Consider the following 112,096-nt stretch of genomic DNA (forward strand, 5'->3'; position numbering starts at 1 on the left):
GCCACGCGGGACAGGTAGGCGTCGCGCGTGTCGGTGGGGATGACGTTGCCCATCACCACATGACCCACGGTGTCGGCAGCGATGCCGGCACGCGCAATGGCGGCCTTGACCACGGTGGTGGCCAGCTGGGCGTTGGGAACGTCCTTGAGGCTGCCGCCAAAAGTGCCGATGGCCGTGCGCGCGGCGCTGACAACGAAGATGTCTCTGGTGCTCATGGTTTGTCTCCTGCATCGCGTCGGCAATGCTTGTGCTTGAATGATTTGAAAGGATGAATGAGAGCAACCGCATTCATCGCACAGAGTATTCTGCAGTATTTGCTGCAGTGCAACATGTCTCGTTGTTGACGCTGCCCTGCGTGGGTGGCGATGGTTTCACGTGAAACCCATGAGCCGCCTCAGGCTGCTGTCCTGCGCCTGCTTCTCGGAGTGGGGGCCCTGGGTTCGTGATGGGCCGGCGTCAGGTCGGTGTCCGCGCTGGCCAGGTCGTCGAGGATGGGGCAGTCCGGCCTGTCATCGCCATGGCAGCAATGCACCAGAGTCTGCAGCGTGCGCTGCATGGACTGCATGGCGGCGATGCGTTCGGCCAGCGTGGTGATGTGCTTTTGCGCGATGGCCTTGACCTGGCTGCTGGCGCGGCCCTGGTCCTGCCACAGGCCGAGCAGGGTGGCGATCTCGTCCATGGAAAAGCCCAGATCGCGCCCGCGGCGGATGAAGCGCAGCGCATGCACATCGGCTTCGGTGTACTGGCGATAGCCGCTGTCGGTACGGTGCACGGGTGGCAGCAGGCCCAGTGACTCGTAGTGACGCACCATGCGCGCAGAAACCCCGGCGCGGCGTGCAGCCTCGCCGATGACGACAGGCCAGTTCTGAGCGATTTTTTGTGTCGATGCTTGTTTGGGCATGGGCGGTCCTGAAAAAACGCGCCAGCGGCCTTCCGATGCCTTGCATGAGGTGCTGGCGCGGTGGTAGAGGCTGCGTTCAGGCTACCTTGTAGCCCTCTTCGGCAATGGCGGCTGCCACGGCTTCGCGACTGGCGCCGGTTTCGACTTCCACGCGGTTGGCAGCGCGGTCGATCTTGATCTGTGCCTGGGCATCGACGCCCTGGATGGCATTGGTGACGGCGCGTTCGCAGTGGCCGCAGGTCATGCCTTGAACTTCAAAAACTTGTTGCATGGATGGCTCCTTCAGAAAGTGAGTCGACCGGACTGGCGGACTCCATGTCTTGAATGGTCAACCCTAACATCATGGCAAGGTCAAGCCTTTGACAAGACATGCAGCCGGCAGGGTTGATAAGCCGCAAAGACTGCCGATAAGAACTTGTCATATTGCAGATCGCCATGGCTTGGGCATCGGAGTCATGGGTTTTTCTCTGTGTCGGTGACAATCTGAAACAATTTGCAAGTTCTGGCTCGACAATGCCAGTCGTTCAAAGTGGAGAGGGATTCATGAGTCTGTTGGAAATGATGCGGGGCTTCACCATCCGCACGCGCATGCTGGGCGCCATTGGTGTGGTGATGGTATTGCTGGGTCTGCTGGGAGGCGCCGGGATGTTGGGCATGTTCCGCATTCAGGACATGAGTCAGGAGTTTCTGAGCAACGCCTTTGTCAAATCGGGCCATATGGCGCAGTTGCGCATGGAGCTGGGCGGCATTCGTTCCAGCGAGAAGGACATGGTCATCCAGTACGAAAAGCCCGAAGAGGTGCGCAAGGCCTATCAGCAATGGGTCATGTTCATCGACAAATCCAAGGTGACATTGGGCAAGTTTGTGACCGACCAGAACGCGCAGGACGCACAGCTGACCAAGAGCATCATTGGGCACATCGACGCTTATCGAAAGCTCTTCGAGCCTGTTGCGCGTCAGCTGGAAGCCGGTGGCTATGACTCGGCCACCACGGCCAACCGCATGAGCGGCAAGGCTCTGGCCGAAGTCATGGAGGCCGACAAGCTGCTGGCGCAGCTGGACAACTTGCTGCGTGAGCAGGCCAATGCGCTGGCCGCCGCCGAGCGTGATGTGGGCGACCAAACGCGCTGGATGTTTGTGGCGGCCGTGATCCTGGCGCTGGTGGTGGTGATTCCGCTGACTTTGCTGAACATGCTGTCCATCTGCCGTCCGCTGGAAGTGGCCCGCCAGATGGCACTGACGATTGCCGGCGGCGATCTGTCGCACAAGGCCGAGGTCAGCGGCAAGGACGAGCTGACGGATCTGCAGCGTGCTCTGGACCAGATGCAGCAATCGCTGAGCACCACGGTGGCCCAGGTGCGCGATGCCAGCGGCAATATCGCCACGGCCAGCCAGGAAATTGCCACGGGCAACCAGGATCTGTCGGCCCGTACCGAACAGACCGCCAGCAATCTTCAGGAAACCGTCGCATCGCTGGCTCAGCTGACGGCCACGGTGCAGCAGACCGCATCGTCTTCGCAGCTGGCCAACCAGCTGGCTGCCTCGGCCTCTTCGACGGCCGTGCAGGGCGGCGAGATCGTCGGCCAGGCCGTCAACAGCATGCAGGAGATTTCGGCCTCCAGCCGCAAGATCGGCGACATCATCGGCCTGATTGATTCCATCGCTTTCCAGACCAATATCCTGGCGCTGAATGCCGCCGTGGAAGCGGCCCGTGCCGGCGAACAGGGCCGTGGTTTTGCCGTGGTGGCGGCCGAGGTGCGCAGCCTTGCCCAGCGTTCGGCCCAGGCCGCAAACGAGATCAAGTCGTTGATCAACACCAGCGTGCAGACCGTGGACGTGGGCGCGCGCCAGGTGGAGAGCGCAGGCAAGGCCATGCAGGAGACCGTGGACAGCGCACAGCGAGTGGGCGACATCATCGGCGAGATTACGGCGGCGTCCAGCGAGCAGTCGCTGGGCATCAGCCAGGTCAACCAGGCCGTGGGTGATATCGACCGCATGACCCAGCAGAATGCGGCACTGGTGGAAGAGTCTGCCGCTGCCGCAGAATCGCTGCGCGAGCAGGCGGCGCGACTGGCACAACTGGTCAGCCAGTTCAAGCTGGCCGGCGGCGCGATGCATGCAGTCATGCGCAGCCCCAGAGGCACAGCCCATCCCGGCATGGCACCGGCGGTGCCTGCAACCGCTCAGACCGCCTTGCCTGGTCAGAAGGCGCAATTGCTGGAACATGCCTAAGTCCCGAGCGGCTCATCCCTGAGCGGCTCGTTCCATGAAAAAAGCCCGGTTGCAGTGATGCACCGGGCTTTTTGTTTTCCTCCCAATGACTGCCGGCGCAATCGGAAAAGGGCCGGAGCCGGATGGACGGTGCTTACTGGCTGGCGAGTGCCGGGTAGTCGGTATAGCCATCGGCACCGCCCCCGTAGAAGCGTTCACTTTTCCAGGCATTGAGCGGCAGATCGTCGCGCAGACGGTGCACCAGATCGGGGTTGGAGTATAGGACTTGCCGAAGGCCACGACATCGGCATAGCCGCTTTCCACTGCCTGCATGGCCAGTTGGCGGTCATAGCCGTTGTTGACCATCCAGGCTCCCTTGCCTCCTGCACAGCGATAGGCCTGCTTGAGTGCCTGGTAGTCGAAGGGACGATCCGCCAGCTCGCGCGGACCGCCTGTTGCGCCTTCGATCACATGGATATAGGACAGGCCCAGAGGGGCGAGCTGGCGCACCAGATATTCGAACAGCACCTGCGGGTTTTCGTCCACGATGTCATTGGCGGGAGTGACCGGAGAGATGCGGATGCCGACCTTTCCGGCACCGATGGCATCGGCCACGGAGCGTACGCATTCCAGCACCAGACGGGCCCGGTTTTCGATGCTGCCGCCGTAGTCGTCGCTGCGCTGGTTGGTACCGGTCTTGAGGAATTGATCGAGCAGATAGCCGTTGGCTGCATGCAGCTCCACGCCATCGAAGCCCGCCGACTGTACGGCTTCGCGCGCGGCGGTGGCGAAACTGTGAAAAATGCCCGGCAGCTCCTGTTGCCTGAGTGCGCGCGGTGCCGAGGTGGCGACAAACTGGCCTTGCCCCGACTGCTTGTCGATCACATAGGTCTTGGAGCGGGCCGTCAGCGCGGAGGGCGCGACCGGAGACTGGCTGTCTGGCTGCAGCACGTTGTGGGAGATGCGACCCACATGCCAGAGCTGGGTGACGATGCGGCCGCCCTTGGCATGCACGGCATCGGTGACTTTTTTCCAGGCCCGCAGCTGCTCTTCGCCATAAAGACCGGGCACATCGGCATAGCCCTGTCCCTGGTGGCTGATGGCCGTGCCTTCGCTGATCAGCAGACCGGCAGAGGCGCGCTGAACGTAGTAGGTTTGCATCAGCGGCGTGGGTATCGCGTCGGGAGCGCGGTTGCGCGTCAGCGGTGCCATGGCAATGCGGTTGGGCAGACGCAGGCTGCCTGCTTCAATCGGTTCGAACAATGAGGTCATGCAGAACTCCAGATGAAAAAAGCTCGGTGGGTACCGAGCTCCTAGAACGTGTTGACGATCTCCTCGCGCCGCGACAGAGGCTTTGCGGGATGGGATGCAAGGGGGCGGCCCCCCGCGCGCGATACCGCAGCAATAGCCGTGCTATTGCGAGGATTGGCGCGGCCGGCGAGGCAACGCCGCAGACCGCCCCTGACCGGGCGTCCCTGACCGGGCGTCCGCAAAGACACTGTCCCGAAGGGTTGGAGCGAAATCGGGCGATTTCTGTGCGCTGTCTCTTGCTTGCACCCCGGTGCAAGCGGCGAGCCATCGCTTCGAGCTCATCCCGATTGCGCTCCAACGCGGCTGCGTAGAGATCGTAAATACGTTCTCAGTGTGCATGGGTGTCGAAAAACTTACTTGAGCAAGCCTTCTGCCTTCATGGCGGCCTGCACTGCGGGGCGCGCCAGAATGCGCTCGCGATAAGCCTGAAGGTGCTGCAGTTCAGAGATGTCCAGGCCCACAAATTGGGCCCAGCCTGTGACCGTGAAAAAGTAGGCATCGGCCACGGTGAACTGATCACCCATCAGATAGGACTTGTTGGCGAGCTGCTCGTTGACCCAGCTCAGGCGCTTGAGCAGATTGCCGCGCAGCACAGTTTTGAAGTCTTCGGGCGTTGTGGGGCTGAACAAGGGGCTGAATCCCTTGTGCACCTCGGTGCTGATGAAGTTCAGCCATTCCTGCAGGTGGTAGCGGGCCACGGTGCCGTTGGCCGGCGCCAGGTTCTTTTCGGGGGCCAGGTCGGCGAGGTACTGAACAATGGCCGGACCTTCGTGCAAGGTGTCGCCGTTGTCCAGCACCAGAAAGGGCACATAGCCCAGCGGATTGATGCCGTAGTAATCCGTTCCGTCCTGGAGCTTGTGGCTCTTGGTGCTGACCATCACGGTTTCATGCGGCAGGCCTGCTTCATGCAGCACGATGTGCGGAGACATGGAGCAAGCGCCGGGGCTGTAGTAAAGCTTCATGGTGAGTGGCTCTCTATGCAATGAAAAGACAAGCGCCCATGCTAAACCGGTTGCACTTCATATGCATGCGCAGCCGGCAGAAGTCCGGATCGGAGAGGAGATTGCTCAGCCCAGGCGCCCTGCAGCCCACAGCACCTGCTGCACAAGAGCCTCCATGCCTTGCTGGTTCTGCGCGCGCAGCAGATGACCCTGGGCATCGAAAGCCTCTGCCGCATGGCTCACGGCATGGCTGCGCGGTGCTACCCAGCATTCCAGATTCAATAGCAGCGCAGCGAGGTGAGACTGGGCTCTTAGGCCGCCAAGACCGCCAGGCGAGGCACTGGCCATGCCGACGACCTTGTTGCGAAAGGGCAGGACACCGTCGGACCACTGCGCATCGCCCTTGACCGGGCTGGAGGCCCAGTCAATCGCGTTCTTGAGCAGGGCCGGGTAGCTGCCGTTGTACTCGGGGCTGCAGACAATCCAGGCTGCATGGCTGTGCATGGCCTGCTTGAGGCGAATGACGTCGGCAGGCGTTCCCTGGGCCTCGAGGTCGGCGTTGTAGAGCGGAATGTCGTAGTCCGACAATTCCAGCAAGCTGGGCTGTGCACCCTGTTGTTCCGCGATGGAAGCAGCCACCTTGGCCAGCTTGCGGTTGTACGAGTCCTGGCGGGTACTGCCCGCAAAAATGAGAATTTGCATGCAGTGGATTGCAGCACAGAGCGATTGCATTTTTCATGCATAGACGGGGCTATCAGGGCAAACATCTAGGCTGCACTTCAGACCGCCATGTTTCACGTGAAACCCCCCTGGCAAGGCATTGTTGCGCCAATGGTGGGAAAATTGCAGGTTCCCCAGCAGGGATGACATGGCGCGAGAACATGTCCGCCTGCCGTGAGAGCCGAGGCATGGTTGCTTCGTGCAGGGGCAAGGGCCGGGCTCGGCCCGGAGCAGGAATATGTTGTACCCACAGGAATTTGATGTGATCGTGGTCGGTGGCGGCCACGCCGGCACCGAGGCTGCGTTGGCCGCTGCACGCATGGGCAGCAAGACATTGCTGCTGACCCACAATATCGAAACCCTGGGGCAGATGAGCTGCAACCCCAGCATCGGCGGTATCGGCAAGGGCCATCTGGTCAAGGAAGTCGATGCCCTGGGTGGCGCCATGGCCCTGGCTACGGACAAGGGCGGCATCCAGTTCCGCATCCTGAACAGCTCCAAGGGTCCGGCGGTACGCGCCACGCGTGCCCAGGCCGACCGCATTCTGTACAAGGCCGCGATTCGCGAGATGCTGGAAAACCAGCCCAATCTCTGGCTCTTCCAGCAGGCCGTGGATGACCTGATGGTGGAGGGCGACCGCGTGGTCGGTGCCGTCACCCAGGTTGGTCTCAAGTTCCGCAGCCGCACCGTGGTGTTGACCGCGGGTACCTTCCTCGATGGCAAGATTCACGTGGGCCTGAACAACTATGCGGCAGGCCGTGCGGGCGATCCTCCGGCCGTGAGCCTGTCGGCGCGCCTGAAGGAGCTCAAGCTGCCGCAGGGGCGCCTGAAGACCGGCACGCCCCCGCGCATCGACGGCCGCAGCATCGACTTCAGCCAGTGCGAGGAACAACCCGGCGACGGCATGCCAGGCGGCGTGAACGAGGGCGAAGTGCCCGTCTTCAGCTTCATGGGCAACCGTGCCATGCATCCCCGGCAGATGCCTTGCTGGATCACGCACACCAATGCGCGCACCCACGAGATCATTCGCAGCGGCTTTGACCGCAGTCCCATGTTCACCGGCAAGATCGAGGGCGTGGGTCCGCGTTACTGCCCCAGCGTGGAAGACAAGATCAACCGTTTTGCGGACAAGGAAAGCCACCAGATCTTCCTTGAGCCTGAAGGCCTGACCACGCACGAGTTCTACCCCAACGGGATCTCCACCAGCCTGCCGTTCGACATTCAGTACGAACTGGTGCGCAGCATGAAGGGGCTGGAGAACGCCCACATCCTGCGCCCAGGCTATGCCATCGAGTACGACTATTTCGATCCGCGCTCGCTCAAGAGCAGCTTCGAGACCAAGCAGATCCAGGGTCTGTTCTTTGCTGGCCAGATCAATGGCACGACCGGCTATGAAGAGGCGGCCGCCCAGGGCCTGTTCGCCGGCCTGAACGCAGCGCTGCAGTGCCGTGGCGAAGGCCCCTGGATGCCGCGTCGTGACGAGGCCTATCTGGGCGTGCTGGTCGACGATCTGATCACCAAGGGCGTGACCGAGCCCTATCGCATGTTCACCAGCCGCGCCGAGTTCCGCCTGCAGCTGCGCGAAGACAATGCCGATATGCGCCTGACCGAAGCGGGCCGCCAGATGGGTCTGGTCGATGATGCGCGCTGGGACTCCTTCAGCCGCAAGCGCGATGCTGTTTCACGTGAAACAGAGCGCCTCAAGTCCACCTGGGTGAACCCGCGTGTCGTGGCTGCGGAAGAGTCCGAACGCGTGCTGGGCAAGGCCATGGAGCGCGAATACAACCTGTTCGACCTGCTGCGCCGCCCCGGTGTGGATTACGACAAGCTCATGGGAATGAACCAGGGCAAGTACGCCTGCGCCGATGTGCAGCCCGAGGCGCTGGGCGAACTCAGCGCTCCTGTGATCGAGCAGGTGGAAATCGCTGCCAAGTACTCTGGCTATATCGACCGCCAGAAGGATGAAGTCGAACGCGCTGCGCATTTCGAGCGTTTGCGTCTGCCGCTGGACTTCGACTATATGCAGGTGGCTGCGCTGTCCTTCGAGGTGCGCCAGAAGCTGCAAAAGCACAGGCCCGAAACCCTGGGCCAGGCTTCGCGTATTTCGGGAGTGACGCCTGCAGCCATCTCGCTGCTCATGGTGCATCTGAAAAAAGGCGGCTTCAAGGGCTTTGCCACTCAGAACGAAGAGGCTTCCGCATGAGCCAGGTTTTGCGTACCCAGCTGGAGCAAGGCGTCCGGGCACTGAAGCTGGAACTGGCCCCGGCCCAGATCGATCTGCTGATGTCCTTCATGGATCTGCTGCAGAAGTGGAACAAGGTCTACAACCTGACGTCGGTGCGTGATCCCCAGGAGATGCTGACGCATCACCTGCTCGACAGCCTGGCCGCCGTGCCCGCCTTGCTGCGGCATGTGAGCCGCCTGCCGGTGGAAGAGGGCAAGCGCCTGCCGCTGCTGGATGTGGGCTCCGGCGGTGGTTTGCCCGGTGTGGTGTTTGCCATCTGCTGCCCGCAGATCGATGTGAACTGCGTGGATACCGTGGGCAAGAAGGCTGCTTTCATCCAGCAGGTGGCTGCATCCTTGCGCCTGCCCAATCTGCGCGGTATTCATGACCGGGTGGAAAACCTCAAGACCCGGTATCCGGTCATCAGCTGCCGAGCCTTTGCGTCCTTGGCGGACTTCACCACCTGGTCGCGCAAGGCTCTGGCAGAGGACGGCATCTGGTTTGCCATGAAGGGCAAGCACCCCGAAGAGGAAATTGCTGCGCTGCCTGCTGATGTGAAAGTGTTTCACGTGGAACCATTACAGGTTCCCGGCCTGGATGCCGAGCGCTGCGTGATCTGGTTGAAGCTGGCTTCTTGATCGGTAAAGCTTGGTCGGGCACTTTGTTTCCAAGGGGGACAAAGTGCCTTTTTACATACTGTGTCAGGCAACATCTGTGCAATGCAGATGCACCTGCCATGGCCCTCGCATAAACTTGCTGTTTTCCATCGCGCAGGGTTTGAATGTTTGGCATCTCTGATTACGGCGCTTTTGCAGCCGCCGTTACCGTTTTCTTGCTGATCCCTGGACCAGGCAATCTGGCCTTGATTACCTCCACGGGCAAGGGCGGATGGAGAGCGGGCCTTGCATGCTGCCTGGGTGTGATGGCCGCCGATCAGGTGCTGATGTGGCTGGCCGTGGCAGGCGTGGCGGCGGTGCTGGCTGCCTATCCGGCGGCCTTCCATGCCGTGCAATGGGTGGGGGTGGCCTATCTGGCCTGGCTGGGCTACAAGCTGCTCACGGCCAGGCCCGGCGATGCGCCGGCCATTGAAATCCAGCCGCGCCAGTATTTCCGCCAGGGTGCCCTGATCACCCTGATGAACCCCAAGGCCATTGTGTTCTACATGGCGTTCTTTCCCATGTTCGTGGACCCGGCCCGGCATCAGGGCGCCATCACCTTTGGAGTGATGGCTGCCACGGTGGCGGCAATTACCTTTATCTACAGCGTCATCGTGGTGACGCTGACCACGGTGCTGGCCGAGCGCTTGCGTGCCAACCCGGCTGTGGTGAAGTGGCTGGAAAAAACAGCCGGTGTGTTTCTGATCGGTTTTGGCCTCAAGCTGGCCGCCAACTAAAAGAGAAGTTCAATGGCCAAAATTTTCTGCGTTGCCAATCAAAAAGGTGGAGTGGGCAAGACCACGACCACGGTCAATCTTGCCGCTGGTCTGGCCAAGGTCGGCCAGCGTGTGTTGCTGATCGACCTGGACCCGCAGGGCAATGCCACCATGGGTTCCGGCGTGGACAAGCGCGCGCTGGAACTGACGGTCTACGACGTGCTGCTGGAAAACGCCAGCGTCAAGGAAGTGGCCCAGAAGTCCGAGCAGGTCGGCTATGACGTGCTGGGCGCCAACCGCGAGCTGTCGGGTGCCGAGATCGAGCTGGTCTCGCTGGAGCGCCGCAACGAGCGCCTCAAGACCGCTCTGCAGGCCGTGGCCGCCGATTACGACTTCGTGCTGATCGACTGCCCGCCTTCGCTGTCCATGCTGACCCTGAACGGTCTGTGCTCGGCGCATGGCGTGATCGTGCCCATGCAGTGCGAGTACTTTGCACTGGAAGGCCTGACCGATCTGGTCAACACCATCAAGCAGGTGCATGCCAATATGAATCCCGACCTGCAGATCATCGGTCTGTTGCGCGTGATGTTCGATCCGCGCACCACGCTGCAGCAGCAGGTCAGCGACCAGCTCAAGGAGCATTTTGGCGACAAGGTGTTCGATACCGTGATCCCGCGCAATGTGCGCCTGGCCGAAGCCCCCAGCTACGGCCTGCCTGGCGTGGTGTTCGACGCCTCGGCCAAGGGCAGCAAGGCCTTTGTCGAGTTCGCCGAAGAGATGGTGCGCCGCATCAAGAAAATGTGAGTGTTTCACGTGAAACAGCTCCCCATCCAGCCATCGCCAACGCCCATGACCTCTGAAGCACTGAACCCGCAGCATGTCTGGCTGCTGCCCGGCTGGCAGAACTCCGACCCTGGCCACTGGCAGAGTCTGTGGCAGGACCGGTTCGGCTACCAGCGGCTGGAGCAGCATAGCTGGCAGCATCCGCTGCGCGGTGACTGGAGCATTCGCCTGCAGGAGACCGTGCTCGACGCTCCCGCCCCCGTGACGCTGGTGGCGCACAGCCTGGGCTGCGTGCTGGTGGCATGGTGGGCGGCGCATTCTCAGGTCGCGAAAACCAAGGTGCGCGGCGCTGTGCTGGTTGCCCCCGGCGACACCGAGCAGGAGAGTCTGCGCGGCGTCCTGCCGGGCTGGTCGCCCGTGCTGCTGCAAAAGCTGCCCTTCCCGTCGATACTGGTGGGCAGCGAGAACGACCCCAACTGCTCTGTAGCACGCGCACAGGCCATGGCACAGGGCTGGGGCAGCCGCTTCGTGAACGCGGGTGCCGCAGGCCATATCAACACGGCCAGCGGACTGGGACTGTGGGAAGCCGGGCATGAGCTGCTGCTCTCCCTTTAAAGAAAGAATTCAGCAATGGTGACTAAGAAACCCAAGGGCCTGGGACGTGGTCTGGAAGCCCTGCTGGGCCCCAAGGTCAGTGAAGCAGAGCAGGCCGCTGCGAGCGGGTCTCAGGCCAATCTGCCGAGCACCCTGGCACTCAATGTGATGGTGGCTGGCCAGTACCAGCCGCGCACCCGCATGGACGAAGGTGCCCTGTACGAGCTGGCCGAGAGCATCAAGGCCCAGGGCATCATGCAGCCGATTCTGGTGCGCCAGCTCTCCCGGGGCGACAACGCCGGCAAGTACGAAATCATTGCCGGCGAGCGGCGCTTCCGTGCCGCGCATATCGCGGGTCTGTCCGAGGTGCCGGTGCTGGTGCGCGAAGTGCCCGACGAGGCGGCGGCGGCCATGGCACTGATCGAGAACATTCAGCGCGAAGACCTGAATCCGCTGGAAGAGGCGCAGGGTCTGGCCCGTCTGGTCAAGGAATTCGGTCTGACCCACGAGCAGACCGCGCAGGCCGTGGGCCGCTCGCGCAGCGCCGCCACCAATCTGCTGCGTCTGCTGAATCTGGCCGAGCCCGTGCAGACCATGCTGATGGCCGGCGATATCGACATGGGTCATGCGCGGGCGCTGCTGACCCTGGACCGTGCCACCCAGATCACGGCAGGCAACCAGATCGCAGCCAAGAAGATGTCGGTGCGCGAGGCCGAGTCGCTGGTCAAGAAGATCGGTGCCGAGTTCAATCTGACGCGCCAGAAGGCCAAGAAGGATGGCAAGTCGCGCGACGTGAAACGCATCGAGGAAGAGCTGTCCGACCTGCTCACTGCCGATGTCGAGGTGCGCATCAAGAAGACCGTGCGCCGCCATGGCAAGCAGCAGGAAATGGGCGAGATCGCCATCCAGTTCGGCTCGCTTGACGAGCTCAACGGCATCATCGAAAAGCTGCGTGGTGAAGCCTGAGTGCCTGACCACCCCAAGGCTGATTCTGCGGCAATGGACGCCGCAGGATTTGCCGGAGTTTGCCGCGCTCAATGCGGACACGGAAGTCATGCGCTACTTCCCGAGCGTGCTGGACAGGCAGGCCAGCGATGCCCTGGCCGCCAAGGCCGAGGCTTTGATTGCCGAGCGTGGCTGGGGATTCTGGGTTGCGCAGGATAGAGCCACCGGGCACTTGGCAGGAATGATTGGCTTGCACACTCCTGCAGCAGAGCTACCGTTTTCACCCTGCGTGGAGGTAGGCTGGCGGCTGGCCCGGCCATACTGGGGCAAAGGTCTGGCGACAGAGGGCGCAAAAGCTGCGCTGGATTTTGCGTGGAATGAGCTGCAGCTGGATGAAGTTGTGGCGTTCACGGCGGTGCCGAACAAGCCCTCGCAGGCCGTAATGCAGCGTCTGGGAATGCAGCCCGATGCGCAGACATTCATGCACCCTGATCTGCCATCCGACCATGCTCTGGCTGAGCACTGTCTCTACCGTATTCGCCGCAGCTGATGCTGCAAAAAAGGGCATCCCTCTGGATGCCCTTTTTGATTCCGGTGCGGTGTTCTAGCTGCGGTAGCCGGGGTCGATTCTGTCGAGCTTGCGCAGCAGGGCGGGCCAGGCAAACTGGCCGCCCATGCCGCCGGTCTGTACCTTCATGGCATGGGCGATGCCTTGCAGAATCTGCGGGTCGACCTCGGTGAGCTCGGTGCCGCCGGACTGGGCTGCGATCTGTATCTGGCAGGCGGACTCGAAGACGTACATGGACAAAAAGGCATCGGCAATGGTGAGGCCGCAGGTCAGCAGGCCGTGGTTGCGCAGCATGAGGAAGTTGGCCTCGCCCATGTCGGCCAGCAGGCGCGGCTTCTCGTCCTCGCGAAAGGCCACGCCCTCGTAGACGTGATAGGCCAGGGACCCCAGGACGAAGGTGCTTTGCTGGCTGATGGGCAGCAGCCCCTGCTTCTGGGCCGCCACGGCCACGCCGGCGCGCGTGTGGGTATGGATCACGCATTGTGCATCGGCACGCGCCTCGTGCACGGCGCTGTGGATGACGAAGCCGGCCGGGTTCACGGGGAAGGGCGACTCCATGAGCTTGTTGCAGCCCAGGTCCACCTTGATCAGCGAGGAGGCAGTGATCTCGTCAAACATCAGCCCGTAGGGGTTGATGAGGAAGTGATGCCCGGGGCCCGGCAGCCGCGCGCTGATGTGGGTGAAGACCAGATCGCTCCAGCCGTACAGCGCCACCAGCCGGTAGCAGGCGGCCAGGTCCACGCGCAGCTGCCATTCCTCGGGGCTGACCAGATGCTGCACGCTGGGGATGTTCAAGGGCTCTTGGCTCACGGGCGGCTCTCCTTCATCGTTGATCCGATGAATGTAGACACTCGTGCGCCGGCGGTCTGTTGGCTAGGCGACAGAACCCTGGAAACGCGGGCGAGGCCGGTTTGGATCAGGCGCGGTGGAAATGCCCGTGGTGCATGTCGGTTCGGGCCAGGGAAATGAAAAAGGAGCTTGCAGCGCAAGCTCCTGTTGATTTTCAGATCGCTTCTATACGTAAACCGAAGCAGATCAAGCGAAAGCAGCTATCAAAAGTGCTTACTTGATCTGGCCTCGCGACAGGTCCTGGATCATGCGGGCGGCCAGATACAGGCGCGGTGCGATGGTGTTGATGTGCACGTATTCGGCATCGTTGGAGTGTGCGCCATAGCCCGACAGGCCGAAGCCCTCGATCACGCCGCCCTTGGCCTTGAGGGCCGCGAAAGCCGCATCCGTGCCACCGCCCGTGGCCTTGTCCATGACCTTCATGGGCAGCTTCAGCTCCTGCTCATAAATTCCCTGGGCATGGGCCGCCAGCTTGCGCGCCGTGGCATTGGCCTCCAGCGGCGGGCGGCGCACTTCGAATTTCAGCTCCACCTTGCTGGCGGGGAGCAGCTTGTTGCCGATCTTGTCCTGCATGGCTTTTTCCAGCGCCGTGAAGTCGGCCACGCGCAGCGCGCGGGCATCGGCCTGGGCCGTGGCTTCGGCAGGAATCACATTGCGGTTGGTGCCGGCCTTGGACACCGTCCAGTTGAGCTTGAGGCCGTCCTGGGGCTGGGACAGATCCTTCATCTGCAGCAGCTGATGCGACAGCTCGTACAGCGCGTTCACGCCGTCTTCGGGCTTGGCGCCCGCATGCGATGCCTTGCCCGTGACCTTGAGGTAGGCGGCGCCGATGCCGCTGGTGGCCAGGCGCAGGCTGCCGTCGGTGCCGCCGCCTTCAAAGCTGAACACGGCGTCCTGCTCGGCCCCCAGGCGGGTGATGGTGCTGCGTGCTCCGGGCGAGCTGATTTCCTCGTCGCCGTTGATCAGCACCGTGAGCGTGCCGTAGTCCTCGATGCCCAGCTTCTTGAGCAGGGGCACGATATGCATGATCAGGGCCACGCCCTGCTTGTCGTCGGCAATGCCCAGGCCATAGGCCTTGTCGCCGTCGATGCGAAAGGGCTGGTCCTTGAGCATGCCGGGCAGATAGACGGTGTCCATGTGCGCGATCAGCATGATGCGGCTGCTGCCCTTGCCCTTGAATTCGGCATGCACCATGGGGCCGACCTTCTCGGGCGTGTCATCGAGGCGGTAGATGTCGCTGGGCTCGATCACCTCGACCTTGCCACCCTGCGCGCGCAGCTTGCCGGCAATGTATTCGGCAATCTTCTTCACGCCCGCCACATCCTTGCTGCCGGACTCGATATGCACCAGATCGCGCAGCGTATCCAGATAGGGCTGCTGCTCCTTTTTCGCATGCTCCAGCCATTCGGCCTGAGGGGCAGCCTGGGCAGAGCCGAAGGCCAGCACCAGGGCCAGGGGCAGGGCGCGCAGCAAAGGGGCAGAGGGCGTGTTCCAACGCATAGAAATTCTCCTTGAGGGGGGCGGGCCGCTCCCGGATAGGGCCGCGGCAGGAAAGGCGGCGTGATGCACCGCTCAGGGAATTCAGCTTAGCAGCCGTGTTTGTGGCCTCGGCGCTGACAGACTAGGGATAAATACCAGGACAACTTGATCTCCCGCGCCGACAAAAAAGCCCTGCAGCTTGCACGGGCAGGGCTTGGTGGGGTGTGCCGGTTGCTCAGGCCGCCGCCAGATGGGATTTGGTCTTTTTGCTCACACCGTCGCCGACGATGACCGCCGAGACCACAGACAGCACCAGCGCAATTGCCGAGCCATAGAACACTGCGTTGGTCATCTGGTGGTCCAGCATGTAGCCGAAGACCGGCGCGGCCAGGCAGAAGCCCAGATCCAGGCCCGAATACACCGTGCCGTAGACACGGCCCGTGGCGCCGGGGGGCGCTGCGCGCTTGATCAGCATGTCGCGCGAGGGGCCGGCCAGGCCCGTGCCCAGACCGGCGACTGAGGCCACGACCACCGCCACCATGCCGGGCAGCCAGCCCGTGCCGACGACAAACAGCAACAGGCCCGAGCCCAGCATGCAGATGGAGATCACCTTCTCCAGCCGCTGCACGCGGCCGACCAGAAAGCCGCCCACGACCATGCCGGCAGCGCCGCACAGCATATAGCCGGTGACGATCAGCGCCGTCACGGAAAGCGGCAGGCCGTACATGGATTGCAGGGCCGGGCTGGCAAAGCTCTGGATGGCGCTGAGCGCGCAGGTGCTCCAGAAGAAGAAGGAAAAGCACAGCCACACCGATGGCAGCTTCATGAAGGCCATGGGATGTTCCTGAGGTGCAGCAATGGCTCCGGCAGCCGGCTTGGCGGCAGCACCGGCGGATTCGGCGCGATCATCGAGCGCATCGCGGTTGAAGACCATGATGGCCAGCACCACGGCTGCGCAGAGGGCGCCGCCCAGGCAGGCCAGACGCCAGGAGCCCGTGGCCGTGGTGATGCCCGCCATGAACAGCGGCGCCAGCGCCCAGCCCAGATTGCCGGACAGGCCATGCACCGAGAAGGCATGGCCTATGCGCTGCTGCGACACGCGCTTGTTGAGGATGGTGAAGTCCACGGGGTGGAAGGGCGCATTGCCCAGGCCCGCAAAAAAGGCGGCGGCCAGCAGCATGCTGTAGCCCTGTGCCGTGCTCGCAATCAGGCCTGCGACCACAAAGCTGCCAAGGGCGGCAAACAGAATCGGACGTGCGCCAAAGCGGTCCACCGCAAAGCCGGCCAGTGCCTGGCCGGTGCCGGAGACAATGAAGAACAGCGAGACCATGACGCTGAGCTCGGCATAGCTGTAGCCGAAGTCCTTGATCAGCCAGGGAAACAACGGCGGCAGCAGCAGATGGAAAAAGTGCGACGAGCCATGGGCCAGGCCGATGAGGCCGATGGTGCGCGCGTCACTGCGCAGTGTCTCTGGCGCCTGGTTTTGAGGTGTTGTGGAGGCAGGGCGGTTCATATGTCGCATCTTAGGCAGACTGCTCGCGTCTTGTATGCGATAGTCTGCCAATTGCTATCGCAAGCCAGCCAAACCATCATGTCCAGCCTCCACGATCCCGAGCCCCTGCGTGCAGGCAAGGCCAGCGCCTATGTGGAGACGCTGACGCCCCATCTCTACATACCCACGGCACAGCGCCCGGTGCGGGCCAAATGCCGCTGGCTGGAGGCCGATACCCAGGTCAAGCCGCACCGTCATCCCTGGGGGCAACTGGCCATCTCCACCACGGGCACCATACGCCTGACGGTAGCGCAGGGCACCTATATCGTGCCGCCGTCCCGCGTGCTGTGGGTGCCGCCGGGCATGGAGCATGCCGTGACCATGGTGGAAAGCGCCGATCTGCGCACCTTGTACTTCTTTCAGACCCAGGGGCGTTGCGGCCCCGATGTGGCCCCCGGGGAAGAGGCGGCCTGGCGCCAGTGCCGGGTGCTCAATGCCTCGGATCTGCTGCGCGCCGTGGTGCGCGAACTGCCCACGCTGCCCGATGACAGCCAGCAGCTTTGCGAGCAGGACAGGGCTCGCGAGCACCATCTGAGCCAGCTGCTGCTCGACGAGCTGCGCCGTGCCAGTGCCGTGCAGCTGGGTGTGAACCTGCCCCAGGACAAGCGCTTGCGCCAGCTCTGCGAGGCCGTGCTGGCCGACCCCACGCGCAACGAGACGCTGGAGGACTGGGCGCGCGATACCGGGGCCAGTCCGCGCACCGTGGCGCGACTGTTTCGCCAGCAGCTGGAATGCAGTTTTACCCAGTGGCGCCAGCAGGTGGTGCTGGCCCATGCCGTGAGTTTGGCGGCGCGCAACTGGCCGATCCAGCGCATTGCGGCCGAGCTGGACTACAGTCCCAGCGCCTTCAGCGCCATGGTGCGCCGCACGGTGGGTATGCCCCCTGCACAATTTTTCGGCATGCATGCACAAAATGTATAGCTGCTAGCTCTTTGTACAAAAGGGTTTGAGGCTGTTTTTGTTATTTTGAGGGGTGGAGCCTCAAACAATATTTGCAGCGGCATGGAATGAAAGCTGCAAACCTGCGCTCTTTATCACCATGATCTTCTCCGCCGAGTCGCGCTACAACCAGTGGGTGCGCGAGCACTACCGCTTTTTGCTGCGCAGCGCCTGGGCGCTGACGGGCTCGCGTGCGACAGCCGAGGATGTGGTGCAGGATTGCTTCACCAGCGCCTGGCGCTTTCGCCACCAGCTGCGCGACCAGAGCATGGCCAGGGCCTGGCTGTTCCAGATCATGCGCCGTCATGCCTTCAGGCACTTCGATCCTGTGCAATCGCAGGCCGAGTCTCTGGATGAAGCCTGCGAGCAGGGCGTGAATCACCACGATGCACTCGATGCGCAGCTGGACGTGGTCAAGGCGCTGAGCCGCATTGCCCCCATCCATCGTGAAGTGCTGGTGCTTTACTACTTTGACGACATGCCCACGGCCCAGATGGCCGAGGCGCTGGATATTGCACCAGGCACCGTGCTCTCTCGCCTGGCGCGGGCCCGTGAGGCGCTCAAGACGGCACTGCAGGAGCCTGCGCGCCGTCCCGCCAAGGCTGCCACCGAATCTTTCGCAGCTGTCGGCGTGATACCGCTGAGAAAGCGCGCACCATGAAACATCAAGACCGCCCCGAAGACACCGATTTCGACCTGCGTGCCCGTGCCGAGCTGGCACTGGCTTTCGAGCCCGGCGAGCCTCCGACCCATTTGCTGCGTCACACGCCCTGGTACGCCCGTCGTGGCCTGCATGCGCTGTGTGCAGCCGTGATGGTCGGCAGCGTCGCTGCGGGCAGCGTGCTGAGCCTGCGACCGCCGCAGATGGTGCGCTCGGCCATAGAGCATGAGTATTACGAGCGCACGCTGCGCGGCCAGTTCATACCCGAGGCCGAGATTGCCAGACATATGGACTGGCCTGTCGACCAGAAGCTGCCTGGCTATACCCAGCTCATGCGGCCCTGCGATATCGACGGCAGTCGCGCCTATCACCTGACCACTTTTTTTGAAAAAGGCGGCATCGTCACGGTGCTGGCCTTCGAGCAGCCCCAGCGGATTGCCGACGGCCAGGGCTGGTGGGCCAACAGCTACTGGCAGGTGGTGCGCTCGCGCGAAGGCCGTCCGCTGGTGCTGATCGCACAGAAGAAACAGGCTCTGGCCGTGGCATCACGCGCTCTGGGGGCCCCTGAGAAAGTCGATGGCTGAACCGGATTTTTCGCGCTGATCATTCACCACAACTACCAAGGAGACACCATGCAACAACCTACATCCCTGCCGCGTCGTCGCCTGCTCGCCGGTAGCGCCAGCGCGCTGGCTGCGGCCGGTCTGGCCAGCTTCCAGAGCCAGGCCATGGCGCAGGCCGCTGCACCCGCAGCCAAGCCTCTACCCGGCTATGCCGGCTTCAAGAATGCCGATGCCGTGATCGTGCACAGCTCCACCACCATCGAGACCAGGCGCAGCGCGTTTGGCTCCAGCGTGGTCACGCCCACCAACCAGCTCTATGTGCGCAACAACCTGCCCACGCCTCCCGAGTCCATCGTGGCCGATCGCGATGCATGGGCGGTGCAGATTGATGGCGTGAAGAAGCCCGCCAAGCTGACCGTTGGCGAGCTCAAGAAGCTGGGCCTGGAAACTGTGACCATGGTGCTGCAATGCTCGGGCAATGGCCGCGCCTTCTTCCCCACCAAGCCCAGCGGCACGCAATGGACCGTAGGCGCAGCAGGCTGCGTGGTCTGGAGCGGCGTGCCAGTGCGTGAGGTGGTCAAGGCCCTGGGCGGCATGGCCGACGGCATGGTCTACATGACGGGAACGGGCGGAGAGGTGCTGCCCGCAGGCCTCGATCCCAAGAGCGTGCTGGTGGAGCGTTCCGTGCCTCTGTCGGCCATGGAGGACGCGCTGCTGGCCTGGGAGATGAACGGCGAGCCCGTGCCTTTGGCCCATGGCGGCCCGCTGCGCCTGATCGTGCCCGGCTACACCGGCGTGAACAACATCAAGTACATCAAGCAGCTGGCCTTTACCGTCAAGGAAAGCGAAGCGCACATCATGTCCCACGGCTACCGCATCTCTCCCCCCGGCAGCAAGGGCGACCCCAGCCAGCCTTCGGTACAGGAAATGAGCGTCAAGTCCTGGATCAACAGCCCCATCCCCGAAGACGGCAACCAGGCCTCCGGCCTGGTGCAGATTCAGGGCGTGGCCTTCGGCGGCATGAACGCCGTCAAGGGGGTGGAAGTCTCCATCGACGGCGGCAAGACCTGGAAGCAGGCCCGTCTGGTAGGCCCCGATATGGGCAAGTACGCCTGGCGCCAGTTCGTGCTGCAGGCACAGCTGCCCAAGGGTACCTACACCCTGGCCAGCCGCGCTACCGACGTCAAGGGCAATGCGCAGCCTGAAACGCGGGGTGAGAACCAGAGCGGCTACAACAACACCAGCTGGGCCGACCACGCCGTGACTGTCACCGTGGCCTGAGCGCCGCACTCGCTACCCATGCCGGGTGCCGAAGAAGGGGCGCCGGGCGATGGGTATCAAAACCCCCGATGCATCGCATTTCTCAAAGAACAATGATGAAGACAAACCATACCCTTGCCGCCCTGCTCTTGACCGCCTTTGCGGGCACTGCAGCCCACGCCGATCAGGCTGCCCAGATGGCACGTGGCAAAGAGCTGTTCACCACTGCTGCAGTCCCTGCCTGCGCGGTGTGCCATACCCTCAAGGACGCCGGTACCGAAGGTGCCATAGGCCCGGTGCTGGACGAGTTGCAGCCCGATGCGGCCCGCGTGGCGCGTGCTCTGAAGGATGGCATCGGCTCCATGCCCTCCTTCAAGGCCACAATGAGCGAAGCCGATATCGCTGCCGTTGCTCTCTACGTGAGCAAGGCCAGTGGCGGGGCCAAATAAAACGCCTCAGCTGCGTTCTGCGCCATCCAGCGGAATGGCGTAGATCCATGCCTTGTGGCGGCTATTGCCTTGCAGGCAGGCCGTCGCCTCCACGCCGGGCAGCTGGAAGTCCAGACTGACCAGCCAGCTGCCGGGCTGCATCTCGGTGGCTGCCTTGACGGCAGCGCGGCCCATGCTTTCGGGCCGCTGGAACAGATAGACCAGCTGATAGCGGCTCCAGTCGGTCAGCCAGATATCGCCACGCCGTACGCGTGCCCAGGGGCAACGCAAGGCGCTGGCAATCGCCAGTGGCCAGCTCCATTCCAGACCATTGAGGCGGGCCTGCGGCAGCGCGCGGTGCAGCGCTCGCAAGCCATCGCCCATGCCGCAGCCGGCGTCCAGCACCAGCGCCTGCTCCGGCAACTGCACGACCTCTGCCAGTCCTTTGAGCGCATTTAACGGCGTTGGAAAGACGGGGGCATCACGCCAGGCATTGAGCGGGTAGATCAGCAGCAGCAAGGCCAGGGGCAGCAGCCAGCCCCAGGCGGGCAACTGGCTGGCGCTGAGCACCAGAAACGACAGCGGAAACCCGGCCGCAATGATGAGCCGGCGCCACCAGTTGGGCCCGTGGAGACTGGCCGCCGTGCTGAAGCCGCCTCCGACCAGCAGGGCCAGCCACCAGGGCAGCAGGCGCGCCAGACCCGCAAAAATCAGCCAGGCCAGCAGCCAGACGAGCAATGCAGGCAGAGGCCAGGTCGAGTCAAGCCATTTTTTTGTCATGAGTTTTGAAATGTATCCGTCATACACAGGCTTCACGACACCGAAGTGCAGGCAAGGCCTTGTCGGAATTTTGCATTTTGTGCGGGATACCCCTCTTTGGTGGGGTATGCGTGTAGTCAACTCGTCGTAAAAATTACTGATTTTTGCTTATGTATACTTTTCGGCTTTCAGCGGCTGAGAATTCAGAGGAGACATCCATGCGCCTGCTCGCCCCCACCTTTTCATTGGCGGCTCTTGCATTGACAGCATGCGCGGTACAGACACCGCAGGAGCAGTTGGCACCTGCTTCGCCCACCGTGCGCCTGTGCGAAGGCAATAACTGTTCCGAGCTGCCGCGCAATGTCGCGACTTTCCGTGGCGAGCCCGTCAATCCCGAGGCGGAGCGCCGCCTGGCGGCACTGGTGCAAAAAGCCGAAGCCGATCCTCGCGCAGCCTATGACCTGGGGCTGCGCTATCTGCGCGGCGATGGCGTGGAGCGCAACAGCTATCAGGCCATCGAGTGGATGCGCAAGGCCGGCGATGCCGGTAACGGTCAGGCCCAGTTTGCGCTGGGTCGTCTGTATCTGCTGGGCTTTGAAGAGATGGGCCCGGACCCCGCCGAAGCCGAGGCATGGTTGTCGCGTGCTGCAGCCAAGGGCTTCAAGGAAGCCAAGCGCCTGCTGCCCCAGGCGCAAGCTGCCAAACAGAATGCTCATGCACGCTATCAGGCCATCGAGGACGAGCGCAAGTCCTGGAACGGCTGGTATGTGGGCGCGCCCTACTACATGGTGTGGGGCTCGTCGGGTTGGTATTACCGCTGAGGCGCTGTGAGCGCTGCAGCATTTTTTATTTTTTTGAAAGCATCACTATGTCCAAGAAGACAACGCTGCGTCTGGCAGCCATCGCATCGGCCCTGGCACTGGGCGGTTGCGTGACCCCCGGCGGCGGCACCATTTCCACGGGTACGGCTCCCACGGCTGCCACCGGCGCAGCGGGCGGCGCAACCAGCGTGAATGCGAACCCTACGCTCGAGCGTTGCGATGCTCCTCTGGGTACGCTGGCCGTGGACGACGGTCGCGGCAAGGAGTGGTATGCCAGCTTTGGCGCTGCCACCAAGATCACGACCATCGAGCCCCTGATCCGTCTGGCCGTGCAGCAGTCCAACTGCTTTGTGATCACCTCCATCGGCAACAACCGCACCGAAAGCAAGATGTCGGCGATCACCGACAAGCAGCGCAACTCCGGTGAATTCCGCGCCGGCTCCAAGCAGCAAAAGGGCCAGCGCGTGGCGGCCGATTACTACATGGAGCCTTCCATCATCATCGATAACGATGCAACCGGTCAGCTGGCAGCGGGCGTGGGCGGTCTGTTCGGCAATGTGGGTACGCTGATCGGCGGCGCCATGCAGAGCAAGGCTTCGGTGGTGACTCTGAGCATGTTCGACATCCGTTCTGGCGTGCAGATCTCCATCTCCGAAGGCAACTCCACAGCCACCAACTTCGGCGCAGCCATGGGCGCGTTCGGCGGTGGCGTGGGTGGCGGTCTGGGCGGCTTCTCGCGCTCACCCGAAGGCAAGGCCACGGTGGCCGCCTTCATGGATGCCTACAACAACATGGTGATCTCGCTGCGCAACTACAAGGCACAGGAAGTCAAGGGCGGCCTGGGTCGCGGCGGTCAGCTCAAGGTCGGCAAGTAAAGCTCCGATCCGGAAACAGAAAAGGGCCTGCAGCTGCAGGCCCTTTTTTCATGGTTTGCGCGTCTTCAGCAAGCGCCGCGAGCGCTGCTTACTGCAGCTGAAAGATCTTGCCCGGGTTCAGGATGTTCTTGGGGTCCAGTGCCTGCTTGATGGCGCGCATCATCTGCACCGCACCGGCTCCTGCCTCTTCGAGCAAAAATCCCTGCTTGTGGATGCCGATGCCGTGCTCGCCCGTGCAGGTGCCGCCCAGCGCAATCGCACGTGCCACCAGCGTGTGGTTGAGCTGCTCGGCCTGCTGGCGCTGGGCGTCGTTGTCGGGGTCGATCAGATAGCCGAAGTGGAAGTTGCCGTCGCCCACGTGGCCGACCAGGAAGTAGGGGATGCCACTGGCATCGGCTTCGGTCACGCATTCCAGCAGCGCATCGGCCAGACGGCTGATGGGCACACAGGCATCGGTGGTGATGCAGCGGCAGCCGGGCACGCTGGAGACGGCCGCGAAATAGGCGTTGTGGCGCGCGGTGAACAGACGCGTACGGTCTTCGGGGCGCTCGGCCCATTCAAAGGCATTGCCGCCGAATTCATGGGCAATGTCCTGAACCATCTCGGCCTGCTCCTTGACGCCCGTGGGCGAGCCGTGGAACTCCATCAGCAGCATGGGCTCTTCACGCAGGGACAGCTTGCTGTAGGCATTGACCATGCGCACCGAATTCACATCGACCAGTTCCACGCGTGCGATGGGAATGCCCATCTGGATGGTCTGGATCACCGTGTGTACGGCGCTCTCGATGCTGGAAAAAGAGCAGATGGCTGCGCTCACCGCCTCGGGCAGGGGATAGATGCGCAGCGTGATCTCGGTGAAGATGCCCAGCGTGCCTTCGCTGCCCACCAGCAGGCGGGTCAGGTCGTAGCCGGCAGCGCTCTTCTTGGCGCGGTTGCCGGTGCGCACCACTTCGCCGCTGGCCGTCACCACCTCCAGGGCCAGCACGTTCTCGCGCATGGTGCCGTAGCGCACGGCATTGGTGCCGCTGGCGCGGGTCGAGGTCATGCCGCCAATCGAAGCGTCGGCGCCGGGGTCGATGGGAAAGAAGAAGCCGGTGTCCTTGATGGCCTCGTTCAATGCCTTGCGCGTGATGCCGGGCTGCACGGTGATGGTCAGGTCTTCGGTGTTGACCGAGAGCACACGGTTCATGCGGCTGACGTCGATGGTGATGCCGCCCTGCACGGCCAGCAGATGACCTTCCAGCGACGATCCTGCGCCGTAGGCAATCACGGGCACGCCGTACTGGTCGCAGAGCGTGACGGCATCCTGCACGTCCCGGGTGGATTCGGCAAACACCACTGCAGCCGGAGGGGGCGCAGAAATCGCGCCTTCGTCGCGGCCATGCTGCTCGCGCACGGCCAAAGCCGTGGAGCACTGGCCGCCGAAACGTGTTTGCAGAGCCTGCAGAAATTCTTCGGGGATGGGGCGCTGCACGAAATCGGGCTGCAGCGAGGTATGGGCAACAGGTGCGTTCATCGGGGTCTCCAGAGGAGAAAAAGAATACCACCTGACCCGATCCAGACATGTACGTATTGGGTACTAGGCCATGGCGCTCAAGGTCGCAATCGCTGCGCTGGTACATGCCCATTGGAGCTGGCAGAGCTCGTGGCTTTCGTCGTGGTGCAGCCATCTGCTGCGAGCACATAGATAAGTTTCGCCCTAACTAATGAAAATTCAGTGTTTAGGGTTTGTGCCTGGTGTACCTATATTGGCAAGCCTCATGGCGTGCGCTGCAGAGCTCGCTTCAAACCAAAAGCAGTTCGGAGGGCGGAGCTATGCGCGATACGGGTCGCAGATCATTCATTCAGGGGCTGGCCGGGGTGTCGGCGGCAGGCATGCTGGGCGCGGCATGGCAGGTGCGTGCAGCGCAGACGCAGGCCTGGCCGGCGCGGCCCATCAAACTGGTCGTGACCTTTCCGCCCGGCGGCTCCAGCGATATCGTGGCGCGGGTGCTGGCTCCCGCGCTGGCCGAGAAGCTGGGCCAGAGCGTGGTCATAGACAACAAGCCCGGTGCGGGCTCGTCGATTGGTGCGCAGATCGTGGCGCACAGCGCCAATGACGGCTACACGCTGCTGGTATCCAATTCTGCGGCGCTGTCGATAGCGCCATCGCTGCTGCAAAGCCCTGGCTACGATCCCTTGCGCAGCTTCGAACATCTGGCCTACATCGGCGCCGTGCCCACGGTGTTTGCGGTACATCCTTCGGTGCCCGCCAACAGCCTGAGCGAGCTGGTGAGCTGGATCAAGGAGCAGCCTGCTCCCGTGGCCTTTGGCAGCGGCGGCGCCGCCTCGGTGGGACATCTGGTGGGCGAGCAGTTTGCACAGACGCTCAAGCTGTCCATGGAGCATGTCCCTTATCGCGGTGCCGGCCCCATGCGTGCGGATCTGCTCAGCGGCCATGTCAAGCTGGCGTTCGATGCCTTGCCGCAGAACATCGCGCTGCACAAGCAGGGCCGGCTCAAGCTGCTGGCGCTGACATCGCCACGCCGCGTAGCGCAGGCACCGGCGGTGCCCAGCGTGGCCGAGCTGGGGCTGGCACAGCTGGTCTCCGAAAACTTCGTCGGCATTTCGGCACCCGCTGGCCTGCCCAGGGCGCTGGCCGAAAAAATCGCCGGCGCGGTTCGGCAGATCAGCGCGCGTCCCGAGTTTGCGCAGACGCTCGAAGCCCAGGGATTCGTGACCCGGGATATGGAATCCAAAGCCTTCGCCCAGCTGATTGCAGACCAGCATCTGGCCTGGGGAGATATCGCGAAAAAGACCGGCGCAAAGCTTTAACCAGTCAGGACAACGATGAGCAGCGAGAAACTGTATTCACCCCGTAAGCCGCGCTATGCCGTGGTGCTGTTTGGCCCCGAAGGGCAGGGCAGTTTCAACGAGTCGGGACTGCGCGGAGCCTATAAGGCCAGAGAGGCCGGCCATGAGGTCGATATGCTCTGGGTGGCCGGCCAGTCGGCCGAGCAGCGCGCCGCCGAAATGTCCGCATTGTGCGGCGGCCGCTATGCGCTGATTCTTGCGCATGGCGGTCAGGGGGACGGTCCGGTGCAGATCCTGGCCGGGCGCTGGCCCGAGCAGGCCTTTGCGGTCACGCAGGGCAGCTGGGCGGCACCCAATGTGGCGCGTTACGAGGTGCTGCAGGAGCAGTCGGCATTCCTCGCCGGCGTGCTGGCCAGCCAGTGGAGCAAGACGGGCAAGGTGGGGCATTTCTCGGGCGAGAAGGTGCCGCCGGGTCTGCGTGGTCGGGCGGCCTATGCGGACGGTCTCAGGCGCGCCGGTTTTGAGGGGCAACTCGTCACCCAGTTCTGCGGTCACCAGCATCGTCCGGACTGGGCCCGCACCTGTGTCTCGGCGATGGTCGAGCAGACGGATCTGGACATTGTGTTTGCCATGCTCGATGGTGGCCGCCCCGGTGTGACGCAGGCTTGCCGGGCGCATGGAGTGGCGCAGATCGGCAATGTGCTGAACTGGGTGGAGCGCGACCCCGAGGTGTTTGTGGCCTCGGCGATCTGCAATTCAGGCGAGGCCTTGTTTCGCGCCGTCGAGGACCATGCCAGGGGCCTGCTGCCGCTGGGTGGCTATCGAGCCTTCGGCCTCGAAGAGCCGAGTCTGGTGCGGCTGGAAATGGGGGCCGGGGTGAGTGCTGCGCAGCGCAGCCTGGTCGAAGACTGGGCGCAGCGCCTGCTGCGCCGCGAGTTCGAGATTCACCTGGACTATGCCGGGGCCGAGTTCGCCTTGCCGCAGGAGGAAATCAGCGCTGCGGCATGATCAGGCAAGGGCCGGGGCAAGGACTCAGTACTGCTGCGCGCCCTTGTCGAATTCGGCGCGTGACAGCTGGCCGTTGCGGTCGCTGTCGATCTCTTCGAAGCGCTGGGAGATGACTGGCAACTGGCGTGCTTCCTGCGCACTGAGCTGACCGTCGCGATTGGCATCGGCACGCTCGAATGCCGCTTGCACGCTGCTTTTTGCCGCTGGTGCCTGCTGCACGCCGGTGGCGGAACCCGACTGCACGATGCGCGCAGGCTCCTTGTTGTTGCCGACATTGCCGCCGCCGGTTTGTGCAAAAGCCATGCCTCCACCCAGGGTGAGCGCAGAAAACAGCACCACGCTGACGACTTCGAATGACGAGACCTTGCAATTGAGCAGATTCTTCTTGTTCATGAATGGCATTCCTTCTCTATGCGATAACAGGAGTGCATTGCACCCTGTGAGGCGTCAAAGGGCCAGCATTTTTGCCTGCTGTTGCCTCAGACTACATTTGCCTGCGGGCTGTAACGCACAATGGCGGCCATATCTGCGGGCCGCGCCGGCCCTGGAAAAACTCGCAGCTTTGACAAGGGATGACCCATGGGCAATCGCCTCACGCAAATCGCCACCCGCACCGGAGATGACGGAACCACCGGCCTGGGAGACAACACCCGCGTTTCCAAGAACAGCGGCCGCCCGCATGCCATGGGCGATGTGGATGAACTGAACTCGCATATCGGCCTGCTGCTGTGCGAGCCAATGCCCCAGGATGTGCGCGACCTGCTGATCGACATCCAGCACCAGCTGTTCAACCTGGGCGGCGAGCTGTCCATGCCGGGCTATGAGCTGCTCAAGGACGATGCGCTGCTGCAGCTCGACAACGCGCTGGCCCACTACAACGCAGAGTTGCCGCGCCTGCAGGAGTTCATCCTTCCGGCCGGCACGCGTGCTGCCGCGCAGGCCCATGTATGTCGCACCGTGGCGCGCCGTGCAGAGCGCCAGGTGGTGGCGCTGGAGCAGGCCGAGACCATGCGAGCCGCGCCGCGCCAGTATCTGAACCGCCTGTCCGATCTGCTGTTCGTGCTGGCCCGCGTGCTCAACCGCATCGACGGCGGCGACGATGTGTACTGGAAGAGCGAACGCCTGGCGCGCGCACAGTCCGAGTGAGGCGAAGGCAGGAGGCCGGGCATGCGTCTGCGACATATCGAAGTCTTCAATGCCGTGATGCAGACCGGCAGCGTCAGCGCGGCCGCGCGCCTCATCAACGTCACCCAGCCCGCGGTCAGCCGCACGCTGCAGCATGCCGAGCTGCAGATGGGCTTTGCGCTGTTCCAGCGCGCGCGGGGGCGGCTGACGCCGACCAATGAAGCGCTGGCCCTGTTTCCGCATATCGAGAAGCTGTTCGAGCAGCTCGACGAGGTGCAGCGCCTGGCAGCCAATCTGCGTCACGGCCAGTCGGCCGACCGGCTCAATGTGCTGACGGTGTTCGCGCTCAGCCGCGAGGTACTGCCGCGCGCCGTGGCGGGCTTCAGGCGCCGCCATCCGCAGGTCCAGGTGCACGTGCAGGCGCTGCACACGCCGCAGGTGGTGTCGGCCCTGCTGCTGCAGGAGGCCGATGTGGGCTTTGTGATCAGCTCCGCGGGCCAGCCCGCGCTGGAGCACGAACTGCTGGCCGAGGTGGACATGTTCTGTGTGCTGCCCAAGGGACTGCTGCCGCCTTCGCGCGTGCGCGCCGAAGGCATGGAACTCAAGGATCTGGCCGATCTGCCGGTGGTCGCGCTCGATGCGCGAGACCCGCTGGGCATGCGCCTGGGCCAGGCCTGCCGCGAGCATGGCGTGGGGCTGTCGCCCGTGGTGACGGTGCAGACCTACCATGCGGCGCTGTCCATGGCCGAATACGGGCTGGGCGCGGCCATCATGGACGGCTGCACGGCACTGGCGGCCGACCGGCGCCGCGTGCACGTGGTGCCGCTGCTGCCGCGCATCACCGTGGGCGTGAACGCGCTGAGCCTGCCCCAGCGCCCGGGATCGGTGCTGGCGCGCGCCATGACCCAGGAAATGCGCAAGGCCCTGCAGGAGCTTCTGAGCGCCTCCTGAGCAGATCCGTGTTCAGGCAGCGCGCATCTGTGCAGCCAGTCGCTGCGCCGAGCCGAAGGCCAGCGTCAGGCCCAGCGCACCATGGCCGGTCTGCAGCCACAGATTGCGCGGGCCTCCGCGCTGGCGGCCGGTGATGGGCAGGCCCGTGGGTGTGGCCGGGCGCATGCCGCTCCAGGGATGCAGCGAGCCCTGTAGCGGTAGCTGGGCGAAGACCTGCTGAGTGGAGCGGCGCAGGCTGTCGATGCGGGCTGGATCGATGCGTGTGTCGCGACCGATGATCTCCACCATGCCGGCCACGCGCAGGCGCTCGCCCAGGCGCGCGAACACCACCTTGCGCGCGGTGTCGGTCACGCTCACGCGCGGCGCGGCATGGGTGTGGCTGGACGGTATGTCCACGGTGATGCTGTAGCCCTTGAGCGGATAGACGGGAATGCGCAGGCCCAGCAGGCGCGCATGGGCCGGGCTTTCCCAGCCGCTGGCCAGCACATAGTGCTCGGCCTGCAGCAGGCCGGCGGCGGTGCGCAGGCCGGTGACGGCGTCGCCCTGGCGCTCGAAGCCCAGCACCTCGGTGTCATAGCGCAACTCGGCGCCGCGCACGGCCAGCAGCGCTGCCAGCTGCTCGCACAGCTGGCGGCAGTCGGCGGCACTTTCACTGGGGGTGTGAACGGCGCCCGCCATGCGGCCCGCGTAGCCGGCCAGCGCGGGCTCCAGGCGCACGGCGGCGGTGGCATCCACCACCTGCTGGCTGGCGCCGCCAAGGCGCGATTGCAGGGCCACCTGCCGGGCCGCGGCATCCAGGCCCTGCTGCGTCTCGTACAGCACCAGCTTGCCCGGCGTGTGCAGTGCGCAGCTCAGGGACTCCTGCGCCTGCAGGCTCTCGAAAGCCTGCCGGCTTTCGGCGGCCAGCCTCAGCAGCGCCTGCGTACCGGCCATGGAGGCGCGGGCATTGCAGGCGCCCAGAAAGCGCAGTCCCCAGGCCCATTGGGCGGGATCGGCACGCAGGCGCAGGGCCAGCGGCGAGTCCTTTTCCAGCAGCAGTTGCGGCAGCATCTTCCAGATGCCGGGATCGGCCAGCGGCTGTACGTAGGAATAGCTGAGCTGCGCGCCGTTGCCGCCGCTGGCGCCCGCTGCCGGGCCGGGCCCGCGCTCCAGAACGGTGACCCGGCAGCCCGCGCTCTGCAGCGCATAGGCAGTGGCCAGGCCGACGATGCCGGCGCCCACGATGCAGACATGCATTGATCGTTTCTCCATGCTGCCGCACTGTAGGCCCGTACGGGGCCGGGCAGCCATGGCATTTGGCGTGCAGGGTATGCGCCCAGGTTATGGGCTGCCCGCGCGCTGCGTGCGCCCGGGCGGCCCTTTGTCGCGGTGTTTACCCGGAGCATGGCTGTGCCTGCGCTGCCACCCATAAACCAGGGGCATGGAACAGCCCGATATTGTCATCCCCCGGAGCCGGGCGCGCTTTCTACACTGGCGGCACATCCACCACCGAAGAGGAGACACCGCATGCAACTTCACTCCACCGTGCTTTGCGCGGCACTGGGCCTGGGTTTTCTGGGCGCTGCCCATGCCGATACCCTGGCCAAGGTGCGCGACAGCGGACGCATCACGCTGGCTTACCGCGAGTCCTCCGTGCCCTTCAGCTACCTGGACAACGGCAAGCCCATCGGCATGACCGTGGAGCTTTCGCAGGCGGTGGCCGAAGCCGTGAAGAAGGTGCTGAACCAGCCCGCGCTGGAGGTGCGCTGGCAGGCCGTGACCTCGCAGAACCGCATGCCGCTGCTGGCCAACGGCACCATAGACCTGGAGTGCGGATCGACCACCAACAACACGGTACGGGCCAAGGAGGTGGGCTTTGCCATCAATCACTTCTACACCGGAACGCGGCTGCTGGTGAAGAAGAGCTCGGGCATCCAGAACTATGCCGACCTCAAGGGCAAGACCGCGGCCATCACCACCGGCACCACCAATCTGCAGGTGCTGCGCAAGGCCAATGCCGAGCAGGGCTGGGGCATGAACATCGTCATGGCCAAGGACCATGCCGACGGCTTTCTGCTGGTCGAGAACGACCGCGCCGCGGCCTTCGGCATGGACGACATCCTGCTCTACGGCCTGATCGCCAACGCCAAGAATCCCAAGGATTTCCACGTCGTGGCCGATGCGCTGCAGGTCGAGCCCTATGCCTGCATGCTGCGCAAGGACGACCCGCAGTTCAAGCAGCTGGTGGATGGCGTGATCGGCGACATGATGAAGTCGGGCGCATTCGCCAGGCTCTACGACAAATGGTTCATGCAGCCCATCCCGCCCAAGAACGCGGCCCTGGGTCTGCCCATGAGCGAGCAGCTGCAGCGCAACGTGCAGGAGCGCGGCGACAAGCCGGCGTTCTGAGATGCAGGCTGTGGGCATTCTCGGCGGCATGGGGCCTGCAGCGGGCGCAGATTTCGTGCGCCTGTTCGTGCAGGCCTGCACCCGGCACCTGCAGGACCGGGGACTGCCCGTGCGCGACCAGGCCTATCCCGAGCACTGGCTGGTGCAGCTGCCCATGCCCGATCGCACGCAGGCGCTGCGCAGCGATCCGCAGTCCCCTGCGGGCCCGGCACCGCATCTGCTGCAGGGCGCGGGCCGGCTCGCGGCCCTGGGCGTGCGCAGCGTGGCCCTGGCCTGCAACACGGCCCATGCCTGGCATGGGCAGATACAGGGGCTTTTTCCGCAACTGCGCGTGCTGCACATCGCGCAGCAGACGGCGCTGTACCTGAAGGCAGGCGGCGCGCGCCAGGCCCTGGTGCTGGCCACGGACGGAACCTATGACAGCGGGCTCTACGACGCGGCGCTGGCCGAGTGCGGCATTGCCGCGCTGCGGCCCGGACCGGCGGGCCGGGACCGGCTCATGCAAGGTATCTACGAGGGCGTGAAACAGGGCGATATGCCGCTGGCCGTGCAATGCTTCGGCGAGGCGCTGGCACCGCTGCTGCAGCGCCACGGTGCCGTGCCCGTGATCATGGGCTGCACCGAAATCCCGCTGGCCCTGCCGCAGGCGCCGCAGGCCCGCGGCGCCGAGCTGGTGGACCCGGCGTGGATACTGGCCTGTGCGCTGGCGCAGGATGCATACGCGCACTAACGGCGACGGAGGAGCAGAGATTTATAAAAAGATGAGCTGCAATCGCTTGTCAAAAAACAGATATGTATCGAATCAAGGCCAGATCTGTTGATGGGTCAGCGGTACCAGCTCATCTTTTAACGATGGTTTGCTAAGACTTCCGGGCGTCCTGCATCTCCGAGTCCATGGCGGCCTTGTAGATGCTTTGCCGGGGGCGCTGCATCAGGCGGCGCAGCATGGGCTCGAATTCACCGAGGGGCAGGGTCTCGGCCCGGGGATCGAAAGCGGGGTTGTCATAGAGTTCGCAGAACTCGGCCGTGCGCGTGTAGTGCGGATGCTCCCGGAACTGCTCGCGCATATCCCTGTCCAGGCCGATGTGATGGAAGAAATAGTGGCCCTGGAAGATGCCGTGATGCTTGACCATCCAGTGGTTGGCTTCGCTCACAAAGGGCTGGAGAACCGCGGCGGCAATGTCGGGGTGGTTGAAGGACCCGAGGGTATCGCCAATGTCATGCAGCAGGGCGCACACCACATACTCCTCGTCGCGGCCGTCGCGCAGCGCGCGCGTGGCGGTTTGCAGGGAGTGGGTATAGCGGTCCACCGGAAAGCCGCCATAGTCGCCCTCCAGCAGCCTCAGATGGGCCATCACCCTGTCGGGCAGACCCTGTGTGAACTGTGCAAACTCGCCGCCGATCACCTGCCAGTCTTCACGCGTGCTGTCTTGCATGCGCAGAAAATTCGCCCGTGCATTCATGCCATGTCTTTCGTGGGTTATGGTCGTTGCACTGTAGGGCGCTGGCAGGGGCTGAGCTGTCAAGGGCATGACATGCAGCCGCTGCCTTGATGTGCGAGCGAATCGTGCTTGCCGCAGACGGCGTGCGAGGACTGCAGGCGTCAGTAGGTTTCCAGGTGCAGACGTCCTTCGCGCTTGAGTCTTGCGCCAAGCTCCTCCCACCCTAGTCCTGCTTGCTGGGCCACGTCACGCAGGGCCAGCACGACGCCGTCCTCCATGCTTTTGAGACCGCAGACATAGATATGCGTGTTGTCGTCGCACAGCAGCTCCATGAGGTCGGCCGAGCGCTCGCGCATGGCGTCCTGCACATAGCGCCTGGGCTGGCCGGCCACGCGCGAGAAGGCGAAATTGATGTCGATGAAATCCTTGGGCAGGTTCTGCAAGGGGCCGAAATAGGGCAGTTCCTGAGGCGTTCGCGCACCGAAGAACAGCAGCAGTTTGCCGCTGTCGAACTTGCCGCTCTTGCGCAGGCGGCGGCGCCACTCCGTCATGGCGCGCATGGGTGCGCTGCCCGTGCCGGTGCAGATCATCACGATGTGCGAGCGCGGGTGATTGGGCATGAGAAAGCTGCTGCCAAACGGGCCTATCACCTGCACCTTGTCACCCACCTGCAGATCACAGAGATAGTTGCTGGCCACGCCGCGCACGGGCTGACCCTGGTGATCCTCGACCACGCGTTTCACGGTCAAGGCCAGATTGTTGTAGCCGGGGCGCTCGCCGTTGCGGGCGCTGGCAATCGAGTACTGACGCGCCACATGGGGCTTGCCGCCGGCATCCACACCCGGCGGAACAATGCCCAGCGACTGGCCTTCGAGCACCGGGAAAGGCATGGCGCCGAAGTCCAGCACGATATGGTGGGTCTCGTTGTCGAAGCCGGCTTCCGTGCAGTTCAGATTGCCCACCACCGTGGCCGTCACCGCAGCCTTGGGACCATGCAGATTGGTGTAGGCATGGGCGGCAGACCAGGGCGGTGTGGTGGCGCCATAGCTGGCTGCGCGAAAGACTTCCGCAGTGCCGCTTTCGGCCATGCCGGCAGCGGCCGCGATCACGGCCTGAGCCTGGCTCAGATCATCCACATCTCCGGCATTCTCGGTCGTCTGCGCGGCGGCCAGCACATCGGCGCAAAGCTCTTCGGGCAGGCTCTCCCAGCCCAGCTGCTCGGCAACGCTGTAGGGCTTGCTTGCCGACACCAGCCGCCAGTTGTCGATTGAGCCGGTAGGGCAGGGCGAGATGCAGTCCATGCAGCCGTTGCACTTGTCCGCCATGACCACATAGTTGTTGTCGTCATGCGTGATGGCGTCCACGGGGCAGGTCGCCTCGCAGGTGTTGCAGCGAATGCAGATTTCCGGGTCTATCAGATGCTGCTTCAGGATGCCGTTTTCAATCAGCGTGATGGTGCTCATTTCTTTCTCCCAACTGGCATGGCCTAAAACTGACACTGCACCAAGTGAGAGGTGCCGAGCAAGAGCCGCCTCGCGGCGAAGGCACCGTCCCCTTGGGGAAGCCGCGTAGCGGCTCAGGGGTCACCCAAACTTCACATACTCGAAGTCCACGGGCTGGCGATTGATACCCATGACCGGGGGGGCAATCCAGCCGGCAAACTTGCCGGGCTCCAGGCATTGCTTCATCAGCGATGCGACAAAGCTGCGGTCGTCGTCGCTGGCCAGCCACTCGTTCTTCCTGGACAGCCATTCCTGCTCGCTCACAGGGCGGCCGTCGGGGCTGATGCGCACGCCTGCCAGCGCGCCGATCTGACGGTTGAAGGCCTTGTGCGGCACCGTCAGGCGAAAGTCGATGCCGGCCTTTTCCATCACCTTGTTCCAGCGGCCCACACCGGCATTGCTGTCCTTGATGTAGTCGTCGCGCAGCACCTCGTTCAAGGCGTTGAGCATGGGCACTTCCTTTTCCTGCAACTTGCCGTCCACTACTTCCAGCACTTTGTAGTTCTGGTCGTGCAGCTTGTGGTCGTCCTCGCGCTTGCCCTCTTCGTAACGGCCCTTGAGGCCCGAGCTGTAGAAGGTGGCGGCATTGCTCGACTGGTCGGCGCCGAAAAGGTCGATGGTCACGCTGTAGTGGAAGTTCAGATAGCGCTGGATCGTGGGCAGGTCGATGACGCCCGCGTTGCGCAGCTTGTTCACATCGTCGGTCTTGAGTTCGTTCATGACCTGGCAGGTGCGGGCCAGAACGCGCGAGACGCCGGACTCGCCGACGAACATGTGATGCGCCTCTTCGGTCAGCATGAATTTGGTGGTGCGTGCCAGCGGATCGAACGCGGATTCGGCCAGCGCTGCGAGCTGGAATTTCCCGTCTCTGTCGGTGAAGTAGGTGAACATGAAGAACGCCAGCCAGTCCGGCGTTTTTTCATTGAAGGCGCCCAGAATGCGCGGGTTGTTTTCATCGCCGCTCTGGCGCTCCAGCAAGGCCTCGGCTTCCTCGCGTCCATCACGTCCGAAATGCTTGTGCAGCAGATAGACCATGGCCCAGAGATGGCGGCCTTCTTCCACATTGACCTGGAACAGATTGCGCAGGTCGTACATGGATGGCGCGGTCAGGCCCAGATGGCGCTGCTGCTCCACCGAAGCGGGCTCGGTATCGCCTTGCGTGACGATGATGCGACGCAGGTTGGCGCGGTGCTCGCCGGGCACATCCTGCCAGGCTTTCTCACCCTTGTGATCGCCAAAATGAATGCTGCGTTCCTGATCAGCCGGGTTCAGGAAGATGCCCCAGCGATAGTCACGCATCTTGACGTAGCCGAACTGCGCCCAGCCCTGCGGATCCACGCTCACCGCGGTACGCAGATAGACATCGTAGTTGGTCGATCCTTCGGGGCCCACATCATCCCACCAGCGGATGAAGCTGGGCTGCCAGCTCTCCAGCGCACGCTGCAGCGTGCGGTCGCCGCTGAGGTCCACGTTGTTGGGAATCTTCTGGCTGTAGTCGATGCTGCTCATGGGGAGTCTCCTGTAATGTTTTGCCGATTCATGAAGCCGTGCAGTCGCTTCGAAACTGGTGCAGCCCAGGCGAGTAACGCCGAGCAAGGGCCGCCCCGCTGCGAGGGCGTTGTCCCCCTCCGGCACGCAGTGCCAGAGAGGGGGAAGCGGCATAGCCGCTCAGGGGGAGTTTCCTCATACCCTGTTGAAATCGAAGCCGGCTTTCTGTCCGGTGCCGTAGAGCTTCAAAGCGCCTTTTTCACCGACCGCATTGGGGCGGTTGAAGATCCAGTTCTGCCAGGCCGACAGACGCCCGAAGATGCGCGTGACCATGTTTTCCTGGCTGGCGAAACGCAGATTGGCTTCGAGGCCCGTGAGCGCATCGGGCGACATGGCGGCGCGCTCTTCCTTGGCGATGCGGATCTCGTCTTCCCAGTCGATATCGTCAAGCGCGGCGGTGACCAGTCCCAGCTGTTGCGCGGCATCGCCGTTGAGCGGCTTGCCCATCGCCGCGCGCGCGGCTTCCAGGGGCCCGGACTCCTCATAGAAGCGCCGCTGCAGACGGCTTTGATCGTTGACCAGCGGCAGCAGGCCGAAGTTGAATTCATCGAGCTCGATCACGGGCTCGCGCTCGGGCTCGTCGGGCAGCACCAGCATGTAGGCGCGATCGGCGCAGAAGACCAGCTCGGCCAGCATGCCGGCAAAGCAGGAGCCGGGCTCGATCAAGGCGAACAGCGAACGCGACGACACATCGAGGCGTGCAAAGGTGCGGCGCAGCAGGCCCAGGGTTTGCTGCACCAGCCAGTGATCCTTGTGCGCCATCAGAGACTGGTCTGCCGCCAGCACGGCGCGTGCATCGCCCTCGGTCTTGAGAATCCAGGTGCCCACATCTAGCTCGTTGGTGCGCAGATGCAGTATGGCGTCGTCGAGCTCGCGGCCCATGGCCAGCGGCCACCAGGCAGCACCTGCGTTTTCAATGGCTTCGATGCTGCCGGGCTGTTCGCCCCTGGGGGACTTGACCGTAATGGTGGCGCTGCGCTTGCTGCGATCGATCTGCACGCTGACGTGGCGATAGTGCAGGCCGTCCGGGCTCTCCTCGCGCTGCAGCCTGGTGAGCTGTATGCCTTTGGCGGACGTCGGGCGCGGGCTGCTCTCGCCCAGCGCCGTGGCACGTTGCTGCACCACCTCGGCAAACTGCGCGGGCTTGGCGATCGCATCCACCAGTCGCCAGTCCACGGCGCGCTGGCCGCGCACGCCTTCCACGCTGGTGCAGAAGATGTCGGCCAGGTCGTGGCGCACATGGCGCTTGTCGGTCACGCGCGTCAGCCCGCCGGTGCCGGGCAGCACGCCCAGCAGCGGAACCTCGGGCAGCGATACCGAGGAAGATCGGTCGTCGATCAGCACGATGTCGTCGCAGGCCAGAGCCAGCTCGTAGCCGCCGCCCGCGCAGGCGCCGTTGACGGCGGCAACGAACTTGAGTCCGTCGTGCCGGGAGCTGTCCTCCATGCCGTTGCGCGTCTCGTTGGTGAACTTGCAGAAGTTCACCTTCCAGGCGTGGGACGAGACTCCGAGCATGAAGATATTTGCGCCCGAGCAGAAGATGCGTTCCTTGCCGCTGGTGACGATCACGGAGCGAACCTGCGGGTGTTCAAAACGGATGCGGTTGAGGGCATCGTGCAGTTCCACATCCACGCCCAGGTCATAGCTGTTGAGCTTGAGCTTGTAGCCGGGGCGTATGCCTCCGTCTTCGGCGATGTCCAGCTTGAGCCGGGCGATATTGCCATCCACTTCAAACGACCAGTGCCGGTACTGGCTGGGCTCGGTGCGGTAATCGACGTTGGTTTGCTGCTGCATGCTCGGCTCCTGCTGAGATGAAAGATAGTGCAGTTACTGACTTGATATTGGCACAATTATGCAGATTCATCGGAAAAAAGCACGTGTATTTAGGCACTATGTTGCATGTTTTGCCAAAACCAAGGGAAATCCATAGGCGCTGCCAGTTCGCAGAACTGCGCCAGGATTGATGTGTTTTGATGGCTATCCCCTTACTCATGAAGGGTGGGCAGCTAGCAATTACGGAGCAAGTGATCCGGATGGCCTTGATTCGCAAACCCAGCACTGGCGCGGGGTGATGAGCTGCTTGCAAAATGGATCCACCATGCTGACCTTTGCAGATATCCAAGCCGCCGCTGCGCGCCTGAATGGCGCCGTCCTTCAAACCCCTTTTGTGGAATCACGCACGCTCTCGCAGATCACGGGGGCACAGGTCTACCTCAAGTTCGAGAACCTGCAGTTCACTGCATCCTTCAAGGAGCGTGGCGCGCTGAACAAGCTGCTCATGCTCAGCGATGCCGAGCGCGTGCGCGGCGTGGTCGCCATGAGTGCGGGCAATCATGCTCAGGGCGTGGCCTATCACGCTCAAAGGCTGGGTTTGCGAGCCGTCATCGTCATGCCGCGTTTCACTCCCGGTGTGAAGGTGGAGCGCACGCGTGGCTTCGGTGCCGAGGTAGTGCTGCATGGCGACACATTGGCCGAGGCGCGTGCCCATGCCTATCATCTGGCGCAGGAGCAGCAGCTGACCTTTGTCCATCCCTATGACGATGAAGCGATTGCTGCCGGCCAGGGCACACTGGCGCTGGAAATCCTGCAGGCACAGCCCGATCTGGATGCGCTGGTCATTGCCATTGGCGGCGGCGGTCTGATTGCGGGCATTGCCACGGCGGCCAAGGCCATCAAGCCCGAGATGGAGATCGTGGGTGTGCAGACACAGCGCTTTCCTTCCATGGTCAATGCGTTGCGCCACACCGACCTTCCCATGGGGACTTCGACGATCGCCGAGGGCATTGCGGTGACCCAGCCCGGCATCATCACCCAGGAGGTGGTGCAGCGTTGCGTGGACGATTTGTTGCTGGTGGACGAAGGAGATATAGAGCAGGCCGTGCTCATGCTGCTGGAGATCGAGAAGACCTTGGTCGAAGGTGCGGGGGCGGCGGGTCTTGCGGCCTTGCTGCGCTATCCCGCTCGCTTCAAGGGCCGGAAAACAGGCCTGGTGCTGTCGGGTGGCAATATCGACCCCATGCTGCTGGCTGCCATCATCGAGCGTGGCATGGTGCGCTCCGGTCGTCTGGCGCGTGTGCGCGTCAGTGCGCGCGACGTACCAGGCGTGCTGGCCCAGATCACGGCCACGGTGGCCGGAGCCGGCGCGAATATCGAGGAGGTCCATCACCAGCGTGCTTTCACCATGCTGGCTGCGCAGAATGTGGAGATCGAGTTCGTGCTGCAGACACGTGGCCACGCCCATGTGGGCGAGGTGCTGGAGCAACTGCGTCGCGCAGGCATGGAGGCGGCTCTGGTGTGACGCTGGAGCCGCAGGCCTTGCTCAGGCCTGCAGGGGCGTGATCTTCTTGATCAGCGGAGTCACCAGGTCCATGGGCAAGGGGAACACCACGGTGGTGTTCCTGTCCGCGCCGATCACGGTCAGCGTCTCCAGGTAGCGCAGCAAGATGGCCTGAGGCTCCTGCGCCAGAACTTTCGCGGCCTGAGACAGCTTTTCCGAAGCCTGCAACTCGCCTTCGGCGTGAATCACCTTGGCGCGGCGTTCGCGCTCGGCCTCGGCCTGCCGCGCGATGGCCCGGATCATGGATTCGGTCAGATCGACCTGCTTGATCTCCACGTTCGAAACCTTGATGCCCCAGGTGTCGGTTTGCGCATCCAGCGCCTGCTGGATGTCCAGGTTCAGCGATTCACGCTCTGCCAGCATCTCGTCGAGCTGATGCTTGCCCAGTACGGAGCGCAGCATGGTCTGCGCGAGCTGACTGGTGGCCTCCAGATAATTGACCACCTGGATCACCGCCTTCTCCGCATCCACCACGCGCAGATAGATCACGGCATTGACCTTGACCGAGACGTTGTCGCGCGAGATCACATCCTGCGCCGGGACCTCCAGGACCACGGTGCGCAGATCCACCCGGACCACCTGCTGAATGGCGGGAATGATGAAGATCAGTCCCGGCCCCTTGACCTTCCAGAAGCGCCCCAGCGTGAAGACCACGCCGCGCTCATACTCGCGAAAAATCCGGATCGACGCCGTCCCCAGGCCAATCACCAGCATCAGCAGGATTAGCCAGAACAAGAAAGAAGCGCTAACCATAGAAGCCATCCTTTCAGCGAGGAACTTCGGCGCTGCGATCTGACGTTGAACGGTGTACATCGATTTCGCAATCGGCGCAGGGTCGTCCGCAAGCCCAGCATATGCTGTTGCACTCCGGGTGCGCACTTATCCGCGCATGGTCGACATCGAAGAAGTGCTGTTCGCCATTGCCGGCGCATGAGATGGGGGTCTGGGCTGCAGGAGCGGCTATGGCTTTCCCTGAGCCATGTCGCCAGGGCTGTGCCTAGAATGGCTGCAGCGCTTGCTTGTTTCACCGCCTGCTTTCAGGAGGAGCATTGATCACATGTCAGATGATTCCGCAGTGAACCACGAGGCACAGGATGCGGCCGAAGCCGTTGTGCCCTATATTCCCATCATCATCCCCGCCGCTGGCGCCGTGATGATGTTCCTGCTGGCCTTTATTGCCGTGAACATGGCCTAGGCATTCCAACCTTCTCGAGCCCAACCCCGCGACGCGGGGTTTTTTTACGTCTGTGCAGGTTATGAATGAATGATCTATGCATATTGTGATGCACAAAATGCATAGATATTGCCCGTGATTTGCTGACAAATTCAAGGCCCCTACCTAAAATCGATCTCCCGCTGCTATTCAAAACAAGGTTGTTTTGACTATTTCAGACGGATTTCAGGCGCCAACAAGCGCTAGGGAAAGCACGCGAGACACCTTCAAAAGCCTTTTTTCAAAGACGCAGCCGAGGATGCTTCTTTGAAAAACTGGTTTTTTAATTGAAGGACTTCCCCCATGAACGCCGCTGTGCAAAGCCTGAACATCCAGGCTCCCGACTACGTCAAAAATCCCAAGCTCGTTGCCTGGGTCGCCGAAATGGCCGCGCTGTGCAAGCCTGCCCAGATCCACTGGTGCGACGGCTCGCAAGCCGAATACGACGCGCTGTGCCAGCAGCTGGTGGACGCAGGCACCTTCAAGCCCCTGGCCAAGCGCCCCGGCTCCTTCCTGGCCTGGACCGATCCTTCGGACGTGGCTCGCGTGGAAGACCGCACCTATATCTGCTCCGCCAAGAAGGAAGACGCAGGCCCCACCAACAACTGGATGGAACCTGCGGAAATGCGCGCCACGCTGAACCCGCTGTTCGACGGCTGCATGGCTGGCCGCACCATGTACGTGGTGCCCTTCTCCATGGGCCCGCTGGGTTCGCCCATCGCCCACGTGGGTATCGAGCTGTCCGACAGCCCCTATGTGGCCGTCAACATGAAGATCATGACCCGCATGGGCAAGGCCGTGTATGACGTGATCGGCACCAGCGGCGAGTTCGTGCCCTGCGTGCACACCATCGGCGCCCCTCTGGCCGCAGGCCAGAAGGACGAGACCACCTGGCCTTGCAGCAAGACCAAGTACATCGTTCACTATCCCGAAACCCGCGAAATCTGGTCCTACGGTTCGGGCTACGGCGGCAATGCGCTGCTGGGCAAGAAGTGCTTTGCGCTGCGTATCGCCTCCACCATGGGCCGCGACCAGGGCTGGCTGGCCGAGCACATGCTGATCCTGGGCGTCACCAACCCCGAAGGCAAGAAGTACCACGTGGCTGCCGCCTTCCCCTCGGCCTGTGGCAAGACCAATTTCTCCATGCTGGTGCCGCCCAAGGCCTTCGACGGCTGGAAGGTCACGACCATCGGTGACGACATCGCCTGGATCAAGCCCCAGGCCGACGGCTCGCTGCGCGCCATCAACCCCGAGGCCGGTTACTTCGGCGTGGCTCCCGGCACCAATATGCTCACGAACCCGAACTGCATGTTGAGCCTGGACAAGAACGTGATCTTCACCAACGTGGCCCTGACCGATGACGGCGACGTGTGGTGGGAAGGCCTGGAAAAGGATCAGGGCAAGCTGCCCGATCACCTGATCGACTGGCAAGGCAAGGACTGGACGCCCCAGATCGCCAAGGAAACCGGTGCCAAGGCCGCTCACCCCAATGCCCGCTTCACCGTGGCTGCCACCAACAACCCCGCGCTGGACGAAGCCTGGGACGATCCCGCCGGCGTGAAGATCGATGCCATGATCTTCGGCGGCCGCCGCTCCACCACCGTGCCTCTGGTGACCGAAGCCCGCGACTGGACCGAAGGCGTTTACATGGCAGCGACCATGGGCTCCGAAACCACGGCCGCCGCCTTTGGCGCGCAAGGCGTGGTGCGCCGTGATCCCTTCGCCATGCTGCCTTTTGCCGGCTACAACATGAGCGACTATTTCCAGCACTGGCTGGACCTGGGCGCCAAGATCGAAGGCCAGGGCGCAACCCTGCCCAAGATCTTCACCACCAACTGGTTCCGCAAGAACGCCGAAGGCAAGTTCGTCTGGCCCGGCTACGGTGAGAACATGCGCGTTCTGAAGTGGATGATCGACCGTCTGGAAGGCCAGGTCCAAGGCCAGGAAACCGCCTTCGGTATTGCTCCCCAGTACGCTGAAATCAACTGGACCGGTCTGGACTTCGACGCCGCCCAGTTCGACAGCGTGACCAATATCGACAAGGCTGCCTGGGCCGAGGAAATGAAGCTGCACGGCGAGCATTTCGACAAGCTGGCCTACAACCTGCCTAAGGCCATGCTGGACACCAAGGCCAAGCTCGAAGAGCGCCTGTCCGCCTAAGCCTTTGATGGAATAGAAAAGCCCTGCAGGCCGCTGGCCGCAGGGCTTTTCTTTTTGAACCGTTGTTTTGATAGCTGTTGGCGCTTGCCGGACAAGGGGTGGACGCTCATTTCATGAAGCGTCGAGAGGGCATGAAAAAAGCCGCGGGCCTTGTGGGCAGCGGCTTTTTTGGGGGAAGCGATCCGGGCGCTTAGCGGCTCTGGCGATCCATGGCACGGGCCAGATCGGCCATCAGGCGGGCATCTTGCAGCGCAGCGTTCCAGACGCGTTCATCGGCAGCAGCTTGCTGGCGGCTTTTGACCCAGGCGCGGTAGCCGGTGCGCACCAGATTGATGGCACGGCGTGCGGGAGTGGAGAAGAGGGCAATGCTGGCAAAAGCCATGGCCCACAGAACCATCCAGGCGGCCATCATATGACCGTCGCTCCAGGTCTCGGTAGCCTGGAAGACGCCAGCGGCCAGGGCGGCCAGGACCACAGCCAGCACCATCCAGTAGGACCTGGACTGGGATTGCGCCTCGTGCTCGGCAGCAATGGCGGCCATGCGTTCATCGCTGGCTTGATAGATACGCACCACACCAGGGTGCTCGACACAGTAGGAGTTGTAAATAAAGTTGCTCATGGCAGTTAACCCTTTGACCCACGCTTTTGGCGAATTGCCCGGGGAATAGGTGTAACTATAGGGATTACCCTAGGTATGTTCAAATTTATATTTTGAATCTGTAGCATTCACAGCAGTGATGTATTGGGTGATGCCATGTCTTTGAACTTTCGTTCTCTGGATCTCAATCTGCTGCGCGTCTTCGACGAGGTCATGTCCGAGCGCAGCCTCACGCGCGCGGCGCACAAGCTCAGCATCACCCAGCCGGCGGTCAGCAATGCCATGCGCCGGCTGCGCGAGGTCCTGGGCGACGAGCTGCTGGTGCGCCAGGGACAGGGCGTGGAGCCTACGCCGCGTGCCCAGGCCCTGTGGCCGGTGATACGCGAGGCCTTGCAGCATCTGGAGGGTGCACTCGCACCCGATGAGTTCGATCCCGAGACGGCCGCCACCACGTTCGTGATCGCCATGGCCGATGCCACGGCTGCCACGCTGATTCCGCCGCTGTACCCGATTCTGGCGCGCGAGGCTCCGGGCCTGGGCATACGCCTGCTGCCGCTGACCACGCGCGATCCAAGACCCTTGCTCGATGATGGCGAGGCCGATATGGCCGTGGGCTATTTTCCCGCCGTACTGGCCGATCTGACGGCGCGTGCGCAGGCCGGCGGTCTGGTGGCGTTTGACAGCCGCCGCCTGTACGAGGGCGAGTACCTGTGCGTGATGCGCAAAGGCCATCCTCTGGCGCATGTGCCGCTGACACTGGACAACTACTGCGCGGCCCGCCATATGCTGGTCAGCTTCTCGGGCCGCTCCTTCGGCTTCATCGACGAGGCCCTGGCCTCGCTGGGGCGTTCGCGCGAAGTGGTGCTCACCGTCAACCAGTTCTTCACCGCGGCGCGCGTGGTGATCAACTCCGATCTGCTGACCATCTTGCCGCGCCATTTTGTGCCCGTGACCGGCATGAGCGACCAGCTGGAGCTGCGCGATCTGCCCTTCGATGTCACGCCCGTGCATGTGGATGCACTGTGGCGTCGGCGCGGCCCGCACCCGCAGGCCTATGACTGGCTGCTGAAAACGCTGACGCGCTCGGCCGAGATCACCTTTGCCAACGGTTCGGCCCAGGTCACTCACCATGGTTGACTAAACTAGCCACATGAAGATCCAGCTGCTGTCCGACCTGCACCTCGAAGTCCACCCCCAATTCGTGGCCCAGCCTGCCGCGGGCGCCGATGTGCTGGTGCTGGCCGGCGACATCGGCTCCTACCAGAGCAGCACCCAGGTCGACGGCGAGAACTTCGGGCTGGAGCGTTTCTCGCCGCTGCCGCAATACGCCAACTGGCCCACGCCCGTGCTGTTCGTGCCCGGCAATCACGAATACGACATGCAGGACTTCGACGAGGCACGGCTGCGCCTGCAGCGTGTGTGCGACAGGCTGGGACTGATCTGGCTCGATCGTGAAACCGTGGTCATGGACGGGGTGCGTTTCATCGGCACCACGCTGTGGAGCGATTTCGACGCCATGGCCATGCATGAAGGCGTGAGCGATGCCACGCGCTTGCACAAGCTGCGCGAGAAGGCCTTTCGCGCCGCCAATTTCTATCTGCAAAAGACCGGCGGCAGTCGCCAGGGCGAGCCGTTTCTGGCCGCGCCCATGCGCGAGGAAAGCCTGCTTTGCCAGGACTGGCTACGCGCCGCGCTGCAGCAGCCTTTTGACGGACCCACGGTGGCCGTGACCCACTTTGCGCCCAGCCTGCGCAGTGCCGATCCGCGCTATGGGCTGGTGCCCGGTACGGCCGGTTTCTGCAATGTGATGGACGACTTTCTGCCCCATGCCCAGCTCTGGCTGCACGGCCATCTGCATTGCGCCAGCGACTACATCGCGTGCGGCCAGCGCGAGGACGGCAGCGAATGGCAATGCCGTGTGGTGGCCAATCCCCTGGGCTATGCCCGCAAGGGAGAGCAGGATGACTTTCTGCCGGCATCGACAATTGACTTGAGCCAAGTCAAGATGCTGACTGTCCCCAGCCCTTAGGCTTGAGACATCAACAAGGAGAAATTGGTATGAAGATCTTGCTCGCCGTGGACGGCAGTGCCTACACCCAGAAAATGCTGGCCTATCTGACCTCGCATCAGGAGATGCTGGGCACGGGCCATGAGTACACCATCATCACCGTGCAGCCGCTGCTGCCGCCTCGTGCACGCGCTGCGCTGGGCAAGGAAGTGGTGGAGCAGTACTACGACGAAGAATCCGCCAAGATCCTGCAGCCCGTGCTGGAGTTCCTGAAGGGGCGTGGCGTCGAGGCGCAAAGCATCGCCAAGGTCGGTCCCATTGCCGACACCATCATCCATGCCGCCCAGGACGGCAAGTTCGACCTGATCGCCATGGGCACACACGGCCACGGTGCGCTGGGCCGTCTGGTCATGGGCTCGGTCAGCTCGCAGGTGCTGGCGGGCTGCACCATTCCCGTGCTGCTGATTCGCTGATTTTCATAGCTGCTTGCGCTTGATTTACATGCGTATCAGGCTTGAATCAGCTTCAAATCAAGGTTAGATGAGCGTCCACAGCTACAAAAACCAAGGTACCTCCGTTTGACATCAAGCTCTCAAGGCCGCGCTGCAAAGCACGGCCTTTTTTCTTGTCTGCATCAAACCGCTTGCAGCACTTGCCGGGCCTTGCCCAGCAAGGCCTGGCTGACACGGGCCAGCACGCGTGACTCCAGATTCCAGCAATGCCAGAACAGCGCGATGGACAGCACATGGCCTGTTGCCACGTCGATCAGTTCACCGGCATCCAGCGCAGGCTGCACCAGCAACTGCGGCAGCACGCCCACGCCCCAGCCGGCACGCACGGCACGTACCTGCGCCTCGCAACTGGGCAGCAGAATCTGATGCTGCAGCGACACATTGCGCAGACCCAGGCAACGCGCCACAAATTCGGCCTGCATATCGTCCTTGCGGTTGAAGGACAGATAGGGCCGCTGGTTGAAGTTCTTGCGCGTCAGCCCCTGCGGCAGTCTTTGCTGCGCAAATTCGCTAGAGGCCACGGCCACATAGCGCATGGCGCCCAGGGGCTGCACGGCGCAGCCGCGCAGGGCCTGACTCAGCGTGGTGACGCAGCCCATGACCTGGCCCGAGCGCAGAAGCTCCTGCGTGAAGTCCTGATCGTCGACCACCACCTCCAGCGGCAGGCCGCTCTTTACCAGCTCGTCGAGAGCCGTCATGGCCCAGGTGGCAATGCTGTCGGCATTGATGGCGATGGAGACGATTTCTCCGGCCAGACTCTGCCCGGTCTGCGGTGCCAGCTCCTGCAGCTCATGCGCGAGATCGGCGCGCAGCAGGCGTAGCTGTTTGGCATGCTTGAGCAGCAGCCGCCCGGCGCTGGTAGGTTTGACGGGGCGCGTGCGCTCCACCAGCACCGAACCCACCTGGGCCTCCAGTGCACGCAGGCGCTGGGATACGGCCGACTGGGTGATGTGCAGCTTTTGCGCCGCGCGCTCGAAGCCGCCTTCCTCCACGATGGCGGCCAGACATTCAAGCGCAGCAGGGTCCCAGGAACTCATGGCAATTTCATTAGCTTTTCTGATGAAACTGCTGAAAATTTAATGCTGCTTTTGTTTGTCCGCAAGAGTGCAGACACTGGCCGCATGAACATCATCGTCCTGGGCGCCGGCATCATCGGCATCAGCACCGCCTGGCATCTGCGCGAGCGCGGTCATCAAGTCACCGTGGTGGATCGTCAGAGCGGTCCGGCCCTGGAAACCAGCTATGCCAATGGTGGCCAGATCTCGGTCAGCTACTGCGAGCCCTGGGCGAATCGCCAGGCGCCCTGGAAGGCGCTCAAATGGATGTTCGACAAAGAGGCTCCGCTGCTGTTCAGGCCCCAGGCCGACAGCGCGCAATGGCGCTGGTGCCTGCAGTTCCTGGCCCAGTGCAATGACCGGGCGTTCGCGCGCAATGTGCAGCAGATCGTGGCGCTGGGCGCCTACAGCCATCTGGCGCTCAAGGACATGGTCCAGAAGACCGGTATCGAGTTCGAGCGGCTGGAGCGTGGCATTGCCCATTTCTACAGCAGCCCGCAGGCGTTTGCCGAGGCCGCCGAAGGCGTGGAGCTGATGCGGCAATACGGCGTGCAGCGTCGTCTGGTCAGCCGCGACGAGCTGCTGGCCATCGAGCCAGCATTCACGCCCTATGCGGCGCAGATTGCGGGCGGCACCTTCACTGCCTCCGATGAGTCCGGTGATGCGCGTCTGTTCACCGAAAAGCTGGCCGGTCTCTGTGCCCAGGCCGGTGTGCAATTCCTCTACGGCCACGACATCCTGAGCCTGCAGCCGGCGCGCCGGGGCAAGCCTGCCCAGGTGCAGATTCGCGACGGCAGCGATGGCGCCCCGCGCATGCTGAGCGCGGATGCCGTGGTGGTCGCCTGCGGCTCCTACACGCCGTTGCTGCTCAGGCCTCTGGGCGTGCATGTGCCCATCTATCCGGGCAAGGGTTATAGCGCCACCTTGCCGCTGCTGCGGCCCGAAAAAGCCCCCATGGTCTCCACCATCGACGACAGCCGCAAGGTCGCCATGAGCCGTTTGGGCAACCGACTGCGGGTAGCCGGCACCATAGAGCTGGGAGGCTTCGATCTGAGTCTGGACACGCCCACGGCCAGGGCGCGCTGCGAGATGCTGGTCAGGCGCGTGGAGGAGCTGATGCCCGGCGTCTGCGACACGCGCCTGCCCGAGCAGGGTGGCGATCCGCAGTTCTGGTGCGGCCTGCGGCCCGCCACGCCCAGCAATATTCCCTGCATCGGTGCCACGCAGGCAAGAGGCATCTGGGTCAATGCCGGGCATGGCACCCTGGGCTGGACGCATGGTGCAGGCTCGGGCAAGGCCATGGCGGCCCTGATGAGCGGCGAGCGCCCGGCGCTGGATTTCCGGTTCTGGGATGAGCCGGCACACGACGTCGCACGCGGCGCGCGGATTGCGTCGGCCTGAGCCTGACACAGGGCATAGGACTGCAGGACGAGTACGGGCTGGCTGACTCTTTTGCCCGGATTGACGGTATCGCTGCGTGGGGCTCTTACATACAATCACGCCAGCAACTCGTCCATGCCATGATCCAGCACGACATCACTCCTGCCCTTGAAACCTCACGTTCCTTTGCGCGCTCATTGCCCATGGCTTTGCTCAAGGCCCGCGAGGCGGTCATGGTGCGCTTTCGTCCCTCGCTGCGTGCGCATGGCCTGACCGAGCAGCAATGGCGCGTGCTGCGCATCATGTGGGTGGCCGACAAGCGCCTGCGTCCCATGGAGCTGTCGCAGCTGACCTTCATCAGCATGCCCAGTCTCTCGCGCCTGCTCAAGACGCTGGAAGGACGCCTGCTCATCAAGCGCGGCCGCCATGTAGCCGATCTGCGGGGCTCCGAGTTTGCCCTCACGCCAGCCGGCCAGGAGATGGTGGCCCAGATCGTGCCGCACTTCGAGACCATCTACACCGAGATCGAGGCGCAACTGGGCAGCGCCGAGAGCGAGCAGCTGTTCCGCATCCTCGAGCATGTGGTGCAAAGCCTGGGCCTGCCCGGCGAAGACGAGCTGGGCCAGGACTGAGGCGCCGGCCACGGCACAATGCAGTCATGAGTGCTGCGATCGCCGTCATCGACTTTGAAACCACGGGCATGACGCCCGCCCAGGGCGCCAGGGCCACCGAGGTGGCCATCGTGCTGCTGGAGCAGGGTCGCGTGGTGGACCGTTTCCAGAGCCTGATGCAGACCGGGGCCTGGGTCTCGCCCTTCATCACCGAACTCACCGGTATCACCAACGCCATGCTGCGCACGGCGCCGCCCGCCGCCGAGGTGATGCGCGATGCGGCCCGCTTTGTGGGCGGCGCGCCCATGGTGGCCCACAACGCATCGTTCGACAGCAAGTTCTGGCAGGCCGAGCTGGCGCTGGCGGGCGAAGCCGCCCCCCAGCTGTTTGCCTGCACCGTGCTGCTGTCGCGCCGCATCTATCCCCAGGCGCCCAGTCACAGCCTGGGCAATCTGGCGCGTTATCTGCACCTGCCTTCCACGGGGCGTGCCCACCGGGCGCTGGCCGATGCCGAGATGGCGGCGGCCCTGCTGGCCCGCATGCAGCAGGACCTGTGCGAGCGCCATGCCCTGCCCTGGCCCGAACATGCGCTGCTGATGCAGCTGCAACGCTGCAGCAAGGCCAAGGTCGGCGGCTGGCTGGCGCAGCAAGCCGGTCAGGGGCTGCTGGCAGCCCAGACCCAGGATTGATGAAGATTTGGCCTGCAGGCCTTTTCAATCCTGCGTCAGAAGCTATCAAAATTGAAGACTCTGGCCTTAAGCCCTTACGGATTGTGACCGGCAAGGTTCAAGTTGATAATTGATCAAGTCCTGCAGATGCTCCTTGTATCTGCTGATCTTGAACCGTGGCGCGCCGTTGTGGTCGCTGACTTGAGCTCTGAATTTCGTGAACTCCGCCTTGCCTACCTCCGTCCTGCGTTCGGCCTTGCCTTTCTCGCAGCGCGAATTTCGCGATGCGCTGGGGCAATTTGCCACCGGCGTGACCATCATCACGGCGCGCAGTGCAGAGGGCCATGCGGTGGGCTCCACGGTCAGCTCCTTCAACGCACTGTCGTTGGCGCCCTCGCTGGTGTTATGGAGCCTGGGTCTGAAGGCCAACTCACTGCCCGTGTTCCGGCACTGCACGCATTACGCGATCCATGTGCTGGCGGCTTCGCAAAAGCCGCTGGCCGAGCTGTTTGCGCGCAAGGGTGCGGACCGTTTCAGCCATACGCCGCATCATGACTCCGAGCATGGCGTGCCGCTGCTGGAGGGCTGCAGCGCGGTCTTCGAGTGCCGCAATCTGCGCCAGCATGAGGAGGGCGATCATCTGCTCTTCATTGGCGAGGTGGATCGCTGCGAGCACCATACCGACCGCGCACCGCTGCTCTACCACTCTGGCCATATGCACGCCCACGGCTTCGTCAAATGAAGCCGGATGCCGACTGGGAGCCCTACCTAGTCGGCTTGAACGATACCGATCTCCAAGGCTCGCCCTAGATTGCCCCCAGACCTGAGTGCGTCAGGTCAGAGGACAGTGTTGCAACGCTTTGGAGACAGATCATGATCGATTGCGAAGACAGGCCGGCCCATACCCAGCTCAAGGTGGCCACGGCAAGCGGGACGGGGATCGAGCTCAGGCGCATCTCTCCCGCCATAGGCGTGGAGGTCTCGGGCATAGACCTGCGCCAGCCCGTGAGCGAGGAGCAGGCGCGCGAGCTGCGTCAGGCACTGGTGGCACACAAGGTGCTGGTGTTTCGCGAGCAGAACATCACGCCTGCCCAGCAGGTGGCATTTGCGCGCCGCTTCGGCGAGCTGGAGCTGCATCCGGTATTTCCCCATCACCCCGACCACGCCGAGCTGGTGCTGCTGGGCGGCAACAGCAAGATCCCGGGCACCGAGAACGTCTATCACACCGATGTCTCCTGGCGCGAGACACCCTCCATGGCTTCGGTGCTGCGCTGCGTGGAATGCCCCGAGGTCGGCGGCGACACGGTCTGGATCAATATGGAGCAGGCCTACGAGCAGCTGCCCGAGACGCGCAAGCAGCAGATCGCCGGCCTGTATGCCGTGCATGACATCCTGCCCTCGTTCGGTGCGCGCATGACGCCCGCCGAGCAGGCCCAGGCCCGCGGCAAATACCCGCCCGTGGTGCACCCGGTGGTGCGCACCCACCCCGAAAGCGGCAAGAAGATTCTCTACGTCAACGAAACCTTCGTCACGCACTTTGCCAACTTCAGCTCGAACTTTGCCAGCTTCCGCTCGGCCAACGAAATTCATGCCCAGCAACAGGACCTGATGAACTATCTGCTGCGCCAGCCCGCGATTCCGGAATACCAGATGCGTCTGCACTGGGAGCCCAACACCATTGCCATGTGGGACAACCGCTCCACCCAGCATTACGCGATTCAGGACTATTTCCCGGCGGTGCGCCGCATGCATCGCGCCACGGTCGTGGGCGACAAACCGTTCTGAGGCGCCCGCCGATCAAACTGGGTCGTGCAGGTGGTTTAACGCTGCGTTAAACCACCTGCGGCAGTCTTGTCTTGTAGAGTTCAAAGCAGCAAGCATCTGCTTTGAACCTCCCAAACAGCGAGACAGAACATGCAGCAACAAGACTTTGATTACGACTTTCTGGTCATAGGCGGTGGCTCTGGCGGCGTGCGCGCCAGCCGTGTGGCAGCCGGTCTGGGGGCCCGTGTGGCTGTGGTGGAGGCAGCCCGGCTGGGCGGTACCTGCGTCAACGTGGGCTGCATTCCCAAGAAGCTGCTCAGCCATGCAGCGCATTTCAGCCAGCTGGCCGAGGAGGCCCGGGGCTTTGGCTGGCAGCTGGCGCAGCCCCAGTTCGACTGGCCCACGCTGATTGCCAACAAGGACCGCGAAATCGAGCGCCTGAACAGCGTCTACGGCCGCATGCTGGCTGGGGCAGGCATTACCCTTGTCCACGGTCGTGCGGCGCTCTCGGGGCCGCATAGCGTGCTGGTGAATGGCCAGACCATCCATGCCCGCCATATCCTGATTGCAACGGGCGGAACGCCCAGCATGCCCGATATTCCAGGCGTGGAGCATGCCATCAGCTCCGACGAGGCCTTCCATCTGCCGCATCTGCCCAGGCGAGTGGTGGTCGTGGGCGGAGGCTATATCGCCGTGGAGTTCGCCTCCATCTTCAACGGCCTGGGCGCCGAGACGACCCTGCTGCACCGCCGTCAGCAACTGCTGCGCGGCTTTGATGCAGACCTGGGTCTGCATCTGGGCCAGGAGATGGCTCAGCTGGGTGTGAGCTTTCGCTGGGGTGAAGAAATCCAGGCCATCAGCAAGCAGGCGGACGGCCTGCATCTGCAGCTCAAGAGCGGCGAGCAACTGGTCGTGGACTGCGTGATGTACGCCACGGGTCGCGTGCCCCTGATCGAAGGGCTGGGGCTGGAGGCTGCGGGTGTCAAGGTCAACGACAGGGGCGCCATCGAAGTGGACCAGCATTTCTGCAGCAATGTGCCCTCCATCCATGCCGTGGGCGATGTGGTCGATCGCATGGCTCTGACACCCGTGGCGCTGGCTGAGGGGACGGTGCTTGCCCATCATCTGTTCGGCCAGGGCGGCAAGAGTGCTCCCGACTACGAACTGGTGCCGACGGCGGTGTTTTCCCATCCGCAGGTGGGCACCGTGGGCCTGTCGGAGGAGGTGGCGCGCGAGCGCTTCGGTGCGGTGCAGGTTTTCCAGTCCGGCTTCAGGCCGCTGACCAACCGCATGGGGGCCGAGCCCGAGAACGTCTTCCTCAAGCTCATCGTCTCCACGGCCGACCAGCGCGTGCGTGGCGTGCATATGGTGGGCGAGGGCGCGGGCGAGCTGATGCAGGGCTTTGCCGTGGCGCTGCAATGCGGCGCGACCAAGCAGCAGTTCGATTCGACCATAGGCATACACCCGACTGTGGCCGAGGAGCTGGTGACCATGCGGGAGCCGGTGCGGGAATGAGAAACGACCCCCGCGCGTTCGCTCTGTGGGGCGCGCAGGGCGAAACCGCAATGAAAAATGGGCCTTTTCAGGCCCATTTCTTATCCATCAAGCGTCATACGCTTGAAAGAGCGGGTCGGCTTCAGCCGCGTGCGGCATCCGGCAGCTCGATCTTGACTTCCAGAACCTCAAGGTTTTCCTGGCGCTCCAGCTGTACCTTGATGTCATTGGGGTTGATGTCCACATACTTGGAAATCACGGCCATCAGCTCTTTTTGCAGAGCCGGAAGATAGTCGGGCTTGCCGCTTTCGCCGCCCACGCGCTCGCGCGCGAGAATGATCTGCAGACGCTCCTTGGCGACCGAAGCGGACTTCTTCTTCTCCCCGAGCAGAAACGACAACATGGACATCAGGCTTACCTCCCGCCAAACATGCGCTTGAAGAAACCGGGTTTGACGGCTTCGGTAAAGCGCATGGGTTTTTCTTCGCCCAGGAATCGGGCCACCACATCCTGATAGGCCTCGGCCACATCCGTGCCTTGCATATGCACGGCGGGAATGCCTTGGTTGGAGGCCTGGAGCACGGTTTCGGATTCGGGGATCACGCCGATCAGCTCGATGCGCAGAATGTCCTGGATGTCCTCCAGCGACAGCATCTGGCCATCTTCCACGCGATTGGGGTTGTAGCGCGTGATCAGCAGATGTTCCTTGATGCGCTCGCCCTTGACCGCACGCTCCGTCTTGGAGCTGAGCATGCCCAGAATACGGTCGGAGTCACGCACCGACGAGACTTCGGGGTTGGTCACCACCAGGGCCTCTTCGGCATAGTGCATGGCCATCAGTGCACCGCTTTCAATGCCGGCGGGCGAGTCGCAGATGATGAACTCGAAGTCCATGGCGGACAGATCGTCCAGCACCTTCTTCACGCCTTCCTGCGTGAGGGCTTCCTTGTCTCGGGTCTGCGAAGCAGCCAGCACGAACAGGTTTTCGCACTGCTTGTCCTTGATCAGGGCCTGGTTCAGATTGGCCTCGCCCTGGATGACATTGATGAGGTCATAGACCACGCGGCGTTCGCAGCCCATGATCAGATCGAGATTGCGCAGACCCACATCGAAGTCAATCACTGCGGTCTTGTGGCCGCGCAGTGCGAGGCCGGATGCGAAGCTGGCGCTGGTGGTGGTCTTGCCGACACCGCCTTTGCCAGAGGTCACGACGACGATTTTGGCCATGTTTGCACGATTCCTTTAAGACAAATGGGGCAGGTTGATAGGGTGTCCGGTGTGTCTCTCATACCGGCTCGATGACGATTTTTTCTCCTTCCAGACGCACCTTGGCAGCTTTGCCGGCGACTTCTTTGGGGAGATCGGTTTCAATTGTGCGGTAGATACCTGCGATGGAAAGCAGTTGCGCCTCCATGCAAGTGCTAAAAATTCTTGCGCTGGTATTGCCGCTGGCCCCGGCCACGGCGCGGCCGCGCAGCGGCGCATAGACATGGACGTTGCCGTCTGCAATCACCTCGGCACCATAGCTGACCATGTCCAGAACCACAATGTCGGTGCCTTTGGCATAGACGCGCTGACCTGAGCGCAGCGGCCGGTCCACGATGACGGCATCGGCCAGCGGAGCAGGCACCTCGACCTCCACTTCGCGAATGATTTCGTGGATTTCCGGCTCGGCGCGGCGCGTCGGCATGGCATCGGGGGCTGCACTCAGACCAAGGGCCCTGGCTGCTTCCATCTGGGCCTCGCTGCCGCTGCGCACGGCAACGGGCACGGTGCGGTGGTTGCGCAGGGCCTCGATCAGGGCCGGGAAGTCGATTTCTTCCTCTGCTTCGCGCACCTGGCTGAGGTCGATCAGCACGGGGTCGTTATCGAAGAAGTCCGGGTCGTCGGCAAGACGGCGTGCCAGATCCTGGGCCAGCGCCTGCATGTCGGTGCTGCGAAGTACCACGGAAAGCACCGGCAGTTGTGCGCTCTTGAGGTCAAAGCTGGGGCGCTCGGCGCCGGTCGATTCAACAGACATGGATGGGATCAGCGCACATCAGGTGCTCTATGAGGACGACAAAGTGTACCTGCCTACCGGCAAAAGATATGGTCACCGAGTGTTTGCACTGCAACACTTGATGCACCTCAGAGGCCTCTGTTTGTGCAGGTCTGGATGAAAATACAGTCATGTCTCCAGAGCTTTTGATCCAGGGCGCCTGTGCCAGCATCACCTTGCGCCGTCCCGAAGTTGCCAACAAACTGCTGCCCGAAGACCTGATCGTGCTGCGCCGTCAGATCGATGAGGTCAACGCCAGCCCTGCGGTGCTGGTGCTGACGCTGCAGGCGGTGGGCAGGCATTTCTGCAGCGGCTACGACATTGGCGAGATTGCCAACAGCCAGAACGAGGGAAGCTCCTTCGGCGAAATGGTGGACGCCATAGAGAGCTGCCGCGCCGTGACGATTGCCGCCATCCAGGGCGGGGTGTTTGGCGGCGCCACCGATATGGCGCTGGCCTGCGATTTTCGCGTCGGCGGTGCCAACAGCCAGATGTTCATGCCTGCCGCGCGGCTGGGCCTGCATTTCTACCTCTCGGGCCTGGAGCGCTATGTGACCCGGCTGGGCCTGGATACGGCCAAGCGCCTGTTTCTGACCTGCGAGAAGCTGCAGGCCCAGGCCATGAAGGACTGCGGCTTTCTGACCGATCTGGTGGACGGCACCGATATCGGCGAGCGCGTGGCGCAGCTGCAGACCACGCTGTCCGGCATGGCGCCGCTGGCCTTGCTGGGCATGAAGAAACACCTCAACGCCATTGCCCGCGGCGTGCATGACAAGGCCGGCATCGATGCTGCCGTGCAGGCCACCATAGAGTCGGCTGATCTGAAGGAGGGCGGCGCGGCCTGGCGCGAAAAAAGAGCCGCCCGCTTTCAGGGGCACTGAGCCCCAAGAAGGGACGGCATTCCTTTGCAAAGCGGTGGGGCCGCCCAGGCCCTTGCTCCGCGCCTGCCGCGTCAGGACACCGCGCCAGCTTCGGACCGGGCCAGGTATTCCCTGGCAAAGCCCTCGTACCAGTCCAGGCAGCCGGGGTTGGCCATGGCGTCCTTGTTGACCACCTTGGCCAGGGGCTGTCCCAGCAGCAGCTTCTTGATGGGCAGCTCCTGCTTCTTGCCGCTGAGCGTGCGCGGTATCTCGGCCACGGCAAAGATATCGTCGGGCACAAAGCGCGGCGACAGCGCCGAGCGTATGGCCTTGTTGATGCGCTCGCGCAGCGCCGCATCGAGTTCCACGCCGGGGCGCAGGGCGACAAACAGCGGCATATAGCTGTCCTTGCCCAGGTATTCCAGGTCCACCACCATGCTGTCCAGCACCTCGGGCAGGGCCTCGACGGCGCTGTAGATTTCGCTGGTGCCCATGCGCAGGCCATGGCGGTTGATGGTGGCGTCGCTGCGGCCGTAGATGATGCAGCCGCCCTCGCCGAGCAGCTTGATCCAGTCGCCATGACGCCAGACCGGCCCCATCTCTGCCGGGCCGTCACCGCCGCCGGGTTGGCGGCCATGACCGGCGGGATACATGTCGAAATAGCTGGACAGGTATCGTTTCCCGAATGGGTCGCCCCCACGCTCCCCCACTGCGTGTGGGTCGCTGCCCCTAAGCCGGGCGCCCCCCGAGGGGGCCTTCGCACCTTGAGGCGGCTCGGCGGTGCTCACGTCTCCCCACAGGAACAGCGGCATGGACGGAATGGGCTGGGTACAGACCAGCTCGCCGACCTCGTCCATCACGGGCTGGCCCTCTTCGTTCCAGGCCTCGACGGCCGCGCCCAGCTGGCGGCATTGCATGACGCCGGGCACCAGCGGCAGATCGCGGTTGCCACCGATAAAGGCTCCGGCAAAATCTGTCCCTCCGGACAGGTTGTTCCACCAAATGTCATGGCGTCCAAGCTTGGCAAACTGCTCCGTCCCCCACTGCTGCACTTCGGCAGACAGCGGCGAGCCCGTGCTGCCCAGCCCGCGTATGCGTGACAGATCGCCGCAGGCGGACAGATCGACACCGGCCTTCATGCAGTTGGCGTAGAAGGCCGCGCCCGAGCCAAAGCTGGTCACGCCGGTCTCGGCCGCGAAGCGCCACAGCGTGCCCCAGTCGGGCCTGTCCTTGCTGCCGCCGGGGCTGCCGTCGAAGATCACGCAGGTTGTGCCGCCCAGCAGGCCCGAGACCTGGGCATTCCACATCACCCAGCCCGTGGAGCTGTACCAGTGGTAGCGCTCGCCCCAGCTGTTGGGCTCGTAGCTGCAGCCGATGTCGTTGTGCAGGCCCTTGAGCTGCAGGGCCACCAGCACCATGCCGCCATGACCGTGGACTATGGGCTTGGGCAGGCCGGTGGTGCCGCTGGAGTAGACGATCCACAGCGGGTGGTCGAACGCCAGCCATTCTGGTTCAAAGGCTGCAGTATCAGCATCATTTCTCGCTGTAACGCTGGTGTAGTCTGCGGTGTCAGCTATCTTTATCGAGGTATCCAGATTGGGCACCAGCACCACGTGCTGCACGCTGGGCAGGCCGCTGCGCAGCTCCTGCAGGACCTCGCGCCGGTCTATGTCCTTGCCTGCGTAATGCACGCCGTCCACGGCGATCAGCGCCTTGGGCGCTATCTGCCTGAAGCGGTCGAGCACGGCATGGGTGCCCATGTCGGGTGCGCAGATGCTCCAGATGGCGCCCAGGCTGGCGCAGGCCAGAAAGGCGACCATGGCCTCGGGAATATTGGGCAGGTAGGCCGCGACGCGGTCGCCCTTGGCGACGCCCTGGGCTCGCAGATGCAGGGCCAGGGCCGCCACCTGACGCTGCAGCTCGGGCCAGCTCAGCTCGCGCTGCAGGCCCTGCTCGTTGCGGCTGATGACGGCCGGCATGCCGGCGGCATGTGCCGGCTGGACATGGCGCAGCACCTGCTGCACATAGTTCACCTGTGCGCCCGGGAACCATTGCGCACCGGGCATGGTGTTGCTGGCCAGCACCGCGCTGTGCGACGTTGGCGACTGCAGGTCGAAGTAATCCCAGATGCTTTGCCAGAAGGCATCGAGATCGCTGGTCGACCAGCGCCACAGCGCGTCATAGTCGGCGAAGCTCAGGCCGCGCGTTTCACGCAGCCAGTTCTGGTACAGCCGGATCTGGGGAATGTAGGGGGCGGGGTGTTGGGGGGCACAGGACATGGCTTCAGCCTAGCGCTGCAGTCCTTGCAAGTCATTGGTGGTGGCCCCTTGGCCTGTCACCTGCGCAGCAGCGCGGTCGGCTGTATGGGCGCACACCAGCACAGCTCAGCGGTCAAACCGATAATCGGGGCCTGTCTACACCGTCAACGGCGCATGCCGGCGACCCGCACCCCCATGTCCGCTTTGCCCACCCGCGTGCTGGCCGTCATTCCGCCGATGACGCAGCTCAACACTCCCTACCCCTCCACGGCCTATCTGACCGGCTTTCTGCGCTCGCGTGGCATCACCGCCATGCAGGAAGACCTGGCACTGGCCCTGGTGCTGCAGCTGCTCTCGCCCGATGGCCTGCGCGCCGTGGCCGAGCGCATCCGGAGCCTGCCGGTCGGCAAGCACACGCCTGCCGTCCAGTCCTTTGTCGCGCAACAGGAGCGCTATCTGGCCACGATTGCGCCCACGATTGCGTTTTTGCAGGGGCGAGACTCCACGCTGGCCCATCGCATCGTGGGGCGCCACTTTCTGCCCGAAGGACCACGCTTTTCCACGCTGGACGTGTATGAGGACGAGGAAGGCGGCGATCCGCTGGGCTGGGCTTTCGGGGCCCTGGGACTGCAGGACAAGGCCAAGCATCTGGCCACGCTGTACCTCAACGATCTGGCCGATGTGCTGCGCGATGCCGTGGACGAGCGCTTCGAGTTCGTGCGCTATGCCGAGTCGCTGGCCGGCAGCCAGCCCAGCTTCGATCCGCTGGCCAGCGCACTGGCGGCAGAGCCCAATCTGGTAGACGAGGTGCTGGAGCGCCTGACGCTGGAGGCCGTGGAGCGCCACCAGCCCACGGTGGTGCTGCTGTCCGTGCCCTTTCCGGGCTCGGCCTATGCGGCGTTTCGCATTGCCCAGACCATCAAGCGGCGCTTCCCGCAGATTGCCACGGTGCTGGGCGGCGGCTTTGTCAACACCGAGCTGCGCGAGCTGGCCGAGCCGCGCGTGTTCGACTACTTTGACTTCGTGACGCTGGATGCGGGCGAACGCCCGCTGCTGGCGCTGCTCGAGCATCTGCGTGGCGAGCGCGGCAGATCGCGTCTGGTGCGCAGCTTTGTGCGGGCCGACGACGGCAAGGTCCAGTACGTGAACATGATGGAGTCCGACATCGCGTTTGCCGAGGTCGGCACGCCCACCTGGGACGGCCTGCCGCTGGACAGATACCTGTCGCTGCTGGACATGCTCAACCCCATGCACCGTCTGTGGAGCGACGGGCGCTGGAACAAGCTGACCGTGGCCCATGGCTGCTACTGGAAGAAGTGCAGCTTCTGCGATGTGAGCCTGGACTATATCGGTCGCTACGAAGGCGCCAGCGCCGCCGTGCTGGCCGACCGCATCGAGGCCATCGTCGCCGAGACCGGCCAGACCGGCTTTCACTTTGTCGATGAAGCCGCACCGCCCAAGGCGCTCAAGGCGCTGTCGCAGGAGCTGATTGCGCGCAACGCCGGCATCTCCTGGTGGGGCAATGTGCGCTTCGAGAAGACCTTCACGCCCGAGCTGGCCGAGCTGATGGCCGACAGCGGCTGCATCGCCATCTCCGGCGGTCTGGAAGTGGCATCCGACCGGCTGCTGGCGCTGATGAAAAAGGGCGTGACCGTGGACCAGGTGGCACGCGTGACCAAGGCGTTCTCGGAGGCCGGCATTCTGGTCCACGCCTATCTGATGTACGGCTTTCCGACGCAGACCGTGCAGGACACGGTGGACGCGCTCGAGTATGTGCGCCAGCTGTTCCTCAACGGCTGCATTCAAAGCGGCTTCTTTCACCGCTTCAGCTGCACCGTGCACTCGCCCGTGGGCCTCAACCCCGAGGAATACGGCATCGAGCTGCCGCCGCTGCCCGAGGGCAACTTTGCCAAGAACGACCGCCCCTTCATCGACCCTACGGGCGTCGATCACGACGCATTGGGCGCGGCGCTCAAGAAGGCCATCTACAACTTCATGCATGGCATAGCGCTGGAGGAGGATGTGCGCATGTGGTTCCCGTTCAAGGTGCCCAAGCCCACGGTCAAGCGCGACCGCATTGCGCGTGCGCTGCAGCAGAAGCAGTGAATTTGATAGCTGTTAGCGCTTGCTGATAAACAACTTTAGATTTGTTTATTGATTAATTCATTGACAGTTTTGCGCTGCAAGCTATGTATTTGATAGTTTGCCCTTGTGCAGCCGTTTTCCCGCGTGTGCGAGAGACCACAGTCCCTGGTTTACCAGTGCTTGCACGGCCCCAGCGGGCAAGCACTGCTTGCCATAATCTGCTCCGTTTTTGATATCTCCAAGGAGCGATGGGATGGGAATGTTTCAATGGACGGAGCGATCGTCCGATGTCTTGCAGGGCGGTGGCGTCATCGGCCCCGATGAGCGACTGCCCTGGACACAGACCGGTTTGATGGGTATCCAGCACGTGATCGCCATGTTTGGCTCCACCGTGCTGGCCCCCATCCTCATGGGTTTTGATCCCAATCTGGCGGTGTTGATGAGCGGCGTCGGCACGCTGATCTTCTTTCTCATCACCGGCGGCAAGGTACCCAGCTATCTGGGCTCTTCCTTTGCCTTCATCGGCGTGGTCAACATCGCCACCGGCTATGTGGCCAGCCAGGGACCTGCCAACGCCAATATCGGCGTGGCGCTGGGCGGCATCATTGCCTGCGGCTTTGTCTACATGCTGGTCGGCCTGCTGGTGCAGATGGTGGGAACGGCCTGGATCGAACGCTTCATGCCGCCCGTGGTGACGGGCGCCGTGGTGGCCATCATCGGCCTGAACCTGGCCGCGATTCCCATCAAGAACATGGCGTCCAACAACTTCGAGTCCTGGATGCAGGCGCTGACCTTTGTCTCCGTGGCGCTGGTGGCCGTGTTCACGCGCGGCATGCTGCAGCGCCTGCTGATCCTGATCGGACTGATCATTGCCAGCGTGCTCTATGCCGTCTTCACCAACGGCCTGGGCTGGGGCAAGCCCGTGGATCTGAGCGGCGTGCTCAATGCCGCCTGGTTCGGCATTCCCAGCTTCCATGCCCCGGTGTTCACCAGCAATGCCATGCTGCTGATCGTGCCCGTGGTCATCATCCTGGTGGCCGAGAACCTGGGCCATATCAAGGCCGTGACGGCCATGACGGGCAAGAACCTGGACCAGTACATGGGCCGGGCCTTCATCGGTGACGGCGTGGCCACCATGGTCTCCGGCGCAGCCGGCGGCACGGGAGTGACCACCTATGCCGAAAACATCGGCGTGATGGCTGCCACCCGCATCTACTCCACGGCCGTGTTCTTTGTGGCGGCCCTGCTGGCCGTTCTGCTGGGCTTCTCGCCCAAGTTCGGTGCGCTGATCCAGGCCATTCCCCTGCCCGTGATGGGCGGTGTCTCCATCGTGGTGTTCGGCCTGATCGCCATTGCCGGCGCCAAGATCTGGGTGGACAACAAGGTGGACTTTTCCGACACCAAGAATCTGATCGTGGCTGCCATCACCCTGATTCTGGGCACCGGAGAATTCACGCTGAGGTTCGGCGAATTCGCGCTGGGCGGCATCGGCTGCGCCACCTTTGGCGCCATCATCCTGTATGCGCTGCTGACCATGGGCGAGCGCAAATCTGAAACCAAGGTACAGACCAAGTGAGTGCCAACATGTAATCGGGGAACATTCCCTTGACAGCAGCGCGGGGCCTTTGCCGAGAATTCCGGTATTAATGTTCCGCGCTGGTAACATTTCTCTCTGGAGATATGCCGCCCTACCCGGGCGGTTTTTTTTAGAGGTGCCAGCCCGAGCGCCGAGCATGAGCCGCAAAAATAGCCAGCGCGTTGGCACCGGTCAGGCTCGCGTGGCGGGCTGGGGCCTCTGAGTTTGGAGCATGCAATGTCCATCGCAGATCGCGTACGTTACCCAGAATTCCTCTCGCGCGTCATGACGGCCGAAGAGGCCGCCGCCCTGATTCCCCACGGTGTCAATGTCGGCATGAGCGGCTTTACCGGAGCCGGTTACCCCAAGGCATTGCCCCAGGCCATAGCGGCCCGTGCCAAGGCCGAGCATGCCCAGGGCAAGCCCTACAAGATCAATGTCTGGACCGGCGCGTCCACCGCCGCTGAATGCGACGGCGTGATGGCCGAAGCCCATGCACTGGGTCAGCGCCTGCCCTTCAACACCGACCCCATCGCGCGCAAGGCCGTGAACTCGGGCGAGATCGACTTCATCGACATGCATCTGTCCCATGTGGCGCAGCATGCCTGGTTCGGCTTTCTGGGCCATATGAACATCGCCGTGATCGAGGTGCTGGGCGTGACCGCCGACGGCCTGCTGATTCCGTCGACCGCCGTGGGCAACAACAAGACCTGGCTGGAGATCGCCGACAAGGTGATTCTGGAGGTCAACACCAAGCCGCCCGCCCGGATGGAGGGCATGCACGACATCTACTACGGCACGGCCATCCCGCCGCGCCGCATGCCCATCAACATGACGCATGCCGACGACCGTATCGGCGATGCCTACCTGAAGGTGGATCCCGCCAAGGTTGTCGCCGTGGTCGAGACCCACAAGGGCGACCGCGACAATGTGTTTGCCACACCGGACGAAAACTCCCAAAAAATAGCCGGCTACATCATCGACTTCCTGGCCCACGAGATGAGGATGGGCCGTCTGCCCAAGGAAATGCTGCCCATCCAGTCGGGCGTGGGCAATGTGGCCAATGCCGTGCTGGCCGGGCTGCTGACCGGCCCGTTCGAGAACCTGCTGGGCTTTACCGAAGTGCTGCAGGACGGCATGCTGGATCTGCTGCGCGCGGGCAAGATGAGCAAGGCCTCGGCCACATCGATCTCGCTGTCTGCCGCGGCCTACAAGGACTTCGAGGACAACATCGACTTCTACCGCGAGCGCATCATCCTGCGCCCGCAGGAAATCTCGAACCACCCCGAGCTGGTGCGCCGCCTGGGCATCATCGCCATGAACTCGATGATCGAAGCCGACATCTACGGCAACATCAACTCCACCCATGTCATGGGCACGGGCATGATGAATGGCATCGGCGGATCGGGAGACTTTGCACGCAACGGCTATCTGTCTTTCTTCGTCACGCCCTCGGTGGCCAAGGACGGCAAGATCAGCTGCATCGTGCCCATGTGCTCGCATGTGGACCACACCGAGCATGACACCCAGATCGTCGTCACCGAGCAAGGTCTGGCCGATCTGCGCGGCCTGTCGCCCAAGCAGCGTGCGCAAGTCATCATCGACAAGTGTGCCCATCCGGACTATCGCGCCCAGCTGCAGGATTATTTCGACCGCTCACGCCAGCAGGGTGCACAGCACACGCCGCATATCCTGACCGAGGCACTGTCCTGGCATCAGCGCTTCATGGACAAGGGCGATATGCGCGCTTGAACAGGTTCCCCCTGAGGCGCTTCGCGCCTTCCCCCAGGGGGACGACACCATTGCTGCGGGGCGGCGGGGCCGCCCAGGCCCTTGCTTGGTGTCTCTGACATGGAGTGTGGAGGGGGTGAAAGCTGTGCCTAGTCCGCTTGGTGCTGGCGTCTGCTGCTCCAAGTCCTTAGCATCGAAGGACGCTCTGCAAGGAGCGTCCTTTTTTCATGCACCACAAGGACTGGTATGGCGATCTGGACCCGAGAGCTCGATCTGAAAGCGCTGAACGCAGGCAGCGCAAACACTGCAATCTCCCACCTGGGCATTGAGTTCACCGAATACGGCGACGACTATGTGCGCGCCCGCATCCATGTGGATGAACGCACCTGCCAGCCCTATGGCATCTTGCACGGCGGCGTCAGCGTGGTGCTGGCCGAGACGCTGGGCTCCATGGCTGCTGCCTGCAGCATTCCTGAAGGCTACCGCTGCGTGGGCCTCGGCGTGACCGCCAACCATGTGCGCGCAGGCCGCAAGGGCAGCTGGATCACCGCCACGGCGCGGCCCACGCACCTCGGGCGCACCACGCATGTCTGGGCGGTGGAGCTGCGCGATGAAGAGGGCAAGCTGACCTGCAACTGCAGCCTGACGATGGCGATCCTGCCGCCTGAGGCAGCCAGGAATGCGCGGCTGGATGCGGCTTCGTTGGGCGGGGTTCAGTAGGTTTTGGTTTGCGAGACCGCTTTGTTTTGGGGATATAGGCCGGGTTTCGCCCGGCTGGCGACCTACTTTCTTCGCAAGAAAGTAGGCAAAGAGCAGGCCCCTACTGCCCACGTCCCTCCGGCTTCGCCTGTGGGCAACCTGCGCCGACAACCTCTTGTGGCTGTACGGCAAAACTCACTTCGAGCTTCGCTCTTCGTTCAAACACATTGCCGTAAAAGTGATGACGATGCGGCTGCACTCTACGGTGCAGCCGCGCGCCACAAGAGGCTGCCGTCGCAGGCGTGGGCACAAGGGGCAATACCAGAGACAGGATAGCTCCGAGATAAATTTGATAGCTGCCACCGCAATTCATGTAAGCGCTTGAGCCTGATTTCGCCACAAGTCTTGCAGGCTGTCCGCTCCCACCCGTCTGGCTGTGCCTGCGGCACGCGGTTCAGGCTGCGGGCAATGCTGCCGCAGGACAGCATTGCTTTGTGAACTGACTTGCCGCCGTTTGTCTGAGCGCAGCGGCATGCCGCGCAGCGAGTTGGGCGGCACCGTAGGCTGAATTGTGTGACGCAGGTTTACCCGGAGCGAAGCGCAGGGACACAGGCAATCGGATAGCGCTCTTTGCCTACTTTCTAGCGCGCTATAAAGTAGGTCGCCAGCCGGGGCGAGTCCCGGCCTCTGTCCATAAATCAGGTATCCAGTTTCACTCCAAACATCAAACAGAGCAGGTTTCAAACGCTTATCTATCAGGCCTGAACAGCTATCGAAACAAGATGAGAGTCAAACTCCCAGCAACGCCGACAACTTCTCCGGCTGCTGCAGCAGATCCGCAGACTCAGCCTGCAGCGCAAGCCGGCCCTTCTCCATCACCGCCGCATAGTCGGTATGCGCCAGCACCTTCTTGTAGTCTCGGTCCACGATCAGCGTGGAGATGCCGGTTTCACGAATCTGGGCAATCACGCGCCAGATTTCGGCCACCACCAGCGGAGCCAGACCCTCGGTGGCTTCATCCAGGATCATGAGGCGCGGGTTGGTCATCAGCGCGCGGCCGATGGAGACCATCTGCTGCTCGCCGCCCGAGAGCTGGTCACCGCCGTTGGACAGGCGCTCCTTGAGGCGTGGAAAGGTCTCCAGAACGCGCTCGTAGGTCCAGCTACTGCTGCCATCAAGGCCGGCTCTGGCGCTCATCAAGAGGTTTTCCTTGACGGAGAGATTGGGGAATACGCCGCGTCCTTCGGGGACATAGCCAATGCCGAGACGTGCCATTCGTTCGGGGGCGGAATTCGTCACTTCCTTGCCATCGGCAAACACCCGGCCCGAGCGCGCCGCCACATAGCCCATCAGCGTGCGGATCAACGTGGTCTTGCCCATGCCGTTGCGGCCCAGCAGGCCCACGGCCTGGCCCTGGGGCAGATCCAGCGAGATGCCGTGCAGGATATGGCTGTCGCCGTAAAAGCTGTGTACCTCCTGCACGCTGAACATGGCATGGTTCGAGGGCCCGGAACGTGGGCGCGTGCCTGTGCCAGAGGCACCAAGCAAGGGCCGCCCCACAGCGATGGTGCCGTCCCCCTCCTGCGCAGCGAGAGAGGGGGAAGCGGCAGAGCCGCTCAGGGGGGGCTTTGTTTCAAGCATGCTCTTCCTCTCCCAGGTAGGCGGTGCGTACCACCGGGTCGTTGCGAATCTGATCGGGCGTACCTGTGGCGACCACGCTGCCGTTGACCATGACGGTGATGCGATCGGCAATGCGGAAAACGGCATCCATATCGTGTTCCACCAGCAGTACGGCATGCGCGGATTTGAGCTCCTGCAGCAGCTCCAGCATGCGCTCGGTCTCTTCTGCCCCCATGCCTGCCAGAGGCTCGTCCAGCAGCAGCACGCGCGGCGCAGTGGCAAGGCACATGGCGACTTCCAGCTGACGCTTGGCGCCGTGGCTCAGGCTGCCGGCAAGGCGCTCGGCATGCTGGGCAAGACCGGCGCGCTGCAGCGCAGATTCCGCGCGCAGCATGCTGGCCGCGCAATGCTGTGCCGACTCCCAGATGCGCCAGGGTCTGGGCAGCGCCTGGGCCTGTGCCGTGAGCCGGCAGTTCTCCAGTACTGTGAATTCAGGGAAGATGGTGGTGCGCTGGTAGCTGCGCCCGATGCCGGCCTTGGCGCGCTGCGGCTGCGGCATCTGCGTGACGTCCCGTCCTTCAAGCGCGATGCTGCCGCTGCTGGCTGCTATCTCGCCCGAGAGCATATTGATCAGCGTGGACTTGCCTGCACCGTTGGTGCCGATGACGGCATGGACCTCGCCCTGGTGCAGATCCAGGTCCACATTGTTCACTGCCACCAGCCCGCCAAAGCGCCGCGTCAGGCCGCGCACGGACATCTTGGGAGCCTTGCCTGCATCAGCCATGATCCGCCCCTTGCTCGACAGCTTCCGGCGACCTGCCGGTCCGCGCCGCAGCCTTCTTCTGCCATTTGTCGTTGATGCCGACCAGCCCCTTGGGCAGCAGCGCTACCAGCGCGATGATGGCGATGCCCAGCGTCAGCTGCCAATGGTCCGCGGCATTGCCAACGATGGCATGCGTGCTCAGCAGCTCCTTGAGCAGCACAAAGGCGATGGTGCCCAGCACCGCACCGCGCAGCGAACCCACGCCGCCCAGAATCAGCATCAGCAGGACCTCGCCGGAGTGGTGCCAGGCCAGCAGCTCGGGGTTGACCACAGCATCGCGTGCGGCAAGCAGAAAGCCCGCCAGACCCGCCAGCGCACCGGCAATCACAAAGCCTGCGAGCTTGTAGCCGTAGGTGGCAAAGCCGGCAGCACGCATGCGTTGATCGTTGACGCGAATGCCGGCCAGCGCGTGGCCGAAGCGCGAGTGACGCAGCATGGCAATGAAGGCGTAGACCAGCACCAGCGCGACCAGCACCACGTAGTACTGCGTGGAGGTGCTCTCCATGTCCAAGGCTCCAATGGCCGGTCGCTGCATCAGGTAGATGCCGTCGCTGCCGCCAAAGTAGCCCACGTCGTGCACGACAAAAAACGCCAGTTGCGCGAACGCCAGCGTGACCATGATGAAGTACACGCCCTTGGTACGCAGACTCAGGGCGCCCACCACCAGCGCATACAGGCCCGAGACGCCGACTGCGGCGCCCAGCATGACGAGAAAGTTGCTGCCGTCCTGGCCGGCGGCCTTCACCGCCGCATAGGCACCCAGGCCGAAGTAGGCGGCATGGCCCAGGCTGACCAGCCCTGCGCCGCCCACCAGGATATGCAGGCTGAGAGCAAAGATGGACAGGATCATGATCTTGACCACCAGATCGGACAGATAGGCCGACCAGAAGGGCTGGGCGGCCGCCAGCAGCACTGCGGCGGCCAGCGGCAGCGCCGTGCTCACCCAAGGGCTTCTGGAGCGTATGGGGCGGCTCTGGTTGGTGACTGCGGGAGCCTCGGCGTAAGCCTGGTTGGTATTGGGCAAGGGCGTGGAGGATGTATTGCTCATGTTCAGCTCCGTTTTCCGAGCAAACCCTCAGGTCGCCATACGAGGATCACGGCCATGAGCAGATAGATGCTCATGCCGCTGAGCTCCTGAAAGAACACCTTGCCGAAGGTATCCACAAAGCCCACCAGCAGCGAGGCAATCAGCGCGCCGGTAATCGAGCCTATGCCGCCGATGACCACCACCACAAAGCAGATGATGAGCACGCTGGAGCCCATATTGGGGTAAACCGAACTCATGGGCGCCGCGATCATTCCGGCCAGGGCCGCCAGGGCCACGCCCACGGCAAAGACGATGCGGTACAGGCGCTTGATGTTGATGCCCAGGCCACGCACCATGTCGCGGTTGCTGGCACCGGCACGAATCATCATGCCCAGACGCGTGCGGTTGACGGTGTAGTACATCAGCAGCGCCACCAGCAGGCAGGCAGCGGCTGCAAACACGTTGTACCAGGGGTACTGCATCATGCCCATCAAAGGGAAGCTGCCGGCCAGCCAGGCAGGCTTTTCCACGCCATGCACATCGTTGCCCACGAGGATGGCGCGCAGGCCTTCAAACACCAGAATCAGGCCATAGGTCATCAGCACCTGCTGCAGGTGATCGCGTTCGTAGAGAAAGCTGAAAAATGCCCATTCGAGAAAATAGCCCAGCACCACGGCCAGCACCACGCCGACCAGCAGCATGGCGATGAAATGCTGGCCCAGATACGGTGCGAGCGAGAACGCCACATAGGCACCGATCATGTAGAAGCTGCCATGGGCGAGGTTGATCACCCCCATGATGCCGAAGATCAGCGTCAGGCCAGAGGCCAGCAGGAACAGAAGCAGTCCGTACTGAACTGAGTTCAGACACTGCACCAGAAAAGTGGCGAGATCCACGGCAATCCTTGTTGAAGCAGAAGGCTGCAAAGCGGGGCATACAGCCCGGCGAATCGTCGATTCGTGCTGGAGACGAGGCGCTCTGTCGCAGGCGGCACCGAAGGTGAGGCAGGACAGAGCAACCAGGTATCGAGGGCGGTATGGCTCGCGTCTATTACATGCGGCAGCCGCGGGCTGGGTCCGCCAGAGCCTTCACTGCCACGCTGATCTTCTTGTTCTCCTTGCCGTCGACCTTGCGCAGATAGATGTCCTGCACGGGATTGTGTGCCTTGCTCAAGGTGAAGTCGCCGCGCGGGCTGGCAATAGTGGCTTTCTCGATGGCGGTGCGGAAGACGTCTTTCTTGCTGATGTCGCCGCCGGCGGCCTTCAGGCCCACGGCCAGCATCTGTGCGGCGTCATAGCCTTGCACGGCATAGACATCGGGCTGCAGCTTGTAGTTCTTGGCGTAATTGGTGCGGAAGGCCTGATCGCGCGCCGTACCCAGTTCGTCGGCATAGTGCAGCGTGGTCAGCATGCCCTGGGCGGCCTCGCCCTGAGCGTCCAGCGTGCCGTCGGTCAGAAAACCCGGTCCGTAGAGCGGAATGGTCTTGGACAGGCCCGAGGCGTGATAGTCCTTGACGAATTTCACGGCACCTGCGCCCGCGAAGAAGGAGAACACCGCATCGGGCTTGGCCGCTGCGATCTCGGTCAGCAGAGCCTGGAATTCGACGTTGGGGAAGGGCAGGGTCAATTGCTTGCTGACCTTGCCGCCGCTTTTCTCGAAGCCTTCCTTGAAGCCGTTGACGGCCTCTTCACCGGCAGCGTACTTCCAGGTCAGGGTCATGGCATTTTTCTTGCCTTCCTTGGCTGCGACCACGCCCATGGGGTAGGCCGTCTGCCAGTTGGAGAAGGAGCTGCGGAAGATATTGGGAGCGCACATGGGACCGGTGACGGCATCGGCTCCTGCATTGGGCACGATGAGCACGGTGCCGCTTTCCTTGGCGGCCTTGGCCATGGCCATGGCCACGCCGGAGTGCACGGTGCCGATGATCACATCGACCTTGTCGCGCTTGATGAGGCGGTTGACGTTGTCCGTTGCCTTTGCGGGATCTGACTCATCGTCGACCTTGAAGTATTCGATCTCGCGCCCTCCCAGCTTGCCGCCTTGCTCGGTGACCTGCATGCGAAAGCCGTTCTCGATTGCCACGCCCAGGGCAGCATAAGTGCCGCTGAAAGGCAGCATGAAGCCGACCTTGATCTTTTCCTGCGCGATTGCGCTGCTGCCGCCTGCGGCGGCAGCCAGTGCGATTGCGCTCCATATTGCCCATTGCTTGCTCATGCTTGTCTCCTGCTGGTTGATGGACGAATGCCGGCTTACTCTCAGATCAACGGTTGTGACTGGCTGTGGTGCTGGGGTTGGCACTGATGCACGAGCGCACTCTAACAACTTTAGGTTTAAAGCAATACCAGCGATTGCCCTAGTTTGTGACTACTGTTTTGATAGCTTCTTGCAACCTTGCGATAAGCAATCAACGCGGCTTGGATTCCAGCTCACGCAAACGAAAGCGCTGGATCTTTCCTGTCGCGGTCTTTGGCAGCTCATCGACAAATTCAATGAAGCGCGGGTATTTGTAGGCGGCCAGCCGATTCTTCACAAAGGCCTTGAGTTCGGCCTCGCTGGCGCTCTGTCCGGGCTTGCACACCACATAGGATTTGGTCTTGGTCAGGCCCTGCTCGTCGGTCACGCCGATCACGGCAGCCTCCAGTACGGCTGGGTGCTGCTGCAGCGTGGATTCGACCTCGAAGGGCGATACATAGATGCCGCTGACCTTGAGCATGTCATCGCTGCGGCCTGCATAGGTGTAGTAGCCCTCGGCATCGCGCACATATTTGTCGCCGCTCTTGAGCCAGACGCCCTGGAAGGTGTCGCGTGTCTTGTCACGGTTGGCCCAGTACATCAGGGCGGCGCTCGGGCCCTTGATGTAGAGGTCGCCAATCTCGCCATCGGCCACGGGCTGGCCGTCCTCGCCGCGCAACTCCACCACATAGCCTGGTACAGGCTTTCCCGTGCTGCCGTAGCGTATGTCGTCCGGGCGGTTGGAGATGAAGATGTGCAGCATTTCGGTGGAACCGATGCCGTCCACGATATCGGCGCCGAAGTGGGTCTTGAAGCGCTGGGCAATCTCGGCCGGCAGGGCTTCGCCCGCAGAGGAGCACATGCGCAGGCTGACCTGCTCGCGTGCAGGCAAGGCTGGGTGAGCCAGCATGCCCGCAAAGCCCGTAGGCGCACCGAAAAACACCGTGGGCCGGTGTTCGGTCCAGCGCCTGAAAGTGGCTTCCGGCGTGGGGCGCTCGGCCATCAGCACCACGCTGGCGCCCACGCTCAAGGGGAATGTCAGGGCGTTGCCAAGACCGTAGGCGAAGTAAAGCTTGGCGGCAGAAAAGCAGACATCGTTCTCGCTCAGGCCCAGCACCGGCTTGCCATAGAGCTCGGCCGTCCAGTAAGGGTTGGCGTGGGTATGCACTGCACCCTTGGGCTTGCCGGTGGAGCCCGAGGAATAAAGCCAGAAGCCGGGGTCGTCGCCCATGGTTCTGGCGGCATGGGCCAGCGGCGTTTGCTGCTGCAGCCAGGGCTGCAGCGGCTCAAAGGCCGGCGGCAGTCCTTGCGGTGCCTGCTCGGGCCTGGCGACCCAGATATGGTTGACCTCATGTTGCGCCTGTTCCAGGGCCTGCTTCACCACGGGAACCAGCGCGCCATTGGTCAGAATCGCCTGGGCACGGCAATGCTCGAGCATATAGGCGTAGTCGGCAGCAGTGAGCAAGGTGTTGACCGCCACCGGCACCACGCCTGCGTACATGGCTCCGAGAAAGGAGATCACCCACTCGCGCATATCGTGCATGACCAGCAGCACGCGCTCCTCGCGATGGATGCCGGCTGCGAGCAGGCCATGGGCCAGGCGGCGGGCCTGCTCCTGCAACTGCGCATAGCTGAGCGTGCCCTGGTCATCGGTGTAGGCGTTCTTGTCACCCCGGCCCTGGTTGAGATCGAACAGATGCTGGGCAAAGTTGAAGGCTTGGCTGAAGTCGGCCATGGCTCATGCTCCCGTCGTTTCGGCCAGCGCCTGCAGAACCTGTGGTGCGGCTTGTATGGCGCTTTTGCGATGATAGAAATCCAGTGCCCGCAGGCCGCCGAGTTCGGAGCCTCCGCCTGCGCGGCCCGGACCGCCATGCTGGGACTGGGGCATGACATTGCCGTGGCCCGTATGCAGCTTGGCGACAGCGGGGGTGACCACATGCACGCGACCGTGGCTGGCTGCGAGATCGGTGGCGGCTGCGGCCAGTGCCTTGTCGTCATCGCCGTAGATCGAGCAGACCAGCGAGCCCTGGCCGCGATGTGCAAGTGCCAGGCCATGGGCCAGATCGCGGTAGGGCATGAGCGTGACCACGGGGCCAAAGACTTCCATGTCATGCACGAGTGCACTGCCATCGGGGTCCTGTGCCCCCAACAGCACGGGTTGGGCGCAGGCGGCAATCGCGGGGTCGGCATCGATCAGTGTGTTGCGTCTGCCGTCATGCAGGGCCGTGGTGTGCTCCAGCAAACGCCCCAGGCCCTGCTGGACGCTGTTGTACTGCTCGCGGCTGACCAGAGACCCCATCCGCACAGCCTCGTTGCGCGGGTTGCCTACGGTGATTTTGGCCAGTTGTGCACCGATGGCTTGGGCCACACCGTCGTACAGAGGTTGCGGTACCAGCACGCGGCGTATGGCCGTGCATTTCTGGCCGGATTTGACCGTCATTTCGCGCACCACTTCACGCGCCAGCAAGGCAGTGGCTTCGCTGTCCATGCCATGGCCGGGCAGCAGCAGCGCGCAGTTCACGCTGTCGGCTTCGATATTGCTGCGCACTGATTGGCGGGTGATGGCTGCGTGAGAGCGGATGGTCGCTGCCGTGTCCGCAGACCCTGTGAAGGAGACCACATCCATGGGCTGAAGCTGATCCAGCAATCCGGCGGCACTGCCGCAGACGATGGACAGCGCGCCCGGCGGCAATATGCCGGCATCGATCACATCCCTGACCATGCGCTGGGTCAGCCAGGCGGTGGCGGTGGCCGGCTTGACGATGACGGGCACGCCCGAGAGCAGGGCCGGTGCCGCCTTTTCCCACAGCCCCCAGGCAGGGAAGTTGAAGGCGTTGATGAACAGCGCCACGCCGCGCGCCGGAACCTGGATATGGCGGGACAGAAAGGCTGCGTCCTTGGCCAGCGCCACGGCTTCGCCGTCGCTCAGATGCCTGGCCTCGCCCAGTGTTGCGCCCCATCTGGCGTATTGGTTCAGAGTGTAGATGCCTCCGTCCACATCGACGGCGGTGTCGTTTCTGACGGTGCCGCTATTGGCGGTGGATATCTCGTAATACGCGTCGCGCCGGCTTTGCAGCACGGCGGCAATATCGGTCAGCAGGCTGGCTCGCCGGGCGTAGCTCAGGGAACGCAAGGCCCTGCCGCCGGTGTCGCGTGCAAAGGCAAAGGCGGCGCCCAGATCAAGCCCTGTGGCGTCGACACGCACCAGCTCGGTCCCCAGTACCGGATCTCGTAACAAACTGCCCGGGCCGCCGCCGGTTTGCCAGCGGCCTGCCATATGGTTGGCCAGTAACTCGGTCATGGGGGTCTCCTGAAGTGCTGATCTGAGCAGCATCAAATCTTTGATAGAACATGCAATATTGTGCGTGCAATCAAAAGATAAATACGAGACAATGCAGTGTCAAGCAATATATTGCATGATTCGCGTTAACCCCGACTGTTTATCATTCACGGCCTCTGAGGAGCTTTATGGATCAGTTAGACATGGCATCCGCGTCGGTTGCGGAAGGGGATGAAGCGGGCAAAAGCCCGCTGTTGCAGGCCTTGGGCGAGAGGGTGCGCAATCTGCGTGCGCGCCGCGGTCTCACGCGCCGTGGACTGGCTTCGGCGGCCGTGGTGTCGGAGCGCCATCTGGCCAATCTCGAATACGGCACGGGCAATGTCTCCATCCTGGTGCTGCAGCAGATAGCAAATGCACTTCAGTGCAGCATGGCCGAGTTGTTGGGCGATGTGACGACTGCCAGTGCTGAATGGCTGTTGCTGCGCGAGCTGCTGGAAGGCCGCAGCGAAGCCGACTTGAAGCGCGTGCGACTGGCGGCCGGAGAGATTCTGGGAACGGCGCCCATGGGCGATCCCCACCGGGCTTCGCGCATTGCCCTGATAGGTCTGCGTGGCGCTGGCAAGTCCACGTTGGGACGTATGCTGGCGGAGCAGTTGAATGTGCCGTTTCTCGAGCTGAACCAGGAGATCGAGCGCGTGGCCGGTTGCAGCGTGCGCGAGATCTACGACCTCTATGGCGCGGGCGCCTATCGTCGCTACGAGCGCCGCGCGCTCGAAGAGGCCGTGCAGATCTACAGCGATGTGGTGATTGCCACCCCGGGCGGAATCGTGTCAGACCCCGCAACCTTCAACGAACTGCTCAGCCACTGCACCACGGTCTGGCTGCAGGCCCAGCCCGATGAGCATATGAGCCGTGTCGTGGCTCAGGGCGACACGCGGCCCATGGCCGCCAACCCCGAGGCCATGGATGATTTGCGCCGGATCCTGGACGGTCGATCGGCCTTCTATTCCAAGGCCGACCATGTGCTGGACACCAGCGGCAAGAGCTTGCCACAAAGCTTCAGGCAGCTGAAGGCGCTGGTTGCTGCCTGACCGGATTCAGACGGGAAGGGCGCGCTGAAGTATGGCAGCAATGTCCAGCCCTGCCGGGTCGAATGCTCCTACCACCATGGCTCCGTTCTGCGCGCCGAGGCGGGTGTGGATGAAGCCATCAGCCACGGGGGCGGGCGCATGCCTGCGCATCAGGCAGGCCTGGGCCAGCAGACACAAGTCCTGCACCAGTCGGCGGGCCTGAGGCTCCAGTGCATCGGGGGCTGCAGACAGGCGCCTGGCCAGCGATTGCGCCATCGCCGTCAGCAGGGGCTGGCCGGCAGCCATATCATCCAGATCCTGCAACAGCAGGCGCGCGGCTTCAGGCTCGCGGCCCATGGCACGCAGCACGTCGAGGCACATCACATTGCCCGAGCCTTCCCAGATGGAGTTGACCGGCGCTTCACGGAACAGGCGCGAGACGATGCTGTCCTGCACATAGCCGTTGCCGCCAAAGACCTCCATGGCTTCGCCCGTGATCTCCACCGAGCGCTTGCAGACCCAGAACTTGGCGGCCGGAGTCATGATGCGCTTCCAGGCACGAGCCAGCAGATCGCCTTCGGCCTCCAGCTCATAGGCCTGCGCCAGATGCATGGCGAGCTGCATGGAGGCTTCGCTTTCGAGGGCCAGGTCCGCGAGCACGGTGGCCATCAGCGGCTGATCCGCGAGATGTCTGCCAAAGGCCGATCGCTGACGCGCATAGGCAATCGACTGCACGGTGGCGCTGCGCACAATGGCCGCGCTGCCCAGCACGCAGTTCAGTCGCGTGTAGCTGGCCATCTCGATGATGGTGGGAATGCCGCGCCCTTCCTCGCCCATGAGAATGCCCCAGGCGTCCTGCAGCTCCACTTCCGAGCTGGAGTTGCTGCGGTTGCCGACCTTGTCCTTGAGGCGTTGCACACGCACCGGGTTCTTGCTGCCATCAGGGCGCCAGCGCGGCACGAAAAAACAGGCATGACCGCCGAGCTCACCGCTTGCCGTGGCCATGCGCGCCACCACCAGATGGGCGTCGCACATGGGGGCCGAGAAAAACCATTTATGGCCGCGCAGCAGATACTCGCTGCCGCGGCCGCCCTCATGGACCGGTCGGGCCACCGTGGTGTTGGCGCGCACGTCCGAGCCGCCTTGTTTCTCCGTCATGCCCATGCCTATCCAGATGGATTTTTTCTGACTCAAGGGCAGGTCGCGCGCGTCGTACACGTGGCTGAACAACTGGGCCTGCAACTGGCGCCAGAGCGCTGGCTCTTTTTGCAGCACGGGGATGGCCGCTGTGGTCATGGTGGCCGGGCATAGCGTGCCTTGCTCCACCTGGCCGTGCAGGTAAAAGCCGGCGGCCCAGGCGCTCCAGCGACCGCGGCCCTGGCTCTCGAAGGGCAAGGAGATCAGACCTTGCGCGCGATACAGCTGCATGAGGCGATGCCAGCTGGGGTGGAATTCCACGGCATCGAGCACACGCCCGCGCGCGTCGAAGCGCTGCAGCTCGGGCGTATGGCGGTTGGCGAGTTCGGCATGCTCCCAGTTGTGCTTCTCGCCAAGCTGTTGCGCAAAGCGGCTCAGGGCCGGAACAAAGCTCTGGGCCTGCTGGCGCTGCAGCACTTCCTGCAAGGCCGTGTCAGCCTGCAGCAGGTTGACGTCGGTCAACTCGTCGAACTGGTTGAAGACTTCATGGGTGTCCAGGGCCTGCATGCGATCACTCCTGTGGCTGTGCGCTCGTCACAGGCCAATATAGAGCGCGTCATGGCTGACGCAAAGCGGGTTTTCAACCGCCTTGTGACCGGTGCTCAGCGCCTGCGTGCCTGCTCGTACAAGCCCATGACGCGGGGCACGTTTCCTTCCAGCTGGCGGATGCGATCGGGGCCTGTCGGGTGGGTAGAGAGAAAGCCTATGCCGCCTTCGCCCGTGGCCTGGCCCATCTTGCGCCACAGACTCACGGCGGCCTGCGGGTTGTAGCCGGCGCGGGCGGCCAGCTCCAGTCCGACCAGGTCGGCATCGCTTTCGTCGTTGCGGCTGAACTTGAGGCTGAGCAGTTGCCCGCCCAGGCGGGCAGCTGCATTGCCGATATCGCCCAGACCCAGCAATTGCGCGCCCAGCGATATGCCTATGCTGGTGGCCTGGTTCTTGGCCAGCTGCTCGCGCGAATGCTCGCGCAGCGCATGGGCCATCTCGTGGCCCATGATCATGGCGATCTCGTCGTCCGTGAGCTTGAGCTGGTCGATGATGCCTGTGTAGAAGGCGATCTTGCCACCGGGCATGCAGAACGCGTTGATCTGCTTGCTGCCTATGAGGTTGACCTCCCAGCGCCATTGGCTGGCGCGCGGATTCCATTGCGCGGCATAAGGGATGAGGCGCTGGGCAATGCTGCGCAGGCGTTGCAGCTGCGGGTTGCCGGCATCTGCCAGCGCGCCCTGGGCCTTGGCCTTTTGCAGCAGCTCCTGGTATTGCTGGGTTGCGGAGTTCTCCAGCGTCTCGGCCGGCACCAGCTGGCGCATGACCGATGCCTTGCCTACCTCAACCTGAGCCTGCGCTGGCGCGTGCATCAGCGCAGCGCAGACCAGTGCGGGCAGCAGGCAGTTGCGGGGGGCGGGCAGGCGCAGGGATGAGATGAGGGCGTGCATGAGCGCCAAGTCTATGCGAGCCCGGTGAGGACTCGGGTCAGACGGTTTCTGCAGTCTTGCGCTCTGCCTGCACTACCAGCCACAGGCCGCCGATCACGCCCAGCAGACCGATCACCGACCACCAGGCGGGGCGCTCGCCCACCACCAGCAGCGACAGCATAAAGGCTGTGATCGGCTCGGCCTTGCTCAGGGCCACGCCGGTAGCGGCAGACATGCCACGCAGGCCCACGGAAAACAGCAGATAGGCCAGGCCGGTGGCGACCATGCCCAGATAGATCACCACAGCCCAGCCCTCGGCGCGGATCTGCAGCGGCCCGCCCAGCCAGGCGGAAACAGGCAGCGACAGCAGGGCCGCGCTGGCAAAGACCCAGGCATTGACCGTGGCCACGCGCGCCTGCAGCACCAGTGCCTGGTTGACCAGCGCGTAGGTGGCATAGGACAGTCCGGCCAGCAGACACAGGGCCATGCCCGCCCACGGCAGATGCTGCCTGTCGGTGGCGGCCAGCGCCATGACAATGCCTCCGCCCACGCCGGTGCAGGTGCCCAGCCACCATTGGGCGCTGGGCATGCGCTTTCGCACCACGGCCTGCATCAGACCGGCCCAGATGGGGCCGCTGCCAATGGCCAGCGCCGTACCCAGAGCCACGCCGCTGGCCTTGACGCCGGCAAAAAAGCTGAGGTTGTAGATGGCCATGCAAAAGCCGCAGAACAGAACACGCGCCCAGCGTATGGGCTGGCGCACATGGCCTCTGTCCAGAACCATCGCCAGAGCGACAAAGAACAGCGCGGCCATGACCATGCGAAGGCCACCCACCCAGTAGGGCGAGAGCTGTGCAGGCGCGAAATGCTGGGCCGTGCCCGTGGTGCCCCAGAGCATGGCGGCGGCCAGTACCAGTCCCACAGGGCCCAGAGTGCTACGGGGCAAGGAGGACGAAAAAGCTGAAGTGGAGGACATGAGCAGGCCATCATGCTCGGGCTCTGGTCGGCCATCTATCGAGAAACGCTTGAAGTGAGTGCGTCGGCTCAGCGCGGCTTACGCAGCTGACGCGATGTCACGCCGCGCTCGCGCCGCAATGCATAGGCCAGGGCACTGGCCGACGCGTAGCCGCAGCGCAGGGCGGTCGCTTCGAGTGCCGCCCCCTGTTTGAGCTGCAACACGGCGGCGTCCAGGCGCAGGCCGCGAATCCAGTCCTGCGGCGTGCGATCCGTCAGCTCTACAAAACGGGCATGGAACTGGGCCACGCTCAGGTGCATCAAGCCCGCCAGTCTGACTGTGGGCCAGCTTTCGTGCAAGGCGGCCTGGACCTGCTGCTGCAGCCGCAGCAGATCCAGTCCACGCCGCTGCAGCAAGGTGGGAGCCTGCAGCACCAGCGCCATCTGCGCGGCAGCCGACAGGCTTGACTGAGGAAAGCGCAACGCCGGGGGCACGGCAAAGCGGCGCAGCTTGTCCAGCCCCTCGGTCATGGGCGCGTCGATCACTAGCACCTGGGTCTGCGGTGCTGCCAGATAGCCGTGGTCGGCACCTGCGGGTATGACCATGCCGCAGGCGCTGTCCACAAAGCTGGGTCTGCCGCCGACCTCCAGCTCCATGCGGCCCTGCAGCGCAAACAGAATCTGGGCATGGTCATGGGCATGGGCCTGATGCTCGCCGCTGTAGCTGCGCACCGAGGTCTGTGCCTGGTCAAGCACAGGGCGCGGAGATGCGGTGTCACGGCTCATGGGGCAATCCTGCTTACAGAAAGAGACGACGGTCGCGGTAATGGTAGCGCCCGGCGACTGGCGCGGGCAACCGATAATGCCCTCTGCCTCAGAGAACCAGACCATGACCGAGTCGTCCCAAACAAGTCGCAACCCCTCCTCCGCAGATGTCGTCATCAAGCCCAAGCGCAGCTGGAGCCAGGCCTTCAAGGTCTATGCCCAGCCCACCAGCCTGCGCATGCTGGCTTTGGGGTTTTCGGCAGGCCTGCCGCTGTTGCTGGTGCTGGGAACCTTGAGCTTCTGGCTGCGCGAGGCGGATATCGATCGCACGACAATAGGATTTCTGAGCTGGGTGGGTTTGGCCTATGCCTTCAAATGGGTCTGGTCCCCGCTGGTGGATCGTCTGCCCCTGCCGGCATTGACGCGCATGCTGGGGCGGCGCCGCAGCTGGCTGTTGTTTTCGCAGTTGCTGATCGTGGCGGGCCTGCTCGGCATGTCGTTCATGGACCCCAAGCAATCCCTGCAGCCGCTGGTGCTGTGCGCGGTGCTGGTGGCTTTCGGCTCGGCCACGCAGGATATCGCGCTCGATGCCTATCGCATCGAGTCCGCCAAGGTCGACGATCAGGCGGCTCTGGCTGCCACCTACCAGACCGGCTATCGCCTGGCCATGATCTGGGCCGGTGCCGGCGTGCTGTGGGTGGCGGCACAGGTGCAGGGGGATGTGCAGGGCTATATGGTGCAGGCCTGGCATGTGGCCTATACGGCCATGGCGGCAAGCATGCTGGTAGGCATGATCACGGTGCTGCTCTCTCCCGAACCTGAAGCTCGTCCCATGGCGCCGGCACGCAATGCGGCCGAGTGGATCAAGGGCGCGTTGATTGCTCCGTTTGCCGACTTCATCGGCCGCTACCGCTGGCAGGCGTTGCTGCTGCTGGCGCTGATCGGCCTGTATCGCGTGAGCGACGTGGTCATGGGCATCATGGCCAATCCGTTCTATGTGGATATGGGCTACACCAAGGAAGAGGTGGCCGCCGTGACCAAGGTGTTCGGCGTCATCATGACGCTGCTGGGTGGCTTTGTGGGCGGAACCATGGCAGTGCGCTGGGGCGTGATGCGCGTGCTGATGCTGGGCGCGGTGCTGTCGGCCTGCACCAATATTCTGTTTGCCTGGCTGGCTACGCGCGGCCATGATGTCTCGGCGCTGGTCTGGGTGGTCAGCGCCGACAATCTCGCCGGGGGAATCGCCTCGGCGGCCTTTATCGCCTATCTCTCGGGCCTGACCAATGTGCAGTACTCGGCCACGCAATATGCGCTGTTCAGCTCGATGATGCTGCTGGCCCCCAAGTGGCTCGCGGGGTTCTCGGGGGCGTTTGTCGATGCTTATGGTTACGAGGCGTTTTTCCACACCACGGCGTTGATGGGGTTCCCCGTGCTGCTGCTGATTTTCCTGGCATCCAGAGTGAAAATTGGCTCTGACGCTTGATGAGCAAGCACTGACAGCTATTGTTTTTGAGCGGCTCAGCGTTTACCCAACTTTACGCACCAGACAAGAGCAGGTCATCTGCGTGCTGCAGCATGACGTCTTGAGGAAATACCGAGGCGCGAGCATGACTACACTGCCCCCTATGAGCACGCACCAACTTCTGATGATTGAGGATGACGTTCGCCTGGCGCAAATGGTGAGCGATTACCTGGGCAATAACGGCCTGGAAGTGACCCATATGGCTGACGGCAAAAGTGGCCTGGAACAACTGCAGCCCAGCGATGGTGGCTCGGTCGAGCTGCCCGACCTGGTCATCCTTGACCTGATGCTGCCCGATATGGACGGTCTCGAGGTCTGCCGCCGCATACGTTCCATGCCCGGTACTCCGGCACAGGTCCCCGTGCTGATGCTGACCGCCAAGGGCGATCCCATGGATCGCATCATCGGTCTGGAGCTGGGCGCCGACGACTATCTGCCCAAGCCTTTCGAGCCGCGCGAGCTGCTGGCCCGCATTCGCGCCATCCTGCGCCGCAAAGGCAGCGATAGCCAGGCGGCGCCGGCCAATGCCGTCATGCGCTTCGGCAGCCTCGAAATCGATCGCGATGCCCGCACCGTGTCGGTGGGTGAGCAGCAGGCCGACCTCACCTCCTACCAGTTCGACCTGCTGGTGGCACTGGCCGAGCGCGCCGGCCGCGTTCTGACGCGTGACCAGATCATGGAGGCCGTGCGCGGCCGCGAACTGGAGGCCTTCGACCGCTCCATCGACGTGCATATGGGGCGCATCCGCGCCGCTATTGAAGCCGATCCCAAGGCTCCCAAGCGCATTCTCACGGTGCGCGGTGTGGGCTACGTTTTTGCCAAGCAACAAGACTGATGAAGTTGCTGCATGCTTTCTCCCAGCGCCTGTATCTGCGCATCTGGCTGGCAGTGGTGGTCGGCGTGGCCGTGCTTACGCTCTGCGTGGCCTGGGCCTGGAATATCGCCGAGGAACAGCGCGCGCAGAACAGCACCACACCGCCCTCGCGCGAGATGGTGCTCAAAGGCCCCGAGGGCGAGGTGCTGGTGGAGGGGCGCGGCAACCGCATCTCTGGTTCGCCCGTAGATGGCGTGCGTTTTGAAATTGCCGCCAGGGACGGGCAGGTCTATGAGCTGTGGATGGCGCCACGTGAGTGGCGTGAAGGACGCCCTCCCCCGCGTGATGGTGCCGTCGCCTTCTGGCTGCGGCCGCCGTTTGGCTTTCTGTGGATGCTGGGCCTGGTCGGCGTGGCGGTGGTCGTGGGCGTGTTCCCCATCATTCGCCGCCTGCTCAAGCGTCTGGAAAACCTGCAGCGCGGCGTCAAGCGCTTTGGCGAGGGCGACCTGTCGGTGCGTGTCCCCGAGCATGGTCATGACGAGGTGGCGGATCTGGCGCACCAGTTCAACGCTGCTGCAGCGCGCATCGAAACCTTGATGACGTCTCACAAGTCTCTGCTGGCCAATGCCTCGCATGAGCTGCGCTCGCCATTGACGCGCATCCGCATGGGCCTGGAGTTCATGGGCAATGACCCTGCCAGCACACGCGCCAAGGCCGAGATCCAGCGCAATATTGGCGAGCTTGACCAACTGGTCGACGAGATCCTGCTGGCCAGCCGGCTTGACTCCAGCGAGGTCGATGTAGGTACGGTGGAGTCGGTCGATCTGATCGGTCTGGCGGCCGAGGAATGCGCGCGCATCGATGCCGATCTGGAGATGCAGACCGATGGTCCGCTTGAGGTGCAAGGCATCGCGAAACTGCTGCGCCGTGCCGTGCGCAATCTGCTGGAGAATGCGCGCCGCTACAGCGAGGGTGAGATCACGCTGTCCCTGTCCAGGCAGGACGGCATGGCGTTGATCCGTGTCGAGGATCACGGCCCTGGCGTTCCCAAGGCGCAGCGCGAGCGCATCTTCGAGAAGTTCTATCGCCTGCCCGGGGCCAGCGAGCGCTCCGGCGGCGTGGGCCTGGGCCTGTCGCTGGTGCGTTCGATTGCCGAGCGCCATGGCGGCACCGTGCACTGCGAGGCGCGCCAGGACGGCCGCAGCGGTGCGAGCTTTGTGATCTGCCTGCCGCTGTCCTGAGCCGCTGCCCGGAAAAAAGCCCCGCAGGTTTCGGCCTGCGGGGCTTTTTGTTTCAGCGCGGCGGCTGAGCGGGGCGGCCTATGGAAACATAGCCCAGGCCATGGCTGGCAGGCAGGGCAGGCTCGTAGAGATTACGGCCGTCAAAAATCATTCTGTCGCGCAGCGTTGAGGCCAGCAGGTCAAAGTCCGGCGCACGGAAGATCTGCCATTCGGTCACGATGGCCAGGCAGTCTGCATCCTGCACGGCAGCCAGGGGGCTATCCACCAGTTGCAGGTCGGCACGCTCGCCGTAGATGCGGCGGGCCTCCTTCATGGCAACGGGATCGTAGGCTTTCACCTTGGCACCGGCGGCCCAGAGCGACTCCAGAAGATTGCGGCTGGGCGCTTCGCGCATATCGTCGGTATTGGGCTTGAAAGCCAGGCCCCAGACGGCGATGGTCTTGCCCTCAAGCTGGCCGCCGTAGAAGGCGCTGATACGCTCGAACAGCACATTGCGCTGGGCGTGGTTGCGGTCTTCCACGGCGTTGAGCAGCAGAGGCTCGAAATTGACTTCCCTGGCGGTGTGGATCAGCGCCTTCACGTCCTTGGGAAAGCAACTGCCGCCATAGCCCACGCCCGGGTAGATGAAGTGATAGCCGATGCGCGGGTCGCTGCCGATGCCGCGGCGCACGGCTTCCACATTGGCACCCAGCTTTTCCGCCAGGTTGGCAATCTCGTTCATGAAGCTGATCTTGGTCGCCAGCATGGCATTGGCCGCATATTTGGTCAGCTCGGCGCTTCGGACATCCATCATCACAATCTTGTCGCGATTGCGGTTGAAGGGAGCGTAGAGCTCGCGCAGCTTGGCTTCGGAAGCCGGATCGCCGGTACCTATGATGATGCGGTCCGGACGCTGGCAATCGCCCACTGCCGCTCCTTCCTTGAGAAACTCGGGGTTCGACACCACATCGAAAGGGTGCTGTAGATTGCGCTTTGCAAGGCCTTCGGCAATCACGGCCGAGACCTTGTCCGCCGTTCCCACGGGCACGGTCGATTTGTTGATGACGATGCGCGGGCCGTCCATGTGCTGGGCGATGGTACGGGCCACGGCCAGCACATATTGCAGGTCGGCACTGCCGTCTTCATCGGGCGGTGTGCCAACGGCAAGAAAGATCAACTCGCTGTGTGCCACGCCTTCCGCAGCATTGGTCGTGAACTGGAGACGGCCCAGTTGCTGGTTGCTGATGACGAGTGCATCGAGGCCAGGCTCATGGATGGGGATCTGGCCTGCCTTGAGTGCCGCTACCTTCTTCTCATCCACATCCACGCAAAGCACCTGGTGGCCTACGTCGGCCAGCACGGCGCCTTGCACAAGACCGACATAGCCGGTACCAAAGACAGTAACTTTCATACGCGATAAAAAGAGCGATACCAATCCACAAAATGCTGCACGCCGGTGGCCACGGGCATGGCCGGCGAGAAGCCGACCCAGGCTTGCAGGGCTCGTGTGTCCGCCGATGTGCTGTGCATGTCTCCGGGCTGTATGGGCAGCATTTGCTTGCGGGCGGTAATTTGCAGGGCGCCCTCCAAGGCGGCGATGTAGTCCATCAGCAAGGTTGGTGCGTTGTTGCCGATATTGAAGATGCGATAGGGCGCGGTGCTGGTGCCTGGGTTGGGGTTCTGGCTGTCATAGCTGGCGTCGGGTGTGGCTGGCTTGTCCAGCACGCGCATGACGCCCTCGATGATATCGTCGATATAGGTGAAGTCGCGCACCAGCCTGCCTTCGCCATAGACATCGATGCTCTCGCCCGCCAGCATGGCCCTGGTGAACTTGAACAAGGCCATGTCGGGGCGGCCCCAGGGGCCGTATACCGTGAAGAAGCGCAGACCTGTGGTGGGAATGCCATACAGGTGCGCATAGCTATGGGCCATCAGCTCATTGGCCTTCTTGGTGGCTGCGTAGTAGCTGATGGGGTGGTCGACCGCATCGCTTTCGGCAAACGGCATCTTGGTGTTGCCGCCATAGACGCTGGAGCTGCTGGCATAGACCAGATGCTCGACCTGGTGCTTGCGGCAGCCTTGCAAGATATTGCCAAAGCCCAGCAGATTCGAGTCGGTGTAGTCGTCGGGCTGATCGATGGAGTAGCGCACACCGGCTTGTGCAGCCAGGTGCAGAACTTTGCTGGGGGCTACCTCGGCAAACAGGTCGGCCATGCCTTGTCGGTCCGCCAGATCGAGCTCCACAAAGCGGAAGTGGGCGTGCGGGCGCAACTCGTCGAGGCGGGCATGCTTGAGCGCCACGTCGTAGTAGTTGTTGAGATTGTCGATGCCAACCACGGGCACGCCTTGCTCAAGCAGTCGCTTGGCGCAATGCATGCCGATAAAGCCGGCACAACCGGTGATCAGAACGGGATTCATGGGGCAATCCAGAGATATTGGTATTGAGCAGGTGTTGCGCTGGCAGGCATTTTCTCGAAAGGGATGCTCAGCGTCTGCAGCGCGGTTTTTGCCTGTGTGGTGAAGATGCCTTCCCACCAGCCCTCGACGGGCTTGTCGGCGCGTGTAATCAACAGCAGACCGTCAGCGGTATCGGCGCTGGCCTGAGACAGGCACTGTCTCAGCTGTGCGCCAGCGGAGCAGCCCAGGGCGTAGGTTTGCGGGAACTGCGAATGCAGCATGGCCGCCATCATGTGGTCCGAGCCGACGATGACGCCCTTGCCGTCATAACCGGCCTTGCGCAGTTCCTGGGCCAGCGTCTTGACCGGATGGTTGAGTTCGTCGGGATCGTTCTTGCGACCGCCCTGCCAGGGGCGCAGCGTGGCCATGATTAGAAAGATCAGCGCAAAGACGACGACGAAGGAGGTGAACATCCGGCCCACGCCCTGCTCCAGAAGCGCCGGATGCCGGACATACAAGGCCAAGGGGGCAATAGCCGTCAGAGGCAGCATCCAGCGCTGCTTGAAGTCCGTGACATCTGCCGCCAGCACCATGCCCAGCAGGCAGATGGCAATGATGAGCAGGTAGTTGCGTAGCAAAGGCCAGGCCCACTCCTGGCCCGGCAAAGACGCGTCGGTGCCGGGCTTCCAGAGTCTGGAGCGATAGCTGATCAGAGCGGCAATCAGCCACAGGCCCAGGGTGGCAAGCAGGGCCTTGAGCAGATTGCCCAGACCTTTCAGATGCGAGGCCTCGGTGGAGATGGACATCTTCTGTACGGTCTCGGTGGTTGCCATGCCCCAGTGCGAGGCCAGCCAGAAGGCATGGGGCGCAAACACCAGCAAGCCCACCAACGGAGCCAGCCACCAGCCCCTGGCGAAGATGGTGCGACGTACCTGCGTCACCGTCATGGAGGCCACGAACAAGGCGCCAATGAGCATGGCATAGCTGTATTTGGACAGCATGCCCAGACCGCAGAAGAGGCCAATCAGAACAAAATTGATGGCTTGCGGCCTTTGCACCTGTCGCAGCACGGCCCACCACAAGCCCATGGCCATCACCATCACCATCACCGTATGGGTCTGGTCGCGCAGCGAGTCCCAGCCGAAGGGCGGCATCAGCAGCAGACCTGCGGCAACCCACCAGGCACCTTTCTCATTGAGCAACTGCCGGCCAGCCAGCCATGCCAGGCAATAGGCCAGGGCAATCAGCAGATGTTTGAGCAAGGCCAGAGCCAGCACTGAAGGGCCGAGAAGCTGACAGACCGCCCATTGCATCCAGGTATACAGAGGCGGCTGTGGGCCATAACCCAGCTGCAATTGCTGGGCCCAGAGAATCTGTTCGGACTCATCCCATTTCATGCCTGCTGAAATGCTGATGCGGGAAACGATATGGGCACAAACCAAAAGAGCCAGCCATATCCATGGCTTGGCATATAGGGCTTGCTGCCAGTCGGGGCGAATAGAAATCGAAGAGTTTGATGCCATAGGATTTGGCGAGTGCACATGTTTTGATAGTGCGCACTTACGATTGCGCTTGGCTTTGCAGGCCAAACAAAGGGCCTGGCGCAAATGGCACCTAGGGTATTCAGTTAGTATAGGTGACTGTTATCCCCAATCATTCAGCATGACGTCCGTGCACGATTCCAATCCCGAAGTTTCCATCGTTGTTCCCGTTTATAACGAGTTCGATAATCTGCCCGATCTGGTGGCCCGCATTGACGAGGCCATGCGTACCCAGTCACTGAGCTACGAACTGATTGCGGTGGACGATGGATCGACGGATGGCAGTGCCAGACGTCTGCGCGAGCTGGCCGAACAGCATCCCTGGGTGCGTGCCGTCTGCCTGGTGCGCAACTACGGTCAGTCCAGTGCCTTGCAGGCCGGTTTTGACCGGGTGCGCGGCCGCTATGTGGTGACCCTGGATGCAGATCTGCAAAATGAGCCTGGCGATATTCCGCTGTTGCTGGAGCGTCTGGAAAACGATCCCGATGTGGACATGATTTCGGGCTGGCGCAAGAACCGCCAGGACAAGGCCCTGTCGCGCCGCCTGCCCTCGGTGCTGGCCAACCGCCTGATTTCCAAATTCACCAATGTGCAACTACACGACTATGGTTGTGCATTGAAGGCCTATCGCCGCGAGATCATTGACCGCATTCGCCTGTATGGCGAGATGCACCGCTTCATTCCCTCGCTGGCACGTGATGCCGGCGCGCGTATCACGGAGATTCCGGTGCGTCACCATGCGCGCACGCGCGGTGTCTCCAAGTACGGCATAGATCGCACTTTCCGGGTGATTCTGGATCTGATCTTCATTGTCTTTTTCATGCGCTTCCGCCAGCGTCCGCTGCATGCCTTCGGCGGCATGGGGCTGTGGATGGCTACGCCTGGCGTGCTGATCCTGCTGTGGCTGCTGGCGCAGAAGATCATGGGTGAATCGATTGGCGGCCGCCCCCTGCTGATGGCAGGGGTCATGCTGGTGCTGATGGGCATGCAGTTCATCGCGGCGGGCCTGATCGGCGAGCTGCTGACGCGCATCTATTACGAGTCGGGCAGCGGCCTTCAGTACCACGCCAAGGATTACGGCGCTGTTGAACACAAGCCTGCAGACAAGGCCGCGAAAACCGAGACCACGGTTCTGTGAGCAAGGCGCGTAAGGCGGTTGTCCGAGCCCTGATGGGCATCGCTTTGCTGACTGCCGTCATCTATCTCGCCAACCCCGTGCAATTGTGGGGGCGGCTGCAGCAGGCCAGTCCCTGGTGGTTGCTGGGGGGCTTCGCGGTCTCCTTGGCCTCCAATGCGGTGTCGGCATGGCGCTGGCGTGCCATGGCCCAATGGCTTGGGGCCGAGATGTCGGTGGCCTCAGGCATGCGCTGGTACTTTCAGGCCATCGGCCTGAATGTGCTGCTGCCGGGCGCTGTTGTGGGCGGTGATGTCTATCGTGCGATTGCGCTGCAGAAGACCGGCCAGACCAAGGCGGCCAGCAATCTGTCGGTAATTCTGGATAGGGTCAGCGGTCTGTGGATGCTGTGCGCGATCGGTGGTCTGGGAGCGGTGGCCTGTGCTTCCACGCTGGCCCCCTGGGTACACATGAATACCGCAGTCTTCATCGCCCTGCTGCTTGCCGTCATCGTGCTGTGGTTGCTGCTGCCTTGGATTGTTCTGCAGGGCCTGCGCAGCAACTGGTTCAAGCTGCCTGGTGCATGGCTGGAGCCTGTGCGCGTGGCGGCAAGCAGCCCGAACTTCCTGCTGCAACTGTCGGTGCAGGCCGCATCCTCGGCCCTGGTGCAATTGCTGTCTGCTGGTGCGCTGGCATGTGGGGCCATGGCTCTGGACCTGCATTTGCCGCTGGCCGTATGGGCCTTTGTCATCGCCCCCGTGTTTCTGATGGCTGCGCTGCCCGTGAGCGTGGGCGGCTGGGGCACCCGTGAAGCCGCTGCAGTGGCAGCTTTGGCGCCCTTCGGAGTGCCTGCGGTATTAGCGGTCGGGGTTGGGCTCCTGTATGGCGTCTTTGCCCTGGGCCAAGGGGCTCTGGGAGCTCTGGCCCTGGGCTTCCCAAGCAGGTCTCAGGACTGAGTTTTTGTGATTGCAGACCGGGTTTCCAATCTGCAAATACCGCCCCAAAGCACAGCGAGGCTGAAAATATAGAACATGTTTCCGCTGTTGTGCGCGAAGAACACCTGGGTCCAGCCAAACCCGAAGTAGGCCAGTGGCAGCAGTGTGGCGGCTGCGCGCAAAGCCAGCAGCCTGGAGCGTTGCGCTGCATCGGCGCACGCCAGACGGCGCTGCGTGGGCCAGAAAATGGCGGCGGGTACGGCATAGAACGCCAGCAGCAGGATCAACCCCGGCAGCCCGCGCTTGACCCACATGTCCAGGATTTCATTGTGCGCATGCCCATATTCCATGACCGAGGGGTGGGCCAGGCCTTGATCGACCATCTGCTGCTTGGCCGCAGGGTAGCCGGCCAGTCCCCAGCCGCTGAAGGGGCGCTGCTCGATCAGATGTATGGCAAGCCGCCATTGCTCCAGACGCTGGCCGACCGAGGTCACTGCATATTTCTGAGGGTCCTGCAGATACTGCGAGACTTCCCGTGAGGCTTCGGCGCTGCGCTGTTCCAGCTTTTGATAGGCAGGGATGGCAACGATCAGCCCCAGCATCAGCATCGCGGCCGCCGTCATGCTGGCCAGACGCTTGTAGCCATTGAGCCATGCCATCAGCCAGATGGCCGCAATCAGCAGCGGGATCACGACCCAGGAGCCGCGTGAGTCGGAAAGAAAGGACGCATAAATCCCGCATGTACCCATTAGTCCCAGCGCTATTGTTTGAGACTTGCTCCAGCGGCCCAGCAAAGCCAGTGACAAGGTGGCAAAACCCAGATACATGGCGATGCCGCCGTACTGAATGGCATTGGTAAAGCCGGAGACACGTGGCATCTTGAGCACGCCGGCTTGATATGCAGCAATCGCCAGAGCACCCACACTCCCCAGAGCCAGGCCCCAGACAATGGCCCTGAGCCGGATACCTGTTTTGCTCAGATACCAGAGGCAGAGCGCGGCCAGCGCGTACTTCGCACCATAGCCCCAGCCGGCCGCCGAGAACCAGCGATCGAAGGACAGGCTCCAGAGCAGGCCCAGCACCAGCATCAGCCCCAGCAGCACCAAGGTTTCGCGTCGAGCTGGGTCCTTGGGGCGAGCGGCGATGGAGCCGGCCAGAGTCAAAAGAGCCAGGGCCGTGGAGCCGTAGGAGTAGCCCGAAGGTACGCAAAGACTCAGTGCAAAGAATGCAAAGCAGGCGGCATCCAGGGCATAGGCAAAGACAGCAGCCCGCTTGCCGGACTGGCCGGGTTGAGGCGTGACGGGTGTAGGCACATTCATAGTTGTGATCGGGTTCTTCTGCGAGGCAATGGGCTTCAACCTACACTGCAGGTCTTGTGTCCGGTGCAGAAGTGTATGTCCTCATTACCCATTGTCTTTATCAATTTGTCCAAGGACGCGGAGCGTCGCGAGCGTATGACCGCCCAGTTTGCACAAATGGGGTTGGTGGCATCGCGCTTGCCTGCAGTGTGGTGGGCGGATCTGTCCGAGGCCGAGCAAAGACATTACTTCTGTGCGCCTCAAAGCCATGGCCGCTACTTCAAACCCCTGAGCAACGGAGAGAAGGGCTGTTACGCCAGCCATCTGAGGTCATGGCAGCAACTCATGGCTAGCGACGCTCCTGCCATGGCCGTCTTCGAGGATGACGTGCGGCTTCTGCCGGATTTGCCCCAGGCGCTGGCGGCGATTGAAGCACTGCCCGCCGATGGCAGCTGGGACATGATCAAGCTCTACGGGCGCGAGCCGGAAAAAATAGCCGACCAGGGTCCGCTGGTAGAAGGGTCTTTGCAGCTGATCTCCTATCAGCGGGTGCCCAGTTTTGCCGCTGGTTACGTCATCAGCCGCTCCGGGGCCCGCAAGATGCTGGACGCACGTGTTCCCTTCGACAGGCCGGTGGATGTGGATATCCGCTTCTGGTTTGAAAACGACCTGCGTGTGTACGGGGTCTACCCCTCGGTCATTGCTCTGGATGACACCAGCGAGATCAGCAGCATCTGGGCCCAAAAAGAAGCACCGGCGAGTCGTTTGCAAAAAATGCGCAAATTCAAGATGAAGCTGGCATTGAACTGGGGCAATTTCCGGGCGGCAAAACCCCAGGTCTCGGCGGTGCTCAAGCCTTGAGCGGCAGCAGCCCTTGATATTGGCCCCACATCTGCTCGCGTCCATAGTGGCTGAGTGCGTGAGCACGCGCCGCCGAGCCCAGGCGCTGGGCCAGGGCAGGGTCCTGAAGCAGTCTTTGCAGTGCATCCGCCATGGAGTCGGGGTCTGACTCCTGCACCCGCAGGCCGTTCACCTCGGGGGTGACGACTTCCCGGGCTCCGATGACATCGGAGACGACACAGGCACAGCCTGCGGCCATGCCTTCCACCAGCGCCAGAGGCATGCCTTCCCAGTGCGTAGCCAGAACAAAGATCTGAGTTCTGGACAGTCGCTGGGGCAGGTCCGAGACATTGCCCAGGAAGCGAACCTGCTGCTCAAGTCCCAGTTCGGCCACCAGCCGCTCGGCTCTGGCCCTGAGCGAACGCTTGCCTGCGCCGGCCAGATAGAGTGTGGGCGTCAGGCCGCGCTGCCTGAGAGCGGCTATGGCCCTGATCAGCGTGTCGTGATCCTTCTGGCGCGCAAAGCGCGACGCCATGTAAATGGCCGGCTCGCGTTCCTGCCAGAGCCGGGGCATGGCGTCTTGAGCAAAGCGCGTCAGGTCGATGCCGTTGCAGATGGCAATGCATTTTTCGGCCGGGAAACCTCGTTCGACCAGACTGGTTCTGACGCCTTCAGAGACGCCGATATGGGCCTGGGTGAACGGCTCCAGCGCCAGGGCCTGGCGCAGACGACGCGGCGTGTAGCGCTCACGCGAGTTGTGCTCCACATGAAAGATATGAGCCACCCCCTCGGCCGCCGCCGCGCGCCGGCCCCAGATATGGTCGCTGAAACCATGGGCGAACATCGCATCGGGCTTGAACTCGCGAATGATCTTGCGCAGCTCCCAGACAGTCAATGCATGCAGCCAGTTGGACACGACCTTGACCTGAAGGCCTTGCTGGCGCAGTGCATCGATCTTGTGTTCATCCGTGCTGGGCTTGCGGCGCAGCACCAGCAGAACTTCATAGCCTGGCGTGCGCAGTGCGGCCAGGCTCAGGTCCACCGCGACCTGGGTGGCGCCCGAGAATCCTCCGGTCACAAAGTGCAGGATTCGGGCCGGCGTTGTAGCGTCAGTTTTTGGTTCGGGAAAAGAGTGTGGGTTCATTGTTCTGATGGACAATCTGCACAGATCATTTGCGTCTATTGTTTCTTTTTGTTTCCCGCACCATGACCCGGATTCCTGCCCAATTATTCAAAAGCGCATTGAAGCTGGTTCAGCCCCGGGCGCTGAAATCCTCAGCAAGCTATTGCGACGCAATACCGGTCATTGTCGAAGGCGAGGTAGCTGCTCCTGCACCGCAATTAGCGGCGTCGCCAGGCGCTGCGATTCCCAAGAAATTGTGGACCTACTGGAACCATGCTCAGCCCGACTCGTTTGTGCGCGAATGCATCCAGAGCTGGCGTTTGCAGTGTCCGGATTATGAAGTATGCCTTGTGCATCCTGGCAACCTGGCCCAGTACGTGGCTCAAGAAGCTTTGCCTGCCCGGTTCCATGAGCTGCATCCCACCAAGCAATCTGACTGGCTGCGCCTGTACCTGGTGGCGCTGCATGGAGGCTTCTGGCTGGATGCCAGCACCCTGCTGACGCGCTCATTGGGCTGGATGCAGGCAGCCGTCGACTCCAGGACTGAGTTTGTGGGTTTCTATCTTGAGAAATTCACCACCCAGGTGCAGACGCCGGTGATCGAAAGCTGGGCATTTGGCGCTTTGGCGGGCTCCGGTTTCATCGTCGCCTGGCAGCGGGAATTTCACCAGGCCTTGATTGTCGAGGGAACCGAGGCCTATCTGCGGCGGCTTCAGGCACAGCCCGATTGGGTCGACATCCGGCAGAACATTGGCGATCCCCATTACCTGCTGATCCATGTCACGGCACAGCAGGTGCTGCGCCAAAGACAGTATTCACGCATGGCCTTGTTCAAGGCCGAGGACTCGGCCTATTACTATCACCATGCCTTGCGCTGGAAATGGTATTTGCTGTATCCCCAGCTGTGTCGGGTCCAGGGGCCGAAGATCGGTGCTCCCATCGTCAAGCTCAGGGGCGGAGAGAGGCGGCATTTCACGGAAATGTTCAAGGCACACGGCGGGGCAGTGCCAGGCAGCACTTGGCACCGGGCTCTTAATCCCGAGGCATAAAAAAGAGGCTCCTATCAGGAGCCTCTTTCATGAGCGGTGTTGCTTCAATGCCCGCCAGCAAACACCTCACCGGCCTTGAGGCGGTAGGTCGTGCCGCAATAAGGGCACTTGGCGTCGCCGGTCTTGGCCACATCCAGATAGACCTTGGGGTGGCTGTTCCACAGCTTCATGTCGGCCTTGGGGCTGGGGCAGAACACGCCACCTTGTGCGTTGAGGTCTTTGGCGGCCAGTTCGACGACGGCATTCGTGGTCATTTCTCGTGTCTTTCGTGTTTTCAATAATGAAGCATGGCCGGAAATACTGGCGCAATTGAGATCAGAAGCACCAAGCAAGGGCCGTGTCCCCCGAGGGGGAAGCGGCAAAGCCGCCCAGGGGGTGATTTATACCAAGGTCAGCCAGTGTGCGTACTTGGGATTGCGGCCGTTGACGATGTCAAAGTAGGCAGCCTGGATTTTCTCGGTGATCGGGCCGCGGCGGCCTTCGCCGATCTGCAGGCGGTCCACTTCGCGGATGGGCGTGACTTCTGCAGCGGTGCCGGTGAAGAACAGCTCGTCCGAAATGTAAAGCTCATCGCGGGTGATGCGCTTTTGCACCACTTCCAGGCCGAGGTCCTTGCAGATGTGCAGCACGGTGTTGCGTGTGATGCCGTTGAGTGCGCCGGCGGACAGGTCGGGGGTGTAGACCACGCCGTCCTTGATCACAAAGATGTTCTCGCCCGATCCTTCGGAGACAAAGCCCGAGGCGTCCAGCAGGATGGCCTCGTCGTAGCCGTCGTCCAGAGCCTCGGTATTGGCCAGGATGGAGTTGGTGTAGTTGCTCACCGCCTTGGCCTGGCTCATGGTGATGTTCACATGGTGGCGGGTGAAGCTGGAAATCTTGGTGCGGATGCCGCGCTGCATGCCTTCCTCGCCCAGATAGGCGCCCCAGGCCCAGGCAGCGACCATCAGGTGGATGGTATTGCCCTTGGGCGAGACACCCAGCTTGCGGTCGCCGATCCAGGTCAGCGGGCGCAGATAGCAGGATTTGAGGCCGTTGGCCTTGACCACCTCGACCTGGGCCTGGTTGACCTGCTCCTGGCTGAACGGGATCTGCATGCGCAGAATCTTGGCGCTGTTGAACAGGCGCTTGGTGTGCTCTTCAAGGCGGAAGATGGCCGTGCCCTGTGCGGTTTCATAGGCGCGCACGCCTTCAAAGGCGCCGCAGCCATAGTGCAGCGTGTGGGTCAGCACATGGATCTTGGCATCGCGCCACTCCACCAACTGGCCATCCATCCAGATCTTTCCGTCGCGGTCGGACATCGAGGGAACAACAGGGCTCATAAAACCATCCTCTATGGGTTGTGTGTTCGGCGGGCGCTGCTGCCGGATAGGCGGCGGCGCTTGTCTCCTGAAACTGCCATTTTAGGGGGAGGTCGGCTCCGATGTCCGGGCTGTTGCCTGCGCGGCAGTCGGGTTCAGCTCTTCCTTGGGCTCGGGACGCTGCAGCTCCCACTTCATGAGGCGGCCGGCGACGAACTCGCAGGTCACATGGGACTGCGAGCCGTCGGTCCAGCGGTAGATCTCGGGGCTCTGGCCTTCTTCGGACAGGCGCTGGCCCAGGGAGCGGGTCATGGCCACCACATGGACCAGCGGGACCTTGGGCTTGAGCTTGGCATTGAGCATCACGGCGCTGCCCACATAGCCGATAGGCCGGTCCGACGCCTTCTTCATGATGGACATCAGGCGCGTGAAGTGCAGCAGCCCCCACATGAGGATGCCGCCTGCCACCGCCGCCACGCCGGGCCAGCCCGCAGAGTTGTAGGCCGCGATCACCAGCACGATCAAGCCCAGGGGAACCAAAATATTGCGCAAATTCATGGGCTTATTGTCTTATGAGGGTATGGGTTTGAGGTTGCGGACAGTGCGTATGCCCACACAGGCTGCGGTGACCAAGGGGTTTTCAAAAACAGTAGCTGCATGCATATCTCAATCAATGATTTCAGATCATTTATTAGCTGATATCGATGACTGAAAGGCGCAAGCAGCTATCAAAATACATCAACCAATGCCGCGCACGATGTTGATGGCTTCATCAACGCGCTCCACGGCATGGATGGTCAGGCCGGTGATGGGCTTCTTTGGGGCATTGGCCTTGGGAACCACGGCGATAGTGAATCCCAGCTTTGCTGCTTCCTTGAGACGCTCCTGACCGCGAGGGGCGGGGCGCACCTCGCCGGCCAGGCCGACCTCGCCAAACGCGATAAAGCCCTTGGGCAGCGACTTGCCGCGCAAACTGGAAGTGATTGCCAACATCACTGCCAGGTCGGCTGCAGGCTCATTGATGCGCACGCCGCCCACGGCATTGACGAAGACATCCTGGTCGGCGCAGGCCACGCCCGCATGGCGGTTGAGCACGGCCAGCAGCATGGCCAGACGGTCGCGGTCCAGGCCGACGGAGAGGCGGCGTGCGGCCGGGCCGCCCTGGTCCACCAGCGCCTGGATTTCCACCAGCATGGGGCGCGTGCCCTCCAGCGTCACCAGCACGCAGCTGCCGGGCACGGGTTCGCTGTGCTGGCTCAGGAAGATTGCGCTGGGATTGGTCACGCCCTTGAGGCCTTTTTCCGTCATCGCGAAGACACCGATCTCGTTGACGGCACCGAAGCGGTTCTTGATGGCGCGTACCAGACGGAAGTTGCTGTGCGTGTCGCCTTCGAAGTAAAGCACCGTGTCCACCATGTGCTCGAGCACGCGCGGGCCGGCCAGCGCGCCATCCTTGGTCACATGGCCCACCAGAATGATGGTGATGCCCGTGGTCTTGGCCGCGCGCGTCAGATGGGCCGCGCATTCGCGTACCTGGGCCACGGATCCCGGAGCCGAGGAGAGCTGGTCCGAATACACGGTCTGGATCGAGTCGATCACCACCACGGCGGGCTGGGTGGCCTCCACGGTGGCGAGGATTTTCTCGAGCTGGATCTCGGCCAGCACATTGACCTGGCTGTTGTCCAGCCCGAGCCGGCGCGAGCGCAGCGCCACCTGGGCGCCGCTTTCCTCGCCCGTTACATAGAGCGTGGGCAGGCCTATGCGATGCAATGCATCCATGGCCTGCAAAAGAAGTGTGGACTTACCTATTCCAGGGTCTCCGCCGATCAGCACCACGCCGCCTTCCACCACGCCGCCGCCCAGCACGCGGTCCAGCTCCTCGATGCCGCTGGGGGTGCGCGCCACATCCTGGGCCTCGATGGCCGACAACGGGGTGACGGGCTGGGCATTGGCCAGACCTGCATAGCCCTGGGGCTGGCTCAGGCGGTTCTTGCCGCCCGAGGCGGAGTCGGCCACGGTCTCGACCAGGGTGTTCCAGGCGCCGCAGCCCGGGCATTTGCCCAGCCAGCGCGGGCTGGTGCCGCCACAGGCGTTGCAGGTGAAAGTGGTTTTCTCTTTGGCCATGGGCGGCAACTATACCGACTGGCATGGGCGGCAATTGCTGTTGCCAATGGGGAGCGGGCGACAAATCTCAGAGCCAGTAACCATAAAAAGCGCGTGTTTATATAACTGCTCCGCATGACAGGCCGATTTAGGCTACAATTGCGCCTATCGACACAGCGACTGCTGTTGAGAAACAAATTACCGCGCGATGGAGCAGTCTGGTAGCTCGTTGGGCTCATAACCCAAAGGTCGGAGGTTCAAATCCTTCTCGCGCAACCAAACAAAAAGCCTTCTGGAAACAGAAGGCTTTTTTCGTTTTGGGCCTCGAAGCCGCTTGCCCTCTCCAAGAGACGGCAAGCTAGGGCCGGACCGATGGCGAAGCCGGTATCCCCCTTCCGGTTGATGCCAGAGAGGGGGAAGCGGCAAAGCCGCTCAGAGGCCGATCATGGATACAGGCCGCGCGCCTCGCGGGCATGGAGAATGCGCTTGCAGGCCACGATGAAGGTGGCGGTGCGCAGTGTCACCTTGTGCTCCTGGGCCACGGCCCAGACGCCGGCAAAGGCTTCCTGCATGATGCGCACCAGACGGGCGTTGATCTCGTCTTCGGTCCAGAAGAAGCTGGAGAAATCCTGCACCCACTCGAAGTAGCTCACGGTCACGCCGCCGGCATTCGCAATCACGTCGGGCAGAACCAGCACGCCTTTTTCGCTGAGGATGTCGTCAGCCTCGGGAGTGGTGGGGCCGTTGGCACCTTCGATCACCAGCTTGGCCTTGATCTGGCCGGCGTTTTCCTCGGTGATCTGGCCTTCCAGTGCCGCCGGGATCAGGATGTCGCAATCCACGCCCCAGAAGGCGGCAGCATCCATGGCCTCGCCACCGGCAAAGCCACCCACACCGCCGGTATTGCCCACATGTTCCAGCAATGCCGTCACATCCAGGCCATTGGCGTTCTGAATGGTGCCCGTATGGTCCTGCACGGCCACGACCTTGGCACCGGCATCGGCAAACAGCTTGCCCGCCGTGCCGCCCACATTGCCGAAGCCCTGCACGGCCACGCGTGCGCCATGCACATTCAGGCCGGTGAGCTTGGCGGCTTCCACGCCCACGGTGAACACACCGCGGCCCGTGGCCTCGACGCGACCCAGCGAACCGCCCAGATCCACGGGCTTGCCCGTGACCACGCCGGTGGCCGTGGCGCCTGTGTTCATGGAGTAGGTGTCCATCATCCAGGCCATGACCTGACCGTTGGTGTTCACGTCAGGTGCCGGAATGTCCTTGGTGGGGCCGATCAGCAGACCGATTTCGCTGGTATAGCGGCGTGTCAGGCGCTCCAGTTCGGCCTTGGACAGCTTTCGCGGGTCGACACGGATGCCGCCCTTGGCGCCGCCGTAGGGCACGTTCACGGCTGCATTCTTGATGCTCATCCAGGCCGACAGTGCCATCACCTCGGACAGCGTCACATCCTGGTGGAAGCGCACACCGCCCTTGCCGGGACCGCGGCTCAGGTTGTGCTGCACGCGGTAGCCCTCGAAATGGGCGATACGGCCGTCGTCCATCTCGATGGGGACATCGACGATCAGGATGCGCTTGGGGCGCTTGAGCGTTTCCACCCAGCGGGCCAGCGAGCCCAGGTAGGGGGTGACACGGTCGACCTGTTGCAGATAAATGCCCCAGGGACCGAGATGATCGGGGTTGAGGTAGGAGGGCAGAGCATGCGCTGTGGACAGCGCTGAAGAGTCTTTGGCTTGCATGATGTAGGCCTGGTTGACTGAGTGGAGCAAGGTCGTTGTAAGCCCTTGCTGTCCGGGATTCACAGTGTGCGCGCGCCGAATTTTCCTGTCCAAGGCTTCTTGTTTGAGATGCTATGCATTTTATGCATAACCATCCGAAGGCCGCTCTGGATGTGGGCCAAGCACTGAATTGGTGACATGGAGACAGGAAATTTGCCATCATTGCCCTCATGTCTGAAAACAATGATTGCAAAAGCGGCTGGTGCGGCCCGGCACCGTTTGCCAATACCCCGCCCATTGGGCTGGCTCCCGAGCTGCAGACGCAGGATGAGGTGCTGCCCGACTGGAAGACGTTGTGGCCTGATTTGCCCGAGGACAGCTATGCCACGGCCGATGCGCTGTGGTGGTCGCGCAAACTGGGCGCGGCCCAGGCCCAGGGGGCCGACGTGGCAGCGCTGATGCGCGATGCCGCCGATGCCCGTGCCGTGCAAAGCGCGCTGGCGCGCACCTGGAACTGGTGGCCCGCCGATCGCGCGCCGCGCTACTGGAAGTCCGGCGGCCCCGACCGCGAGGCGGCGCTGCTGCATGTGCCGCTGCCCGAGGAAGGCATTCGCCAGGGCGTGAACCCGGTGCCCGCGCCCGCCACCGTCTTCAATCTGCGCAATGCCGAGGCCGAGATCGCCTTGCGCATAGGCCGGGATGTGAGCGCCAAGCAGGCCGCAGCCCTCGATTACGACAGCGCGCTGGCGCTGGTGGATGCCGTCTGCGTGGCCGTGGAATGGGTGGATGTGCGCTGGCGCGACGGCACCAAGGCCCCGGCCCTGGCTCTGCTGGCCGACGGCCAGTGCCATGGCGGACTGGCCCTGGGCGAGTGGCAGAGCGCTTCCGTCATCGCCGGTCGCGACTGGGCGCGGCAGCTGTGCACGGTGACCGTGAATGGCGGCTTGCCGCAGCGCTTCACCGGAACGCACAGCCTGGGCGATCCGGCCTGGCTGCTCGTGGACTGGCTGCAGCATGTGGCGCGCGAATACGGCAGCGTGCCTGCCGGCACCGTGGTGACGACGGGAACCTGGTGCGGCTGCATGCCGCTGCAGGCCGGCGATCGCTTCGAGATGGAGTTCGACGGCCTGGGCGGACTGGGCTGGCAGTTCTGATCCGTCCCGGGAGTCTTCAAAAACAAGAGCTGCTAGCGCCTTTTGATGAATGATTTCAGATATCTTTCAATCTGAAAATCATTGAAAACATACGCTAAATGCTCTTTTTATGAGAGTGACGCACGGGCACCAGTGGCTGTGTGCGCTGTCCGCGTCATCGGACCTGGATGTGATCCAGCCCCGGTGCGCCGGGCGGATATTTCAGTTCCAGATTGCCCAGCACCTCGCGCAGCACCGTGGCCACCATCAGATTGCGGTGGGTCTTGGAGTCGGCGGGCACAATGGTCCAGGGCGCCCATGGCGTGTGCGTGGCAGCCAGCAGCCGGCCGTAGGCCTGCTGGTAGTCGTCCCACTGGGCGCGCACCTTGAGGTCGTTCTCGTCGAACTTCCAGTGCTTGCTGGGGTCGTCCAGCCGCTGCTGCAGCCGCTCGCGCTGTTCGTCCTTGCTGATGTGCAGCATGAACTTGACGATCACCGTGCCGGTCTCGCTGAGCATGCGCTCGAAGTCGTTGATCTGCGCATAGCGCTGGGTCTGCTGCTCGGGCGTGAGCCAGCCGTTGACCACGGGCACCAGCACATCCTCGTACTGGCTGCGGTTGAAGAGCACGATCTCGCCCGCACCCGGCATCTGCTGGTGAATGCGCCACAGGTAGTCGTGGGACTTCTCCACGTCGGTGGGCGCCTTCCAGCCCACGGAGCGCACGCCCAGCGGCGACATGCGACCGAAGACAGCGCGCAGCGTGCCGTCCTTGCCGGCTGCGTCCATGCCCTGCAGTATGACCAGCAGCTTGAAGCGCCGGTCGGCGTAGAACAGGTTCTGCAGCGCGTCCAGCTCCTCGGCCAGGGCTTCGACACTGGCCCTGTCCTGGGTCTTGCTGCCGCCCGAGAAGGGCTTGGTGCCGGGATCGAACCCGGCCAGCTCGCAGCGTCCGGCCTTGACGGCAGCGGCGCCCGGTTGCAGGGCCTTCCAGCGTTCGCGCAGCGCGGCATCGCTGCTGGTGAAGATCGATTGCGGCATGGGCGGCGGCCTTCCCTGGTGTGATGAGGCGTCGAGCCTAGCGCATGGCCGGCGGCAGCTCAAGCGGCGGCCGGCCCGCGCGGGCGCGCCGCATTCAGTCCATGTGGATGCCGCGCTCGTTGATCAGCCGCGTCCAGCGCTGGCTTTCGGTCTGCAGGTGACGTGCCGCTTCCTCGGGCGTGGAGCCCACGACCTCGGCGCCTATGGCCTGGAAGCGCTCGATCACGTCGGGCTGCTTCATGGCGGCCACCAAGGTCTGATTGAGCTTCTTCACGATGGCCGGCGGCGTGCCGGCGGGCACGAAGGCGGCGAACCAGGGCGAGACTTCATAGCCCTTGATGCCTGCTTCCTCCATGGTGGGTACATCGGGCATGCTGGTCGAGCGCTTGGCCGTGGTCACGGCCAGCGCGCGCAGCTTGCCCGACTGGATGTGGGGACGCGCCGAGGTGATGGAGTCGAACATGTAGTTGACCTGACCGCCCAGCAGGTCGGAGACGGCGGGGCCTGATCCCTTGTAGGGGATGTGCAGCATGTCCACGCCCGCCAGCGAGGTGAAGACTTCGCCGGCCAGGTGAATGGAGGTGCCGTTGCCGGCCGAGGCATAGGTCAGCTTGCCCGGCGCGGCCTTTGCCGCGGCCACCACGTCGGTCACGCTCTTGATCTGGGGCTGGGTGGCGTTGGTGACCAGGATGTTGGGCACCACGGCCAGCACGCCCACGGGCGCGAAGTCCTTGATCGGGTCATAGCTGAGCTTGCGGTACAGCGGCTTGTTGGTGGCCATGCCGATGGAGGTGATCATCAGCGTGTAGCCGTCGGCCGGGGACTTGGCCACGAAGTCGGCGCCGATGTTGCCGCCCGCGCCGGGGCGGTTCTCGATGACGAAGGGCTGGCCCAGCGTGCGCGCGGCCTTCTCGCCCAGGGTGCGGGCGATGGCATCCATGGCGCCGCCCGGCGGGAAGGGCACGATCCAGCGAATGGGCTTGCTCGGCCAGTTGGCCTCGGGCGTCTGGGCATGGGCGGCGGCGGCCAGGGCGCTCAGGCCGAGGACGGCGGGCAGGGCGGCGAGGGTGCAGAGAAGGCGGCGTTGCATGGTGGATGTCTCCTGAAGATGAATGTTGTAGTTGGTGCGGTGTCAGCGGGCTGAGGGGGCAGGCGCAGACACGGGGGCGGATGAAGGTGCGGCGCCGAGGTCGATGTGCGTGGGTTGCAGGCCCTGGCGCGCGCGGTCGAAGCGGTCGAGCTGGGCAGCATCCACTTCCACACCCAGGCCGGGGCCGTCGGGCAATTGCAGGGCGAAGTCGGCAATCGGCATGCGCTCGGCCACGATGTCGTCCACCAGCAACTGGGGGCCGAACAGTTCGCAGTTGTGGTGGCGCCCGCCCAGCGTGGCGAACACATGGGCCGAGGCGGCCGAGCCTATCGAGGTTTCGAGCATGGTGCCGCCGTACCAGCCGATGTCGGCGGCCTGGGCGATGGCGGCGACCTGGCGCGTGCGCAGCAGACCGCCGTGCTTGGCGACCTTGAGCGAAAACACGTGGCAGGCCTGCTCGCGCGCCAGGCGCATGGCGTCGTGCGGCGTGCACACGCTCTCATCGGCCATGACCAGGGCCGTGGACGGCAGCGTGGCCGTGAGCTCGCGCAGCGCGGGCACATTCCACTGGGCCACGGGCTGCTCGATGAGGCTGACGCCGGCCTCGATCATGGGCGGCAGAAAGCGCCGTGCGGTGGCACCGTCCCAGGCCTGGTTCACGTCCACGGTCAGCGTGGCGCGGCCCTGCAGGCCGCGCGCGATCTGGCTCACGTGGGCCAGATCGGCCTCGGGCGTTCGGGCACCGATCTTGAGCTTGAAGATGCGGTGGCGGCCCTGTTCCAGACGCAGCTGGGCCTCGGCCAGGTCGCGTTCCACATCGCCGCTGGCCAGCGTCCAGGCCAGCGGCAGGCTGTCGTGCTGCTTGCCGCCCAGCAGCTGCCACACGGGAACCTGCAGGCTGCGTGCCACGGCGTCGAGTAGGGCCATCTCCACGGCGCTCTTGGCAAAGGCATTGCCGCGGCAGGCCAGGTCCATGCGGGCCAGGCAAGCCTCGATGCGCGCGCCGTCCTGGCCCGTGAGGGCCGGGGCCAGATGGTTGGTGACGGCGTGGTGGATGCTCTCGGGCGACTCCTCGTTCCACGACGGGCCGCCGATGGTGGCTGCCTCGCCGAAGCCCGTGGCGCCGTTGCGCAGCCACAGCTGGACAATGACCGGGCTTTGGCGGTTGATGGCGCCGAACGACAGCTTGTGCGGACGTATGGTGGGAATGTCCAGGATGCGCGCGGTAATGCGTTCGATGGGGAAGCTGGTGGTCATGGGCAAGAGGCCGTGAGGGCGGAAGGCGTTGGGGCGGGCAGCTGCATGGCTGCGATGGTCGCCAGCGTAAATCCATGAATGCCGTTGATCTACTGAATTATTTTTGAGGTATTGTTCGATGGCATCGATGTATCTACCTGGAAGCCGCCCATGGAACTGCGCCAGCTGCGCTACTTTGTCGACATTGCCAAGACCGAGCACCTGACGACCTCGGCGCGCAACCTGTTCGTGACCCAGTCCACGCTGTCGCACGGGCTGCGCCAGCTGGAGGAGGAACTGGGCATGGTGCTGTTCGAGCGCATAGGCCGTGGGCTCAAGCTCTCGCAGGCCGGCGTGGTGTTCCGCAACTATGCCGAGCGCGCACTGCACGAGATCGAGGCCGGGCGCATGGCGCTGGCCGATCTCAGCGAGCTGCAGACCGGCACCCTTACCCTGGGCGTGATCCCCACTTTTCTCAACACCCTGGTCGCGCCAGCCGTGGCGGCCTTCACGCGAGCCTATCCCAAGGTCAACGTGGTGGTGCGCGAGCTGCTGGCGCCGCCCGTGGAGGCCGGCCTGCTCGACGGCAGCCTGGACCTGGGCGTGAGCTTTCATCCGCCGCAGCGCACCGAACTCGAGGCCCTGCCGCTGTTCGATGAACGCATGATGCTGCTGGTCAATCCCTCGCATGCGCTGGCCGGGCGGCGCACGCTGGCGGTCAAGTCTCTGGCCGGCGTGCCGCTGGCGCTGCTGCCGCGCAGCTTCTACACGCGCGGCCTGATCGACAACGGCCTGCGCGATGCGGGCGTCACGCCCAGCCTGCGCGTGGAAATGGGCTCGGTGGAATCGCTGATCGCGCTGTGCCGCTGGGGCGACATGGCCACCATCGTGCCCGAGCGCGCGGCCCAGCAGGCCAGCGATATGGTGGCCATACATCTGGTGGGCCCGCAGTTGGTGCGCACGGCCGGACTGCTGTGGCGTCGCGGCAGCCATTACAGCGCCGCGGCGCGCGAGTTCGCGGCGCTGCTGGCGCCCGCGGCGCGCGCCAGCCTGGGACGAGAAGCCTAGCGCTGCGGTCAGCGGCCCGCGGGCTGCCTGCCCATGAGCTCCACAAAGCGCCGTGTGGCCAGACCTTGCGGGCGCTCCTTGGACCAGACCCAGTCCACGAACAAGGTCGTGCCGTTGCTGATGTTGAGCACGGGAATTTCCATCAGCGCACCGCTGCCGATATGCGACTCCACCAGGCCCTTGGGCAGCCAGCCCCAGGCCAGACCTGCACCTATCAGCGAAAGCGCTGCCTGGTGGCTGTCCGTGCGCCAGAGCTGGCGCGCAAACACAAAGCGCGGGTCTGTCTGCTGTGGGTCGCGGCTGGCCACCAGCACCTGACGCGTGGCAGCCAACTGCTCCACCGTGAGCTGTGGCCGTGTGGTGCGGCCCTGCTCATGCTCGGCCAGCGCCTGCTGCCAGAGCTCGAACTGCGGCGACATCACGGCCACCAGCGTCTCGCGGCCCATTTCCTGGAAGCCCTCGCGCCCGTCAATGGCGGGCCGCTCGAACACCAGGGCCAGATGGGCGCGGCCTGCATGCAAAAGCTCCAGCGCATCTGACTGGGGAGCTGCCAGCACCTCAATGGGCAGCGCAGGAAACTCGTGCACCAGCCGGTTCAGCGGTTCGCTCCAGTGCGTGGCCAGCAGTTCGGGGGCGATGGCCAGCGTCAGCCTTTCCTCCAGACCCGCATGCAGCGCCTGAGCCTGCCAGTTCAGCAACTGCAACTGCTCGGCCAGCAGGCGTGCCTGCGGCTCGAGCGCGCGGGCGGCGGCACTGGGCACGGGTTCGCGTCCGCTGCGGTCGAACAGCTGCAGGTCCAGCTCGGCCTCCAGCTGGGCAATGGCCATGCTGACGGCCGAGGGCACACGCCCCAGCTTGCGTGCAGCCGCCGAAAAGGTGCCGGCATCCAGCACGGCAAGAAACAGCGGAACCTGGTCGGCGCTAAAGGGCATGGTGTCGATCTGTCAGAAAAATTGAAAGGAACTGACTTTTATCTTCAATTTATAGAACATACACTGCAGCCCATGTCTCAACAAGCCTCAGCGATGGCATCCGCTTCTTCCTCTGCCGTTTCTCTCAAAAATACCGCCGCTTTTGCCACCCCCGCCAAGGCCAAGGGTCTTCAAGGTCCCAAACGTCGCATCCTCTACGTGGGTCTGTACGAAATCATTGCCATCATCGTCTCCAGCCTGATCTTCATGGCCATTGGTCAGAAGGCTGGCGATTCCGGCGTCATGGCCGTGGCTGCCTCGGTGATCGCGATCTGCTGGAATCTGAGCTTCAACCACCTGTTCGAAAAATGGGAATCGCGCCAGAGCGTCAAGGGCCGCTCCCTGATGCGCCGCGTGGTGCATGCCATCGGTTTCGAAGGCGGCATCGCCGCCATGCTGATTCCGCTGATGGCCTGGTGGTTCGGCATCTCGCTGTGGGAAGCTGCAGTGATGGAAGCCGGCCTGCTGGTGTTCTTCATGGTCTACACCTTTGCCTTCAACTGGGCGTTCGACCGCATCTTCGGCCTGCCGGCTTCGGCCCAGGCCGTGGCTGCATGATTTGAGCCGCACAAGCCTCTGACGCTTGCCCTGAAAGCGCAAGCAACCATGAAAAAAGCGTGTTCCCGTCTACCGGGAACACGCTTTTTTTGCCTTATGCAGCGGTCAGCGAAGAATGCTGAGCATGGCCTGCAGCACAAAGGCGTTGATGATGTCGATGAAGAAGGCTCCGACCAGGGGCACGATCAGAAAGGCCTTGTGCGACGGGCCGTACTGGTTGGTGATGGCCTGCATATTGGCAACGGCCGTGGGTGTGGCGCCCATGCCGAAACCGCAGTGGCCGGCAGCCAGCACGGCGGCGTCATAGTTCTTGCCCATGATGCGGAAGGTCACGAAGGCCGCATACAGCGTCATGACGATGGCCTGCGCGGCCAGGATGACCATCAGCGGGCCGGCCAGGTCGGTCAGCTCCCACAGCTTGAGCGAGAGCAGCGCGATGGCCAGATAGATGGACAGTGCGGCATTGCCGAAGACGTCGATGGCGCGGTCAAAGACCTTGAAGCCGAACATATAGTCCAGCACGTTGCGTATGACCACGCCGCCGCCCAGCGCCCAGACAAAGGTAGGCAGCTGGATGACCGTTCCCATGGTCAGGCCGGTCATGAATTCGGCAAAAGCCAGGCAACCCGCGAAGAGGGCCAGCGTCTCCACCGCCGCATCGGCCGTGATCAGGCGCGGAGCCTTGTTGGGCGACTCGAAGTTGGCGACCTCGCTGCCTTCGCTCACGGCGGGCGCATCGGCGCGCAGCTGTTCGGACTCGGTCAGCGGCTGGGCCAGCTGATGGCGCGTGATCAGCCGCTTGGCCAGCGGGCCGCCCACCAGGCCGCCGATGACCAGGCCAAAAGTGGCGCAGGCAATGCCCAGGGTGGTGGCTCCCGTGAGACCGTATTGGTTTTCCAGCACCGAGCCCCAGGCTCCGGCCGTACCGTGACCGCCCACCAGCGTGATGGAGCCCGCGACCAGGCCGATCAACGGGTCCAGTCCCAGCACGGTGGCCAGGCTTACGCCCACGATGTTCTGCATCATGATGAAGACGGCAATCACGCCCAGGAAAATGAACAGCGCCGAGCCGCCCTCACGCAGCTTCGCGAAGTTCGCGCTCAGGCCGATGGACGAGAAGAACACCAGCATGAACGCCGACTGCAGACTGCCCTCGAAGCTCAGCGCCAGTCCCGTGGTCTGATGCAGCATGAAGATGATGGCCGCCACGACCAGGCCGCCGGAGACAGGCTCGGGAATATTGAAGTCGCGCAGAAAGCGGATATGTCTTGTCATGAGCTTGCCAAGCATGAGCACAAGCACGGCCATGATGAGGGTGTAGTACGCGCCGAAGGTCACGTTCATGAAGATCTCCTGGGTGTTCCGTTCCATGCGATGGCTGAATGGCCAGCCCGGTCATGGCTGGCAATCGGCTGTGCACGGCTGAGCACATGGACCAGACATTTGCTGCCGATGGTGCCAAAGACTCAAAGATAGGGGCTGTAGGTGCTTGTCCACTCATGGCAGGCGGGCCCGTCGGTGCCGGGCTGCCTGAGAGCCGGAAAGCGGTGCGCGCCATTCCTTGCGGATGCGCACCATGTCGGGAATATGCTTGAAATGAGATGGTTGCATTCGTGTTTTGCGAAATTACCTTTTGCCCTGCTCCTGTTTTTGGGGCGTGGAAAGTCGAATCTGCTATAGCCATTCGCAAAGAGCTCGCCTGCACAGCCACGGGGCAAAGCGCCTTGAAGCCCCGATTGCCCGCCCTCGCCGTAGAATGACGGGCTTCACCCCGAGGAGCGCTGCAGCAGGTCATCCCTGAGATGTTTGACCCGTCAGGCTCGGGGTCGCAGATCCGGTTGACGATCTGCCTGCACTCCCAACGGCGCTCACCTGTTTTCGATTCTGTTTCTGGTTTTCACACAGGTGAGCTGATGTCCGCTGCTACCCCTTCCACTGTCATTCCTCCCATGCGTCTGTCGGGCCTGGAGCCCGTCTTCATCGGCGATGAGACGCTGTTCGTCAACGTGGGCGAGCGCACCAACGTCACCGGCTCCAAGGCCTTTGCGCGTCTGATCCTCAACGAACAGTATGAAGAAGCGCTGGCCGTGGCGCGCCAGCAGGTGGAAAACGGCGCCCAGGTGATCGATGTGAACATGGATGAGGCCATGCTGGACAGCAAGGCCGCCATGGTGCGCTTTCTGAACCTGATTGCCTCCGAGCCCGATATCGCCAAGGTGCCGGTGATGGTGGACAGCTCCAAGTGGGACGTGATCGAAGCCGGCCTGCGCTGCCTGCAGGGCAAGGGCATCGTCAATTCGATCTCCATGAAAGAGGGCGTCGAGGAGTTCAAGAAGCACGCCAAGCTGGTCAAGCGCTATGGCGCGGCCGCCGTGGTGATGGCGTTTGACGAAAAAGGCCAGGCCGACACCTTTGCGCGAAAGATCGAGATCTGCGAACGCGCCTACTGCATTCTGGTCGATGAAGTGGGCTTCCCGCCCGAGGACATCATCTTCGACCCCAACATCTTTGCCGTGGCCACCGGCATCGAAGAGCACAACAACTACGGCGTCGATTTCATCGAGGCCGTACGCTGGATCAAGCAGAACCTGCCCGGTGCCAAGGTCTCGGGCGGCGTCTCCAACGTGAGCTTCTCCTTCCGCGGCAACGACCCCGTGCGCGAGGCCATCCACACCGTGTTCCTCTATCACGCGATCGGGGCAGGCATGGACATGGGCATCGTCAATGCCGGCATGGTCGGTGTGTATGACGACCTGGAGCCCCAGCTGCGCGAACGCGTGGAGGATGTGGTGCTCAACCGCCGCCCCGATGCGGCCGAGCGTCTGCTGGAGATCGCCGACAGCGCCAAGGGTGCGGCCAAGGACGACAGCAAGAAGCTCGAGTGGCGCGGCACGGCCGAGGCACCGAAGACGGTTGGCGAGCGTCTGTCGCACGCCCTGGTGCACGGCATCACCGACTTCATCACCGAAGACACCGAAGAGGCCTACCAGCAGATCGTGGTGCAGGGCGGCGGCCGCCCGCTGCACGTGATCGAAGGCCCGCTCATGGACGGCATGAATATCGTCGGCGACCTGTTCGGTGCCGGCAAGATGTTCCTGCCCCAGGTGGTCAAGTCCGCGCGCGTGATGAAGCAGGCCGTGGCCCACCTGGTGCCCTATATCGAGGAAGAGAAGCGCCAGCAGGAAGCGGCGGGCCTGGACGTGACCAGCAAGGGCAAGATCGTCATCGCCACCGTCAAGGGCGACGTGCACGACATCGGCAAGAACATCGTCACCGTGGTCCTGCAGTGCAACAACTTCGAAGTCATCAACATGGGCGTGATGGTGCCTTGCCACGAGATCCTGGCCAGGGCCAAGGCCGAGGGCGCGGACATCATCGGCCTGTCGGGCCTGATCACTCCGAGTCTCGAGGAGATGCAGTATGTGGCCGGCGAGATGGACAAGGACGACTACTTCCGCATCAAGAAGATTCCGTTGCTGATCGGCGGTGCGACCTGCTCGCGCGTGCATACGGCCGTGAAGATTGCGCCCAAGTACGACGGCCCCGTGGTCTATGTGCCCGATGCCTCGCGCTCGGTCAGCGTGGCGCAGAGCCTGCTGGGCGAAGGCAAGCAGGCCTATCTGGACGAGCTGAGCGCCGACTACGACAAGGTGCGCACCCAGCATGCCAACAAGAAGAAGACGCCGCTGTGGACGCTGGAGCAGGCCCGTGCCAATGCCGCCGTGGTGAGCCACGCCCCCGTGGTGCCGCGCAGCCTGGGCCGCCGTGTGTTCAAGAACTTCGACCTGGCCGAAATTTCCCAGTACATCGACTGGGGCCCGTTCTTCCAGACCTGGGATCTGGCGGGGCCGTACCCAGCCATCCTCGACGATGAGGTCGTGGGCGTGGAGGCGCGCAAGGTGCTGGCCGATGCCAAGCTGATGCTGCAGAAAATCATCGACGGCCGCTGGCTGCAGGCCAATGGCGTGATGGGCCTGTTCCCGGCCAATCGCGTGGGCGACGACATCGTGTTCTACACCGACGAGTCGCGCAGCCAGGTGCTGACCACCTGGTACGGCATGCGCCAGCAGACTGAGAAGCAGGCCGTGGGCGGCCCGGATGGCCGGCCCGTGATGCGCCCCAGCCGCTGCCTGGCCGATTTTGTGGCCAGCAGGGAGTCGGGCATTGCCGACTATGCCGGCCTGTTTGCCGTGACCGCCGGCATCGGCGCCGAAAAGAAGGACAAGGAATTCGAAGCCGCGCTGGACGACTACAGCGGCATCATGTTCAAGGCCCTGGCCGACCGACTGGCCGAAGCCTTTGCCGAATGCCTGCACCAGCGCGTGCGCAAGGATCTGTGGGGCTATGCCGAAGACGAGAACCTGAGCAACGAGGAACTCATCAAGGAAGCCTACAAGGGCATCCGTCCTGCGCCCGGCTATCCTGCCTGCCCCGATCACACGGCCAAGATCGAGCTGTTCAAGGCGCTGCAGGCCGATGAGATCGGCATGACGCTGACCGAGAGCCTGGCCATGAACCCGGCATCCAGCGTGAGCGGCTTCTATATCGGAAACCCCGAGGCCAGCTACTTCAACGTGGGCCAGATCGGCGAAGACCAGCTCGCTGATATGGCTCAGCGACGTGGTATGGATATCGAGGAGCTGCGCCGCTATCTGGCGCCGAATCTGGGCTGAACCAGCTTCAAGCTCGTACTTCGCAAATGAAAAAGCCAGGGTCGACCCTGGCTTTTTGGTTTGGAGCACGTCGCTCAGAGGCGCTGCTTGAGCACGGGCGCCAGCGTGGCACGCAGCCGGTCGCCGGGCTCCTCGGTCCCGGTCGCACGGATTTCCAGCGAGCGCTCCACCATGCCTATATGTTCCAGCAGCAGCGCCTTGGCACCCTCGGTGTCGCCGCGTTCCAGGGCGGCCACGATGCGCTCGTGCTCGGCGCAGGACTGGCTGGCACTGTGCGTGGACTGATAGAGCGTGGCAGCCAGGGTGGTGCGCGCCGTCAGATCGCGCAGCGTGTCGGCCAGCAGCCGGTGACCCATCTGTTCGGCCAGGCAGACATGGAAATCTGCAAGCAGGAAGGAACGCGTGGCGTTGTCCGCCCCGGCGATGGCTTTCTGCTCCTGGGCGATATGGCGGCGCAGCCTGGTGATGACGCGCTGCAGCGGCTTGCCGGCCTCCTGCAATATGCCGGTCTCGATGATCCGCCGGGCAGAGAACGCGTCCATGGCCTCGGCAGCCGAGGGCTGGACCACGTACCAGCCCCTGCGGGCCTGGACCTGGACAAAGCCCCGGGCCTGCAGCTGCATCAGCGCTTCGCGCACCACGGTGCGGCTGACGTCGAAGTTGTTGGCCAGCTCCTGCTCTCCCAGTCGTTCGCCGGGTGCCAGTTTCTGGGCCAGGATGGCTTCGACGACGCGTTCCGCGATGTGCTGTGGAGAGGCAGGAGTCATTGCTTGGTTCAGTGGCTGGAGTGAGGGATGGGGACTACGACAGGCGGCACGATAGCAGATGCATGGTCTTCTTCTTCGGTCAGTGGCTCGGCCTTGCCGTCAAGTACCGCATGGGCACGCTCGCGGTCGATGTCGCCTTCCCAGGCGGCGATGGCCACGGTGGCCACGCAGTTGCCGATCAGATTGCCCAGAGCGCGTGCAATGCCCATGAACCAGTCCACCGACAGCACCAGCACCAGGCCGATCGCAGGGATGGCGGGGATGGCATGCAGGGTGGCGGCCAGCACCACGATGGCCGAGCCCGGCACGCCGTGCGCACCCTTGGAGGTCACCAGCGCGATGGCCAGAATGGTCAGCAGGTCGGACATGCTGATGGGGGTGTTGGTGGCCTGGGCGATGAAGACCGCTGCCAGCGTGATGTAGATGGAGAATGCGTCCAGGTTGAAGGAGTAGCCGGTGGGAATCACCAGGCCCACGGTGGAGTCGCGCACACCCATGTTGCGCAGCTTGGCCATGATCTGGGGCAGCACGCTGTCGGAGGAGGTGGTCGCAAAGACGATGGTCAGTTCCTCACGCAGATAGCGCAGCAGCTTGATCAGACTGAAGCCCGACAGGCGCATCACCAGGCCCAGCACCACGAACACGAAGAGCAGTACCGAGACGTAGAACAGCGCCACCAGCATGCCCAGCTGCTTGAGCGAGCCTATGCCGTACTGACCCACGGTGAAGGAGATGGCGCCCAGCACGCCCAGCGGTGCCAGCTTGATGATGATGCCCATGACCTTGAACAGGACCATGGACAAGGTGTCCACCAGCTCGGAAACGGGCTTGCCGCGCTCACCCAGCATGGTCAGCGCGCAGCCGAACAGCACGGCGAACAGCAGCACCTGCAGGACGTCGCCCTTGGCGAATGCTTCCACCACGGTGGTGGGAATGAGCTTCATCAGGAAGTCCACCGTGCCGCCGCTGGTCAGCTTGTCGGCATTGCTGGCATAGGCCGCCATGGCCGAGGCGTCGAGCTTGCTGGTGTCCACGTTCATGCCCACGCCAGGCTCGAAGACAAAGGCCAGCACCAGGCCCATGCCCAATGCGATGGTGGTCAGCACCTCGAAATAGATCAGGGCCTTGACGCCCACGCGGCCTACGCGCTTGAGGTCGCCCGCGCCGGCAATGCCGTGCACAACCACGCAGAACACCAGTATGGGGATGATCATCTTGATGAGCTTGATGAAGCCATCGCCCAGGGGTTTGAGTTTCACGGCCCATTCAGGGGCCAGTAGTCCGGCGAGCACACCCAGTATGAGTGCGATCACCACCTGTCCGAACAATGATCTGACAAAGCGGCGCATAGTCGTCTTTCGCAAGTTGTGGAATCTTGTATGCAAGTTGACTGCAACTTGCATACAAGAATGTAGGCAAGCGAAAGGCGTGCCAGCAGAGGGTATTCCTGCAGATTTGTGTAAATCAGGGGAGGATCAGCCCTGACTTTCACGTATGAAATAAAAGGGCGTTCCGCCTTGGTGCGAGAGGGGCCGCCGGCGTGCACGCACGTGGTGCGTGGGCTTTGGGTATGCCCAAAGCCAGGGCATGGCGCTTACAGCAGCGGGCTCAGCGCGCCCAGCAGGTTGTCCCAGATGCGCTTCCACCAGGGAGCCGAATGCACCTGTGCCAGCGTCACCACATCGGATTCGCTGAGATAGCTTTGCTGGCGCTGCCGGATAGCCTGGGTGGTGGCTTCGTCGTGCAGCAATACATTGTTTTCGAAGTTCAGGTCAAAGCTGCGCAGATCCAGATTCGTGGAGCCGATCAGGCTGACCGAGCCGTCCAGGCACAGGGTCTTGGCATGCAGCAGGCCGGGGCGGAATTCGTGGATATGGACGCCAGCGCTCAGCAGCCGCCAGTAATGGCTGCGGCTGACGGCGCCGACGATCCATGAGTCATTGCGGGCGGGCAGGATCAGCGTGACCTTCACCTGGCGCAGCGCGGCGGCGCACAAGGCATCTAGCACCGTGCTGTCGGGCACGAAGTAGGGGGTGGAGATCACGACCTCGCGCTGCGCACAGGCCAGCAGGCTGGCAACCAGCTGGGGTGTTGAGCGTGCTCTTTCCGTCGGCCCTTCGGCAATCGCAACGGCATGGAAGCCGTCGTCAGCGGCAGTGCGGGCCTCGGCCTCGATTGCCGGTGGTGCAAAGCTCGCATCGGACTGCGCCCAGTCGCTGGCAAAGGCCTGCTGCATCTGCATGACCACAGGTCCCTGCAGGCGCAGCATGATGTCCACCCAGGGGGCATAGCGAGCCTTGATGTGAAAGCCTTCGTCGGCGCAGTTCTGGCTGCCGCAATAGTTGATCCTGCCGTCTATGAGCGTGATCTTGCGGTGGTTGCGCAGGTCGATGCGGCTGGTCAGCATGACCTTGAGCAGATTGCTGATGGGAAGGGCAATCGCCAGATGTACGCCGGCCTGCCGCATCTGCTGCCACAGTGGCGAGCGCGTCAGTGCGCGCGATCCCAGTCCGTCGACCATGGCACGGCAGGTCACGCCGCGCTGTGCGGCACGCATCAGGGCATGGGCCACATCGGTGCCGGTGCCGTCGTCCAGCCAGATGTAGTACAGCACGTTGATATCGTGGCGCGCGG

102 protein-coding genes, 1 tRNA gene, 1 pseudogene and 1 riboswitch (2 of these 105 only partly in view) are annotated in these 112,096 nt (G+C 63.2%); of the genes and pseudogenes, 51 read left to right on the forward strand and 53 right to left on the reverse strand.

The window, feature by feature from the left end:
- The 3 genes from F0P97_RS00215 to F0P97_RS00225 all read right to left on the reverse strand — a co-directional run.
- Positions 1-215, reverse strand: partial view of an acetyl-CoA C-acyltransferase family protein gene (locus tag F0P97_RS00215; RefSeq protein WP_087085572.1) — the beginning only. The gene continues 973 nt to the left of window position 1, outside the view; 215 of the gene's 1,188 nt are visible here — the first part of the coding sequence; it begins with the start codon at positions 213-215; its stop codon lies off the left edge, out of view.
- A gap of 179 nt (positions 216-394) precedes the next feature.
- Positions 395-901, reverse strand: coding sequence for a Cu(I)-responsive transcriptional regulator (gene cueR / locus F0P97_RS00220; protein ID WP_182285153.1), 507 nt, complete (start codon positions 899-901; stop codon positions 395-397).
- Between the two features lie 76 nt (positions 902-977).
- Positions 978-1,172: a heavy-metal-associated domain-containing protein gene (locus F0P97_RS00225; protein WP_012836553.1), complete on the reverse strand. Its 195-nt coding sequence runs from the start codon at positions 1,170-1,172 to the stop codon at positions 978-980.
- Positions 1,173-1,444: 272 nt separating this feature from the next.
- Here F0P97_RS00225 and F0P97_RS00230 point away from each other — a divergent pair, with 272 nt between their 5' ends.
- Positions 1,445-3,133: a methyl-accepting chemotaxis protein gene (locus F0P97_RS00230; RefSeq protein WP_182285154.1), complete on the forward strand. Its 1,689-nt coding sequence runs from the start codon at positions 1,445-1,447 to the stop codon at positions 3,131-3,133.
- Positions 3,134-3,266: 133 nt separating this feature from the next.
- On the opposite strand, the pseudogene F0P97_RS00235 reads toward F0P97_RS00230, so the two are convergent.
- The 3 genes and pseudogenes from F0P97_RS00235 to F0P97_RS00245 form a co-directional block, all read right to left on the reverse strand.
- Positions 3,267-4,384 (reverse strand): annotated as a pseudogene (locus F0P97_RS00235) (alkene reductase).
- Positions 4,385-4,776: 392 nt separating this feature from the next.
- Positions 4,777-5,385, reverse strand: a complete 609-nt coding sequence (gstA, locus tag F0P97_RS00240; RefSeq protein ID WP_179627309.1) for a glutathione transferase GstA — start codon at positions 5,383-5,385, stop codon at positions 4,777-4,779.
- Positions 5,386-5,490: 105 nt separating this feature from the next.
- Positions 5,491-6,066, reverse strand: coding sequence for an NADPH-dependent FMN reductase (locus F0P97_RS00245; protein WP_003065289.1), 576 nt, complete (start codon positions 6,064-6,066; stop codon positions 5,491-5,493).
- A 256-nt stretch (positions 6,067-6,322) separates the two neighbouring features.
- On the opposite strand from F0P97_RS00245, the gene mnmG reads away from it, so the two are divergent.
- The 7 genes from mnmG (at position 6,323) to F0P97_RS00280 (ending at position 12,552) form a co-directional block, all read left to right on the forward strand.
- Complete coding sequence (gene mnmG / locus F0P97_RS00250; protein ID WP_182285155.1) at positions 6,323-8,287, forward strand: tRNA uridine-5-carboxymethylaminomethyl(34) synthesis enzyme MnmG; 1,965 nt, start codon at positions 6,323-6,325, stop codon at positions 8,285-8,287.
- A complete protein-coding gene (rsmG, locus tag F0P97_RS00255) occupies positions 8,284-8,946 on the forward strand; it encodes a 16S rRNA (guanine(527)-N(7))-methyltransferase RsmG (protein WP_182285156.1) in 663 nt (220 codons plus the stop codon). Before mnmG ends, rsmG begins: the two co-directional genes overlap by 4 nt.
- 143 nt (positions 8,947-9,089) lie before the next feature.
- Positions 9,090-9,701 (forward strand): LysE family translocator, encoded by a 612-nt coding sequence (locus F0P97_RS00260; RefSeq protein WP_182285157.1) that lies wholly within the window; start codon positions 9,090-9,092, stop codon positions 9,699-9,701.
- Positions 9,702-9,713: 12 nt separating this feature from the next.
- On the forward strand, positions 9,714-10,484 hold the full coding sequence (locus F0P97_RS00265; RefSeq protein WP_003059963.1) for a ParA family protein: 771 nt from the start codon (positions 9,714-9,716) through the stop codon (positions 10,482-10,484).
- Positions 10,485-10,529: 45 nt separating this feature from the next.
- Complete coding sequence (locus F0P97_RS00270) at positions 10,530-11,078, forward strand: RBBP9/YdeN family alpha/beta hydrolase (protein ID WP_182285158.1); 549 nt, start codon at positions 10,530-10,532, stop codon at positions 11,076-11,078.
- Between the two features lie 15 nt (positions 11,079-11,093).
- A complete protein-coding gene (locus F0P97_RS00275; protein ID WP_003072066.1) occupies positions 11,094-12,023 on the forward strand; it encodes a ParB/RepB/Spo0J family partition protein in 930 nt (309 codons plus the stop codon).
- Positions 12,010-12,552 carry a GNAT family N-acetyltransferase gene (locus tag F0P97_RS00280; protein WP_182285159.1) on the forward strand — a complete coding sequence of 181 codons (543 nt, stop codon included), beginning with the start codon at positions 12,010-12,012 and terminating at the stop codon, positions 12,550-12,552. Before F0P97_RS00275 ends, F0P97_RS00280 begins: the two co-directional genes overlap by 14 nt.
- A gap of 54 nt (positions 12,553-12,606) precedes the next feature.
- Here the strand turns inward: F0P97_RS00280 and F0P97_RS00285 are convergent, their stop codons facing one another.
- From F0P97_RS00285 to F0P97_RS00295, 3 genes are all read right to left on the reverse strand, one after another.
- On the reverse strand, positions 12,607-13,380 hold the full coding sequence (locus tag F0P97_RS00285; RefSeq protein ID WP_182285160.1) for a class II aldolase/adducin family protein: 774 nt from the start codon (positions 13,378-13,380) through the stop codon (positions 12,607-12,609).
- 252 nt (positions 13,381-13,632) lie between these two features.
- On the reverse strand, positions 13,633-14,919 hold the full coding sequence (locus F0P97_RS00290; RefSeq protein WP_182285161.1) for a M20/M25/M40 family metallo-hydrolase: 1,287 nt from the start codon (positions 14,917-14,919) through the stop codon (positions 13,633-13,635).
- Positions 14,920-15,133: 214 nt separating this feature from the next.
- Positions 15,134-16,411 (reverse strand): MFS transporter, encoded by a 1,278-nt coding sequence (locus tag F0P97_RS00295; RefSeq protein WP_182285162.1) that lies wholly within the window; start codon positions 16,409-16,411, stop codon positions 15,134-15,136.
- Positions 16,412-16,489: 78 nt separating this feature from the next.
- Here F0P97_RS00295 and F0P97_RS00300 point away from each other — a divergent pair, with 78 nt between their 5' ends.
- The 5 genes from F0P97_RS00300 (at position 16,490) to F0P97_RS00320 (ending at position 20,322) form a co-directional block, all read left to right on the forward strand.
- A complete protein-coding gene (locus F0P97_RS00300; protein WP_059440069.1) occupies positions 16,490-17,371 on the forward strand; it encodes an AraC family transcriptional regulator in 882 nt (293 codons plus the stop codon).
- Positions 17,372-17,489: 118 nt separating this feature from the next.
- On the forward strand, positions 17,490-18,050 hold the full coding sequence (locus F0P97_RS00305) for an RNA polymerase sigma factor (protein ID WP_182285163.1): 561 nt from the start codon (positions 17,490-17,492) through the stop codon (positions 18,048-18,050).
- Entirely contained in the window at positions 18,047-18,634 is a 588-nt protein-coding gene (locus F0P97_RS00310) for a hypothetical protein (protein WP_182285164.1), read from the forward strand. Before F0P97_RS00305 ends, F0P97_RS00310 begins: the two co-directional genes overlap by 4 nt.
- Positions 18,635-18,682: 48 nt before the next feature.
- Positions 18,683-19,894, forward strand: a complete 1,212-nt coding sequence (locus F0P97_RS00315) for a sulfite oxidase (protein WP_182285165.1) — start codon at positions 18,683-18,685, stop codon at positions 19,892-19,894.
- 92 nt (positions 19,895-19,986) lie between these two features.
- Positions 19,987-20,322: a c-type cytochrome gene (locus F0P97_RS00320; RefSeq protein ID WP_182285166.1), complete on the forward strand. Its 336-nt coding sequence runs from the start codon at positions 19,987-19,989 to the stop codon at positions 20,320-20,322.
- A 6-nt stretch (positions 20,323-20,328) separates the two neighbouring features.
- Here the strand turns inward: F0P97_RS00320 and F0P97_RS00325 are convergent, their stop codons facing one another.
- Positions 20,329-21,081 (reverse strand): class I SAM-dependent methyltransferase, encoded by a 753-nt coding sequence (locus tag F0P97_RS00325; protein ID WP_182285167.1) that lies wholly within the window; start codon positions 21,079-21,081, stop codon positions 20,329-20,331.
- A 197-nt stretch (positions 21,082-21,278) separates the two neighbouring features.
- On the opposite strand from F0P97_RS00325, the gene F0P97_RS00330 reads away from it, so the two are divergent.
- The gene (locus F0P97_RS00330) at positions 21,279-21,881 is read left to right on the forward strand and encodes a tetratricopeptide repeat protein (RefSeq protein WP_003065258.1); all 603 of its coding nucleotides are present in this window, start codon (positions 21,279-21,281) and stop codon (positions 21,879-21,881) included.
- Between the two features lie 47 nt (positions 21,882-21,928).
- Entirely contained in the window at positions 21,929-22,756 is an 828-nt protein-coding gene (locus F0P97_RS00335) for a hypothetical protein (RefSeq protein WP_046461752.1), read from the forward strand.
- A gap of 88 nt (positions 22,757-22,844) precedes the next feature.
- Here the strand turns inward: F0P97_RS00335 and F0P97_RS00340 are convergent, their stop codons facing one another.
- Positions 22,845-24,272: an FAD-binding oxidoreductase gene (locus F0P97_RS00340; RefSeq protein ID WP_182285168.1), complete on the reverse strand. Its 1,428-nt coding sequence runs from the start codon at positions 24,270-24,272 to the stop codon at positions 22,845-22,847.
- A gap of 299 nt (positions 24,273-24,571) precedes the next feature.
- Between F0P97_RS00340 and F0P97_RS00345 the strand changes: the two genes are divergently transcribed.
- Entirely contained in the window at positions 24,572-25,570 is a 999-nt protein-coding gene (locus F0P97_RS00345) for a Bug family tripartite tricarboxylate transporter substrate binding protein (protein ID WP_182285169.1), read from the forward strand.
- Positions 25,571-25,585: 15 nt separating this feature from the next.
- Positions 25,586-26,557, forward strand: a complete 972-nt coding sequence (locus tag F0P97_RS00350) for a BMP family lipoprotein (RefSeq protein WP_182285170.1) — start codon at positions 25,586-25,588, stop codon at positions 26,555-26,557.
- A 24-nt stretch (positions 26,558-26,581) separates the two neighbouring features.
- On the opposite strand, the gene F0P97_RS00355 is transcribed toward F0P97_RS00350, so the two are convergent.
- Positions 26,582-26,950, reverse strand: a complete 369-nt coding sequence (locus F0P97_RS00355; protein ID WP_182285171.1) for an EF-hand domain-containing protein — start codon at positions 26,948-26,950, stop codon at positions 26,582-26,584.
- 186 nt (positions 26,951-27,136) lie between these two features.
- On the opposite strand from F0P97_RS00355, the gene F0P97_RS00360 reads away from it, so the two are divergent.
- Together F0P97_RS00360 and F0P97_RS00365 are read left to right on the forward strand one after the other, a co-directional pair.
- Complete coding sequence (locus F0P97_RS00360) at positions 27,137-27,703, forward strand: cob(I)yrinic acid a,c-diamide adenosyltransferase (protein ID WP_182285172.1); 567 nt, start codon at positions 27,137-27,139, stop codon at positions 27,701-27,703.
- A 21-nt stretch (positions 27,704-27,724) separates the two neighbouring features.
- On the forward strand, positions 27,725-28,633 hold the full coding sequence (locus F0P97_RS00365; RefSeq protein ID WP_003072024.1) for a LysR substrate-binding domain-containing protein: 909 nt from the start codon (positions 27,725-27,727) through the stop codon (positions 28,631-28,633).
- Positions 28,634-28,645: 12 nt separating this feature from the next.
- Here F0P97_RS00365 and F0P97_RS00370 read toward each other — a convergent pair whose 3' ends face one another.
- On the reverse strand, positions 28,646-29,869 hold the full coding sequence (locus F0P97_RS00370; RefSeq protein ID WP_182287053.1) for a D-amino acid dehydrogenase: 1,224 nt from the start codon (positions 29,867-29,869) through the stop codon (positions 28,646-28,648).
- A 270-nt stretch (positions 29,870-30,139) separates the two neighbouring features.
- On the opposite strand from F0P97_RS00370, the gene F0P97_RS00375 reads away from it, so the two are divergent.
- Both F0P97_RS00375 and F0P97_RS00380 read left to right on the forward strand, forming a co-directional pair.
- Positions 30,140-31,021, forward strand: a complete 882-nt coding sequence (locus tag F0P97_RS00375) for an amino acid ABC transporter substrate-binding protein (protein WP_182285173.1) — start codon at positions 30,140-30,142, stop codon at positions 31,019-31,021.
- A gap of 1 nt (position 31,022) precedes the next feature.
- Positions 31,023-31,751, forward strand: coding sequence for an aspartate/glutamate racemase family protein (locus F0P97_RS00380; protein ID WP_182285174.1), 729 nt, complete (start codon positions 31,023-31,025; stop codon positions 31,749-31,751).
- Positions 31,752-31,881: 130 nt separating this feature from the next.
- Here the strand turns inward: F0P97_RS00380 and F0P97_RS00385 are convergent, their stop codons facing one another.
- The 4 genes from F0P97_RS00385 to boxC form a co-directional block, all read right to left on the reverse strand.
- A complete protein-coding gene (locus F0P97_RS00385) occupies positions 31,882-32,484 on the reverse strand; it encodes an HD domain-containing protein (RefSeq protein WP_182285175.1) in 603 nt (200 codons plus the stop codon).
- 140 nt (positions 32,485-32,624) lie between these two features.
- Positions 32,625-33,926 carry a benzoyl-CoA 2,3-epoxidase subunit BoxA gene (gene boxA / locus F0P97_RS00390; protein WP_182285176.1) on the reverse strand — a complete coding sequence of 434 codons (1,302 nt, stop codon included), beginning with the start codon at positions 33,924-33,926 and terminating at the stop codon, positions 32,625-32,627.
- Positions 33,927-34,046: 120 nt separating this feature from the next.
- Positions 34,047-35,474: a benzoyl-CoA 2,3-epoxidase subunit BoxB gene (gene boxB / locus F0P97_RS00395; protein ID WP_182285177.1), complete on the reverse strand. Its 1,428-nt coding sequence runs from the start codon at positions 35,472-35,474 to the stop codon at positions 34,047-34,049.
- A 174-nt stretch (positions 35,475-35,648) separates the two neighbouring features.
- Entirely contained in the window at positions 35,649-37,307 is a 1,659-nt protein-coding gene (boxC, locus tag F0P97_RS00400) for a 2,3-epoxybenzoyl-CoA dihydrolase (RefSeq protein ID WP_182285178.1), read from the reverse strand.
- A 304-nt stretch (positions 37,308-37,611) separates the two neighbouring features.
- Between boxC and F0P97_RS00405 the strand changes: the two genes are divergently transcribed.
- Positions 37,612-38,811, forward strand: coding sequence for a threonine ammonia-lyase (locus tag F0P97_RS00405; protein WP_182285179.1), 1,200 nt, complete (start codon positions 37,612-37,614; stop codon positions 38,809-38,811).
- A 21-nt stretch (positions 38,812-38,832) separates the two neighbouring features.
- Here the strand turns inward: F0P97_RS00405 and F0P97_RS00410 are convergent, their stop codons facing one another.
- Entirely contained in the window at positions 38,833-39,603 is a 771-nt protein-coding gene (locus F0P97_RS00410) for a slipin family protein (RefSeq protein WP_003065227.1), read from the reverse strand.
- Positions 39,604-39,907: 304 nt separating this feature from the next.
- Here F0P97_RS00410 and F0P97_RS00415 point away from each other — a divergent pair, with 304 nt between their 5' ends.
- Positions 39,908-40,045 (forward strand): hypothetical protein, encoded by a 138-nt coding sequence (locus F0P97_RS00415; RefSeq protein ID WP_003059912.1) that lies wholly within the window; start codon positions 39,908-39,910, stop codon positions 40,043-40,045.
- Between the two features lie 321 nt (positions 40,046-40,366).
- On the forward strand, positions 40,367-42,223 hold the full coding sequence (locus tag F0P97_RS00420; protein ID WP_182285180.1) for a phosphoenolpyruvate carboxykinase (GTP): 1,857 nt from the start codon (positions 40,367-40,369) through the stop codon (positions 42,221-42,223).
- A gap of 190 nt (positions 42,224-42,413) precedes the next feature.
- Here F0P97_RS00420 and F0P97_RS00425 read toward each other — a convergent pair whose 3' ends face one another.
- The gene (locus F0P97_RS00425; RefSeq protein ID WP_003065220.1) at positions 42,414-42,842 is read right to left on the reverse strand and encodes a hypothetical protein; all 429 of its coding nucleotides are present in this window, start codon (positions 42,840-42,842) and stop codon (positions 42,414-42,416) included.
- A gap of 135 nt (positions 42,843-42,977) precedes the next feature.
- On the opposite strand from F0P97_RS00425, the gene F0P97_RS00430 reads away from it, so the two are divergent.
- From F0P97_RS00430 to F0P97_RS00440, 3 genes are read left to right on the forward strand one after another with little or no spacing between them, the layout of a single operon-like run.
- Positions 42,978-43,958 (forward strand): LysR family transcriptional regulator, encoded by a 981-nt coding sequence (locus F0P97_RS00430; RefSeq protein WP_182285181.1) that lies wholly within the window; start codon positions 42,978-42,980, stop codon positions 43,956-43,958.
- Between the two features lie 13 nt (positions 43,959-43,971).
- Complete coding sequence (locus F0P97_RS00435) at positions 43,972-44,850, forward strand: metallophosphoesterase (protein ID WP_012836586.1); 879 nt, start codon at positions 43,972-43,974, stop codon at positions 44,848-44,850.
- A 29-nt stretch (positions 44,851-44,879) separates the two neighbouring features.
- The gene (locus F0P97_RS00440; protein WP_003065214.1) at positions 44,880-45,302 is read left to right on the forward strand and encodes a universal stress protein; all 423 of its coding nucleotides are present in this window, start codon (positions 44,880-44,882) and stop codon (positions 45,300-45,302) included.
- A 161-nt stretch (positions 45,303-45,463) separates the two neighbouring features.
- Here the strand turns inward: F0P97_RS00440 and F0P97_RS00445 are convergent, their stop codons facing one another.
- Positions 45,464-46,378: a LysR family transcriptional regulator ArgP gene (locus F0P97_RS00445; RefSeq protein ID WP_182285182.1), complete on the reverse strand. Its 915-nt coding sequence runs from the start codon at positions 46,376-46,378 to the stop codon at positions 45,464-45,466.
- Between the two features lie 42 nt (positions 46,379-46,420).
- Here F0P97_RS00445 and F0P97_RS00450 point away from each other — a divergent pair, with 42 nt between their 5' ends.
- The 6 genes from F0P97_RS00450 to gorA all read left to right on the forward strand — a co-directional run bounded on the left by F0P97_RS00450 (position 46,421) and on the right by gorA (position 52,334).
- A complete protein-coding gene (locus F0P97_RS00450) occupies positions 46,421-47,797 on the forward strand; it encodes a D-amino acid dehydrogenase (protein WP_182285183.1) in 1,377 nt (458 codons plus the stop codon).
- A gap of 119 nt (positions 47,798-47,916) precedes the next feature.
- Positions 47,917-48,408, forward strand: a complete 492-nt coding sequence (gene hpaR / locus F0P97_RS00455; protein ID WP_182285184.1) for a homoprotocatechuate degradation operon regulator HpaR — start codon at positions 47,917-47,919, stop codon at positions 48,406-48,408.
- A gap of 26 nt (positions 48,409-48,434) precedes the next feature.
- The gene (locus F0P97_RS00460; RefSeq protein WP_182285185.1) at positions 48,435-49,076 is read left to right on the forward strand and encodes a PolC-type DNA polymerase III; all 642 of its coding nucleotides are present in this window, start codon (positions 48,435-48,437) and stop codon (positions 49,074-49,076) included.
- Positions 49,077-49,272: 196 nt separating this feature from the next.
- Complete coding sequence (locus F0P97_RS00465; protein WP_182285186.1) at positions 49,273-49,797, forward strand: flavin reductase family protein; 525 nt, start codon at positions 49,273-49,275, stop codon at positions 49,795-49,797.
- Positions 49,798-49,928: 131 nt separating this feature from the next.
- Positions 49,929-50,840 carry a TauD/TfdA dioxygenase family protein gene (locus F0P97_RS00470; protein WP_182285187.1) on the forward strand — a complete coding sequence of 304 codons (912 nt, stop codon included), beginning with the start codon at positions 49,929-49,931 and terminating at the stop codon, positions 50,838-50,840.
- A 129-nt stretch (positions 50,841-50,969) separates the two neighbouring features.
- The gene (gene gorA / locus F0P97_RS00475; RefSeq protein ID WP_182285188.1) at positions 50,970-52,334 is read left to right on the forward strand and encodes a glutathione-disulfide reductase; all 1,365 of its coding nucleotides are present in this window, start codon (positions 50,970-50,972) and stop codon (positions 52,332-52,334) included.
- 121 nt (positions 52,335-52,455) lie between these two features.
- Here gorA and minE read toward each other — a convergent pair whose 3' ends face one another.
- The 3 genes from minE to minC are packed head-to-tail and all read right to left on the reverse strand — an operon-like array spanning position 52,456 to position 54,333.
- Positions 52,456-52,722 carry a cell division topological specificity factor MinE gene (minE, locus tag F0P97_RS00480; RefSeq protein ID WP_003071985.1) on the reverse strand — a complete coding sequence of 89 codons (267 nt, stop codon included), beginning with the start codon at positions 52,720-52,722 and terminating at the stop codon, positions 52,456-52,458.
- Between the two features lie 5 nt (positions 52,723-52,727).
- The gene (gene minD, locus F0P97_RS00485; protein ID WP_003069672.1) at positions 52,728-53,540 is read right to left on the reverse strand and encodes a septum site-determining protein MinD; all 813 of its coding nucleotides are present in this window, start codon (positions 53,538-53,540) and stop codon (positions 52,728-52,730) included.
- Positions 53,541-53,598: 58 nt separating this feature from the next.
- The gene (gene minC / locus F0P97_RS00490) at positions 53,599-54,333 is read right to left on the reverse strand and encodes a septum site-determining protein MinC (RefSeq protein ID WP_182285189.1); all 735 of its coding nucleotides are present in this window, start codon (positions 54,331-54,333) and stop codon (positions 53,599-53,601) included.
- A 149-nt stretch (positions 54,334-54,482) separates the two neighbouring features.
- Here minC and F0P97_RS00495 point away from each other — a divergent pair, with 149 nt between their 5' ends.
- Positions 54,483-55,232, forward strand: coding sequence for an enoyl-CoA hydratase/isomerase family protein (locus F0P97_RS00495; protein WP_182285190.1), 750 nt, complete (start codon positions 54,483-54,485; stop codon positions 55,230-55,232).
- Positions 55,233-55,303: 71 nt separating this feature from the next.
- Here the strand turns inward: F0P97_RS00495 and F0P97_RS00500 are convergent, their stop codons facing one another.
- Entirely contained in the window at positions 55,304-57,490 is a 2,187-nt protein-coding gene (locus F0P97_RS00500) for an acetoacetate--CoA ligase (RefSeq protein ID WP_182285191.1), read from the reverse strand.
- Between the two features lie 174 nt (positions 57,491-57,664).
- Between F0P97_RS00500 and F0P97_RS00505 the strand changes: the two genes are divergently transcribed.
- The 4 genes from F0P97_RS00505 (at position 57,665) to F0P97_RS00520 (ending at position 63,581) form a co-directional block, all read left to right on the forward strand.
- Positions 57,665-59,575, forward strand: coding sequence for a B12-binding domain-containing radical SAM protein (locus F0P97_RS00505; RefSeq protein ID WP_182285192.1), 1,911 nt, complete (start codon positions 57,665-57,667; stop codon positions 59,573-59,575).
- Between the two features lie 232 nt (positions 59,576-59,807).
- Complete coding sequence (locus tag F0P97_RS00510) at positions 59,808-61,130, forward strand: solute carrier family 23 protein (protein WP_182285193.1); 1,323 nt, start codon at positions 59,808-59,810, stop codon at positions 61,128-61,130.
- 237 nt (positions 61,131-61,367) lie between these two features.
- Positions 61,368-62,882: an acetyl-CoA hydrolase/transferase family protein gene (locus F0P97_RS00515; protein WP_182285194.1), complete on the forward strand. Its 1,515-nt coding sequence runs from the start codon at positions 61,368-61,370 to the stop codon at positions 62,880-62,882.
- A 225-nt stretch (positions 62,883-63,107) separates the two neighbouring features.
- On the forward strand, positions 63,108-63,581 hold the full coding sequence (locus F0P97_RS00520) for a PaaI family thioesterase (protein ID WP_182285195.1): 474 nt from the start codon (positions 63,108-63,110) through the stop codon (positions 63,579-63,581).
- A 768-nt stretch (positions 63,582-64,349) separates the two neighbouring features.
- Here the strand turns inward: F0P97_RS00520 and F0P97_RS00525 are convergent.
- The 7 genes from F0P97_RS00525 to F0P97_RS00555 form a co-directional block, all read right to left on the reverse strand.
- Positions 64,350-65,051 carry an ABC transporter ATP-binding protein gene (locus tag F0P97_RS00525; protein ID WP_182287054.1) on the reverse strand — a complete coding sequence of 234 codons (702 nt, stop codon included), beginning with the start codon at positions 65,049-65,051 and terminating at the stop codon, positions 64,350-64,352.
- A gap of 142 nt (positions 65,052-65,193) precedes the next feature.
- The gene (locus tag F0P97_RS00530; protein ID WP_182285196.1) at positions 65,194-65,964 is read right to left on the reverse strand and encodes an ABC transporter ATP-binding protein; all 771 of its coding nucleotides are present in this window, start codon (positions 65,962-65,964) and stop codon (positions 65,194-65,196) included.
- Positions 65,957-67,051, reverse strand: coding sequence for a branched-chain amino acid ABC transporter permease (locus F0P97_RS00535; protein ID WP_182285197.1), 1,095 nt, complete (start codon positions 67,049-67,051; stop codon positions 65,957-65,959). The genes F0P97_RS00530 and F0P97_RS00535 overlap by 8 nt, the downstream gene beginning before the upstream one ends.
- Before the next feature lie 2 nt (positions 67,052-67,053).
- A complete protein-coding gene (locus F0P97_RS00540) occupies positions 67,054-67,926 on the reverse strand; it encodes a branched-chain amino acid ABC transporter permease (protein WP_003071963.1) in 873 nt (290 codons plus the stop codon).
- Positions 67,927-68,080: 154 nt separating this feature from the next.
- Complete coding sequence (locus F0P97_RS00545; protein WP_182285198.1) at positions 68,081-69,244, reverse strand: ABC transporter substrate-binding protein; 1,164 nt, start codon at positions 69,242-69,244, stop codon at positions 68,081-68,083.
- Positions 69,245-69,434: 190 nt separating this feature from the next.
- The gene (locus F0P97_RS00550; RefSeq protein ID WP_182285199.1) at positions 69,435-70,997 is read right to left on the reverse strand and encodes a benzoate-CoA ligase family protein; all 1,563 of its coding nucleotides are present in this window, start codon (positions 70,995-70,997) and stop codon (positions 69,435-69,437) included.
- Between the two features lie 3 nt (positions 70,998-71,000).
- Positions 71,001-72,563: a 3,4-dehydroadipyl-CoA semialdehyde dehydrogenase gene (locus F0P97_RS00555; protein ID WP_182285200.1), complete on the reverse strand. Its 1,563-nt coding sequence runs from the start codon at positions 72,561-72,563 to the stop codon at positions 71,001-71,003.
- Between the two features lie 167 nt (positions 72,564-72,730).
- Between F0P97_RS00555 and F0P97_RS00560 the strand changes: the two genes are divergently transcribed.
- Entirely contained in the window at positions 72,731-73,633 is a 903-nt protein-coding gene (locus tag F0P97_RS00560) for a helix-turn-helix transcriptional regulator (protein ID WP_182285201.1), read from the forward strand.
- Positions 73,634-73,639: 6 nt separating this feature from the next.
- On the opposite strand, the gene F0P97_RS00565 is transcribed toward F0P97_RS00560, so the two are convergent.
- The 4 genes from F0P97_RS00565 to F0P97_RS00580 form a co-directional block, all read right to left on the reverse strand.
- Positions 73,640-75,316 carry an acyl-CoA dehydrogenase family protein gene (locus tag F0P97_RS00565; protein ID WP_182285202.1) on the reverse strand — a complete coding sequence of 559 codons (1,677 nt, stop codon included), beginning with the start codon at positions 75,314-75,316 and terminating at the stop codon, positions 73,640-73,642.
- A 95-nt stretch (positions 75,317-75,411) separates the two neighbouring features.
- Complete coding sequence (locus tag F0P97_RS00570) at positions 75,412-76,245, reverse strand: M48 family metallopeptidase (protein WP_182285203.1); 834 nt, start codon at positions 76,243-76,245, stop codon at positions 75,412-75,414.
- A gap of 37 nt (positions 76,246-76,282) precedes the next feature.
- Entirely contained in the window at positions 76,283-77,155 is an 873-nt protein-coding gene (locus F0P97_RS00575) for a DMT family transporter (protein WP_182287055.1), read from the reverse strand.
- Between the two features lie 113 nt (positions 77,156-77,268).
- Positions 77,269-77,964, reverse strand: a complete 696-nt coding sequence (locus tag F0P97_RS00580; RefSeq protein WP_182285204.1) for a helix-turn-helix domain-containing protein — start codon at positions 77,962-77,964, stop codon at positions 77,269-77,271.
- Positions 77,965-78,067: 103 nt separating this feature from the next.
- On the opposite strand from F0P97_RS00580, the gene F0P97_RS00585 reads away from it, so the two are divergent.
- The 3 genes from F0P97_RS00585 to F0P97_RS00595 all read left to right on the forward strand — a co-directional run bounded on the left by F0P97_RS00585 (position 78,068) and on the right by F0P97_RS00595 (position 81,520).
- A complete protein-coding gene (locus F0P97_RS00585; RefSeq protein WP_034351291.1) occupies positions 78,068-79,426 on the forward strand; it encodes an AmpG family muropeptide MFS transporter in 1,359 nt (452 codons plus the stop codon).
- A gap of 124 nt (positions 79,427-79,550) precedes the next feature.
- A complete protein-coding gene (locus F0P97_RS00590) occupies positions 79,551-80,300 on the forward strand; it encodes a response regulator (protein WP_182285205.1) in 750 nt (249 codons plus the stop codon).
- Complete coding sequence (locus F0P97_RS00595) at positions 80,300-81,520, forward strand: HAMP domain-containing sensor histidine kinase (RefSeq protein WP_182285206.1); 1,221 nt, start codon at positions 80,300-80,302, stop codon at positions 81,518-81,520. The genes F0P97_RS00590 and F0P97_RS00595 overlap by 1 nt, the downstream gene beginning before the upstream one ends.
- Positions 81,521-81,572: 52 nt before the next feature.
- Here F0P97_RS00595 and F0P97_RS00600 read toward each other — a convergent pair whose 3' ends face one another.
- The 3 genes from F0P97_RS00600 to F0P97_RS00610 are packed head-to-tail and all read right to left on the reverse strand — an operon-like array spanning position 81,573 to position 85,293.
- A complete protein-coding gene (locus F0P97_RS00600) occupies positions 81,573-82,910 on the reverse strand; it encodes a UDP-glucose dehydrogenase family protein (RefSeq protein ID WP_182285207.1) in 1,338 nt (445 codons plus the stop codon).
- Positions 82,907-83,917 (reverse strand): NAD-dependent epimerase, encoded by a 1,011-nt coding sequence (locus F0P97_RS00605; protein WP_182285208.1) that lies wholly within the window; start codon positions 83,915-83,917, stop codon positions 82,907-82,909. The genes F0P97_RS00600 and F0P97_RS00605 overlap by 4 nt, the downstream gene beginning before the upstream one ends.
- Positions 83,914-85,293, reverse strand: a complete 1,380-nt coding sequence (locus F0P97_RS00610; RefSeq protein ID WP_182285209.1) for an ArnT family glycosyltransferase — start codon at positions 85,291-85,293, stop codon at positions 83,914-83,916. Before F0P97_RS00610 ends, F0P97_RS00605 begins: the two co-directional genes overlap by 4 nt.
- A 265-nt stretch (positions 85,294-85,558) precedes the next feature.
- Here F0P97_RS00610 and F0P97_RS00615 point away from each other — a divergent pair, with 265 nt between their 5' ends.
- A complete protein-coding gene (locus tag F0P97_RS00615; protein WP_182285210.1) occupies positions 85,559-86,575 on the forward strand; it encodes a glycosyltransferase family 2 protein in 1,017 nt (338 codons plus the stop codon).
- Between the two features lie 32 nt (positions 86,576-86,607).
- Entirely contained in the window at positions 86,608-87,507 is a 900-nt protein-coding gene (locus F0P97_RS00620) for a lysylphosphatidylglycerol synthase transmembrane domain-containing protein (protein ID WP_182285211.1), read from the forward strand.
- On the opposite strand, the gene F0P97_RS00625 is transcribed toward F0P97_RS00620, so the two are convergent.
- Positions 87,498-88,805 carry an O-antigen ligase family protein gene (locus tag F0P97_RS00625; RefSeq protein WP_182285212.1) on the reverse strand — a complete coding sequence of 436 codons (1,308 nt, stop codon included), beginning with the start codon at positions 88,803-88,805 and terminating at the stop codon, positions 87,498-87,500. The two genes, F0P97_RS00620 and F0P97_RS00625, sit on opposite strands and share 10 nt — an antisense overlap.
- 75 nt (positions 88,806-88,880) lie before the next feature.
- On the opposite strand from F0P97_RS00625, the gene F0P97_RS00630 reads away from it, so the two are divergent.
- Entirely contained in the window at positions 88,881-89,645 is a 765-nt protein-coding gene (locus F0P97_RS00630; RefSeq protein ID WP_182285213.1) for a glycosyltransferase family 25 protein, read from the forward strand.
- Here the strand turns inward: F0P97_RS00630 and F0P97_RS00635 are convergent.
- A complete protein-coding gene (locus F0P97_RS00635) occupies positions 89,635-90,768 on the reverse strand; it encodes a glycosyltransferase (protein ID WP_182285214.1) in 1,134 nt (377 codons plus the stop codon). The two genes, F0P97_RS00630 and F0P97_RS00635, sit on opposite strands and share 11 nt — an antisense overlap.
- 62 nt (positions 90,769-90,830) lie before the next feature.
- Between F0P97_RS00635 and F0P97_RS00640 the strand changes: the two genes are divergently transcribed.
- Complete coding sequence (locus F0P97_RS00640) at positions 90,831-91,796, forward strand: glycosyltransferase family 32 protein (RefSeq protein WP_182285215.1); 966 nt, start codon at positions 90,831-90,833, stop codon at positions 91,794-91,796.
- Between the two features lie 44 nt (positions 91,797-91,840).
- Here the strand turns inward: F0P97_RS00640 and F0P97_RS00645 are convergent, their stop codons facing one another.
- From F0P97_RS00645 to radA, 4 genes are all read right to left on the reverse strand, one after another.
- Positions 91,841-92,050, reverse strand: coding sequence for a zinc-finger domain-containing protein (locus F0P97_RS00645; protein ID WP_003059801.1), 210 nt, complete (start codon positions 92,048-92,050; stop codon positions 91,841-91,843).
- Positions 92,051-92,176: 126 nt separating this feature from the next.
- Positions 92,177-93,115 carry a branched-chain amino acid transaminase gene (locus F0P97_RS00650; RefSeq protein ID WP_182285216.1) on the reverse strand — a complete coding sequence of 313 codons (939 nt, stop codon included), beginning with the start codon at positions 93,113-93,115 and terminating at the stop codon, positions 92,177-92,179.
- Between the two features lie 81 nt (positions 93,116-93,196).
- Complete coding sequence (locus F0P97_RS00655; RefSeq protein WP_182285217.1) at positions 93,197-93,652, reverse strand: glycerate kinase; 456 nt, start codon at positions 93,650-93,652, stop codon at positions 93,197-93,199.
- Between the two features lie 180 nt (positions 93,653-93,832).
- Positions 93,833-95,218: a DNA repair protein RadA gene (gene radA, locus F0P97_RS00660; RefSeq protein ID WP_182285218.1), complete on the reverse strand. Its 1,386-nt coding sequence runs from the start codon at positions 95,216-95,218 to the stop codon at positions 93,833-93,835.
- Positions 95,219-95,399: 181 nt separating this feature from the next.
- Here radA and F0P97_RS00665 point away from each other — a divergent pair.
- Positions 95,400-95,476 (forward strand) — tRNA-Met (locus tag F0P97_RS00665).
- A 164-nt stretch (positions 95,477-95,640) separates the two neighbouring features.
- On the opposite strand, the gene F0P97_RS00670 is transcribed toward F0P97_RS00665, so the two are convergent.
- A complete protein-coding gene (locus tag F0P97_RS00670) occupies positions 95,641-96,948 on the reverse strand; it encodes a Glu/Leu/Phe/Val family dehydrogenase (protein ID WP_182285219.1) in 1,308 nt (435 codons plus the stop codon).
- 209 nt (positions 96,949-97,157) lie between these two features.
- On the opposite strand from F0P97_RS00670, the gene F0P97_RS00675 reads away from it, so the two are divergent.
- On the forward strand, positions 97,158-98,081 hold the full coding sequence (locus F0P97_RS00675) for a fumarylacetoacetate hydrolase family protein (protein WP_182285220.1): 924 nt from the start codon (positions 97,158-97,160) through the stop codon (positions 98,079-98,081).
- Positions 98,082-98,235: 154 nt separating this feature from the next.
- Here F0P97_RS00675 and F0P97_RS00680 read toward each other — a convergent pair whose 3' ends face one another.
- From F0P97_RS00680 to F0P97_RS00690, 3 genes are all read right to left on the reverse strand, one after another.
- Positions 98,236-99,099, reverse strand: coding sequence for a PPK2 family polyphosphate kinase (locus F0P97_RS00680; RefSeq protein ID WP_182285221.1), 864 nt, complete (start codon positions 99,097-99,099; stop codon positions 98,236-98,238).
- Between the two features lie 94 nt (positions 99,100-99,193).
- Positions 99,194-100,189 (reverse strand): tripartite tricarboxylate transporter substrate binding protein, encoded by a 996-nt coding sequence (locus F0P97_RS00685; RefSeq protein WP_182285222.1) that lies wholly within the window; start codon positions 100,187-100,189, stop codon positions 99,194-99,196.
- Between the two features lie 42 nt (positions 100,190-100,231).
- The gene (locus F0P97_RS00690) at positions 100,232-101,446 is read right to left on the reverse strand and encodes a muconate cycloisomerase family protein (protein WP_182285223.1); all 1,215 of its coding nucleotides are present in this window, start codon (positions 101,444-101,446) and stop codon (positions 100,232-100,234) included.
- A 150-nt stretch (positions 101,447-101,596) separates the two neighbouring features.
- On the opposite strand from F0P97_RS00690, the gene F0P97_RS00695 reads away from it, so the two are divergent.
- Positions 101,597-102,493: a LysR substrate-binding domain-containing protein gene (locus F0P97_RS00695; protein ID WP_182285224.1), complete on the forward strand. Its 897-nt coding sequence runs from the start codon at positions 101,597-101,599 to the stop codon at positions 102,491-102,493.
- An 8-nt stretch (positions 102,494-102,501) separates the two neighbouring features.
- Here F0P97_RS00695 and F0P97_RS00700 read toward each other — a convergent pair whose 3' ends face one another.
- A complete protein-coding gene (locus F0P97_RS00700; protein WP_182285225.1) occupies positions 102,502-103,425 on the reverse strand; it encodes a LysR family transcriptional regulator in 924 nt (307 codons plus the stop codon).
- A gap of 93 nt (positions 103,426-103,518) precedes the next feature.
- On the opposite strand from F0P97_RS00700, the gene F0P97_RS00705 reads away from it, so the two are divergent.
- Positions 103,519-104,022: a PACE efflux transporter gene (locus F0P97_RS00705; protein WP_182285226.1), complete on the forward strand. Its 504-nt coding sequence runs from the start codon at positions 103,519-103,521 to the stop codon at positions 104,020-104,022.
- A 105-nt stretch (positions 104,023-104,127) separates the two neighbouring features.
- Here F0P97_RS00705 and gltS read toward each other — a convergent pair whose 3' ends face one another.
- Positions 104,128-105,366 carry a sodium/glutamate symporter gene (gene gltS / locus F0P97_RS00710; RefSeq protein WP_182285227.1) on the reverse strand — a complete coding sequence of 413 codons (1,239 nt, stop codon included), beginning with the start codon at positions 105,364-105,366 and terminating at the stop codon, positions 104,128-104,130.
- Positions 105,367-105,789: 423 nt separating this feature from the next.
- A riboswitch (S-adenosyl-L-homocysteine riboswitch) is annotated at positions 105,790-105,899 on the forward strand.
- Positions 105,900-105,935: 36 nt separating this feature from the next.
- Between gltS and metH the strand changes: the two genes are divergently transcribed.
- Positions 105,936-108,695 (forward strand): methionine synthase, encoded by a 2,760-nt coding sequence (gene metH, locus F0P97_RS00715; RefSeq protein WP_182285228.1) that lies wholly within the window; start codon positions 105,936-105,938, stop codon positions 108,693-108,695.
- 74 nt (positions 108,696-108,769) lie between these two features.
- On the opposite strand, the gene F0P97_RS00720 is transcribed toward metH, so the two are convergent.
- The 3 genes from F0P97_RS00720 to cls form a co-directional block, all read right to left on the reverse strand.
- A complete protein-coding gene (locus F0P97_RS00720; protein ID WP_182285229.1) occupies positions 108,770-109,462 on the reverse strand; it encodes a GntR family transcriptional regulator in 693 nt (230 codons plus the stop codon).
- An 8-nt stretch (positions 109,463-109,470) separates the two neighbouring features.
- Entirely contained in the window at positions 109,471-110,811 is a 1,341-nt protein-coding gene (locus tag F0P97_RS00725) for a C4-dicarboxylate transporter DctA (RefSeq protein ID WP_182287056.1), read from the reverse strand.
- 245 nt (positions 110,812-111,056) lie between these two features.
- Positions 111,057-112,096: the 3' portion of a cardiolipin synthase gene (cls, locus tag F0P97_RS00730; protein WP_182285230.1), read on the reverse strand. Its footprint extends 406 nt past the window's final position; the window shows 1,040 of its 1,446 coding nt (coding positions 407-1,446); its start codon lies beyond the right edge, outside the window; its stop codon occupies positions 111,057-111,059.

This window comes from Comamonas testosteroni (assembly GCF_014076415.1).
GTDB classification, from domain to species: domain Bacteria; phylum Pseudomonadota; class Gammaproteobacteria; order Burkholderiales; family Burkholderiaceae_C; genus Comamonas; species Comamonas testosteroni_F.

What these genes read in the sequence shown, in the direction of transcription:
- F0P97_RS00320 (WP_182285166.1), top strand. Translation starts at nt 19,987, where the DNA reads ATGATGAAGACAAACCATACCCTTGCCGCCCTGCTCTTGACCGCCTTT.
- F0P97_RS00380 (WP_182285174.1), top strand. Translation starts at nt 31,023, where the DNA reads ATGCAGGCTGTGGGCATTCTCGGCGGCATGGGGCCTGCAGCGGGCGCA.
- F0P97_RS00375 (WP_182285173.1), top strand. Translation starts at nt 30,140, where the DNA reads ATGCAACTTCACTCCACCGTGCTTTGCGCGGCACTGGGCCTGGGTTTT.
- F0P97_RS00405 (WP_182285179.1), top strand. Translation starts at nt 37,612, where the DNA reads ATGCTGACCTTTGCAGATATCCAAGCCGCCGCTGCGCGCCTGAATGGC.
- F0P97_RS00295 (WP_182285162.1), bottom strand. Translation starts at nt 16,411, where the DNA reads ATGAACCGCCCTGCCTCCACAACACCTCAAAACCAGGCGCCAGAGACA.
- F0P97_RS00450 (WP_182285183.1), top strand. Translation starts at nt 46,421, where the DNA reads ATGCTGCTTTTGTTTGTCCGCAAGAGTGCAGACACTGGCCGCATGAAC.
- F0P97_RS00260 (WP_182285157.1), top strand. Translation starts at nt 9,090, where the DNA reads ATGTTTGGCATCTCTGATTACGGCGCTTTTGCAGCCGCCGTTACCGTT.
- F0P97_RS00535 (WP_182285197.1), bottom strand. Translation starts at nt 67,051, where the DNA reads ATGAGCAATACATCCTCCACGCCCTTGCCCAATACCAACCAGGCTTAC.
- F0P97_RS00675 (WP_182285220.1), top strand. Translation starts at nt 97,158, where the DNA reads ATGTCTGAAAACAATGATTGCAAAAGCGGCTGGTGCGGCCCGGCACCG.
- F0P97_RS00290 (WP_182285161.1), bottom strand. Translation starts at nt 14,919, where the DNA reads ATGCGTTGGAACACGCCCTCTGCCCCTTTGCTGCGCGCCCTGCCCCTG.
- F0P97_RS00500 (WP_182285191.1), bottom strand. Translation starts at nt 57,490, where the DNA reads ATGTCCTGTGCCCCCCAACACCCCGCCCCCTACATTCCCCAGATCCGG.
- boxB (WP_182285177.1), bottom strand. Translation starts at nt 35,474, where the DNA reads ATGAGCAGCATCGACTACAGCCAGAAGATTCCCAACAACGTGGACCTC.
- F0P97_RS00340 (WP_182285168.1), bottom strand. Translation starts at nt 24,272, where the DNA reads ATGAACGCACCTGTTGCCCATACCTCGCTGCAGCCCGATTTCGTGCAG.
- F0P97_RS00725 (WP_182287056.1), bottom strand. Translation starts at nt 110,811, where the DNA reads ATGCGCCGCTTTGTCAGATCATTGTTCGGACAGGTGGTGATCGCACTC.
- F0P97_RS00630 (WP_182285213.1), top strand. Translation starts at nt 88,881, where the DNA reads ATGTCCTCATTACCCATTGTCTTTATCAATTTGTCCAAGGACGCGGAG.
- F0P97_RS00610 (WP_182285209.1), bottom strand. Translation starts at nt 85,293, where the DNA reads ATGAAATGGGATGAGTCCGAACAGATTCTCTGGGCCCAGCAATTGCAG.
- F0P97_RS00700 (WP_182285225.1), bottom strand. Translation starts at nt 103,425, where the DNA reads ATGCCCTTTAGCGCCGACCAGGTTCCGCTGTTTCTTGCCGTGCTGGAT.
- F0P97_RS00310 (WP_182285164.1), top strand. Translation starts at nt 18,047, where the DNA reads ATGAAACATCAAGACCGCCCCGAAGACACCGATTTCGACCTGCGTGCC.
- F0P97_RS00305 (WP_182285163.1), top strand. Translation starts at nt 17,490, where the DNA reads ATGATCTTCTCCGCCGAGTCGCGCTACAACCAGTGGGTGCGCGAGCAC.
- F0P97_RS00570 (WP_182285203.1), bottom strand. Translation starts at nt 76,245, where the DNA reads ATGCACGCCCTCATCTCATCCCTGCGCCTGCCCGCCCCCCGCAACTGC.
- minE (WP_003071985.1), bottom strand. Translation starts at nt 52,722, where the DNA reads ATGTCCATGTTGTCGTTTCTGCTCGGGGAGAAGAAGAAGTCCGCTTCG.
- F0P97_RS00695 (WP_182285224.1), top strand. Translation starts at nt 101,597, where the DNA reads ATGGAACTGCGCCAGCTGCGCTACTTTGTCGACATTGCCAAGACCGAG.
- cueR (WP_182285153.1), bottom strand. Translation starts at nt 901, where the DNA reads ATGCCCAAACAAGCATCGACACAAAAAATCGCTCAGAACTGGCCTGTC.
- metH (WP_182285228.1), top strand. Translation starts at nt 105,936, where the DNA reads ATGTCCGCTGCTACCCCTTCCACTGTCATTCCTCCCATGCGTCTGTCG.
- F0P97_RS00385 (WP_182285175.1), bottom strand. Translation starts at nt 32,484, where the DNA reads ATGAATGCACGGGCGAATTTTCTGCGCATGCAAGACAGCACGCGTGAA.
- F0P97_RS00685 (WP_182285222.1), bottom strand. Translation starts at nt 100,189, where the DNA reads ATGCAACGCCGCCTTCTCTGCACCCTCGCCGCCCTGCCCGCCGTCCTC.
- gorA (WP_182285188.1), top strand. Translation starts at nt 50,970, where the DNA reads ATGCAGCAACAAGACTTTGATTACGACTTTCTGGTCATAGGCGGTGGC.
- rsmG (WP_182285156.1), top strand. Translation starts at nt 8,284, where the DNA reads ATGAGCCAGGTTTTGCGTACCCAGCTGGAGCAAGGCGTCCGGGCACTG.
- F0P97_RS00225 (WP_012836553.1), bottom strand. Translation starts at nt 1,172, where the DNA reads ATGCAACAAGTTTTTGAAGTTCAAGGCATGACCTGCGGCCACTGCGAA.
- F0P97_RS00300 (WP_059440069.1), top strand. Translation starts at nt 16,490, where the DNA reads ATGTCCAGCCTCCACGATCCCGAGCCCCTGCGTGCAGGCAAGGCCAGC.
- gltS (WP_182285227.1), bottom strand. Translation starts at nt 105,366, where the DNA reads ATGAACGTGACCTTCGGCGCGTACTACACCCTCATCATGGCCGTGCTT.
- F0P97_RS00360 (WP_182285172.1), top strand. Translation starts at nt 27,137, where the DNA reads ATGGGCAATCGCCTCACGCAAATCGCCACCCGCACCGGAGATGACGGA.
- F0P97_RS00650 (WP_182285216.1), bottom strand. Translation starts at nt 93,115, where the DNA reads ATGAGCCCTGTTGTTCCCTCGATGTCCGACCGCGACGGAAAGATCTGG.
- F0P97_RS00625 (WP_182285212.1), bottom strand. Translation starts at nt 88,805, where the DNA reads ATGAATGTGCCTACACCCGTCACGCCTCAACCCGGCCAGTCCGGCAAG.
- F0P97_RS00505 (WP_182285192.1), top strand. Translation starts at nt 57,665, where the DNA reads ATGTCCGCTTTGCCCACCCGCGTGCTGGCCGTCATTCCGCCGATGACG.
- F0P97_RS00270 (WP_182285158.1), top strand. Translation starts at nt 10,530, where the DNA reads ATGACCTCTGAAGCACTGAACCCGCAGCATGTCTGGCTGCTGCCCGGC.
- F0P97_RS00230 (WP_182285154.1), top strand. Translation starts at nt 1,445, where the DNA reads ATGAGTCTGTTGGAAATGATGCGGGGCTTCACCATCCGCACGCGCATG.
- F0P97_RS00520 (WP_182285195.1), top strand. Translation starts at nt 63,108, where the DNA reads ATGGCGATCTGGACCCGAGAGCTCGATCTGAAAGCGCTGAACGCAGGC.
- F0P97_RS00590 (WP_182285205.1), top strand. Translation starts at nt 79,551, where the DNA reads ATGACTACACTGCCCCCTATGAGCACGCACCAACTTCTGATGATTGAG.
- minC (WP_182285189.1), bottom strand. Translation starts at nt 54,333, where the DNA reads ATGTCTGTTGAATCGACCGGCGCCGAGCGCCCCAGCTTTGACCTCAAG.
- radA (WP_182285218.1), bottom strand. Translation starts at nt 95,218, where the DNA reads ATGGCCAAAGAGAAAACCACTTTCACCTGCAACGCCTGTGGCGGCACC.
- F0P97_RS00315 (WP_182285165.1), top strand. Translation starts at nt 18,683, where the DNA reads ATGCAACAACCTACATCCCTGCCGCGTCGTCGCCTGCTCGCCGGTAGC.
- F0P97_RS00350 (WP_182285170.1), top strand. Translation starts at nt 25,586, where the DNA reads ATGAGCAGCGAGAAACTGTATTCACCCCGTAAGCCGCGCTATGCCGTG.
- F0P97_RS00345 (WP_182285169.1), top strand. Translation starts at nt 24,572, where the DNA reads ATGCGCGATACGGGTCGCAGATCATTCATTCAGGGGCTGGCCGGGGTG.
- F0P97_RS00615 (WP_182285210.1), top strand. Translation starts at nt 85,559, where the DNA reads ATGACGTCCGTGCACGATTCCAATCCCGAAGTTTCCATCGTTGTTCCC.
- F0P97_RS00585 (WP_034351291.1), top strand. Translation starts at nt 78,068, where the DNA reads ATGACCGAGTCGTCCCAAACAAGTCGCAACCCCTCCTCCGCAGATGTC.
- F0P97_RS00545 (WP_182285198.1), bottom strand. Translation starts at nt 69,244, where the DNA reads ATGAGCAAGCAATGGGCAATATGGAGCGCAATCGCACTGGCTGCCGCC.
- F0P97_RS00370 (WP_182287053.1), bottom strand. Translation starts at nt 29,869, where the DNA reads ATGCATGTCTGCATCGTGGGCGCCGGCATCGTCGGCCTGGCCACTGCC.
- F0P97_RS00420 (WP_182285180.1), top strand. Translation starts at nt 40,367, where the DNA reads ATGAACGCCGCTGTGCAAAGCCTGAACATCCAGGCTCCCGACTACGTC.
- F0P97_RS00680 (WP_182285221.1), bottom strand. Translation starts at nt 99,099, where the DNA reads ATGCCGCAATCGATCTTCACCAGCAGCGATGCCGCGCTGCGCGAACGC.
- F0P97_RS00435 (WP_012836586.1), top strand. Translation starts at nt 43,972, where the DNA reads ATGAAGATCCAGCTGCTGTCCGACCTGCACCTCGAAGTCCACCCCCAA.
- F0P97_RS00645 (WP_003059801.1), bottom strand. Translation starts at nt 92,050, where the DNA reads ATGACCACGAATGCCGTCGTCGAACTGGCCGCCAAAGACCTCAACGCA.
- boxC (WP_182285178.1), bottom strand. Translation starts at nt 37,307, where the DNA reads ATGCAGCAGCAAACCAACGTCGATTACCGCACCGAGCCCAGCCAGTAC.
- F0P97_RS00355 (WP_182285171.1), bottom strand. Translation starts at nt 26,950, where the DNA reads ATGAACAAGAAGAATCTGCTCAATTGCAAGGTCTCGTCATTCGAAGTC.
- F0P97_RS00335 (WP_046461752.1), top strand. Translation starts at nt 21,929, where the DNA reads ATGTCCAAGAAGACAACGCTGCGTCTGGCAGCCATCGCATCGGCCCTG.
- F0P97_RS00580 (WP_182285204.1), bottom strand. Translation starts at nt 77,964, where the DNA reads ATGAGCCGTGACACCGCATCTCCGCGCCCTGTGCTTGACCAGGCACAG.
- F0P97_RS00365 (WP_003072024.1), top strand. Translation starts at nt 27,725, where the DNA reads ATGCGTCTGCGACATATCGAAGTCTTCAATGCCGTGATGCAGACCGGC.
- F0P97_RS00565 (WP_182285202.1), bottom strand. Translation starts at nt 75,316, where the DNA reads ATGCAGGCCCTGGACACCCATGAAGTCTTCAACCAGTTCGACGAGTTG.
- F0P97_RS00330 (WP_003065258.1), top strand. Translation starts at nt 21,279, where the DNA reads ATGCGCCTGCTCGCCCCCACCTTTTCATTGGCGGCTCTTGCATTGACA.
- F0P97_RS00460 (WP_182285185.1), top strand. Translation starts at nt 48,435, where the DNA reads ATGAGTGCTGCGATCGCCGTCATCGACTTTGAAACCACGGGCATGACG.
- F0P97_RS00560 (WP_182285201.1), top strand. Translation starts at nt 72,731, where the DNA reads ATGGATCAGTTAGACATGGCATCCGCGTCGGTTGCGGAAGGGGATGAA.
- F0P97_RS00265 (WP_003059963.1), top strand. Translation starts at nt 9,714, where the DNA reads ATGGCCAAAATTTTCTGCGTTGCCAATCAAAAAGGTGGAGTGGGCAAG.
- F0P97_RS00690 (WP_182285223.1), bottom strand. Translation starts at nt 101,446, where the DNA reads ATGACCACCAGCTTCCCCATCGAACGCATTACCGCGCGCATCCTGGAC.
- F0P97_RS00525 (WP_182287054.1), bottom strand. Translation starts at nt 65,051, where the DNA reads ATGTTCAGCGTGCAGGAGGTACACAGCTTTTACGGCGACAGCCATATC.
- F0P97_RS00325 (WP_182285167.1), bottom strand. Translation starts at nt 21,081, where the DNA reads ATGACAAAAAAATGGCTTGACTCGACCTGGCCTCTGCCTGCATTGCTC.
- F0P97_RS00425 (WP_003065220.1), bottom strand. Translation starts at nt 42,842, where the DNA reads ATGAGCAACTTTATTTACAACTCCTACTGTGTCGAGCACCCTGGTGTG.
- F0P97_RS00640 (WP_182285215.1), top strand. Translation starts at nt 90,831, where the DNA reads ATGACCCGGATTCCTGCCCAATTATTCAAAAGCGCATTGAAGCTGGTT.
- boxA (WP_182285176.1), bottom strand. Translation starts at nt 33,926, where the DNA reads ATGAGCACCATCACGCTGATTGAAAACGGCATCCTGAAGCAGCATCTG.
- gstA (WP_179627309.1), bottom strand. Translation starts at nt 5,385, where the DNA reads ATGAAGCTTTACTACAGCCCCGGCGCTTGCTCCATGTCTCCGCACATC.
- F0P97_RS00415 (WP_003059912.1), top strand. Translation starts at nt 39,908, where the DNA reads ATGTCAGATGATTCCGCAGTGAACCACGAGGCACAGGATGCGGCCGAA.
- F0P97_RS00705 (WP_182285226.1), top strand. Translation starts at nt 103,519, where the DNA reads ATGGCATCCGCTTCTTCCTCTGCCGTTTCTCTCAAAAATACCGCCGCT.
- F0P97_RS00720 (WP_182285229.1), bottom strand. Translation starts at nt 109,462, where the DNA reads ATGACTCCTGCCTCTCCACAGCACATCGCGGAACGCGTCGTCGAAGCC.
- F0P97_RS00655 (WP_182285217.1), bottom strand. Translation starts at nt 93,652, where the DNA reads ATGAATTTGCGCAATATTTTGGTTCCCCTGGGCTTGATCGTGCTGGTG.
- F0P97_RS00555 (WP_182285200.1), bottom strand. Translation starts at nt 72,563, where the DNA reads ATGACCGAGTTACTGGCCAACCATATGGCAGGCCGCTGGCAAACCGGC.
- F0P97_RS00670 (WP_182285219.1), bottom strand. Translation starts at nt 96,948, where the DNA reads ATGCAAGCCAAAGACTCTTCAGCGCTGTCCACAGCGCATGCTCTGCCC.
- F0P97_RS00620 (WP_182285211.1), top strand. Translation starts at nt 86,608, where the DNA reads ATGGGCATCGCTTTGCTGACTGCCGTCATCTATCTCGCCAACCCCGTG.
- minD (WP_003069672.1), bottom strand. Translation starts at nt 53,540, where the DNA reads ATGGCCAAAATCGTCGTCGTGACCTCTGGCAAAGGCGGTGTCGGCAAG.
- F0P97_RS00275 (WP_003072066.1), top strand. Translation starts at nt 11,094, where the DNA reads ATGGTGACTAAGAAACCCAAGGGCCTGGGACGTGGTCTGGAAGCCCTG.
- F0P97_RS00635 (WP_182285214.1), bottom strand. Translation starts at nt 90,768, where the DNA reads ATGAACCCACACTCTTTTCCCGAACCAAAAACTGACGCTACAACGCCG.
- F0P97_RS00600 (WP_182285207.1), bottom strand. Translation starts at nt 82,910, where the DNA reads ATGAAAGTTACTGTCTTTGGTACCGGCTATGTCGGTCTTGTGCAAGGC.
- F0P97_RS00245 (WP_003065289.1), bottom strand. Translation starts at nt 6,066, where the DNA reads ATGCAAATTCTCATTTTTGCGGGCAGTACCCGCCAGGACTCGTACAAC.
- F0P97_RS00595 (WP_182285206.1), top strand. Translation starts at nt 80,300, where the DNA reads ATGAAGTTGCTGCATGCTTTCTCCCAGCGCCTGTATCTGCGCATCTGG.
- hpaR (WP_182285184.1), top strand. Translation starts at nt 47,917, where the DNA reads ATGATCCAGCACGACATCACTCCTGCCCTTGAAACCTCACGTTCCTTT.
- F0P97_RS00440 (WP_003065214.1), top strand. Translation starts at nt 44,880, where the DNA reads ATGAAGATCTTGCTCGCCGTGGACGGCAGTGCCTACACCCAGAAAATG.
- F0P97_RS00445 (WP_182285182.1), bottom strand. Translation starts at nt 46,378, where the DNA reads ATGAGTTCCTGGGACCCTGCTGCGCTTGAATGTCTGGCCGCCATCGTG.
- F0P97_RS00410 (WP_003065227.1), bottom strand. Translation starts at nt 39,603, where the DNA reads ATGGTTAGCGCTTCTTTCTTGTTCTGGCTAATCCTGCTGATGCTGGTG.
- F0P97_RS00605 (WP_182285208.1), bottom strand. Translation starts at nt 83,917, where the DNA reads ATGAATCCCGTTCTGATCACCGGTTGTGCCGGCTTTATCGGCATGCAT.
- F0P97_RS00515 (WP_182285194.1), top strand. Translation starts at nt 61,368, where the DNA reads ATGTCCATCGCAGATCGCGTACGTTACCCAGAATTCCTCTCGCGCGTC.
- F0P97_RS00550 (WP_182285199.1), bottom strand. Translation starts at nt 70,997, where the DNA reads ATGGCCGACTTCAGCCAAGCCTTCAACTTTGCCCAGCATCTGTTCGAT.
- F0P97_RS00430 (WP_182285181.1), top strand. Translation starts at nt 42,978, where the DNA reads ATGTCTTTGAACTTTCGTTCTCTGGATCTCAATCTGCTGCGCGTCTTC.
- F0P97_RS00530 (WP_182285196.1), bottom strand. Translation starts at nt 65,964, where the DNA reads ATGGCTGATGCAGGCAAGGCTCCCAAGATGTCCGTGCGCGGCCTGACG.
- F0P97_RS00510 (WP_182285193.1), top strand. Translation starts at nt 59,808, where the DNA reads ATGGGAATGTTTCAATGGACGGAGCGATCGTCCGATGTCTTGCAGGGC.
- F0P97_RS00495 (WP_182285190.1), top strand. Translation starts at nt 54,483, where the DNA reads ATGTCTCCAGAGCTTTTGATCCAGGGCGCCTGTGCCAGCATCACCTTG.
- mnmG (WP_182285155.1), top strand. Translation starts at nt 6,323, where the DNA reads ATGTTGTACCCACAGGAATTTGATGTGATCGTGGTCGGTGGCGGCCAC.
- F0P97_RS00470 (WP_182285187.1), top strand. Translation starts at nt 49,929, where the DNA reads ATGATCGATTGCGAAGACAGGCCGGCCCATACCCAGCTCAAGGTGGCC.